This window comes from Qipengyuania flavescens, from assembly GCF_029688735.1.
Classification (GTDB): domain Bacteria; phylum Pseudomonadota; class Alphaproteobacteria; order Sphingomonadales; family Sphingomonadaceae; genus Qipengyuania.
Map to the genome: position 1 here is coordinate 171,787 of NZ_JARULD010000003.1, position 108,174 is coordinate 279,960.

The 108,174-nt window shown below is 63.8% G+C and carries 119 protein-coding genes, 1 tRNA gene and 1 riboswitch (1 of these 121 only partly in view); of the genes, 53 read left to right on the forward strand and 67 right to left on the reverse strand.

The features are described from left to right. Positions 1 to 59: 59 nt before the first annotated feature. Positions 60 to 875 (reverse strand): bifunctional DNA-formamidopyrimidine glycosylase/DNA-(apurinic or apyrimidinic site) lyase, encoded by an 816-nt coding sequence (gene mutM, locus P8R33_RS10660; protein ID WP_278328932.1) that lies wholly within the window; start codon positions 873 to 875, stop codon positions 60 to 62. Between the two features lie 328 nt (positions 876 to 1,203). Here mutM and P8R33_RS10665 point away from each other — a divergent pair, with 328 nt between their 5' ends. Genes P8R33_RS10665 through P8R33_RS10675 form a run of 3 tightly spaced genes read left to right on the forward strand, consistent with a single transcriptional unit; the run spans position 1,204 to position 4,611 of the window. After that, positions 1,204 to 1,935: a class I SAM-dependent methyltransferase gene (locus tag P8R33_RS10665; RefSeq protein ID WP_278328933.1), complete on the forward strand. Its 732-nt coding sequence runs from the start codon at positions 1,204 to 1,206 to the stop codon at positions 1,933 to 1,935. Position 1,936: 1 nt separating this feature from the next. Further along, positions 1,937 to 3,499: a 2-polyprenylphenol 6-hydroxylase gene (ubiB, locus tag P8R33_RS10670; RefSeq protein WP_278328934.1), complete on the forward strand. Its 1,563-nt coding sequence runs from the start codon at positions 1,937 to 1,939 to the stop codon at positions 3,497 to 3,499. Next, positions 3,466 to 4,611 carry a hypothetical protein gene (locus P8R33_RS10675; RefSeq protein ID WP_278328935.1) on the forward strand — a complete coding sequence of 382 codons (1,146 nt, stop codon included), beginning with the start codon at positions 3,466 to 3,468 and terminating at the stop codon, positions 4,609 to 4,611. Before ubiB ends, P8R33_RS10675 begins: the two co-directional genes overlap by 34 nt. A gap of 6 nt (positions 4,612 to 4,617) precedes the next feature. Here the strand turns inward: P8R33_RS10675 and P8R33_RS10680 are convergent, their stop codons facing one another. Then, complete coding sequence (locus tag P8R33_RS10680; protein WP_278328936.1) at positions 4,618 to 5,007, reverse strand: hypothetical protein; 390 nt, start codon at positions 5,005 to 5,007, stop codon at positions 4,618 to 4,620. 122 nt (positions 5,008 to 5,129) lie between these two features. Between P8R33_RS10680 and P8R33_RS10685 the strand changes: the two genes are divergently transcribed. Beyond that, complete coding sequence (locus tag P8R33_RS10685) at positions 5,130 to 6,938, forward strand: bifunctional phosphopantothenoylcysteine decarboxylase/phosphopantothenate synthase (protein WP_278328937.1); 1,809 nt, start codon at positions 5,130 to 5,132, stop codon at positions 6,936 to 6,938. Beyond that, entirely contained in the window at positions 6,931 to 7,392 is a 462-nt protein-coding gene (dut, locus tag P8R33_RS10690) for a dUTP diphosphatase (RefSeq protein WP_278328938.1), read from the forward strand. The genes P8R33_RS10685 and dut overlap by 8 nt, the downstream gene beginning before the upstream one ends. A 4-nt stretch (positions 7,393 to 7,396) precedes the next feature. Here the strand turns inward: dut and P8R33_RS10695 are convergent, their stop codons facing one another. Further along, positions 7,397 to 7,951 carry a hypothetical protein gene (locus tag P8R33_RS10695; protein WP_278328939.1) on the reverse strand — a complete coding sequence of 185 codons (555 nt, stop codon included), beginning with the start codon at positions 7,949 to 7,951 and terminating at the stop codon, positions 7,397 to 7,399. A gap of 134 nt (positions 7,952 to 8,085) precedes the next feature. Between P8R33_RS10695 and P8R33_RS10700 the strand changes: the two genes are divergently transcribed. Beyond that, positions 8,086 to 9,105, forward strand: coding sequence for a winged helix-turn-helix domain-containing protein (locus P8R33_RS10700; protein ID WP_278328940.1), 1,020 nt, complete (start codon positions 8,086 to 8,088; stop codon positions 9,103 to 9,105). A gap of 60 nt (positions 9,106 to 9,165) precedes the next feature. On the opposite strand, the gene P8R33_RS10705 is transcribed toward P8R33_RS10700, so the two are convergent. The 4 genes from P8R33_RS10705 to secB all read right to left on the reverse strand — a co-directional run bounded on the left by P8R33_RS10705 (position 9,166) and on the right by secB (position 13,198). Further along, entirely contained in the window at positions 9,166 to 9,813 is a 648-nt protein-coding gene (locus P8R33_RS10705) for a DUF4136 domain-containing protein (protein WP_435203739.1), read from the reverse strand. A 231-nt stretch (positions 9,814 to 10,044) separates the two neighbouring features. Further along, entirely contained in the window at positions 10,045 to 11,061 is a 1,017-nt protein-coding gene (gene trpS, locus P8R33_RS10710; RefSeq protein ID WP_278328942.1) for a tryptophan--tRNA ligase, read from the reverse strand. A gap of 4 nt (positions 11,062 to 11,065) precedes the next feature. Further along, complete coding sequence (gene murJ, locus P8R33_RS10715) at positions 11,066 to 12,637, reverse strand: murein biosynthesis integral membrane protein MurJ (RefSeq protein ID WP_278328943.1); 1,572 nt, start codon at positions 12,635 to 12,637, stop codon at positions 11,066 to 11,068. A gap of 30 nt (positions 12,638 to 12,667) precedes the next feature. Next, positions 12,668 to 13,198 (reverse strand): protein-export chaperone SecB, encoded by a 531-nt coding sequence (secB, locus tag P8R33_RS10720; RefSeq protein WP_278328944.1) that lies wholly within the window; start codon positions 13,196 to 13,198, stop codon positions 12,668 to 12,670. 240 nt (positions 13,199 to 13,438) lie between these two features. Between secB and P8R33_RS10725 the strand changes: the two genes are divergently transcribed. From P8R33_RS10725 to P8R33_RS10735, 3 genes are read left to right on the forward strand one after another with little or no spacing between them, the layout of a single operon-like run. Further along, positions 13,439 to 14,098, forward strand: a complete 660-nt coding sequence (locus P8R33_RS10725; RefSeq protein ID WP_278328945.1) for a Tim44/TimA family putative adaptor protein — start codon at positions 13,439 to 13,441, stop codon at positions 14,096 to 14,098. A gap of 25 nt (positions 14,099 to 14,123) precedes the next feature. Further along, positions 14,124 to 15,311 (forward strand): murein transglycosylase A, encoded by a 1,188-nt coding sequence (gene mltA, locus P8R33_RS10730; RefSeq protein ID WP_278328946.1) that lies wholly within the window; start codon positions 14,124 to 14,126, stop codon positions 15,309 to 15,311. Further along, positions 15,308 to 15,859, forward strand: coding sequence for a Smr/MutS family protein (locus tag P8R33_RS10735; RefSeq protein ID WP_278328947.1), 552 nt, complete (start codon positions 15,308 to 15,310; stop codon positions 15,857 to 15,859). Before mltA ends, P8R33_RS10735 begins: the two co-directional genes overlap by 4 nt. A gap of 38 nt (positions 15,860 to 15,897) precedes the next feature. On the opposite strand, the gene P8R33_RS10740 is transcribed toward P8R33_RS10735, so the two are convergent. The 4 genes from P8R33_RS10740 to ahpC all read right to left on the reverse strand — a co-directional run bounded on the left by P8R33_RS10740 (position 15,898) and on the right by ahpC (position 23,147). Beyond that, entirely contained in the window at positions 15,898 to 17,991 is a 2,094-nt protein-coding gene (locus P8R33_RS10740; protein ID WP_278328948.1) for a catalase, read from the reverse strand. Between the two features lie 327 nt (positions 17,992 to 18,318). Continuing rightward, positions 18,319 to 20,535 (reverse strand): catalase/peroxidase HPI, encoded by a 2,217-nt coding sequence (gene katG, locus P8R33_RS10745; protein ID WP_278328949.1) that lies wholly within the window; start codon positions 20,533 to 20,535, stop codon positions 18,319 to 18,321. A 203-nt stretch (positions 20,536 to 20,738) separates the two neighbouring features. After that, on the reverse strand, positions 20,739 to 22,328 hold the full coding sequence (ahpF, locus tag P8R33_RS10750; protein WP_278328950.1) for an alkyl hydroperoxide reductase subunit F: 1,590 nt from the start codon (positions 22,326 to 22,328) through the stop codon (positions 20,739 to 20,741). Positions 22,329 to 22,580: 252 nt separating this feature from the next. Next, complete coding sequence (gene ahpC / locus P8R33_RS10755) at positions 22,581 to 23,147, reverse strand: alkyl hydroperoxide reductase subunit C (protein ID WP_278328951.1); 567 nt, start codon at positions 23,145 to 23,147, stop codon at positions 22,581 to 22,583. A 244-nt stretch (positions 23,148 to 23,391) separates the two neighbouring features. Here ahpC and P8R33_RS10760 point away from each other — a divergent pair, with 244 nt between their 5' ends. Continuing rightward, a complete protein-coding gene (locus P8R33_RS10760; RefSeq protein ID WP_278328952.1) occupies positions 23,392 to 23,901 on the forward strand; it encodes a ComEA family DNA-binding protein in 510 nt (169 codons plus the stop codon). Here P8R33_RS10760 and P8R33_RS10765 read toward each other — a convergent pair. Continuing rightward, positions 23,886 to 24,494, reverse strand: a complete 609-nt coding sequence (locus tag P8R33_RS10765; protein ID WP_278328953.1) for a ferric reductase-like transmembrane domain-containing protein — start codon at positions 24,492 to 24,494, stop codon at positions 23,886 to 23,888. The genes P8R33_RS10760 and P8R33_RS10765 overlap by 16 nt on opposite strands. A gap of 205 nt (positions 24,495 to 24,699) precedes the next feature. Between P8R33_RS10765 and P8R33_RS10770 the strand changes: the two genes are divergently transcribed. Continuing rightward, on the forward strand, positions 24,700 to 26,190 hold the full coding sequence (locus tag P8R33_RS10770; protein ID WP_278328954.1) for a sulfatase: 1,491 nt from the start codon (positions 24,700 to 24,702) through the stop codon (positions 26,188 to 26,190). 65 nt (positions 26,191 to 26,255) lie between these two features. On the opposite strand, the gene aroC is transcribed toward P8R33_RS10770, so the two are convergent. Next, positions 26,256 to 27,338 (reverse strand): chorismate synthase, encoded by a 1,083-nt coding sequence (aroC, locus tag P8R33_RS10775; protein WP_278328955.1) that lies wholly within the window; start codon positions 27,336 to 27,338, stop codon positions 26,256 to 26,258. A gap of 116 nt (positions 27,339 to 27,454) precedes the next feature. Here aroC and ruvA point away from each other — a divergent pair, with 116 nt between their 5' ends. From ruvA to ruvB, 3 genes are all read left to right on the forward strand, one after another. After that, complete coding sequence (ruvA, locus tag P8R33_RS10780) at positions 27,455 to 28,060, forward strand: Holliday junction branch migration protein RuvA (RefSeq protein ID WP_278328956.1); 606 nt, start codon at positions 27,455 to 27,457, stop codon at positions 28,058 to 28,060. After that, positions 28,057 to 28,614, forward strand: coding sequence for a DsrE family protein (locus P8R33_RS10785; protein WP_278328957.1), 558 nt, complete (start codon positions 28,057 to 28,059; stop codon positions 28,612 to 28,614). Before ruvA ends, P8R33_RS10785 begins: the two co-directional genes overlap by 4 nt. A gap of 136 nt (positions 28,615 to 28,750) precedes the next feature. Then, complete coding sequence (gene ruvB / locus P8R33_RS10790; RefSeq protein WP_278328958.1) at positions 28,751 to 29,776, forward strand: Holliday junction branch migration DNA helicase RuvB; 1,026 nt, start codon at positions 28,751 to 28,753, stop codon at positions 29,774 to 29,776. A 593-nt stretch (positions 29,777 to 30,369) separates the two neighbouring features. On the opposite strand, the gene P8R33_RS10795 is transcribed toward ruvB, so the two are convergent. The 4 genes from P8R33_RS10795 to acnA are packed head-to-tail and all read right to left on the reverse strand — an operon-like array spanning position 30,370 to position 34,865. After that, the gene (locus P8R33_RS10795) at positions 30,370 to 30,987 is read right to left on the reverse strand and encodes a hypothetical protein (RefSeq protein WP_278328959.1); all 618 of its coding nucleotides are present in this window, start codon (positions 30,985 to 30,987) and stop codon (positions 30,370 to 30,372) included. A 50-nt stretch (positions 30,988 to 31,037) separates the two neighbouring features. Next, complete coding sequence (locus P8R33_RS10800) at positions 31,038 to 31,754, reverse strand: prolyl hydroxylase family protein (RefSeq protein ID WP_278328960.1); 717 nt, start codon at positions 31,752 to 31,754, stop codon at positions 31,038 to 31,040. Between the two features lie 16 nt (positions 31,755 to 31,770). Beyond that, positions 31,771 to 32,193 carry a rhodanese-like domain-containing protein gene (locus tag P8R33_RS10805; RefSeq protein WP_278328961.1) on the reverse strand — a complete coding sequence of 141 codons (423 nt, stop codon included), beginning with the start codon at positions 32,191 to 32,193 and terminating at the stop codon, positions 31,771 to 31,773. After that, positions 32,190 to 34,865, reverse strand: a complete 2,676-nt coding sequence (acnA, locus tag P8R33_RS10810; protein ID WP_278328962.1) for an aconitate hydratase AcnA — start codon at positions 34,863 to 34,865, stop codon at positions 32,190 to 32,192. Before acnA ends, P8R33_RS10805 begins: the two co-directional genes overlap by 4 nt. A 231-nt stretch (positions 34,866 to 35,096) precedes the next feature. Here acnA and P8R33_RS10815 point away from each other — a divergent pair, with 231 nt between their 5' ends. Beyond that, a complete protein-coding gene (locus P8R33_RS10815; RefSeq protein WP_278328963.1) occupies positions 35,097 to 35,246 on the forward strand; it encodes a hypothetical protein in 150 nt (49 codons plus the stop codon). Here the strand turns inward: P8R33_RS10815 and P8R33_RS10820 are convergent. After that, the gene (locus P8R33_RS10820; protein ID WP_278328964.1) at positions 35,243 to 36,130 is read right to left on the reverse strand and encodes a DMT family transporter; all 888 of its coding nucleotides are present in this window, start codon (positions 36,128 to 36,130) and stop codon (positions 35,243 to 35,245) included. The genes P8R33_RS10815 and P8R33_RS10820 overlap by 4 nt on opposite strands. A gap of 148 nt (positions 36,131 to 36,278) precedes the next feature. Here P8R33_RS10820 and P8R33_RS10825 point away from each other — a divergent pair, with 148 nt between their 5' ends. Next, the gene (locus P8R33_RS10825) at positions 36,279 to 37,703 is read left to right on the forward strand and encodes a L,D-transpeptidase family protein (protein ID WP_278329065.1); all 1,425 of its coding nucleotides are present in this window, start codon (positions 36,279 to 36,281) and stop codon (positions 37,701 to 37,703) included. Here P8R33_RS10825 and P8R33_RS10830 read toward each other — a convergent pair. From P8R33_RS10830 to ispG, 4 genes are all read right to left on the reverse strand, one after another. Continuing rightward, positions 37,700 to 38,119 carry a hypothetical protein gene (locus P8R33_RS10830; protein ID WP_278328965.1) on the reverse strand — a complete coding sequence of 140 codons (420 nt, stop codon included), beginning with the start codon at positions 38,117 to 38,119 and terminating at the stop codon, positions 37,700 to 37,702. The genes P8R33_RS10825 and P8R33_RS10830 overlap by 4 nt on opposite strands. A gap of 68 nt (positions 38,120 to 38,187) precedes the next feature. Next, positions 38,188 to 38,883 (reverse strand): murein L,D-transpeptidase catalytic domain-containing protein, encoded by a 696-nt coding sequence (locus tag P8R33_RS10835; RefSeq protein ID WP_278328966.1) that lies wholly within the window; start codon positions 38,881 to 38,883, stop codon positions 38,188 to 38,190. Positions 38,884 to 38,938: 55 nt separating this feature from the next. Continuing rightward, entirely contained in the window at positions 38,939 to 39,472 is a 534-nt protein-coding gene (locus tag P8R33_RS10840; protein WP_278328967.1) for a retropepsin-like aspartic protease family protein, read from the reverse strand. 61 nt (positions 39,473 to 39,533) lie between these two features. Beyond that, on the reverse strand, positions 39,534 to 40,676 hold the full coding sequence (ispG, locus tag P8R33_RS10845; protein ID WP_278328968.1) for a flavodoxin-dependent (E)-4-hydroxy-3-methylbut-2-enyl-diphosphate synthase: 1,143 nt from the start codon (positions 40,674 to 40,676) through the stop codon (positions 39,534 to 39,536). Positions 40,677 to 40,746: 70 nt separating this feature from the next. On the opposite strand from ispG, the gene P8R33_RS10850 reads away from it, so the two are divergent. Continuing rightward, complete coding sequence (locus P8R33_RS10850) at positions 40,747 to 41,748, forward strand: zinc transporter ZntB (protein ID WP_278328969.1); 1,002 nt, start codon at positions 40,747 to 40,749, stop codon at positions 41,746 to 41,748. A 70-nt stretch (positions 41,749 to 41,818) separates the two neighbouring features. Here P8R33_RS10850 and P8R33_RS14830 read toward each other — a convergent pair whose 3' ends face one another. From P8R33_RS14830 to P8R33_RS10860, 3 genes are all read right to left on the reverse strand, one after another. Next, positions 41,819 to 41,974 (reverse strand): NrsF family protein, encoded by a 156-nt coding sequence (locus P8R33_RS14830; RefSeq protein ID WP_446532512.1) that lies wholly within the window; start codon positions 41,972 to 41,974, stop codon positions 41,819 to 41,821. Beyond that, complete coding sequence (locus P8R33_RS10855) at positions 41,975 to 42,937, reverse strand: SDR family NAD(P)-dependent oxidoreductase (protein ID WP_278328970.1); 963 nt, start codon at positions 42,935 to 42,937, stop codon at positions 41,975 to 41,977. It lies immediately after the preceding gene. Between the two features lie 99 nt (positions 42,938 to 43,036). Then, positions 43,037 to 44,287 carry a mechanosensitive ion channel gene (locus tag P8R33_RS10860; RefSeq protein WP_278328971.1) on the reverse strand — a complete coding sequence of 417 codons (1,251 nt, stop codon included), beginning with the start codon at positions 44,285 to 44,287 and terminating at the stop codon, positions 43,037 to 43,039. A 108-nt stretch (positions 44,288 to 44,395) separates the two neighbouring features. Between P8R33_RS10860 and P8R33_RS10865 the strand changes: the two genes are divergently transcribed. Then, a complete protein-coding gene (locus P8R33_RS10865) occupies positions 44,396 to 45,451 on the forward strand; it encodes an isoaspartyl peptidase/L-asparaginase family protein (RefSeq protein WP_278328972.1) in 1,056 nt (351 codons plus the stop codon). A gap of 126 nt (positions 45,452 to 45,577) precedes the next feature. Here P8R33_RS10865 and P8R33_RS10870 read toward each other — a convergent pair whose 3' ends face one another. After that, a complete protein-coding gene (locus tag P8R33_RS10870; protein ID WP_278328973.1) occupies positions 45,578 to 46,669 on the reverse strand; it encodes an OmpA family protein in 1,092 nt (363 codons plus the stop codon). A gap of 158 nt (positions 46,670 to 46,827) precedes the next feature. Next, positions 46,828 to 47,721, reverse strand: coding sequence for a prephenate dehydratase (locus P8R33_RS10875; RefSeq protein ID WP_278328974.1), 894 nt, complete (start codon positions 47,719 to 47,721; stop codon positions 46,828 to 46,830). Positions 47,722 to 47,852: 131 nt separating this feature from the next. Here P8R33_RS10875 and P8R33_RS10880 point away from each other — a divergent pair, with 131 nt between their 5' ends. Further along, entirely contained in the window at positions 47,853 to 48,560 is a 708-nt protein-coding gene (locus P8R33_RS10880) for a c-type cytochrome (protein ID WP_278328975.1), read from the forward strand. Positions 48,561 to 48,636: 76 nt separating this feature from the next. Here P8R33_RS10880 and P8R33_RS10885 read toward each other — a convergent pair whose 3' ends face one another. Further along, entirely contained in the window at positions 48,637 to 49,296 is a 660-nt protein-coding gene (locus tag P8R33_RS10885; protein ID WP_278328976.1) for an RlmE family RNA methyltransferase, read from the reverse strand. 259 nt (positions 49,297 to 49,555) lie between these two features. Next, on the reverse strand, positions 49,556 to 50,764 hold the full coding sequence (locus P8R33_RS10890) for a Ppx/GppA phosphatase family protein (protein WP_278328977.1): 1,209 nt from the start codon (positions 50,762 to 50,764) through the stop codon (positions 49,556 to 49,558). A gap of 193 nt (positions 50,765 to 50,957) precedes the next feature. On the opposite strand from P8R33_RS10890, the gene P8R33_RS10895 reads away from it, so the two are divergent. From P8R33_RS10895 to thiC, 3 genes are all read left to right on the forward strand, one after another. Next, positions 50,958 to 51,031: transfer RNA gene (locus tag P8R33_RS10895), tRNA-Gln, on the forward strand. A gap of 316 nt (positions 51,032 to 51,347) precedes the next feature. Continuing rightward, positions 51,348 to 51,893: a hypothetical protein gene (locus tag P8R33_RS10900; RefSeq protein WP_278328978.1), complete on the forward strand. Its 546-nt coding sequence runs from the start codon at positions 51,348 to 51,350 to the stop codon at positions 51,891 to 51,893. 53 nt (positions 51,894 to 51,946) lie between these two features. Then, positions 51,947 to 52,053, forward strand: a riboswitch (TPP riboswitch). A gap of 34 nt (positions 52,054 to 52,087) precedes the next feature. After that, positions 52,088 to 53,989, forward strand: a complete 1,902-nt coding sequence (gene thiC / locus P8R33_RS10905) for a phosphomethylpyrimidine synthase ThiC (RefSeq protein ID WP_278328979.1) — start codon at positions 52,088 to 52,090, stop codon at positions 53,987 to 53,989. 40 nt (positions 53,990 to 54,029) lie between these two features. On the opposite strand, the gene P8R33_RS10910 is transcribed toward thiC, so the two are convergent. The 4 genes from P8R33_RS10910 to P8R33_RS10925 form a co-directional block, all read right to left on the reverse strand. Then, a complete protein-coding gene (locus P8R33_RS10910; RefSeq protein WP_278328980.1) occupies positions 54,030 to 55,418 on the reverse strand; it encodes a hypothetical protein in 1,389 nt (462 codons plus the stop codon). 135 nt (positions 55,419 to 55,553) lie between these two features. Then, complete coding sequence (locus P8R33_RS10915; RefSeq protein WP_278328981.1) at positions 55,554 to 56,156, reverse strand: DUF2726 domain-containing protein; 603 nt, start codon at positions 56,154 to 56,156, stop codon at positions 55,554 to 55,556. Between the two features lie 241 nt (positions 56,157 to 56,397). Next, complete coding sequence (locus P8R33_RS10920; RefSeq protein WP_278328982.1) at positions 56,398 to 56,883, reverse strand: YaiI/YqxD family protein; 486 nt, start codon at positions 56,881 to 56,883, stop codon at positions 56,398 to 56,400. Positions 56,884 to 56,991: 108 nt separating this feature from the next. Next, a complete protein-coding gene (locus P8R33_RS10925; RefSeq protein WP_278328983.1) occupies positions 56,992 to 57,501 on the reverse strand; it encodes a ferritin-like domain-containing protein in 510 nt (169 codons plus the stop codon). A 226-nt stretch (positions 57,502 to 57,727) separates the two neighbouring features. Here P8R33_RS10925 and P8R33_RS10930 point away from each other — a divergent pair, with 226 nt between their 5' ends. From P8R33_RS10930 to P8R33_RS10940, 3 genes are read left to right on the forward strand one after another with little or no spacing between them, the layout of a single operon-like run. Then, the gene (locus P8R33_RS10930) at positions 57,728 to 58,072 is read left to right on the forward strand and encodes a hypothetical protein (protein ID WP_278328984.1); all 345 of its coding nucleotides are present in this window, start codon (positions 57,728 to 57,730) and stop codon (positions 58,070 to 58,072) included. Beyond that, positions 58,065 to 58,469: a nuclear transport factor 2 family protein gene (locus P8R33_RS10935; protein WP_278328985.1), complete on the forward strand. Its 405-nt coding sequence runs from the start codon at positions 58,065 to 58,067 to the stop codon at positions 58,467 to 58,469. The genes P8R33_RS10930 and P8R33_RS10935 overlap by 8 nt, the downstream gene beginning before the upstream one ends. 27 nt (positions 58,470 to 58,496) lie before the next feature. After that, positions 58,497 to 58,826 (forward strand): hypothetical protein, encoded by a 330-nt coding sequence (locus tag P8R33_RS10940; protein WP_278328986.1) that lies wholly within the window; start codon positions 58,497 to 58,499, stop codon positions 58,824 to 58,826. 30 nt (positions 58,827 to 58,856) lie between these two features. Here P8R33_RS10940 and P8R33_RS10945 read toward each other — a convergent pair whose 3' ends face one another. Beyond that, positions 58,857 to 59,396, reverse strand: coding sequence for a hypothetical protein (locus P8R33_RS10945; protein ID WP_278328987.1), 540 nt, complete (start codon positions 59,394 to 59,396; stop codon positions 58,857 to 58,859). A 205-nt stretch (positions 59,397 to 59,601) separates the two neighbouring features. On the opposite strand from P8R33_RS10945, the gene P8R33_RS10950 reads away from it, so the two are divergent. Further along, the gene (locus tag P8R33_RS10950) at positions 59,602 to 59,946 is read left to right on the forward strand and encodes an HPF/RaiA family ribosome-associated protein (RefSeq protein WP_278328988.1); all 345 of its coding nucleotides are present in this window, start codon (positions 59,602 to 59,604) and stop codon (positions 59,944 to 59,946) included. A gap of 31 nt (positions 59,947 to 59,977) precedes the next feature. On the opposite strand, the gene P8R33_RS10955 is transcribed toward P8R33_RS10950, so the two are convergent. Next, positions 59,978 to 60,397, reverse strand: a complete 420-nt coding sequence (locus P8R33_RS10955) for a pyridoxamine 5'-phosphate oxidase family protein (protein WP_278328989.1) — start codon at positions 60,395 to 60,397, stop codon at positions 59,978 to 59,980. A gap of 261 nt (positions 60,398 to 60,658) precedes the next feature. Between P8R33_RS10955 and P8R33_RS10960 the strand changes: the two genes are divergently transcribed. Then, on the forward strand, positions 60,659 to 61,237 hold the full coding sequence (locus P8R33_RS10960) for a fasciclin domain-containing protein (protein WP_278328990.1): 579 nt from the start codon (positions 60,659 to 60,661) through the stop codon (positions 61,235 to 61,237). A 32-nt stretch (positions 61,238 to 61,269) separates the two neighbouring features. On the opposite strand, the gene P8R33_RS10965 is transcribed toward P8R33_RS10960, so the two are convergent. Further along, on the reverse strand, positions 61,270 to 61,821 hold the full coding sequence (locus P8R33_RS10965) for a hypothetical protein (RefSeq protein ID WP_278328991.1): 552 nt from the start codon (positions 61,819 to 61,821) through the stop codon (positions 61,270 to 61,272). 203 nt (positions 61,822 to 62,024) lie between these two features. On the opposite strand from P8R33_RS10965, the gene P8R33_RS10970 reads away from it, so the two are divergent. The 4 genes from P8R33_RS10970 (at position 62,025) to P8R33_RS10985 (ending at position 64,826) form a co-directional block, all read left to right on the forward strand. Beyond that, the gene (locus tag P8R33_RS10970) at positions 62,025 to 62,921 is read left to right on the forward strand and encodes a hypothetical protein (RefSeq protein WP_278328992.1); all 897 of its coding nucleotides are present in this window, start codon (positions 62,025 to 62,027) and stop codon (positions 62,919 to 62,921) included. Between the two features lie 84 nt (positions 62,922 to 63,005). Further along, on the forward strand, positions 63,006 to 63,926 hold the full coding sequence (locus tag P8R33_RS10975) for an alpha/beta hydrolase fold domain-containing protein (RefSeq protein ID WP_278328993.1): 921 nt from the start codon (positions 63,006 to 63,008) through the stop codon (positions 63,924 to 63,926). Next, positions 63,923 to 64,342 (forward strand): COG3650 family protein, encoded by a 420-nt coding sequence (locus tag P8R33_RS10980; RefSeq protein ID WP_278328994.1) that lies wholly within the window; start codon positions 63,923 to 63,925, stop codon positions 64,340 to 64,342. The genes P8R33_RS10975 and P8R33_RS10980 overlap by 4 nt, the downstream gene beginning before the upstream one ends. A 28-nt stretch (positions 64,343 to 64,370) precedes the next feature. Then, on the forward strand, positions 64,371 to 64,826 hold the full coding sequence (locus P8R33_RS10985) for a DUF3429 domain-containing protein (RefSeq protein WP_278328995.1): 456 nt from the start codon (positions 64,371 to 64,373) through the stop codon (positions 64,824 to 64,826). On the opposite strand, the gene P8R33_RS10990 is transcribed toward P8R33_RS10985, so the two are convergent. Together P8R33_RS10990 and P8R33_RS10995 are read right to left on the reverse strand one after the other, a co-directional pair. Then, positions 64,823 to 65,158 (reverse strand): Mpo1-like protein, encoded by a 336-nt coding sequence (locus tag P8R33_RS10990; RefSeq protein ID WP_278328996.1) that lies wholly within the window; start codon positions 65,156 to 65,158, stop codon positions 64,823 to 64,825. The genes P8R33_RS10985 and P8R33_RS10990 overlap by 4 nt on opposite strands. A 12-nt stretch (positions 65,159 to 65,170) precedes the next feature. Then, positions 65,171 to 66,463: a S41 family peptidase gene (locus P8R33_RS10995; RefSeq protein ID WP_347569047.1), complete on the reverse strand. Its 1,293-nt coding sequence runs from the start codon at positions 66,461 to 66,463 to the stop codon at positions 65,171 to 65,173. A gap of 419 nt (positions 66,464 to 66,882) precedes the next feature. Here P8R33_RS10995 and P8R33_RS11000 point away from each other — a divergent pair, with 419 nt between their 5' ends. Together P8R33_RS11000 and P8R33_RS11005 are read left to right on the forward strand one after the other, a co-directional pair. After that, a complete protein-coding gene (locus tag P8R33_RS11000; RefSeq protein WP_278328998.1) occupies positions 66,883 to 67,416 on the forward strand; it encodes a YbhB/YbcL family Raf kinase inhibitor-like protein in 534 nt (177 codons plus the stop codon). A 25-nt stretch (positions 67,417 to 67,441) separates the two neighbouring features. After that, positions 67,442 to 67,693 carry an SWIB/MDM2 domain-containing protein gene (locus P8R33_RS11005; protein ID WP_278328999.1) on the forward strand — a complete coding sequence of 84 codons (252 nt, stop codon included), beginning with the start codon at positions 67,442 to 67,444 and terminating at the stop codon, positions 67,691 to 67,693. 6 nt (positions 67,694 to 67,699) lie between these two features. Here the strand turns inward: P8R33_RS11005 and P8R33_RS11010 are convergent, their stop codons facing one another. Genes P8R33_RS11010 through P8R33_RS11020 form a run of 3 tightly spaced genes read right to left on the reverse strand, consistent with a single transcriptional unit; the run spans position 67,700 to position 68,621 of the window. Next, complete coding sequence (locus tag P8R33_RS11010; protein WP_278329000.1) at positions 67,700 to 68,101, reverse strand: DoxX family protein; 402 nt, start codon at positions 68,099 to 68,101, stop codon at positions 67,700 to 67,702. Then, the gene (locus tag P8R33_RS11015; protein ID WP_347569048.1) at positions 68,098 to 68,418 is read right to left on the reverse strand and encodes a DUF3253 domain-containing protein; all 321 of its coding nucleotides are present in this window, start codon (positions 68,416 to 68,418) and stop codon (positions 68,098 to 68,100) included. Before P8R33_RS11015 ends, P8R33_RS11010 begins: the two co-directional genes overlap by 4 nt. Beyond that, complete coding sequence (locus P8R33_RS11020; protein ID WP_446532511.1) at positions 68,331 to 68,621, reverse strand: DUF427 domain-containing protein; 291 nt, start codon at positions 68,619 to 68,621, stop codon at positions 68,331 to 68,333. Before P8R33_RS11020 ends, P8R33_RS11015 begins: the two co-directional genes overlap by 88 nt. Before the next feature lie 67 nt (positions 68,622 to 68,688). Between P8R33_RS11020 and P8R33_RS11025 the strand changes: the two genes are divergently transcribed. After that, positions 68,689 to 69,957, forward strand: a complete 1,269-nt coding sequence (locus P8R33_RS11025; protein ID WP_278329003.1) for a dipeptidase — start codon at positions 68,689 to 68,691, stop codon at positions 69,955 to 69,957. 15 nt (positions 69,958 to 69,972) lie between these two features. On the opposite strand, the gene P8R33_RS11030 is transcribed toward P8R33_RS11025, so the two are convergent. The 10 genes from P8R33_RS11030 to P8R33_RS11075 all read right to left on the reverse strand — a co-directional run bounded on the left by P8R33_RS11030 (position 69,973) and on the right by P8R33_RS11075 (position 77,948). Beyond that, positions 69,973 to 70,302 carry a DUF3140 domain-containing protein gene (locus P8R33_RS11030; RefSeq protein ID WP_278329004.1) on the reverse strand — a complete coding sequence of 110 codons (330 nt, stop codon included), beginning with the start codon at positions 70,300 to 70,302 and terminating at the stop codon, positions 69,973 to 69,975. Next, positions 70,302 to 70,493, reverse strand: a complete 192-nt coding sequence (locus P8R33_RS11035) for a DUF3008 family protein (RefSeq protein ID WP_278329005.1) — start codon at positions 70,491 to 70,493, stop codon at positions 70,302 to 70,304. Before P8R33_RS11035 ends, P8R33_RS11030 begins: the two co-directional genes overlap by 1 nt. Then, on the reverse strand, positions 70,493 to 70,720 hold the full coding sequence (locus P8R33_RS11040; RefSeq protein WP_278329006.1) for a hypervirulence associated TUDOR domain-containing protein: 228 nt from the start codon (positions 70,718 to 70,720) through the stop codon (positions 70,493 to 70,495). Before P8R33_RS11040 ends, P8R33_RS11035 begins: the two co-directional genes overlap by 1 nt. A gap of 20 nt (positions 70,721 to 70,740) precedes the next feature. Then, positions 70,741 to 71,067, reverse strand: coding sequence for a hypothetical protein (locus P8R33_RS11045; protein WP_278329007.1), 327 nt, complete (start codon positions 71,065 to 71,067; stop codon positions 70,741 to 70,743). An 83-nt stretch (positions 71,068 to 71,150) separates the two neighbouring features. Beyond that, positions 71,151 to 71,975 (reverse strand): 2,3,4,5-tetrahydropyridine-2,6-dicarboxylate N-succinyltransferase, encoded by an 825-nt coding sequence (gene dapD, locus P8R33_RS11050; RefSeq protein WP_278329008.1) that lies wholly within the window; start codon positions 71,973 to 71,975, stop codon positions 71,151 to 71,153. 48 nt (positions 71,976 to 72,023) lie between these two features. Then, complete coding sequence (locus P8R33_RS11055; protein WP_278329009.1) at positions 72,024 to 73,100, reverse strand: phosphotransferase family protein; 1,077 nt, start codon at positions 73,098 to 73,100, stop codon at positions 72,024 to 72,026. After that, the gene (locus tag P8R33_RS11060; protein ID WP_278329010.1) at positions 73,100 to 74,185 is read right to left on the reverse strand and encodes a Zn-dependent alcohol dehydrogenase; all 1,086 of its coding nucleotides are present in this window, start codon (positions 74,183 to 74,185) and stop codon (positions 73,100 to 73,102) included. The genes P8R33_RS11055 and P8R33_RS11060 overlap by 1 nt, the downstream gene beginning before the upstream one ends. After that, entirely contained in the window at positions 74,185 to 75,537 is a 1,353-nt protein-coding gene (locus tag P8R33_RS11065) for an acyl-CoA dehydrogenase family protein (protein WP_278329011.1), read from the reverse strand. The genes P8R33_RS11060 and P8R33_RS11065 overlap by 1 nt, the downstream gene beginning before the upstream one ends. 81 nt (positions 75,538 to 75,618) lie before the next feature. Next, positions 75,619 to 77,088, reverse strand: coding sequence for an MFS transporter (locus tag P8R33_RS11070; RefSeq protein ID WP_278329012.1), 1,470 nt, complete (start codon positions 77,086 to 77,088; stop codon positions 75,619 to 75,621). After that, positions 77,088 to 77,948 carry an SDR family NAD(P)-dependent oxidoreductase gene (locus P8R33_RS11075; protein WP_278329013.1) on the reverse strand — a complete coding sequence of 287 codons (861 nt, stop codon included), beginning with the start codon at positions 77,946 to 77,948 and terminating at the stop codon, positions 77,088 to 77,090. The genes P8R33_RS11070 and P8R33_RS11075 overlap by 1 nt, the downstream gene beginning before the upstream one ends. A gap of 179 nt (positions 77,949 to 78,127) precedes the next feature. On the opposite strand from P8R33_RS11075, the gene P8R33_RS11080 reads away from it, so the two are divergent. Genes P8R33_RS11080 through P8R33_RS11090 form a run of 3 tightly spaced genes read left to right on the forward strand, consistent with a single transcriptional unit; the run spans position 78,128 to position 81,279 of the window. Then, a complete protein-coding gene (locus P8R33_RS11080) occupies positions 78,128 to 79,312 on the forward strand; it encodes an acyl-CoA dehydrogenase family protein (RefSeq protein WP_278329014.1) in 1,185 nt (394 codons plus the stop codon). A 4-nt stretch (positions 79,313 to 79,316) separates the two neighbouring features. Then, entirely contained in the window at positions 79,317 to 80,456 is a 1,140-nt protein-coding gene (locus P8R33_RS11085) for an acyl-CoA dehydrogenase family protein (protein ID WP_278329015.1), read from the forward strand. A 16-nt stretch (positions 80,457 to 80,472) separates the two neighbouring features. Next, positions 80,473 to 81,279 carry an SDR family NAD(P)-dependent oxidoreductase gene (locus P8R33_RS11090; protein WP_278329016.1) on the forward strand — a complete coding sequence of 269 codons (807 nt, stop codon included), beginning with the start codon at positions 80,473 to 80,475 and terminating at the stop codon, positions 81,277 to 81,279. Positions 81,280 to 81,321: 42 nt separating this feature from the next. On the opposite strand, the gene P8R33_RS11095 is transcribed toward P8R33_RS11090, so the two are convergent. The 4 genes from P8R33_RS11095 to P8R33_RS11110 are packed head-to-tail and all read right to left on the reverse strand — an operon-like array spanning position 81,322 to position 83,776. Continuing rightward, a complete protein-coding gene (locus P8R33_RS11095) occupies positions 81,322 to 82,095 on the reverse strand; it encodes a helix-turn-helix domain-containing protein (RefSeq protein WP_278329017.1) in 774 nt (257 codons plus the stop codon). Between the two features lie 2 nt (positions 82,096 to 82,097). Continuing rightward, positions 82,098 to 82,745 (reverse strand): guanylate kinase, encoded by a 648-nt coding sequence (gmk, locus tag P8R33_RS11100; protein WP_278329018.1) that lies wholly within the window; start codon positions 82,743 to 82,745, stop codon positions 82,098 to 82,100. Positions 82,746 to 82,799: 54 nt separating this feature from the next. Beyond that, on the reverse strand, positions 82,800 to 83,237 hold the full coding sequence (locus tag P8R33_RS11105) for a hypothetical protein (RefSeq protein WP_278329019.1): 438 nt from the start codon (positions 83,235 to 83,237) through the stop codon (positions 82,800 to 82,802). Positions 83,238 to 83,272: 35 nt separating this feature from the next. After that, complete coding sequence (locus P8R33_RS11110; RefSeq protein ID WP_278329020.1) at positions 83,273 to 83,776, reverse strand: SspB family protein; 504 nt, start codon at positions 83,774 to 83,776, stop codon at positions 83,273 to 83,275. 114 nt (positions 83,777 to 83,890) lie between these two features. Here P8R33_RS11110 and hisB point away from each other — a divergent pair, with 114 nt between their 5' ends. The 12 genes from hisB (at position 83,891) to pal (ending at position 92,034) form a co-directional block, all read left to right on the forward strand. Next, entirely contained in the window at positions 83,891 to 84,484 is a 594-nt protein-coding gene (gene hisB, locus P8R33_RS11115; RefSeq protein ID WP_278329021.1) for an imidazoleglycerol-phosphate dehydratase HisB, read from the forward strand. Beyond that, positions 84,477 to 85,103 (forward strand): imidazole glycerol phosphate synthase subunit HisH, encoded by a 627-nt coding sequence (hisH, locus tag P8R33_RS11120; RefSeq protein ID WP_278329022.1) that lies wholly within the window; start codon positions 84,477 to 84,479, stop codon positions 85,101 to 85,103. The genes hisB and hisH overlap by 8 nt, the downstream gene beginning before the upstream one ends. Continuing rightward, the gene (gene hisA, locus P8R33_RS11125) at positions 85,100 to 85,831 is read left to right on the forward strand and encodes a 1-(5-phosphoribosyl)-5-[(5-phosphoribosylamino)methylideneamino]imidazole-4-carboxamide isomerase (protein ID WP_278329023.1); all 732 of its coding nucleotides are present in this window, start codon (positions 85,100 to 85,102) and stop codon (positions 85,829 to 85,831) included. Before hisH ends, hisA begins: the two co-directional genes overlap by 4 nt. 171 nt (positions 85,832 to 86,002) lie before the next feature. Beyond that, positions 86,003 to 86,776, forward strand: coding sequence for an imidazole glycerol phosphate synthase subunit HisF (gene hisF, locus P8R33_RS11130; protein WP_278329024.1), 774 nt, complete (start codon positions 86,003 to 86,005; stop codon positions 86,774 to 86,776). An 18-nt stretch (positions 86,777 to 86,794) separates the two neighbouring features. Further along, positions 86,795 to 87,109, forward strand: a complete 315-nt coding sequence (locus P8R33_RS11135; RefSeq protein ID WP_278329025.1) for a phosphoribosyl-ATP diphosphatase — start codon at positions 86,795 to 86,797, stop codon at positions 87,107 to 87,109. Continuing rightward, the gene (locus P8R33_RS11140) at positions 87,109 to 87,489 is read left to right on the forward strand and encodes a histidine triad nucleotide-binding protein (protein ID WP_278329026.1); all 381 of its coding nucleotides are present in this window, start codon (positions 87,109 to 87,111) and stop codon (positions 87,487 to 87,489) included. The genes P8R33_RS11135 and P8R33_RS11140 overlap by 1 nt, the downstream gene beginning before the upstream one ends. A 115-nt stretch (positions 87,490 to 87,604) precedes the next feature. Continuing rightward, positions 87,605 to 88,057 carry a YbgC/FadM family acyl-CoA thioesterase gene (locus tag P8R33_RS11145; protein ID WP_278329027.1) on the forward strand — a complete coding sequence of 151 codons (453 nt, stop codon included), beginning with the start codon at positions 87,605 to 87,607 and terminating at the stop codon, positions 88,055 to 88,057. Continuing rightward, positions 88,054 to 88,752, forward strand: a complete 699-nt coding sequence (gene tolQ, locus P8R33_RS11150) for a protein TolQ (protein WP_278329028.1) — start codon at positions 88,054 to 88,056, stop codon at positions 88,750 to 88,752. Before P8R33_RS11145 ends, tolQ begins: the two co-directional genes overlap by 4 nt. Next, positions 88,753 to 89,235 carry an ExbD/TolR family protein gene (locus P8R33_RS11155; protein ID WP_278329029.1) on the forward strand — a complete coding sequence of 161 codons (483 nt, stop codon included), beginning with the start codon at positions 88,753 to 88,755 and terminating at the stop codon, positions 89,233 to 89,235. Between the two features lie 9 nt (positions 89,236 to 89,244). Next, positions 89,245 to 90,057 (forward strand): cell envelope integrity protein TolA, encoded by an 813-nt coding sequence (gene tolA, locus P8R33_RS11160; protein ID WP_278329066.1) that lies wholly within the window; start codon positions 89,245 to 89,247, stop codon positions 90,055 to 90,057. Then, complete coding sequence (gene tolB, locus P8R33_RS11165) at positions 90,054 to 91,445, forward strand: Tol-Pal system beta propeller repeat protein TolB (protein WP_278329030.1); 1,392 nt, start codon at positions 90,054 to 90,056, stop codon at positions 91,443 to 91,445. Before tolA ends, tolB begins: the two co-directional genes overlap by 4 nt. A gap of 79 nt (positions 91,446 to 91,524) precedes the next feature. Further along, on the forward strand, positions 91,525 to 92,034 hold the full coding sequence (pal, locus tag P8R33_RS11170; protein ID WP_278329031.1) for a peptidoglycan-associated lipoprotein Pal: 510 nt from the start codon (positions 91,525 to 91,527) through the stop codon (positions 92,032 to 92,034). Between the two features lie 72 nt (positions 92,035 to 92,106). Here the strand turns inward: pal and P8R33_RS11175 are convergent, their stop codons facing one another. After that, positions 92,107 to 92,259, reverse strand: a complete 153-nt coding sequence (locus P8R33_RS11175) for a hypothetical protein (protein ID WP_278329032.1) — start codon at positions 92,257 to 92,259, stop codon at positions 92,107 to 92,109. 157 nt (positions 92,260 to 92,416) lie between these two features. Here P8R33_RS11175 and P8R33_RS11180 point away from each other — a divergent pair, with 157 nt between their 5' ends. Further along, positions 92,417 to 92,950 (forward strand): J domain-containing protein, encoded by a 534-nt coding sequence (locus P8R33_RS11180; RefSeq protein ID WP_278329033.1) that lies wholly within the window; start codon positions 92,417 to 92,419, stop codon positions 92,948 to 92,950. Here the strand turns inward: P8R33_RS11180 and P8R33_RS11185 are convergent. The 5 genes from P8R33_RS11185 to pdeM all read right to left on the reverse strand — a co-directional run bounded on the left by P8R33_RS11185 (position 92,947) and on the right by pdeM (position 98,316). Next, positions 92,947 to 93,834 (reverse strand): ATP-grasp domain-containing protein, encoded by an 888-nt coding sequence (locus tag P8R33_RS11185; protein ID WP_512700360.1) that lies wholly within the window; start codon positions 93,832 to 93,834, stop codon positions 92,947 to 92,949. The two genes, P8R33_RS11180 and P8R33_RS11185, sit on opposite strands and share 4 nt — an antisense overlap. Then, positions 93,831 to 95,144, reverse strand: a complete 1,314-nt coding sequence (locus P8R33_RS11190; protein ID WP_278329035.1) for a cystathionine gamma-synthase family protein — start codon at positions 95,142 to 95,144, stop codon at positions 93,831 to 93,833. The genes P8R33_RS11185 and P8R33_RS11190 overlap by 4 nt, the downstream gene beginning before the upstream one ends. Before the next feature lie 301 nt (positions 95,145 to 95,445). Then, positions 95,446 to 96,861 (reverse strand): SLC13 family permease, encoded by a 1,416-nt coding sequence (locus P8R33_RS11195; protein WP_278329036.1) that lies wholly within the window; start codon positions 96,859 to 96,861, stop codon positions 95,446 to 95,448. Between the two features lie 123 nt (positions 96,862 to 96,984). Then, a complete protein-coding gene (gene infC / locus P8R33_RS11200; protein WP_278329037.1) occupies positions 96,985 to 97,503 on the reverse strand; it encodes a translation initiation factor IF-3 in 519 nt (172 codons plus the stop codon). Positions 97,504 to 97,614: 111 nt separating this feature from the next. Then, positions 97,615 to 98,316: a ligase-associated DNA damage response endonuclease PdeM gene (gene pdeM / locus P8R33_RS11205; RefSeq protein ID WP_278329038.1), complete on the reverse strand. Its 702-nt coding sequence runs from the start codon at positions 98,314 to 98,316 to the stop codon at positions 97,615 to 97,617. A 45-nt stretch (positions 98,317 to 98,361) separates the two neighbouring features. Here pdeM and hemF point away from each other — a divergent pair, with 45 nt between their 5' ends. Continuing rightward, positions 98,362 to 99,219 carry an oxygen-dependent coproporphyrinogen oxidase gene (gene hemF / locus P8R33_RS11210; protein WP_278329039.1) on the forward strand — a complete coding sequence of 286 codons (858 nt, stop codon included), beginning with the start codon at positions 98,362 to 98,364 and terminating at the stop codon, positions 99,217 to 99,219. Here hemF and P8R33_RS11215 read toward each other — a convergent pair whose 3' ends face one another. Beyond that, positions 99,220 to 100,095 carry a glycoside hydrolase family 16 protein gene (locus P8R33_RS11215; RefSeq protein WP_278329040.1) on the reverse strand — a complete coding sequence of 292 codons (876 nt, stop codon included), beginning with the start codon at positions 100,093 to 100,095 and terminating at the stop codon, positions 99,220 to 99,222. Positions 100,096 to 100,294: 199 nt separating this feature from the next. Between P8R33_RS11215 and P8R33_RS11220 the strand changes: the two genes are divergently transcribed. Both P8R33_RS11220 and acs read left to right on the forward strand, forming a co-directional pair. Beyond that, positions 100,295 to 102,196, forward strand: coding sequence for a M1 family metallopeptidase (locus P8R33_RS11220; protein WP_278329041.1), 1,902 nt, complete (start codon positions 100,295 to 100,297; stop codon positions 102,194 to 102,196). A 33-nt stretch (positions 102,197 to 102,229) separates the two neighbouring features. Then, positions 102,230 to 104,167: an acetate--CoA ligase gene (gene acs / locus P8R33_RS11225; protein WP_278329042.1), complete on the forward strand. Its 1,938-nt coding sequence runs from the start codon at positions 102,230 to 102,232 to the stop codon at positions 104,165 to 104,167. A gap of 12 nt (positions 104,168 to 104,179) precedes the next feature. Here the strand turns inward: acs and P8R33_RS11230 are convergent, their stop codons facing one another. From P8R33_RS11230 to P8R33_RS11250, 5 genes are all read right to left on the reverse strand, one after another. Continuing rightward, positions 104,180 to 105,955 carry a sodium:solute symporter family protein gene (locus tag P8R33_RS11230; RefSeq protein WP_278329043.1) on the reverse strand — a complete coding sequence of 592 codons (1,776 nt, stop codon included), beginning with the start codon at positions 105,953 to 105,955 and terminating at the stop codon, positions 104,180 to 104,182. A gap of 5 nt (positions 105,956 to 105,960) precedes the next feature. Then, the gene (locus P8R33_RS11235) at positions 105,961 to 106,266 is read right to left on the reverse strand and encodes a DUF4212 domain-containing protein (RefSeq protein WP_278329044.1); all 306 of its coding nucleotides are present in this window, start codon (positions 106,264 to 106,266) and stop codon (positions 105,961 to 105,963) included. A gap of 116 nt (positions 106,267 to 106,382) precedes the next feature. Then, the gene (locus P8R33_RS11240) at positions 106,383 to 106,520 is read right to left on the reverse strand and encodes a DUF2474 domain-containing protein (protein WP_278329045.1); all 138 of its coding nucleotides are present in this window, start codon (positions 106,518 to 106,520) and stop codon (positions 106,383 to 106,385) included. Then, positions 106,520 to 107,527 carry a cytochrome d ubiquinol oxidase subunit II gene (gene cydB / locus P8R33_RS11245; RefSeq protein WP_278329046.1) on the reverse strand — a complete coding sequence of 336 codons (1,008 nt, stop codon included), beginning with the start codon at positions 107,525 to 107,527 and terminating at the stop codon, positions 106,520 to 106,522. Before cydB ends, P8R33_RS11240 begins: the two co-directional genes overlap by 1 nt. Continuing rightward, positions 107,517 to 108,174, reverse strand: the end of a protein-coding gene (locus tag P8R33_RS11250; RefSeq protein ID WP_278329047.1) for a cytochrome ubiquinol oxidase subunit I. The gene runs 800 nt beyond the window's last position; only the last 658 of its 1,458 coding nucleotides appear in the window; its start codon lies beyond the right edge, outside the window; its stop codon occupies positions 107,517 to 107,519. Before P8R33_RS11250 ends, cydB begins: the two co-directional genes overlap by 11 nt.

A 108,174-nucleotide genomic window follows, 5' to 3' on the forward strand; every position in this document is an offset into this window, starting at 1 on the left:
TTTGCGACTAGCTTGCCTAGGGCTGTCGAGCAACGCTGCTATGCAGCAAGGACTTGTATTTACCGCTGACAGACCGGGCAGAACCACGTGCTGCGTCCGCCCTGCACGATGCGCCGGATCGTGCCGCCGTCCTCGTGGTGGCAGGCCTCGCCCTCGCGGCCGTAGACGTGGAAGCGGGTGGCGAAGTAGCCGAGGTTGCCATCGGGCTGGGCGAAATCGCGTAACGTGCTGCCGCCGTCGCGGATCGACTGTTCGAGCACTTCGCGGATCGCGGGGACGAGGCGGCGCAATTGCGGCATGGTCACCTTGCCGCCGGCCTTTCGCGGGCTGATCCCGCTGCGCCACAGCGCCTCGCAGACGTAGATATTGCCGAGCCCCGCCACGATCCGCTGGTCGAGCAGCAGCAGCTTGATCGCCTGTTTGCGCCCGCGCGTCGCCTCGCGCAGGTGCTCAGCGGTGAGCGCATCGCCCAGCGGCTCCGGCCCCAGCGCGGCGAAGGGTTTCCACGTCACCAGCTCTTGCGTTGTCATCAAATCGACCGAACCGAAGCGGCGCGGATCGTTGAGCGCGAAACGGTTGTGCGCGGTCTCCAGGATCAGGTGATCGTGCTTGTCGGCATCCTCGGGGTCGATCCGCCAGCGCCCGCTCATGCCGAGGTGAAACACCATCGCATGATCGCGGCTGGTGTGGATCAGCCCGTATTTCGCCCGTCGCGTCAGATGCGTGACACTCGCCCCCGTCAGCGCCTGCACCAGACCGGCGGGGAAGGGGCGGCGCATGTCGGGACGGTTGACCGTAACGCGCGTGATGGTTTCGCCCTCGAGGAACCGCGCAAGCCCGCGGACGGTGGTTTCGACTTCGGGGAGTTCGGGCATGGTGGGGTTCGAGTAACAGGAGGGTCGGGGGGCGTCTATGAGGAGGTTTTCTGCGTGCGGAAAGCGCATCCGCGCTTCCCTTGCGGCGGCATCAGCCCACTCCCCCACCCGGCCACCCACGGCACGGTATTCTATGGGTGGCCGGGTGGGGGAGTGGGCTGGTGCCGCAAGCTATCGACGGACGTCGATAGCGCACCCAACAAAGACTCCGGGAGGGGGAGCGGGACGGAACAGCTAGCCCTCGACGGATGTCGACGGCGCACCTGACAAAAACTCCTCCCCCCATTCCCCTTTGCGCTCCGCTCAATTCCCCCTAAAGCCCACCGCCATGACCGACACCGTTTCCTTCGGCTACGAAGACATCGACGCGACCGAGAAAACCGGCCGCGTGGGCGAGGTTTTCTCCAGCGTCGCCGCCAAATACGACATCATGAACGATGCCATGTCGGGCGGCATGCATCGCCTCTGGAAGAACCGCTTCGTCGCGCGGGTGAAGCCGCAGGAGGGCGAGGCGATCCTCGACATGGCGGGCGGTACAGGCGACATCGCCTTCCGCTTGGCGACAAGCGGCGCAAGCGTGACCGTCAGCGACATCAACCAGGACATGCTCGATGTCGGCATCGAACGCGCGATGGAGCGCGGGATCGACGGGCTGGTATGGTCGCGCCAGAACGCGGAGGAACTGACCTTCTCCAGCCGCATCTTCGACGCCTACACCATCGCCTTCGGCATCCGGAACGTCACCCACATCGACAAGGCCCTGCGCGAGGCGCACCGCGTGTTGAAGTTCGGCGGGCGCTTCTTCTGCCTCGAATTCAGCCAGACCGACTGGCCGGGCTTCAAGGACGTGTACGATCTCTATTCGCACAAACTCATGCCGCAGATCGGCAAGGCCATCGCCAATGACGAGGACAGCTACCGCTATCTGGCCGAATCGATCCGCCGCTTTCCGAAGCCCGCGGAATTCGAAGCGATGATCCGCGGTGCGGGGTTCGAGAATACGCGGGTGGAATCGATCCTGGGCGGTGCGGTGAACATCCATTCGGGGTGGAAGGTTTAGAGTGGCGAGACCGCTCACTCACATTCTCCGGCTCGGCAAGTGGGCGCGCATCCTTGCGCGGCACGGCGCGCTGCGCGGTATCCAGAACGATCCCAATACGCCGGTTCCGGTCAAGCGGCTGATCGGCATCTTCAGCATTGGCACGATGAAGTCGCGCGAGCCGGATTACGCCGGCGCCTTCCGTGAGATCGGCCCGGCCGCCATCAAGCTCGGCCAGACGCTCGCCACGCGCCCCGATCTGGTCGGCGAGGATGCGGCGCGCAATCTGCTCAAGCTGCAGGACGATCTCCCGCCGGTGGATTTCGAGCTGATCCGCCAGAGCATCGAGTCGAGCTTCGAGCAGCCGCTCGAAAATCTCTATGCCGAATTCGACCCTGTGCCGGTCGGTGCGGCCTCCATCGCGCAGGTCCACCGCGCGGTCACGACCGAGGGCCGGCAGGTCGCCGTCAAGGTCCTGCGCCCCGGCGTGCGCGAGCGCTTCGCCAAGGATATCGCGACCTACGAATGGGCCGCCGCCCATCTCGAAAGCTTCGGCGGAGAGGCGGCGCGCCTGCGCCCGCGCCTCGTCATCGCCAATTTCAAACGCTGGACCAATCGCGAGCTCGACCTGCGGCGCGAAGCGGCCAGCGCCTCCGAACTGGCCGAGCACATGGTCGGCACCGAGGGCTACGAAATTCCCGGTATCGACTGGGACCGCACCAATGGCCGGGTGATGACGGTCGACTGGATCGACGGCGTCAAGATCAGCGATACCGCGGCGATCCGTGCGGCGGGGCACGATGTGAACGAGCTGGCCAGCCGCCTTGTGCTCGCCTTCCTCAAGCAGGCGATCGCCGCCGGGTTCTTCCATGCCGACATGCACCAGGGGAACCTGTTCGTGAAACCGGACGGGACCATTGCCGCGATCGATTTCGGCATCATGGGGCGGATCGACCGGCAGGCGCGCATGTGGCTGGCGGAAATCCTCTACGGACTCACGACCGGCAATTACCGCCGTGTGGCCGAGATCCATTTCGAAGCGCAATATGTGCCGAGCTATCACAATGTCGACGAGTTCGCGACGGCGCTGCGAGCGGTGGGCGAGCCGATGCGCGGCAAGCCGGTGAGCGAGCTGTCGGTCGGCCAGATGCTCGACGGGCTCTTCGCCATTACGCGCGATTTCGACATGCAGACCCAGCCGCACCTGCTGCTGCTGCAAAAGACCATGGTGATGGTCGAAGGCATCGCCACCCAGCTCAATCCCGGCATCAACATGTGGGACACCAGCGCGCCCTATGTCCGCAGCTGGATTCGCGACGAGCTGGGGCCGGAAGCCGCCATTGCGGACCGCATTCGTACCGATACGGAAACGCTGCTGCGCATCCCCGACCTCGTGCGCCGGATCGAGGACCGCTTCCCGCCCAAGGGCGGCGCGCCCGAACCGCCGCCGCTGCCCGATATCGAATTGATGTGGGAAAGGCGCGAACGCAAGGAGCGCGGACGCGGCTGGCCGGGCTATGTGCTGGCGGCACTCGGAGGGGGTCTGGCTGCATGGGCGGCAGTGACGCAGGGACTGATCGGCTGACGGACGGCACGGCGGCGCCCGCATGGGACCGCTTCGCGCATTGGGGCACCTGGCCCGCGCGCGTGCTGCTGGCGGTCGTCGCGGTGCTGCTGGTGCTGGCGGCGCTCACTCCGCTCACGGCGACCCAGGATGGCGCACCTGCCGCGGTGCCGGAGATGCCGCTGCTTGGAGAGAGCGGTGTTCCCGCTTCTGAAACAAGGCCCGAACGCGATAAGGATCTCGCTTTCTACGACCGCGTGATCGACCGGATCGAAGGCGGCGAGAGATATTACGACTTCATCGTCGAGGAACAGCGCGCGAGCGATTACCCCTTGAGGCCCGGCGTGACCGTGCGCCTGCCGACGCTCGCCTACATTCACGCCTGGCTTGGCCAATCTGGCATGATCGTGATGGCGATCGCCCTCCTGCTAGCCACCGTCTGGGCGTGGTGGCGCAGGCTGGGCGACGAGCCGGGCGGCGCTCGCGTCCGGATAGTCGGGGCTGCGCTCATGCTCATGGGCGGCTCGCTCGGCCTCAATCGTGCATTTTTCGTGCTGCACGAGCTTTGGGCAGGAATGCTGGTCGCGCTCGCCTTCGGCCTGCATCGTCCGGGGCGGTGGGGCTGGGCACTGGTCGTTGCGGCACTGGCCCTCGCCATTCGCGAGCATGTGCTGCCCTTCGTCCTGCTGATGGGCGCGATGGCTGCCTGGCGGCGCGACTGGAAGGAAACCGCAGCTTGGGGCGCGCTGGTAGCAATCTTTCTCGCGGCGATGGCCTGGCATGTGGCGCAAGTCACGCCGCAGCTCCTGCCGAGCGATCCCGAAAGCCCGGACTGGCTGGTGCTGCGCGGTCTTTCCGGCTGGCTCGGCAATGTCGTGCTGAGCTCGAACCTGCGCCTCCTGCCGCATGAAATCGCCGGCCCGATCGTGCTGTTGATGGCGCTCGGCTGGGCAGGGTGGAAATCGCCCGCAGGCGTCACCGGGACGTTCCTCTATCTCGGCTACGGCCTCGCCTTCATGCTCGCCGGGCGGGTGAACAATTTCTACTGGGGCGCGGTCGTCGCTCCGGCCATGTTCGTCGGCCTGGCATTCCTGCCGATGGCGCTGCGCTCGCTGTTCAGATCGGCGCGCTGAGCCGCCTCAGGTCGAACGCTTCGGCCAGCCCCACAACTTTATCGCATAGGCGAGCACGGCGATGTGCAGCGCCTCGACCCCCATCGGCACCATCCAACCTTCGTACGGCCCCTCTATTACGAGGTTGATGAAGCGGCCGGTGAAGGCGATCAGGAACAGGCCGAGCGCGGGCAGCAGCACATCGCCGCGCCGCCGCCAGGCGCCCCAGCCCATCGACAATGCGCTGATGTAGAAGAAGGCGGTCATGTCTCCGCGCAGCGTCGAGCTGCCATGCGTGCTCGCGACAGACAGGCCGAAATCCGCGCCCGACGTGGCCGGGTTTACCAGAAAGCCCGTGCCGATCACCAGATCGATAATTGCCAGTATCAGGATGATTGCGCTCAGGATGACATGCATCGGCCCCTCCGTTTCCCCTTTCTTTACCATAGGCGGCTACGCGTAATCCCGCAATCCGCCTGCGCTGCGCGCTGGCCATGACGAACGGGGGGCGCTAGCTAGCGCTTGATGACACGATGGGAATGCATTCGCCGATCCGCGCCCACGCAGGCGCGAGCCAAGCCAGCGAGCGGGATGGCGACGTGAGCGGCCCGCACATTTTGCTCGTGATCGGGGGCGGTATCGCGGCCTACAAATCGTGCGAACTGGTGCGCATGATCCGCAAGGCGGGGGGCAAGGTGACCTGCGTGCTGACCGAAGGCGGCCAGCAATTCGTCACCCCCATGGCGCTCGCCGCCTTAAGCGAGAACAAGGTCTATACATCGCTGTTCGATCTCAAGGACGAGGTCGAGATGGGCCATATCCAGCTCAGCCGCGAGGCCGACCTGGTGGTCGTGTGCCCGGCGACGGCCGATCTGCTCGCCAAGATGGCTGCCGGCATCGCCGACGATCTGGCGACGACGCTGATCCTGGCCACCGACAAGCCGGTGCTGACCGTGCCCGCGATGAACGTGCGCATGTGGGAGCATTCGGCGACCCAGCGCAATGCCGACTGGCTGCGCCAGGCCGGCGTCGCGGTGATGGACCCGGACGAGGGCGCGATGGCCTGCGGCGAATTCGGCCCGGGTCGCTTGCCGGAGCCTGCCGCGATCCTCGCGCGCATCGCGGAGGAGCTCGACCTCGATATCGACGTGCCCGAACTGCCCGTGCCTGCCGCTGCGCAGCTTGCCGCGCCGGTGGAAGACGACGTTTCGGAAGAGCCCGAGGCAGAGGGCGATATCTTCGAGGCGCTCGAGCCCGAAGCCGAAGAGGAAGTCGAACAGAGCGGCGGCGGCCTTGGCGGACTGCTGTCGATGATCATTCCGCGCAGCACCAAGCAACGCACTCACGAGGAAATCGAGGAAGAATTCGCAGCGGAGCCGGAGGAAGAACCGCTCGACGGGGATGAAACGGTCGCCGAAGACGATCTGCTCGAGGATCTCCCGGAAGAGGAAATCGCCTTCGATCCGGGTGCCGCGTCCTCGCTGCTCGCTAGCAAGGGCGGGGCTTCGGCCGCGCCGCCGATCGATGCGCAGGCGCTCAACCATACCGTTGCCAAGCAGGACATGCGTTCTGCCCCGCAGCCACTCGAAGCGAAGGGCGAGAGCGTTTCGGTCAGCTTCGACGAATCGCCGCTGGCCGGACAGGCCGCCTTCGATCCCGATCCCGAACATCGCCCCCTCTACGGCAAGCACGTGCTCGTCACCGCCGGCCCGACGCGCGAGCCGATCGATCCGGTGCGCTATATCGCCAACCGGTCGAGCGGGAAGCAGGGCTTCGCGATTGCTGCCATGGCCGCCGCCGCGGGTGCGCGCGTCACGCTGGTGACTGGACCCGTGCACTTGCCGACGCCTATCGGTGTGGACCGCGTGGACGTCGAAACCGCCGAGGATATGGCCGAAGAAGTGCGCCGCGCCCTGCCTGCGGATGCCGCCTTCATGGTGGCCGCCGTGGCCGACTGGAAGAGCCGCAGCGTCGCGACCGAGAAGATGAAGAAGCGCGGCAGCGCGCCGCCCGCGCTGATCCTCGCCGAGAACCCCGATATCCTCGCCAGCGTGGCCGCCGGGCGCAAGCGTCCGCCGCTGCTGGTCGGTTTCGCCGCCGAGACCGAGAACGTGGTCGAGAACGCCAAGTCCAAGCGCAAGCGCAAGGGCGCCGACTGGATCATCGCCAACAATGTCAGCTTCTCCGAAGGCGAAAGCGTGATGGGCGGCGACATGAACCAGGTCCATGTCGTCACTTCCAGCGGTGTGGAAAGCCTGCCCGAAATGCCCAAGGAAGAGGTTGCGCGCGAGCTCGTCCGCATGGCAGCAGAAGCCCTCAATGGAGAGGGTGACGAGGATAATGACTGATCGCATCGGGGTACGGATCAAGCGCCTGCCCCATGGACGAGATCTCGACCTGCCGGCCTATGCCACCGATGGTGCGGCGGGCATGGATGTGGTGGCGGCCGAGGCCGTTACGCTGAATCCGGGACAGCGCCATGCAGTGGCCACCGGCCTCGCAGTGGCGATCCCTGAAGGCTACGAGATCCAGGTGCGGCCGCGGTCGGGCCTTGCGCTCAAGCACGGCATCTCCGTGCCCAACACGCCCGGCACGATCGACAGCGACTATCGCGGCGAGCTGAAAATCATCATGATCAATCACGGGACGGACGATTTTCCCATCGCTCGCGGCGACCGGATCGCGCAGCTGGTGCTGGCGCCGGTGACGCAGGCCGAATGGGACGAGGTCGAGGAACTGGACGATACCGCGCGCGGCTCGGGCGGGTTCGGTTCGACCGGCGGGCACGAGCGCCTGCACTGATTTCTCAGCGCACCGCCCGGCGATGGGCCCGGTGGAAACAAAATGCCGCAGCGCTCCATATCGCGGCGAACACCAGCAGCACGCCCCACTCGACGGCATGGCCGGGCATCATTTGCAGTGCTGCGACGCCCAGCACAGGCTGACCGATTGCGATGATAGCCATGATCCAGCGCAAGGCCGCAGGGCGGAAACGGACAATCAGGCACAGTAGAACTCCGCCGATCACCAGCACGGTGAAGCCCGCATTCACCGGCTCGCTCTCGGCTCCGATAAATCCAACCGCGGCATTCGCCCAAAGTGTCAGGAAACCTGCGACCGAGGCGATGGCAATGCCGAGACCCTTTGACGTTCTGCCGCCGAATCGCATGGCGAGCTCAAGACCTGTGCCCAGCACCAAGAGGAGGACCGCCGCAAAACCGAAGTCCAGCGGCGTCCAGTGTACCTCGTCGGTGAAATGCATGGCGATGGCGGGCAGGGCCAGCAGTGCCAGCGCCGCGCCCCATCCGGCGATGCGCCATCCATTCAGCCAATTATGTCGTGCGTTTGCTTGGTCGTTCATCTCGGCTCCTGTGCTTGCGATGCCGGATAGCTGCCGGAAAACCCGCCTGAGCGGCATGAGCAATTCGTGAGCAATGCTTGAAAACCTTCCTCACCCCGCCCGCATGGCTTAAAGCGCAATGCGAAAGGGGGCGCATGGAGCAGCAATCGGACAGCGTGCATTTCGGCGATTTCGAGCTCGACCTGGCGGACCGCCAGTTGCGGCGCGGGGGCGATCCGGTGGAGCTCGGGAGTCGCTATTTCGATGCGCTGGCCTTGCTGGTCGCCAATGCCGGATCGCTGGTGTCGAAGACCCGCTTCATGGACGAGGTCTGGCGAGGCATTCCCGTTACCGACGAGGCGCTGACCCAGTGCATTCGCACCCTGCGCCGGGCCTTGGGCGATGATGCAGCAAACCCCCGCTATATCCAGACGGTGCCGAAGCACGGTTACCGTTTCCTGGCCGAAGTCGCGGTAGAAGACGGTCCCGAGTCACCCGCGCGCAAACCGTCGATCGCCGGACGCGTCGCAGGCGCATGCACCCTATCGGGCGCTCTCGCCGGAGTGCTGGGCGGGGCGTTCTACGGCGCGCTCGCAGGCACGGGCGGCGGCGCGACGATTGTCGTTCTGGCGGCATTGGTCGGAGCGCTCGGAACGCTGGCCGGAGCCGCGATCGGCCTCGGCATGGCAGCCGCGATCGCATGGCGCGGTCGAGGCGATCCGGCCCTTATCGCGGGCGGTATTGTGGGGGGCGTTGTGGCCGGCGCTCTCGGCAGTACGTTGGGGCGCGACGGGATTGGCCTGCTGACCGGAGAGGCGCTCGGCGGGGTGACCGGGATTTACGAAGGGCTGGTGCTCGGAGCGGCTGCGGGGCTGGCAGGCTGGCTAGTGTTGCGCGACGAGGCATCGTCAGCACCGCGCTTCGCATCTGTCGCCACGGTGCTTGGGCTTGGGGCTGGATTGCTGATTGACATCAGCGGCGGTCGCCTGCTCGGCGGCAGCCTTTATGCGCTCCAGCAGAGCCTCGGCGACACGCAGCTTCGCCTCGAAAACATCGGCGCGGCTTTCGGGGAGAACACCTATGGCCCGACCGCGCATTTCACCACTGCTATTGGCGAGGGAGCAGTTTTCGTTCTAGCTATCACGATGGGGCTTATCGTCCTGAAACGCCGCTGAAACAAGAAAGGGCGGCTCTGCAGACCGCCCTTTCCCGTGAAACCCCAGATGGGGATTATGTCAGTCGATCCGGCGGACGACCTTCTCTTCCGGCTTGATCGAGATCCGCACCGTCTCGCCCGAATTGCCCGGGAAGTCGGTGAACATCGCCTCGACCAAATTCGGCACGAGATATTGCAGCCGGTTCGAGGTCGACATGGCCTGCGCCTTGCCTTCGAACAGTCGCTGCCCGTCCACGGCGCGGTCGATCTTCATGTCGATCCCGCTGGTATAGACCGTGTAGCTGCGGATTTCCGGGCCACCGAACCACGGATCGTAGAAGCCGAAGCCCCAGCGGCTGCCGAAATGACGCGGGCGGTAATAGGAGAGTCGCGAACGGAAGAACGGGTCGCGATAGCCGTACCACGGATCGTAGAACGGATCGCGGAACCCGGTCGAGCGCACACGCTCGCGGCCATTGTCGACACCGTAATCGAAACGGACCAGCAGGCTGGCAGCCTCGGCAGACGGCGCTTCGGCATAGCCGAGGCGGTTCATCTGCGCTTCGACGAGATCGGCATATTGCGCGAACTCGAGCCCGCCGGCCAGCGCCGGATCGTCGGCGACGACATAGAATGTCTCGCCCTGCGGCGCGGGCAGCTGCGTCTGGAAACGCTGCACGTCCGCCTTGAACGGGGTGGCGCAGGCGGCAAGGCCTGCAAGGATCATCGGCACGGAGGCGAGTTTCAGAGTGCGCCCCCAACCTTTTTTCAGGTCAGTCATACTCAGTCCCTTTCGAACGGACACGCAATGTATCACGATTGCGAATGAATGCGCAGCCCGCCGCTTCCCTGAGGCACACTGCCAGTTAGTGTGCTTGGGTGTAGACGAGCGGATGTGAACCCGGTTTGAATGCCGGGATTCACATTTGTTGTGCAATCGCAGGGGCTTGAGACTAGCTCAGCGCACCAGGCCGAGCGCCGCATAAGCGGCAGTGAGCGTGTCGCGCCCGGCCTCGCGGGCCTGCGAAGCGCCGCGCGCAAGGATCGCGTCGAGCGCTTCCTCGTCGTCCTTCAGCTCGAGGAAGCGCGCATTGATCGGGGCCAGCGTCTCGACCAGCACTTCGCCCAGCGCGGGCTTGAACGCGCCGAAGCCCTGTCCGCCGAACTCGCCCAGCACGTCCGCAACACTCTTGCCAGTGAGCGCGCCGTATATGCCGACGAGGTTCTGCGCTTCGGCCCGGCCTTCGAGGTCCTTCTCGTTATCGGGCAGGGGCTCGGGGTCGGTCTTTGCCTTCTTGACCTTCTTCATGATCGTGTCGGCATCGTCGGTCAGGCTGATGCGGCTCATGTCCGAGGGATCGGACTTGCTCATCTTCGCGGTCCCGTCGCGCAGGCTCATGATCCGTGCCGCAGCGGGCGGGATGTAGGGTTCGGGCAGGGTGAAGAGCGGCGCGTCCTCGGCGCAGAAGTCGTTGTTGAACTTCTGCGCGATGTCGCGCGCCAGTTCCAGATGTTGCTTCTGGTCCTCGCCCACGGGCACATGGGTCGCCTGGTAGAGCAGCACGTCGGCGGCCTGCAGCACGGGATAGGTGAAGAGCGCGACCGACTGGCCTTCGCGGTTCTTGCCCGCCTTGTCCTTCCACTGCGTCATCCGGTTCAGCCAGCCCATGCGGGCCGTGCCGTTGAGCAGCCATTGCAGCTCGGCATGGGCGGGGACCTGCGCCTGGTTGAAGAGCACGGTCTTGGACGGATCGACCCCGCAGGCGACCAGCGTGGCGACCATCTCGCGCGTGTTCTGCGTCAACTCCGCCGGGTCGTGCGGCTGCGAGATGGCGTGCAAATCAGCGAGGAAAATGAAGCATTCGCCCCCTGCGGCATGCGCCTCGTCTTGCAGCTTCACATAATTGACGATCGCGCCGAGGTAATTGCCGAGATGCGGCTTTCCGGTGGGCTGGATGCCGGAGACTACACGCATGGGATCAGGGTTCTCTCTTCTTGGTCAGGGCGACGATGCGCTGCTTGTCGAGCGCGCCGATGGCGAAGGCGACACCGAAATAGACGATGGCCGAGCAGGCGACGAGCACCAGCAGCGCGCCGATCCGCTGGAACAGGCCGGCGGAATACCAGCCGGTTAGCAAATCGCGCGCGAACCACAAGGCAGCGCCCATGGCGGCGGCGGCGATGAGTTGCCGGGCGATGCGACCGACCAGCTTCAGCGGGATTGTATAATATCCGCGCCTCACCAGCACGATGTAGAGATAGGCGACATTGATCCACGCCCCGACCACGCTGGCCAGCGCGACGCCGATAACGCCGTAATCGGCGATCAGTACGAAGTTCATGGCTACGAACACCGCCAGCGAAATGAATGCGGCGTAGACCGGCGTGCGCGTGTCCGATCGGGCATAGAAGTTGGGCACCAGCACCTTGACCAGCACATAGGCCGGCAGGCCGAGCACCAGCATGCCGAGCACCTGCCCGGTCAGTTCCGCCTGCTCGAGGCTGAAGCGGCCGCCCTGGAAGATCATCGTGACGAAGGGCACGGCGCAGACTGCCAGCGCTACGGCTGCCGGGATGGTCAACAGCATGGACAGCTCGATCGCATCGGACTGGATACGGTCGGTGCCCTCCTTGTTCTTCGCCCCGACGAAGCGCGAGAGCGTAGGCAGTATGGCCGTCGACAGGGCTATGCCGATGATGCCGAGCGGCAGCTGGTTCAGCCGGTCGGCATAATTCATGTAGCTGATCGCGCCGCTATCCAGCTGGTTGAGGAAGTAGAGCTGCACCAGCGTATTGATCTGGTAGGCCCCGCCGCCGATCGCCGCCGGGAGCGCGATGATCGACAGGCGCTTCACCTCCGGCGTGATCCGCGGCCACAGCAGCTTGGGGCGGAAGCCCTCCACCCGCGTCCAGACATAGAGCCAGACGAGCTGTACCACCCCGCCGATCGTGACGGCCCAGGCCTGGCTGTAACCGACTCGCTCGACGGTCCAGGCCCAGCTGGACATGGCGTAATCGCCGAACAGCAGCGCGCCGATCAGCACCAGGTTGAGCAGGATCGGAAAGCTTGCTCCGGGCGCGAAGCGGCTGACCGAATTGAGCATGCCGGTGAACAGCGTGACCAGACTGACCAACAGGATGTAGGGGAACATGATCCGCGCGAAATCGACTTCCATCGCGAAGGTCGCCGGATCGGCGTCGCCATCCCCCAGCAGCGTGATGACCCATGGCATGGCCAGCATCATAACCGCACACAAGGCGATCAGCACCGGCAGGAAGACGCTCAGCACGTCGTCGGAAAAACTGCGCGCGTCCTCGATCCCGCCATCGCCATGCAACCGCTTGGAAAACATGGGCACGAAGGCGGCAGAGAAAGCGCCTTCCGCGAACAGGCGGCGGAAGACGTTGGGAATGATGAAAGCCTGAAACCAGGCATCGGTCACGGCATTCGCGCCGAGCACGCGCGCGAAAATCATCTCGCGCGCCATGCCGGCGACGCGGCTGACCATGGTCAGCCCGCCGATCGTCCCGACGTGTTTGAGCAGGCTCACGTCAGAGCCTCCGCCTCAGGCCGGGCGCGCTCAGGCGTCGCCGGTCGGTGCCGGAGCGCCTGCGCCCTGTTCCTGCGCCCGCTGGGCGAGCTGCTGCTGGTAGATGCCGCCGAAATCGATCGGGTCGAGCACCAGCGGCGGGAAACCGGCATCGCGCACGGCATCGGCGATGACGCGGCGGGCGAAGGGGAACAGCAGGCGGGGTGCCTCCGCAAACATGAAGGCATGCGCGTGTTCGTCGGGCAGATTGCGAATGCCCACGAGGCCGCAATATTCGAGATCGACGAGGTAGAGATTGCCCTTGCCGGTCTTCGCCGTGGCGGTAACCTTCAGCACGACTTCGTGCACGTCGTCGCCAGCCGGTTCGGAACCGATGTTGAACTGCACGTCGAGCTGCGGCTGCTCGTTCCACTGGAAGCACGCGGGCGCATTGGGGTTCTCGACCGAAAGGTCTTTCACATATTGCGAGATGAGCCCGACGGCAGGCGAATTGTCGGCACCGTTCGCGCCGGCTGCGGGATCGGGATTGAGGTCGGTGAGAACGTCGCCTTCGTCGGCCATGATGTCAGTCTTTCGATTCTGGTTCGGAATGGTCTCGCGAACCGGGCTTCGTGAGCCGATCCGCTACAGGTCGCGCGCCTAGCAGGTGCCGGGGCGGGGGGCAATCCGCCGCCGCAGACGGTAGCCGGCGAGGAAACCCGTTCATCGCGGGAACATTGCCGGTTTGTAATTTGTACCTATCTAGGGCAGGAATGCTCCAGCGGCATTCCCAACACCAAGGGTTAAGCGGACAACCATATTGTGATTACCGAAATCGTCATCCTCGCCATGATCGCAGCCTTCCTGGGCTTGCGTCTCTATTCGGTGCTCGGCCGCCGGTCCGAGCATGAGGAAGAGGTGATCCCGCACCGTTTCGATCGCAGCGATGCAGGCGATGCGCCGCGCGAGGTCGAAGCGCCGCGCGCTGTCACGCCGCCGGTTGCGCTGCGATCCACCGACAATCGCGTGCCTGCCAACGAGGCTGGCATCCGTGCTATCGCCAGCGCCGATCCGCAGTTCGACCTGCTGGCTTTCCTCGAAGGAGCCAAGGGCGCCTATGGCATGGTGCTCGAGTCGTTCTGGCAGGGCGACAAGGAAACCCTGCGCGAGCTGACCGACGACGATGTCTACGAAAGCTTCGCCGGTGCGATCGACGCGCGCGACGAGGCCGGCGAGACGCTGGAAAACCGCTTGATCCGGATCGAGGACGCGAGCGTTCGCAGTGCCGAACTCGATGGCCGTATCGCCCGCATCGCCGTGCTGTTCGTGGCCGATATCGCCGCCGTGACACGCGACAAGGATGGCAATGTCATCGCCGGGTCGCTGGACGATGCGGTGGAGAGCCGTGATGTGTGGACCTTCTCGCGCAATGTCGATGCGTCCTCGCCCGACTGGATTCTCGACGAAACCGACCAGGCCTGACGGGCCGAACCTGCGGGAGGGCACAATGCGCGGCTGGACGATCCTTGCAGCGAGCGCGCTGCTGAGCGCCTGCGTCAGTGTGGTTCCTTCCTCTTCGCCTACTGTCAGGCCTGTGCCCACGCCTCCGGGCGCGGTGACCAGCGCCGCACTTGCCGGCATCCAGCGCGGCCCCGAGATCGCAGGGCTCGGGTTCTCGGGCAGCGATGCCAGCGGCGCGCTCGCCAGTTTCCGGGAATCCTGCCCCAAGCTTCTTGCCCGCACCGACCAGAGCGGCCTGACGCAGCGCGAGGACTGGCGTCCGGCCTGCGAGGCGGCGGCGGGCTGGCCGCTGGGTGACGCGAGCCGATTCTTTTCGAGCTATTTCGAGCCCGTGCGGATCGGCGATGGCGCGGCCTTCGCCACCGGCTATTTCGAGCCGGAGATTCGCGGCAGCCGGACCCGCGCGCCCGGCTACGACGTGCCGGTCTACAAGATGCCGCCCGAGCTGGAGCGCGCTTGGCCGGACGATATGCCGGAAAGCGAACGCACGGGTCGCCCGCCGCTCGGACGCTACGACGCGAGCGGCAAGTTCGTGCCGTTCTACGAACGCTCCGAGATCGTCGCGGGCGCTCTGGCAAACCGCGGGCTGGAAATCGCCTGGGCGGCCGATCCGGTCGAATTCTTCTTCTTGCAGATCCAGGGCTCCGGCCTGCTGCGCCTGCCCGACGGATCGCTGATGCGGATCGGTTATGCGGGGCAGAACGGCCGCGAATATGTCGGCATCGGCGGCGTCATGCGCGAGCGCGGTCTGCTGGGCGACGGACCCGGCAAATATTCCGGTTCGATGCAGGGGATCATGCAATACATCCGCGAAAACCCGGCCGAGGGCGAAGCGCTGATGAACCTCAACAAGAGCTGGATTTTCTTCCGCGAACTCGACACCGATGGGCCGCTCGGCGCGCTGGAAGTGCCGGTGCGCGGCCAGTCGTCGGTCGCAGTCGATCCCAAATTCGTGCCGCTGGGTGCGCCGGTGTTCCTCGACCTCGACCGCAACGAGGCCGACGGCTTGTGGATCGCGCAGGATACCGGCGGCGCAATCAAGGGTGCCAACCGCTTCGACACCTTCTGGGGCAATGGCGAAGACGCGCGCCGCATCGCCGGCGGGATGAGCGGGCGCGGGCAGGCCATCGTCCTGCTGCCCCGCGGCACCACCGCCCGCCTGCAGAACCGGTGAGCGCCCCGCGGGGCCTGAGCGAGGAAGAAAGCGAAGCCTGGGAAAAACTGGCCGCAACGGTCACGCCCATGCATCCGGCCATCACGAGGCCCAAATCCGAAGCTGCGAAGCCTCCGCCGCCGAAGCAGCCGAAACTTCGCAAGCGGGAGCATGCGAAGCCTGTGCCAGCACCGGCCCGCGTCCAGTCGAAGCCTTCGCCTTCCGGTAATCTCGATTCGCATTGGGACCGGCGGCTCAAGTCCGGCGCGTTCCAGCCCGATCTGACGCTGGACCTGCATGGCTATAATCTCGATGCCGCCTACGACCGGCTGATGGGCGGCGTCGCGCAGGCTCGCGCTTTAGGCATGCGAACCATCCTGCTCGTCACCGGCAAGTCCCGCCCGGTCGCGGCAGCGGATCGCGGCGCATCTCGAGGCGTCATTCGCGCCAAGGTGCTCGACTGGCTGGCCGCATCGAGCTACCACACCGCCATCGCCGCCGTCCGCCGCGCGCACCAGCGCCACGGCGGCGACGGCGCGCTCTACATCGTTCTCAAACGGGGAGGCTAAAAGGGGCGCAGCACTCGCACCGCGCCCCTCCGGTCTACTCAGTCCTGCTTCACGCTCTCTCGGTCCCAAAAGCGCAGCTCGCCGCACTTCTCGATGAAGGCGCTGGCCGCGTCTTTGCCCGAGGATACGTCCACAAAACCGTCGTCCATCCAGTTCCATACGCCTGCCGTTTCGAAGAGCGGTTTAACGGCGGGAACGTAGGCGACGAATTTCGCATGGGCGAAGGCGTCATTGACGAAGTCGATGCTCGGCTTGTCGGTGTTGTAGCGCTTGGCCGAAGCCTCGTTCATGACCACGGCCACCGCATCGTATGTAACCGATGGACCGCCATCGATCTTCTCGTCGGCTTCCATCATTTCGCCGTCGGACAACTTGGCGCCGGCAACATGCGGTGCCACGATTTCGACCATGCCGCCAGCGCTGGTCGCGGCATCTTTCAGCGCCTTGACTACATCCGCGTCGGCCCCTTCGGCAATATAGATGCCCAGCTTGCGACCCTTGAAATTACCGGGACCGTTCTTGAGGATCGACAGCGCGGGGCTTTCGGCCAGGTCGGTGATCGGGTCGCGCGCCGCCGGTACCTTTTCGGGCAGTTCGGGGAGACCGATTCCGTCGGCCACCTCTTGCGCCAGTCCTTCGTCGATATGGCGCAAGTGACCGATCATCCGCTTGCGGATGCTCATGCGACCGACCTTCGACAGCTCGAAAGTCAGCGCGTTCGCCATGTGCGTCTGCTCGACCGGGGTCTGCGAAACGTAGAACTGGCGAGCCTGGCTGTAGTGATCGGCGAAGGTCTCGCTGCGCACGCGCATCTTGGGCCCTTCCACCGGGGCCTCGTAGCTTTGGAACCCCCTCATCGGGCAAGCGCGCGGGCCGCGATCTTCTTCGGCACCGTCGCCATCGCCCCAGCTATTGGGTTCGTAATTCACGCGGCCCTTCGGATTGGTCATCGCCATGTGGCCATCCTGCTGGAAGTGGCGCACCGGGCACTTAGGTGCGTTGATTGGCAAATGCGTGAAGTTTGGGCCACCCAGCCGCTTGAGCTGCGTGTCGAGATAGCTGAAGTTGCGTCCCTGCAGCAGCGGGTCGTCCGAATGGTCGATACCGGGCACCAGGTTCTGCGTGCAGAAGGCGACCTGCTCGGTCTCGGCAAAGAAATTGTCGACATTGGCGTCTAGCGTCAGCGTACCGATAATCTCGACCGGCACCTGCTCTTCGGGAATGATCTTGGTCGCATCGAGCACGTCGAATTCGAAATGCTCGGCGAATTCGTCGTCGAAGACCTGGATGCCCAAGTCCCACTGCGGGAAGTCGCCAGCGTCGATCGCATCCCACATGTCGCGGCGATGGAAGTCGGGATCCATGCCGTTGACCTTGAGCGCTTCGTTCCAGATGACCGATTGCAGGCCCAGCTTCGGCTTCCAGTGGAACTTGACGAAGTGGCTCTCGCCCTTCTCGTTAACCAGCCGGAAGGTGTGCACGCCGAAACCTTCCATGAACCGGAACGAGCGCGGAATCGTCCGGTCGGACATGATCCACATGACCATGTTCATCGCTTCGGGGCTGAGGCTGATGAAGTCCCAGAAATTGTCGTGCGCGGTCTGTGCCTGCGGAAAGCCGCGATCGGGCGCAGGCTTGGCGGCATGGATCAGGTCAGGGAACTTGATGGCGTCTTGAATGAAGAAGACCGGGATATTGTTGCCAACCAGGTCCCAGTTGCCTTCTTGGGTGTAGAACTTGGTCGCGAAGCCGCGCACATCGCGCGCCAGATCGGGCGAACCCTTGTTGCCTGCCACGGTCGAGAAGCGCGTGAAGGTAGGCACCTTTACGCCCTCTTCGTTGAAGATCCGCGCGCGCGAATACTGCGGGATCGCTTTCTTCAGCTCGAAGTGGCCGTGCACTCCGTATCCGCGGGCATGGACCACGCGTTCAGGGATGCGTTCATGGTCGAAATGGAAGATCTTCTCGCGCGCAATCTGATCTTCAAGCAGCTGCGGCCCGCGCGGACCGGCGGTCAGCCAGTTCTGATCGTCCGCGATCGGATGACCTTGCGCGGTCGTCATCACATCGTCGTCGCCCTTAGGCTTCTGGTGGTTGGCGCCACCATCGGACAGCGCAAATTTGTCGGTCATGTCTATTGCTCCAGTTCAGGTTGTCGGTGCGTCCGAGAGTGACCTCCCGACTCGAAACTTACGGAGCGTAGGTGCCTTCGTTCCACCAACCCTTGGAAACATGACGTGATCAAACAAATATCAATAAAAAAGCCCCCGACCTGAAGTCGGGGGCTCTCGGTGGACGACCAGCCAGGCCGTCTATGCTGTGACCATGGACCCGAAAGTATCAAATGTCAAAGCGTTCCTGAGCTGCGATGAATGAAAGATTGAACCGTAATCGACCCGCCCAGCTGAGGCCGGGACGGAGCGGTGTCGGGGATCGAGCACCGCTCCGTCTGCATCGCATCAGCCGTGGTACTTGGCGTAGGTCAGGTCGAAGCGGTCGGCATCCATGACCTTAGTCCATGCCGCCACGAAGTCCTTCACGAACTTCTCCTCGTTGCCGTTCTCGGCATAGACCTCCGCTACTGCACGCAGGCGGGAGTTGGAGCCGAAGACGAGGTCGGTCCGGGTGGCGTGCCACAGCGTGTTTCCGGTTTCACGGCAGGTGCCGACGAACTCCTCGTCGCCGCTCTCGTCGACCACTTCCCAGATTACGCCCATGCCGAGCAGGTTCCGGAAGAAGCTGTTGTCGAGCTTGCCCGGGGTCTCGGTCAGCACGCCGATGTTGTTGCCGTGCTGCGTATGCTTGGTGACAGCACCCATCGCGCGCATCCCGCCGACCAGCACGGTCATTTCCGGGATGCTGAGGCCGAGCAGGTGCGCGCGGTCGATCAGCATGTCCTCGGTCTTCACCGATGCCTTGGTCTTGAGATAGTTGCGGAAGCCATCGGCAAACGGCTCCAGCGGCTCCCAGCTTTCGGCATCGAAGTCTTCGCGCTTCGCATCGCCGCGGCCGGTGGTGACCGGAACGGAGATGTCAAAGCCTGCGTCCTTCGCCGCCTTTTCGACCGCAGCCGACCCGGCGATGACGATCGCGTCGGCCATGGAGATCGAACCACGGATCTCGTCGAGTTTGGCGAGGACTTCGCCCAGCTCTTCGGGATCGTTGACCTTCCAGTTCTTAAGCTCGTCGAAGCGGATATGCGCGCCATTCGCCCCGCCGCGATGGTCCGAATTGCGATAGGTCGAGGCCGAGGCCCAGGCCGCCTTGACCAGCGCCGGAACCGTGAGGCCGCTGTCGAGAACCTTCGATTTGAAGGCGGACAGATCGCTATCCGACACCTGCGTTCCGGCGGGCACGGGGTCCTGCCAAATCAGGTCTTCGCTCGGCACTTCGGGGCCGAGGTAACGGACTTTAGGGCCCATGTCGCGGTGGCACAGCTTGAACCACGCGCGGGCAAAGGCATCGTCGAGGGCCGACTGGTCGTTGAGGAAACGTTCCGAAATCTTGCGATATTCCGGATCGCGCTTCAACGCCATGTCGGCCGTGGTCATGATGGTCGGGACCTTCTTGTTCGGGTCCCTTGCATCGGGCGCCATGTCGGCCTTGTCCGGGTCGATCGGCGTCCACTGGTGCGCTCCCGCAGGGCTCTTGGTGAGCTCGTAGTCGTATTTGAACAGCAGCCGGAAATAGTCGTTGCCCCACTGCGTCGGGTTCGGCGTCCACGCGCCCTCGATGCCCGAGGTCGTGATGTGGCCCTTGCCGATCTCGTCGGGGTCGGTCAGCCAGCCGAAGCCCATCCGGTGCAGGTTTTCGCCTTCGGGCGCGCTGCTGAACGTGTCGGAAGGTGCCGCGCCGTGGCATTTGCCGAATGCATGGCCGCCGGCGGTGAGGGCGACGGTTTCCTCGTCGTTCATGGCCATCCGGGCGAAGGTTTCGCGCATGTCGCGGGCCATGCCTTCCGCATCGTGCGGATTGCCGCCTGGGCCCTCGGGATTGACGTAGATGAGGCCCATCTGGATCGCGGCGAGCGGGTTTTCGAGCGCGCGGCCTTCATCGGGATGGATGCGGGTTTCGGCGCCGGTATCGACCCATTTTTCTTCCGTACCCCAATAGACGGTTTCGGGATCGAACACGTCCTTGCGACCGCCGCCGAAGCCGAACACGGGGCCGCCCATGCTTTCGATCGCGACGTTGCCGGTGAGGATGAAGAGGTCGGCCCAGCTGATGTGCTTGCCGTATTTCTGCTTGATCGGCCACAGCAGGCGGCGGGCCTTGTCGAGGTTGCCGTTGTCGGGCCAGCTGTTGAGCGGGGCGAAGCGCTGCTGGCCGCTGCCGCCACCACCGCGTCCGTCGCCGGTGCGATAGGTCCCTGCCGCGTGCCACGCCATGCGGATGAAGAACGGGCCGTAGTGGCCATAGTCCGCCGGCCACCATTCCTGGCTGTCGGTCATCAGGTCGGTCAGGTCCTGCTTCAGCGCCTTGTAGTCCAGTGCGTTGAAGGCTTCGCAATAGTCGAAATCCTCGCCCATCGGGTCGGCCGCGCGGCCGCCTTCGGTCAGGATTTCAAGGTCGAGCTGGTCGGGCCACCAATCGCGGTTCCGGCGGCCGAAGAGGGCGCGGGTTCCGCTGTCTCCGGTGAAGGGGCAGCCGCTGATATCTCCGGTTTTGGCGTCCATGTTAGTGCTCTCCTCTAGTATAAAGACTCGGTCTCCCGTCCGAGATTGGAAGCACTGTGAACACGGGCCGGTAATCCGTCCAATCGATTAAACGGTTCAAATTGATTGGCTGGGGCGATTTTGCGATGGGGCGTGTCACCGGATACACAAACGCCGTCATCCGCTTGGGATGACGGCGCTTTTGCTTCGGGTTTCCGGCAGGTTCAGGCGGCCTGCGCGATTTCCTCGGCAGGTTCGGTGCGGATCAGGTAGTCGAAAGCGGAGAGGCCCGCCTTCGAGCCTTCGCCCATGGCGACGACGATCTGCTTGTACGGCACATCGGTAACATCGCCCGCGCCCAGTACGCCCGGGAGATTGGTGCGGCCCTCTTCGTCCGTCACGATTTCGCCGAACTCCGTCAGTTCGAGGCCGGAGTCCTTGAGCCATTCGGTGTTCGGCACAAGGCCGATCTGGACGAACACGCCTTCGAGCTCGATGCGGCGTTCGTCGCCGCTTGTGCGGTCCTTAAGGACCAGACCGTTCACCTTGCCATTGTCGCCGGTGATCTCGGTGGTCTGGCCGCTGGTGACGATTTCGACATTGGTGAGGCTGCGCAGTTTGGCCTGCAGGACTTCGTCGGCGCGCAGCTTCTCGTCATACTCGACCAGCGTGACGTGGCCGACGATCTTGGCAAGGTCGATCGCCGCCTCGACGCCCGAATTGCCGCCGCCGATCACCGCGATGCGCTTGCCCTTGAACAGGGGCCCGTCGCAATGCGGACAATAGGCCACGCCCTTGTTGCGATACTCGGCTTCGCCCGGAACGCCGAGATTGCGCCAGCGCGCGCCGGTCGCGAGGATCAGGCTGCGCGCCTTGAGCGAAGCTCCGTTGCCCAGTTCGACCGTGTGCAATCCGCCCGCGGTCTGCGCCGGGACCAGCTTCACGGCCTTGGCGAGATTCATGAGGTCGATCGTGTTCTCGCCGATCTGGCGTTCCAGATCCGCCGCCAGCTTGGGCCCTTCGGTATAGGCAGTGCCGGGCAGGTTCTCGATGCCGAGAGTGTCGTGCAGCTGGCCGCCGAAGCGCTCAGCCGCGATTCCCGTGCGGAACCCCTTGCGTGCCGTGTAGATCGCGCTCGCCGCACCTGCCGGACCGCCGCCGACGATCAGCACTTCGAACGGGTCCTTGGAGGCCAGCCTCTCGGCGGCCTTCGCATCGGCATTGGTGTCGAGCTTGGCGAGGATTTCGGCCAGCTCCATCTTGCCATTGTAGAAGGGCTCGCCGTTGAGGAAAGTTGCCGGCACAGCCATCACGTCGCGTGCGTCGACTTCGTCCTGGTAGGTACCGCCTTCGATCAGAGTCGCAGTGATGCGCGGGTTTTCCAACGCCATCAGCGTGAGCGCCTGCACCACGTCCGGGCAATTGTGGCAGCTCAAAGAGAAATACATCTCGAAATTGAAGTCGCCTTCGAGGCCGCGGACCTGCTCCAGCAGATCGGCATCGACCTTCGGCGGATGTCCGCCAGCCCATAGCAGGGCGAGCACCAGCGAGGTGAACTCGTGCCCCATCGGCAGACCTGCGAAGCGCACCCACTTCTCCGCATCGCTCGCGCGGCGGATGACGAAGCTGGGTTTGCGGTCGTCCGTCCCGTCGAAGCTCGCCTCGACCTCGTCGTGCAGACCGGCGATCTCTTCCAGCAATTCGCGCGTTTGGCGCGATTTCTCGTCATCGCCCAGCGACGCGACCAGTTCCACCGGCTCGCGCAAATTGGCGAGATATGTGGTGAGCTGCTGTTTCATCGTGTCGTCGAGCATCGTCAAATCCTTGTCATTGCGAGGAGCCCCGGGACGGGGCGACCCGGCAGTCCAGAGAGGCAAATGCCAGCGGCTCTGGATTGCCGCGTCGCCTGCGGCTCCTCGCAATGACGAGGAGCGGGCTGTGGGATGGAAAAGGCCCGGGGCGGGGATTGGGGGAGGATGCCCCGGGCCTTCCAGCGACCCGAGCGGAACTCGGGCTCTTATCGCGCTCCTTCTAGGAGGTATGGGAGCGCGTATGCGGTCGTGGACTTAGATCTTGCCGACGAGGTCGAGCGAGGGGGCCAGCGTGTCGCTGCCTTCTTCCCACGCGGCCGGGCAGACCTGGCCGGGGTTGGCGCGGACATACTGGGCGGCCTTGATCTTGCGGGCGAGTTCGTTGGCATTGCGGCCGACGCCTTCGCAGGTCTGTTCCATGATCTGGATCACGCCGTCCGGATCGACGACGAAGGTCGCACGGTCGGCCAGGCCGACGCCTTCACGCAGCACATCGAAATTGCGCGCGAGAACGTGGTTCTGGTCGCCCAGGAACGGGAAGGTCAGCTTGCCGATACGCTCGCTGGTGTCGTGCCAGGCCTTGTGGCTGAAATGGGTGTCGGTCGACACGCCATAGACTTCGACATCCATCTTCTGGAGCATATTGTACTGCTCGCCGAGGTCTTCGAGTTCGGTCGGGCAGACGAAGGTGAAGTCGGCCGGGTAGAAGAAGAACACGGCCCACTTGCCCTTCACGTCCTCGTCGGTGACCTCGTAGAAATCTTCGCCGGCCTTGAAGGCGGTGGCGGTGAACGGTTTGATCTGGCTTCCGATGATACCCATGGGTTGTCTCCGTTGTGGGGTTGAAACTGATGGGTGGCAGATAGGCCGCGGTGCGATGCACAAAAGCGATATGTTGCGATTGCGAGCATCGGAATTATCAATCACAGGATTGGAACTTTTGAAAAGTGCAACAAAGGTGCGATTTCATTGCGATTTGCGCAATCGGCCGAATTCTTCGAGAATTCCTTAGCCGAGCCTGCAATCCGCTGATAATGAGAATGCATCGCAATAAGAAGGATTCGATATGCGTAAATTTGCTTTCGCCGCCGCCATTGCCGGTAGCACCCTCGCCCTCGCAGCCTGCTCGGGCGAAGCCGAAGACACGGTGATCACCGACGACGCGACGACGCCAGCCCAGATGGAAACGGTCGAAGCCACCGATACCCAGACCGTGATCGATGCCGGGACGGCGACAGCCGAAGATCTCGCAGGCGTCGAAGGCATCTCCGAAGAACTGGCAGCCGCCATCGTCGCGGGCCAGCCCTATGCCGACGTGACCGCTTTCAACACGGTGCTGATGGAAAGCCTCACCGAAGAGCAGGCCGCCACCGTTCGCGAGCGCGTGTTCGTCCCGGTCAATCTCAACGAGGCGACCGAAGAGCAGATCCGCCTGATCCCCGGCATGACCGACAAGATGGTCCACGAATTCGAGGAATACCGTCCTTACGAAGACATGGCCGAATTCGACCGCGAGATCGGCAAGTATGTCGACGAGGCGGAAGTCGCCCGTTTCCGCAATTACGTCACTCTCTGACGTATCTGCAGCACGATCCTGACGCCTTCGATCCCCGCGAGGATGCCGACGTGTATCCATGCCGTGGTCGGATCGAAGGCGGACAGGACCCAGTGCAGGAAGACGAGCACCGCCGCCGGATAGACCAGCCGGTGCAATGTCTTCCATGACCGCTTGAGCGCCCTCGTCGCGATGTCGTTGGATGTCACGGCGAGCGGCACGAACAGCGCAAGGGCCAGCCAGCCCGCGAGCAGATACGTTTCGCTTGCTTCCGCCAGCACGGCAGAAAAGGTGGCCTTTTTCCAGAGGTAGATACCGGTGTGAAACGCGGCATAGCCGAAACTCGCCACGCCAAGATCCCGCCTCCGCCGCATCAGCCAGACAGCCCATTTCCGCTTGCGAAACGCGAGCCGGATCGGCGTGACCGCCAACGTCAGCAGCAGCAGCCATGCGGCCCAGTCGCCGCTATCTCCGATAGCGTGGCCATAGCCATAGGCGTCGGGCGTGGCGATCCAGCGCCAGCTCATCCACAGGCCGGGTAGCGCGAGGACGAGCCAGAGGGCGGGGCGTGGACCGAGGAACTTGATCATGCTTTCAACGACTTCGACCTTCATATAGAAGAGTTCTGGAGGATGCGTGTGTCGAATGTGCAGCAGAGACACAAAATTCTTCCGCTTTCGACATAGGTCAGCGCGGCCATGTTGCCATTTGGAAAGCATGTAAATAACGCGCTTTTTGACGAACGGGGGAATTCCATTGGCGATCCGGGTGCCGCGCTTGCGGACAAATCGAAGTCACGTGCGGCTGACGGCTGCGATAATGCTGGTATCGGTCGCGGCTGCTTGTGGCGGAGAGGAAACATCGTCCTCGCCCCCCCCTGTCGTCGTCGCACCCACCCCTGAACCTACGCCGACGCCCACGCCCACGCCGACCCCTACACCGACGCCGGTGTCTTGGGAGCCTGACCGCTACAACATTCTGTTCGTCATGGTCGATGATCTGCGGCCGGAGATGGGTATCTACGGAGGAAATGCCAAAACGCCGAATATCGACCGCTTGTCTTCCGAGGGTCTCGTATTCGACAACGCCTTCGTAAGCCAGGCCGTTTGCGGTCCATCCAGGGCGGCGCTCGTGCTGGGGTTGCGCCCAACCAGATCCGATATCACCGAAAATTATCATGAGATAGACGAATATCGGCCCCGTCGGACCACCATTTTCGATGCCTTCAAGGCGGCGGGCTATTTCACTTGGGGCATGGGGAAGATCCTTCATCGCAATCGGGACGATGCGAACGGTTTCGACCATCGCGGCGATAGCGCCAATCCCTACAGCGCTACCCTGTTCGACAATTCGTACGGCCGCTGGACGAGTTCGGAAAAGCTGCAGGACGAGGTAAATGTCGATCTTGCGCTGTCCTGGATGCCGAAGCTGTCCGCGCAGGGACAGCCCTTCTTCATGACGGTAGGCTTCCGGTTGCCGCACCTGCCGTTCATCGCGCCCGATCGGTATTGGGATCTCTATACACCAGCGGACTTGGGCTCGCCATTCAATCCGGGCGGAAGGGCGAATTCCCCGTCGTGGAGCATCGTCCAGCAAGAGATATTCGCCTATCGCGATCTAGCTACGACGAGGCCGGAGATCCCGCAGAATGTGGCGTTGAACTTGCGCCACGGCTACCTTGCCTCGGTCAGTTTCATCGATGCCCAGGTGGGGCGACTCATGGAAGGCCTTGCACAGTACGGTCTGGACGACAAAACGATCGTCGTTCTTTGGGGCGATCATGGGTATAAGCTCGGTGATCATGGTCGCTGGGCAAAGCATTCGAATGCGGACATCGATATTCGTGTGCCCCTGATTTTTAGGGTCCCAAACCTGGAAACTGGCGGATCGCGTGTCGACGGGATTGTGGAAACGATCGATCTTTATCCCACGCTTATGGAATTAACCGGCATACCCGGCCCAACGGATCTCGATGGAGAGTCCTTCATGGAACTCTTGAAGCTGCCCTCTCGCGACTGGAAACGGGGCGCTTTCAGCCAGTATCACCGGACTCCAGAAGAATGGGGCGGCAGCGGAAAATTGATGGGCGAAACCGTTCGTTCGGAAGATTTTCTCTACACCGCCTGGGTCCGCGAAAACGGCACGATCGCTGCTCAGGAACTCTATCCGTTGCGAAGCGGCCCGGACCGCTATCGCAATGTCATAGGCGACAGCGATTATGCCGACGATCTCGAGACGATGAAATGGATGCGCAAAGCCGGGCCGGATCGGGTGCGTTACGATCTGCGCGATACGCTAAAGTCGAGATAGCATTTCGCTTTGGGTGGTCCACGCATGGTGCCGAAGTCTTCTGCTTAGCTTTTTTTTTACGACGGCTAGCCGCACTGCGCGCGGTGGAGCAGCTTGTGGTCGGCCAGCACCAGCGCCATCATCGCCTCGACCACGGGCGTGCCGCGAATGCCGACGCAGGGGTCGTGGCGGCCCTTGGTGCGGACCTCCGTCGCATTGCCCTCGCGGTCCACGCTGGCGACCGGCGTCAGGATCGAACTGGTCGGCTTGAAGGCCACGCGGCAGGTCACAGGCTGGCCGGTCGAGATTCCGCCCGCGATGCCGCCGGCGTGATTGGCGGCGAACTCCGGCCCGTCCTCGCGCTTTCCTGATTTTGGGGGCGACATGGCATCGGCATTCTGCTCGCCGGTCAGGCGCGCGGCGTCGAACCCGTCGCCGATCTCCACGCCCTTGACCGCATTGATGCTCATCATCCCGCTCGCAAGACCTGCATCGAGCTTGGCATAGACCGGCGCGCCCCATCCGGCGGGCACGCCGCGCGCCACGCAGTCGACCACCGCGCCGAGCGAAGAGCCGGACTTGCGGGCGTTGTCGACCAGCTGCTCCCAGCGGCTGGCGGCCTCCGCATCGGGGCACCAAAAGGGGTTGCGCGCAATCTCAGCGGCTTCGAAATTCGCCGGATCGATCCGGTCGCCCCCGATCTCCGAAACGAAGGCGAGTATCTCAACCTCGCCGACCACCTTGCGTGCAATCGCGCCCGCTGCGACGCGCATCGCGGTCTCCCTCGCGCTCGACCTCCCGCCACCGCGATAGTCGCGGAAGCCATACTTCGCATCGTAGGCATAGTCGGCGTGGCCGGGGCGATAGGTCTTGGCGATCTCCGAATAATCCTTCGATCGCTGATCTGTGTTCTCGATCAGTAGGCTGATCGGCGTGCCGGTGGTTTTGCCTTCGAACACGCCGGACAGGATCCGGACCTCGTCGGGTTCCTTGCGCTGGGTGGTGAACTTGTTCTGACCCGGCTTTCGCGCATCGAGAAAGGGCTGAATGTCGCTTTCGTCCAGCGCGATGCCCGGCGGGCACCCGTCGACCACCGCGCCGATCGCGGGTCCATGACTCTCGCCCCAGGTGGTGAAGCGCAAGGTCCGTCCGAAGGTGTTCCAGCTCATGACGGCCTGTCTGTCGCAACTGTGGGGCACTGTCCATTGTGGCTGGACCAATCTTGTCTTGTGTCGCAAGAACAAAAGGCGCTCATGCAGCGTAGCAGTAGCGCAGAAAGACACGGATGATTGCGAAGCTCAAAGGCCTGCTCGACGAAACCGGTGCGGACTGGGCGGTAATCGACGTCGCGGGCGTCGGGTACCTTGTGCATTGTTCGTCCAAGACACTCGCCGCGCTTGGCGAGACCGGCGAGGCGTGCACGGTCTATACCGATCTGCAGGTCAGCGAGAACGACATGCGGTTGCTCGGTTTCGCCGAGGCCGCCGAGCGCGACTGGTTCCGCCTGCTCACCCAGGTGCAGGGCGTGGGCAGCAAGGTGGCGCTGGCAATCCTTTCCGCCCTCTCGACGGGCGAGGTGCAGCAAGCCTGCTCGCAGGGCGATGCCGCAACCGTTGCGCGCGCACAGGGTGTCGGGCCGAAGCTCGCCGGGCGGATCGTCAACGAGCTTAAGGACAAGGCGGGCGCGCTGCCCGGCGGCGGCATGGCGGGCGGTACGGCTCCCGTGACCCCGGCAGGCGGGGCAAGCGCCGATGCGGTAAGCGCGCTCGAAAACCTCGGCTTCAAGCCGGCTGTGGCGGCACGCGCCGTCGCGGCGGCACAGGGCGAACTGGGAGACGGTGCGAGCGAAGGCGATCTGATAAGAGTGGCGTTGAAGAGGGCAGCAGGATGAAGGTCGATATCATGCGATTTGCATTTATAGCAGCAGCAGCGGCGCTACTTGGCACCGCGGCGCAGGCACAGGACATGGATGCCTTCAAACGCGGTCCGGTCTTCGCGGATTTCGGGGCGCATGCGCCGGTCGCGGGGATGGGCGAATTGCCGGCCGATGCCGCTTTCAGGCACAGCTTCGACGTTGCCGAGGCCGCAAGCGACGGAAAGGCCAACCGCCACATCGAAAGCGCCGCGCGCTTCATCAACATGCATGCCGCAGCCGGTGTCGATCCGGAGAACATCCAGGTCGCGGTCGTCGTCCACGGCGGCGCGTCGCTCGACTTGCTGCGCGAAGCTGCATGGCAGGCGAAGGGCAAGGAGGGCGCCAACGGCAGCCACGCGCTGGTCCGCGCCTTGCTCGACGAAGGCGTGCGCGTGATCCTCTGCGGCCAGAGCGCGGCGGCGCACGACATCACGCAGGCGGACCTGATCCCCGGCGTCGAAATGGCGCTCTCCGCCATGACGGCCCATGCGCTGTTGCAGCAGGCAGGCTATTCGGTGAACCCGTTTTGAGGAAACTGCTCGCCTTGGCTGCGAGTTTCGCCCTAGGCTCTGTCGCAGGATGGCAGGCCAAGAATTTCCTTGATGTGGATGCCTGCATCGACGCGGGCGGCGCTTGGAATTACCGCACCGGATCGTGCAGGACAGAATGACCGAACCCGTCCCCCTGCATTCCCCCGACCGCCAGCCGGAAGACCCGGATGCGGCGCTGCGGCCGAAATCGCTTACCGAATTCGTCGGGCAGAAGGCCGCGCGCGAGAACCTCCGCGTGTTTATCGAGGCCGCCAAAAACCGCGGCGAGGCGATGGATCATGTGTTGTTCTTCGGCCCGCCCGGCCTCGGCAAGACCACGCTGGCGCAGATCGTCTCGAAGGAACTCGGCGTCGGCTTCCGCGCCACTAGCGGCCCGGTGATCGCCAAGGCGGGCGATCTGGCCGCGCTGCTCACCAATCTCGAGCCCAACGACGTGCTCTTCATCGACGAGATCCACCGCCTCAATCCCGTGGTCGAGGAAGTGCTCTATCCCGCGATGGAGGATCGTGCGCTCGACATCATAATCGGCGAGGGGCCTTCGGCGCGCAGCGTGCGGATCGACTTGCCGCCCTTTACGTTGGTTGGCGCGACCACGCGGCAGGGTCTGCTGACCACGCCCCTGCGCGATCGCTTCGGCATTCCGGTGCGGCTCAATTTCTACACGGAGGACGAACTACTCAAGGTCGTCACGCGCGGGGCGGGCCTGCTCGGAATGGGAATCGACGAGGGCGGCGCGCGCGAGATCGCCCGGCGTTCGCGCGGCACGCCGCGTGTGGCGGGCCGCCTGATGCGCCGCGTGCGCGATTTCGCGAGTGTGCTGGGAGAGCCGACGGTGACGACCAAGGTCGCCGACGACGCGCTGACCCGGCTGGAAGTCGACAGCCTCGGCCTCGATGCGATGGACCGTCGCTACCTCACCATGATCGCGACGACCTACAAGGGCGGGCCGGTCGGGGTGGAGACACTTGCCGCGGGGCTTAGCGAACCGCGCGACACGGTGGAGGAGGTGATCGAGCCCTATCTCATCCAGCTCGGCCTGATCGCCCGCACCGCGCGCGGGCGCATGCTCAACGATGGCGGCTGGCAACATCTCGGCATCGCGCCGCCCAACAGGCCGCAAGGCGACATGTTCGACGAATAGGGCTATCAGGCGGCCGTAACGATTGGAGGGGCGGTGGTCCCGATTCGGGACGCAGCCGGTGTAAGGCTCGCTTTTCGGAGCGAAATTACCATTCTGCGGTACTGAAGAAGTAAGGAATCGCACGCAAGGCCGGGATTCGGCAGAACGGTGCGGACAGGGGTCCGGCAAGATCAGGGGGAAGGGCCCCGGTCGAAGGGCCGCGAAGGGAAGCAGTCGATGTCGGTCAAATCAGCTCTTGCCAAATTGTCGGCCACCGCTGCGGGTGGTGCGCTGGTTGCCGGCGGCGCCGTGCATGTGGCGGAGCGTCCGGTCACCGACAATCCGCAATACAAGGCGCAGGCCGTCAAGCAGGTGAAGCAAGTGAAGCAGGCCAAACCGGTCGTTCGCACCCTGCCGCGCCGCGCCGCGCGCACCATTCCGCCGCGCCCGATCGAATGCGTGCCTTACGATTCGCCGCTGGCTTCAGAGAACCCCGACAATATCTGCCCGCCCGTCTATCGCGAGGCGATGGTGCCCGTGCCTGTCCCGCCGCTCCCTGAAGCGGCACCGGTAGTCGCCGGTGGCGGCAGCGCGCGATCGATCCCGTCGGGCGGCTATGGCGGCGGATACGGCGGCGGCTTCGGTGGCGGCTTCTTCGGAGGGTTCTTCGGCGGCGGTGGCGGTGGCGGCAGCGTCGTCGTCAATTCGACCACGACGACCGGCGGCGAATTGCCCGACATCGATATCGACGTCTCGACCTCGACATCCAGCGGCGGCACGTCGACCTCGACTTCGACCGGCGGCAGCTCCAGCTCGACCTCGACCTCGACCGGCGAAGTGTCGACCTCGACCGGCGCGGTTTCGACCAGCACCGGCGCGGTCTCGACCTCCACCGGCGAAGTCAGCACGACAACGACCAGCAGCTCGTCCGGCGATGTCTCGAGCAGTTCCTCCGGCGACGTGTCGACCAGCACCTCGACTTCGACCTCGGGAGACGTTTCCACGAGTACCTCGACTTCGGGCAATGTGACGACCAGCACGAGTTCGTCCAGTTCGACCAGCAGCTCTTCGTCGAGTTCGACCAGTTCGAGCACGTCGAGCTCATCCAGCACGAGCACCAGCAGTTCGACTTCGGGCTCCACTACCGGTAGCACGAGCGGCACCGAAGTCCCTGCGCCGCCGATGATGGCGCTGTTCGGGATGGCGGCGGCAGCCGTGCTCGGACGGCGCAAGTTCCGGATAAAGCGCGGCGCCGGCCAGGTCTGACCGCTGGCGTGCGGGTCTAACGGTAGTTCCGGCTCCATTCGCCCAGGCGATACCATTGGGTAATCACATATTTGCGGCCTGCCATCACCGGCAGTGCCGCGTGGCGCGTATTGCGGTTCGGGTGGCCCTTGCGGTCCATGTTGTTCCAGGCGACCAATAGCCCCGGCTCGGGCGTAATCGTCAGGTTCAGGCGCGGGAATTCTGTCGCCCCGCCTCCTTCTACCGCGTTGAGATAGACCATGGCCGACCAGCTGCGCTGTCCGCCGCGCCTGCGTTCCTGCCGCCAATGCGGGCGCTCGCTGCGGAAGAAATCGCAATGGTGGCGGTATTCCTCGCCTTCGAGATAGCGCTGTCCCTGGATCGTCTCCGCATGGTTGCGATCGATGCCGAGCGATTCGTCGATCCTCCGGCCCAGTGCTACGGTCTCCGCCGCTTCGGTAGCGAAGAAATGCGTCGAGCTGGTCCGGCCGGAGGGATATTGGCTTTCAGAAAACAGCGTGGAGGGGCGCAAGCGGCTTTCGATGATCGTCACCAGACTGGCGCATTCCTCGGCGGTCAGGAAGCCGGGGATCAGGAACAGGTCCGCCTTGCGCCCGCCGCGCTCTTCGGCGCGCGGATTGGCTTCCAGTCGTGCGCGGACTTCGTCGCCAATCCTTGCCAGTTTGACAGGGTCGGCCATCGGATCGGGCGTGGTGCCGCCGACGATCTGTGCGAGGCGCGTACGAAGCGACATATCGCGCCGCTTATCCTCAGTCGCGTTGGACAGACAGCCCGGCGGCTTCCCAGGCGAGAATGCCGCCCTCGAGATGCACCGCGTCGCGACCCGTAGCCTCCGCCAGACGTTCCGCAGCGATTCCGGAGCGACGGTCCGACCGGCAATAGAGCATGCGCTTGGCGCCGTTCGTATCGGGCAGGGCGGTAGGATCGAACCGGTCGAGCGGGATATTGACCGCCCCTTCGAGATGGCCCTGTGCAAACTCCTCCGGAGTGCGCACGTCGATCAGCTGGATCGGTTCACCGGCCTCCAGCCGTGTCGAGAGCGCGCGCGGCTCGATCGTCAGGACGCCGGCGTCGACACCTGCGATCCGTGTCTCCTCGGCCTGCGCTCCGCTACCGGCACAGGCGGCGAGAAGCCCCGCCGCCAGACCGGCGAAGAGCGCCTGCCTGATCACGCGGCGGCCAGCTTGCGCAGCACGTAATGGAGGATGCCGCCGTTTCGGTAATACTCCATCTCGTTGGCCGTATCGATGCGGCACAGGGCGGTGAAGCTGGCCTTTGAGCCGTCCTCATGCGTGACTTCCACTTCGACGTCCTGGCCAGGGGTCAGATCGGCAAGACCTTTGATCGAGAAGGTGTCGTTCGCGCCGAGGCCAAGGCTCTGGCGGGTGTCGCCATCCTTGAACTGCAGCGGCAGCACGCCCATGCCGATCAGGTTGGAGCGGTGGATACGCTCGTAACTTTCGACGATGACCGCGCGCACGCCCAGCAGGATGGTGCCCTTGGCCGCCCAGTCGCGGCTGGAGCCGGTGCCGTATTCCTTGCCCGCGATGACGACGAGCGGCGTGCCGTCTTCCTTGTGCTTCATCGCCGCATCGTAGATCGGCATCTGCTCGCCCTTGTAGGTGGTGTATCCACCTTCGACGCCGGGGACCATTTCGTTCTTGATGCGGATGTTGGCGAAGGTGCCGCGCATCATGACCTCGTGGTTGCCGCGGCGCGAGCCATAGCTGTTGAAGTCCGCCTTCGAGACCTGGTGGCTCTTGAGGTATTCGCCAGCGGGCGAGTCTTCCTTGATCGAGCCGGCCGGGCTGATGTGGTCGGTCGTGGTCGAATCGCCGAGGATCGCCAGCGGCTTCGCATCGGTGATGTCGGTGACCGGAGCGGGCTCCATTTCCATACCGTCGAAGAAGGGCGGGCTGGCGACATAAGTGCTGGTCGGGTTCCAGCGATAGGTGTCCGACGCCTCGACATTGATCGCCTGCCAGTGCTCGTCGCCCTTGTAGACGTCGGCATAGCGGCTTTCGAACATCTGGCGGTCGATATTGGCCGCGCGGTGCTCGGCGATTTCCTGATTGGTCGGCCAGACATCGGCCAGCATGACGTCGTTGCCGTCCTGGTCCTGGCCCAGCGGAGTTTCCGTGATGTCCTGCGTCACCGTGCCGAGGATCGAATAGGCGACCACGAGCGGCGGGCTGGCGAGGAAGTTCGCGCGCACATCGGGCGACACGCGGCCTTCGAAGTTGCGGTTGCCCGAAAGAACCGACGCAGCGACGATGTCGTTACCGTTGATCGCCTTGCTGATTGGCGGGGCCAGCGGACCGGAATTGCCGATGCAGGTGGTGCAGCCATAGCCCACTAGATCGAAGCCCATGGCGTCGAGATCGTCCTGCAGGCCGCTCTTTTCGAGATAGTCGGTGACGACCTGCGATCCCGGCGCGAGGCTGGTCTTCACCCACGGCTTGGGCGCAAGGCCCTTCTCGCGCGCCTTCTTGGCGACGAGACCGGCAGCGATCAGCACATCGGGGTTCGACGTATTGGTGCAGCTGGTGATGGCCGCGATGACCACATCGCCATCACCGACATCGTGATCGGTGTTCTCGACATCGACACGCAGGGGCTGGTCCTTGCTGTAGATCGACTTGAGATCGGTGTTGAACAGCTCGTCTACCTGCGGAAGCGCGACGCGGTCCTGCGGGCGCTTGGGCCCGGCGAGGCTGGGGACTACCTTCGACAGGTCGAGGTCGAGCGTCTTGGTGAACACCGGCTCGTTGTCCGGCGTGAACCACATGCCCTGTTCCTTCGAATAGGCTTCGACAAGCGCGATCTCTTCCTCGTCGCGGCCGGTCAGGCGCATGTATTCCAGCGTCTTGTCGTCGATGCCGAAGAAGCCGCAGGTCGCGCCGTATTCGGGCGCCATGTTAGCGATGGTCGCACGGTCGGCCAGAGTGAGACCCGAAACACCTTCACCATAGAATTCGACGAAGCGGCCGACCACGCCGACTTCGCGCAGCATCTGCACGCAGGTCAGCACGAGATCGGTGGCGGTGACGCCTTCGGCCATCTTGCCGGTCAGCTTGAAGCCGACGACTTCGGGGATCAGCATCGAGATCGGCTGGCCGAGCATCGCAGCTTCCGCCTCGATCCCGCCGACGCCCCAGCCCAGCACGCCGAGGCCGTTGATCATGGTGGTGTGGCTGTCGGTGCCGACACAGGTGTCGGGATAGGCGATAGCCTGCCCGTCGGGGTCTTCGGAAGACCACACGCCCTTGCCGATATATTCGAGATTCACCTGGTGGCAGATGCCGGTGCCCGGGGGCACGGCGGAGAAGTTCTCGAAGCTCTTCGAACCCCATTTGAGGAAGTCGTACCGCTCCGCATTGCGAGCGTATTCGAGTTCGACGTTCTTCTCGAACGCCTTGGGGTGGCCGAATTCGTCGACCATGACCGAGTGGTCGATCACGAGGTTCACCGGAACCTGCGGGTTGATCTTGGAGGTGTCGCCGCCGAGCTTGCCGATGGCATCGCGCATGGCGGCGAGGTCGACCACGCAGGGCACGCCAGTGAAATCCTGCAGCAGCACGCGCGCCGGGCGGTACTGGATTTCCTTGCCGGTCTTGGGGTCCTTCTGCCAGTCGGCGATCGCCTTCGCATCGTCGGTGGAGACGGTGAAGCCGTCGTCCTCGAACCGCAGCATGTTCTCCAGCAGCACCTTGAGGCTGAACGGCAGTTTCGACACGTCGCCGATTTTCTCCGCCGCCTTGGCGAAGGAGTAGTAAGCGTAATCCTTGCCGTTCACCGTGAGAGTGGAGCGGGTTCCGAGCGTGTCCTTGCCGACCTGGGTCATGCGCGCGATATTCCTTTCAGTTGAGAGCCGTCACCGGACCAATGGTCGGGGCGGCCTAATGTGCCGCGCACCTGCGCGCAAAACGGGCAAAAATCAAGGGTCCTGCGCGATTCGGCAACGGCAATACGGGAACGGAAAGGCCGCTTCAGGCCTTATTAAGGCAAAATCATGGCAATCTTGGTTGCAAGGAGCGCGTGAAGCGCCCGCACTGCGACCACAAGGGGAACATCAATGGGTTCGCAAACCACCAAACGGCAGCGCACGAAGCACACCGTCCGCACGGCGATAATCGCCGGATCGCTTATCGTGGCAGGCTGCTTCACCGCCGCCTTCACCTTCGCGGAAGAAACCGCGACGGCGGCCGAGCGACCGGTCCGCTAGACGGCAGCTGGTTCCGGACGGACGCCGGTGGTTGCAATCCAGCAGCCCGCCACGATCAGGACTGCGCCGCCTGCCGCGGTCCACGTTACATTCTCGCCCAGCATGAGCCAGCCGAAAAGCGAGGCCCAAACGAAGCCTGAGTATTCGAGCGGGACCAGCACTTGGGCCTCGGCCCGCGCATAGGCCCAGGCCATCGTCAGTGCGCCGCCTACCGTCAGGAGCGCGCCCGCTGTCACGTCGCCGAGCGCCTCGGTTGGCGGGAGGCTGAACAGGAAGGGCGCGGCCAGCAGGTAGATGCAGCCAGCGATCCCCATGTAGAATGTCGCGACTTCCAGCGGCTTCGCCACCAAGGCCTGCTGGCGCTGCAGCACCAGGTTCCAGGCGTACAGTAGCGCCGAGAGTGTGATCGAAGCGAGGCCGATCATCGTGTCTTCGTTGAGATTGCCCCTGCCGAACTTGCCCCCCACGATTACCAGTACGCCCACGAGACCCAGCACTGCGCCCCAGACCGCGCGCGGACGCAGGCGCTCGCCGAGCAGGAATGCCGCGAGATAAAGCGAGACGATCGGCGCGACGAAAGAGATTGCGATCGTTTCCGCCAGCGGCAGCTTTGTCAGCGCGAAGAAGAAGGTCAGCGCCATGATCGAGCCGACCGCCCCGCGCGTCAGGTGGATTTTCATCACGGCGCGGGCAGGCCATTTGGAGCGAAGCGCCAGCCAGATCGGCGCTACGACTGCAAAGGCGATCCCTGCCCGCAGCAGCGCGGCCATATAGGCGCCCATCGCCAGCGCGGCGGTTTTCATGAAGGCATCCATCAGCGAAAGCATCGCGATACCTGCAGCGGTCGCCAGCACGGGCCTGAGAGGGGATGCGGACGCGCTCATCCGTGCGTCACTAGGGGCGAGGTGCGGCTTCGTCACCAAATTGTCGCCAGTTCAGCCTTTCGACAGAGTGTTTCTTGGACAGTCGCAGGCAATCGCTTATATTGCCGCTGTCCGCCAATGGGGACTGGCGGCGCAACTGGTGGAACAGATGACCAAGATGAAATTCCTTATCGGCACTGCGTGCGGCGCAGCGCTCGTCGCAACCTCGGCCTTGGCGCAGGACAATGCGCCGGAAAACCTCCTGCCGCCCGAGCCCGAAAAGGTCAGCGAGCCGCTGCCCGACATGCGCGAAGCCGCGCCGGAGATGAACGCGCAGCAGAGCGTCGACGATGCCTTCGGCGATATCCGCATGCGCAGCGGCGAGGTGGTGCAGGAAATACCTTCGCTGGTCGGCGAATGGAGCGCCGCCGATGCGGCCAAGCTGCTCGCCTTCATCCCGACCGTCGAAGCCGAAGGGCTGGTCCCGGCTGACTACGACAGCGCAGCCCTCCAGTCCGCGATCATGGCGGGCGAGAGCCCTGCGCTCAACGAAATTGCCAGCCAAATCTTCGTGTGGCTGGTCGAGGATCTGCGCGACGGCCGCACGCCGATGGACGCGCGCAAGCAGTGGTTCGTGGTCGATCCCGATGCCGACACCAACCCCACGCACAAGCTGCTCGAGAATGCGCTCGCCACTGGCCAGATCGCCGAGACGCTGGCGTCGCTCAATCCCGTCGCGCCCGATTACGCGCGGCTCAAGGAAGAGCTGGCTAAGACCACCGATGCGAAATCGCGTAAGCTGATCCGTGCGAACATGGACCGCTGGCGCTGGCTGGGGCAGGACCTCGGCAAGCGGTACCTGCTCACCAATGTGCCGGAGTATCAGCTGCGGCTGACAGTCAACGACCGGATCATCAAGAATTACCGCGTGGTGGTCGGCAAGCCCGGCCGCACCGCGACGCCGCAGCTCGCCGAGATGGTCGAGGCGGTGATCTACAATCCGACCTGGACGGTGCCGCAATCGATCGTGAAGGGCGAAGGTCTGGGCGCGAAGGTGCTGGGCAATCCCGGCTGGGCGCGGGCCAATGGCTACAAGGCGACCAAGGGTGCCAACGGTTGGGTCACGGTGGTGCAGCAGCCGGGCCCGGGCAATTCGCTCGGCCTGATGAAGCTCGACATGCCGAACGAGCATGCGATCTTCCTCCACGACACGCCGAGCCGCCACCTGTTCGCCCAAGACAACCGCGCATTGAGCCACGGCTGCATCCGCGTGCAGGGTGCGCGCGAACTGGCGATGACCATGTCGATGCTGGGCAATGCGAAAAGCAAGGAAGACCTGCCGCGCATTCAGGAGGAAGTCTCCGAGATCACCCAGAGTGGCGAATACACGCGCTATGCGATGGAACGGCAGTGGCCGGTCTACATCACTTATTTCACCATGGGCGTGGACGTGAACGGCAATCTGACCAAGTTCGCCGACATCTATGGCCGCGACGCTCCGGTGCTCGCCGCGCTGGACGCTCCGCGCCAGCGCGACCGCGCGCGCAAGACGAGCGAGGAAGCCGTCGAAATCATCGACGACATGCAGACCTAGGAAGGCATCGAGCCTTCGATCCGCCACTTTCGTTTCAGCATTTCGTGCCACAGGCTAAGTGCTGCGGCGAAGGCGAAGGGGCCGGCCAGGGAGAAAGGGCCGGCAAGCCTTTGCCAGAGAGTCTCATCCTCGTAACTGAAGATCACTGCGAAGATGAGGATCGGTACGGTTGTAAAAAAGAAGATGATGCCCAGCGCCGCATAGCGAGGTGTGCCGATCCGGTCGACGACCACTGCTGCGATCGCACCAAAAGTGGCGAGCGACGCAATGACGAAAGGTGCCGCAACCAGCGGAATGATCGTGAAAGCGGCAAGAAACAGGCCGGGCCCGGCGCCAAAGCCGTCCGGTCCGCCGCCGCCGTCGAATGCTATCAGTAACTGAAGTATTCCAACGTAGAGCAACCCGCCGCCGAACATTCCGAAGATCAGCGGGCGAAGCGGGAGATCGCCGACTTCGCGGAAGCCGAGCGCTCCTCTTGTGTGGCTCAGAACGCCCCCGGCACCGTTTGTTCGAAGGTCCCGCCGCCTTCTCGTCGCAGCAATTCCTGTGACGCGACGCGCCGACCGTCGCTCTGGATGCCGAGGCTGTCGGCGTAGAGCAGGCGTCCGCCCGACAGGTCGATCAGGGCGCGGTCGAACTGCTCGGGACCCATGGCGAAGCAGCCGTTCGAGCGGCCGAGGCGGCCCCAGCGGGCGACATGCTCGGGCGTGGCATAGCCGGCCTTGTGCATCACGATGGCGCGGGGCAGGGCATTGGAATTGGTCGGGTCGAGCCCGTCGAGCCGGATCGAGGTGCCGAACTTTCCGACATACCAGCTGCGCGTCATGTAAGCGCCGCGGCTGGTACAGTGCGAGCCTTCGACATTCGAATAGCGGTCGAGCCACCCGTCGTGCTCCGGATCGGAGCCGTCGCCATGGCTGACATGGTAGTTCGCCACCCGCTCGTTCTCGACATCGACGAAATAGAACCGCCGCTCCGCCGAATGGACGCCGAAATCGGCGATCCCGACGATGTCCCGCTTCCAGATATTCCCGCCGACACGGGCGAGTTGTTCGCGCGCAATCTCGATCAGCACACGGTCGCGAGCGGCATAAGGATTGACTTGGGCAAACACGCGCGCGGGAACGGCAGCGATTGCACCCGCTGCCAGCGTCCCCGTCAGAAGATCGCGCCGTTTCATCAACCCTGATGTAGCAGAGCTGCCATAACGGCACCATGAACATTTAATCGGGTCGTCACCCGCCGAGCACCATCCGGTCGCTTTCGATACGGACCGGCTCGATGGTGCGCAGGAAGCTCTGGCCGAGCAGCGACACGCCGAGGCCCTCGGGCACGATCACGCCGTGGACATTGGTTGCTTCGTGGCCGCCGAGCGAGACATGGTCGAGCTGGACGCTTACGCCATAGACCGGCCCGCTCGCCCCTTGGGCTACCGCGCGCACATCGGCATCGTTCCAGTAGAGCCCAGCCGCGCGCGCATCCGCGCCCGTGAGGGCGACCATGCTGGCGCCGGTATCGACCATGAAATTCACCGGCGTGCCATTGATCGTCACGCTGGCATAGAAATGCCCGTCGCCTTCGCGCGGCAGGATCGTTTCGCCCGAAGTCCAGGCGGCATAGCTCTTGTCGGCTTGGGCCTGCGCGATTTCGGCCTTTGCCTCGGCGATCCCTGCCGCATCGCCTTCCGCAGACGCATCAGCATCGGTGCCGCCCCATACGATGGCGACGAAGGAGCCGGCTGCTACGGCAAAGAAGAGGGCCTCGCGCATGCGAACGAATGTCGCAGGCCAAGCTTAAAAACGGGTAAAGCGAACAGTCGCCTGGGGGAGGTTATTCCGCCGCTTCCTTCGCATGCGGGTCGAAGGCAATCGCATCGCCCGCCTCGATCAGTGCGGCCTTTTCCTCGACCAGCTTCACGATATGGTCGAGCATGTCCTCGCTCTCGATATGGTGGTCCTTCACGCCCGAGAGATAGACCATATGCTTGCCGCTGCCGCCGCCGGTCAGGCCGATATCGGTCTCGCGCGCTTCGCCGGGGCCGTTGACCACGCAGCCGAGGACCGAGAGGCTCATCGGCGTCTTGATGTGCTCCAGCCGCTTTTCCAGCGCTTCGACCGTCCGGATCACGTCGAAACCCTGGCGCGAGCAACTGGGGCATGACACCACCCGCACGCCGCGGGTACGCAGGCCGAGCGATTTGAGAATTTCGTAGCCGACCTTCACTTCCTGCTCGGGCTCGGCGGAGAGCGAGACGCGGATCGTGTCGCCGATCCCGGCCCACAGCAGGCTGCCGATGCCGAGCGCACTCTTGACCGTGCCGCCGACCAGCCCGCCCGCTTCGGTAATGCCGAGATGCAAGGGACAATCGACTGCCTCGGCAAGCCCGTGATAGGCCGCGACGGCGAGGAACACGTCGCTCGCCTTCACCGCTACCTTGTATTCATGAAAGTCGTGATCCTGCAGCAGCTTGATATGGTCGAGCGCGCTTTCGATCAGCGCTTCTGGGCATGGTTCGCCGTATTTTTCCAGCAAGTGTTTTTCGAGGCTGCCCGCATTCACGCCGATGCGGATCGCGCAGCCATTGGCCTTGGCCGCGCGGACGACCTCGGCCACGCGCTCGCTACTGCCGATATTGCCCGGATTGATCCGCAGGCAGGCCGCGCCCTTGTCGGCCGCCTCAAGCGCGCGCTTGTAGTGGAAGTGGATGTCCGCGACGATCGGCACGCTGGCCGCACGCGTGATTTTGTCGAAATGCTCAGTCGATTCCTCGGTCGGGCAGGACACGCGGATGATATCCGCGCCCGCATCCTCGCAGCGGCGGATCTGGTCGATCGTCGCGCCCACATCCTCGGTCGGCGTATTGGTCATGGTCTGCACGGTGATCGGCGCATCGCCCCCCACGGGGACGTTACCGACCATGATCTGGCGGGACTGGCGGCGCTCGATATCGCGCCAAGGGCGTACGGAAGACATGGGTGTCGATATAGAGGGCCGATGATGAAGGGGCAATGACAAGCGCCGCGCGCTGCGGCATGACGCGTTCATGAGCGAAGCGACCGACGACACCCAGACCGAGACTCCGCTGCTGTTCGGGCGCGTGCTGAACGGGCAGGGAGGCGCGCGCGAAATAAGCTGGGACGAAGCGCAAGGCTGGCAACCGGCGGCGCCGGGCGAGGTCATGTGGCTCCACGTCTGCCGCAATCGCGCAGGGGTGCAGGAATGGCTCGAGAGCGAGTTGCAAATTCCCGAGCCTACCGCAGAGCTGCTTACTAGTGACGCGACCCGCCCGCGCGCTTTTGCGGAGGGCGAGACGCTGGTGGCGACCCTGCGCGGCATCAACTTCAATCCCGGGGCGCAGCCCGAAGACATGATTTCCATGCAGGTCTGGTGCGACGGGCGGCGGTTGATCACGCTGCGTCGCCACCCGCTGCAGACCCCGCGCGAGGTCGTCGCCATGCTCGATCGCGGCAATGGACCGCCCGATGCCGGGGCGACGATCACGCTGCTCGCCGAACTGCTGATTACCCGGATGAGCCAGTCGATCGTCGACATGAATGCCGTGCTCGACGAGCTGGAGCATGACGATCCGGACGAACAGGCCGAACGCATGCTCAAGCAGATCTCCACAATCCGTCGCAATTGCCTCGGCCTCAAGCGCCACATGGCGCCGCAGCACGAGGCGCTGGAGCAGATCAGCCGCGATGCGCCCTACTGGTTCGAGGACCACGACCGCCGCGAGATCGCCGAAAGTATCGCGCGCCTGCGCCGCTATCTCGACGATATCGACATCAGCAAGGAAAGCGCGCTGGTGCTGCAGGACGAAATCCGCGCCCGCAGCCTCGCGAGCAGCGAACACGCGACTTATATGCTGACTATCGTGGCGGGCATCTTCCTGCCGCTCGGCTTCCTGACCGGCCTGCTCGGCATCAATGTCGGCGGCATGCCGGGGATGGACGATCCCGATGCGTTCTGGGCGGTGGTCGCGCTCTGCCTGTTCGTCTTCGTCGCGCTGATCGTGATCTTCCGCCGGTTGCGCTGGCTCTAGATTACCACCGCACGAGGGTCGGGACGATCAGGCGACCTGCGATGGCCGAGACAATGATCGGCAGGACATGCTAGCTCGCCAGATGCGCCACCGTGTCGATCGGGCACGAAAGGCCATAGGCGAAGGTCCCGATCGATCCGGCAGGGATGCCGGTGTAGCATCCTGCCGAATTGAGCGAGACCGGGGCACCGCGAAGCAGGGCCGGGTTACAGAATCCGCGAAAAATTCAGTAGGCGAATGTCTCGCCGACCATCTCCTCGCTCATGGCCCACAGTCTGTCCGCATTGTCGCGATCGATGGCGTAGCTCTTCACCCCGCCGGTCGTATCCTCGTCGTCCTGGTTGGCGACGCGACAATCCTCGCAATAGACGCCGCCTGCACCCTCCAGTTCGTCGGTGGTGGCGACCCAGCAGGTGGTCGCCGCGCCCTGCGGGATGGTCTTGAAACCTTGCGGCTCCTCGCCGCTCTTCTCCGCCATCTTCTTGATACGGTTCATCATCCAGGCCATGTCTTCCTCGGACATGTGGCGGCCGAGATTGGTCTGGATGCCGCCCGGATGCAGCGCGTAGGCATGCACACCCCTGTCGCTCAGGCGCTGCTCGAGCCCGACGGAAAACAGGATGTTGGCGGTCTTTGACTGGCCGTAAGCCGTCCATTTCTCGTAATCGCGCTGCTCGTAATTCGGGTCGTCGAAATGGACGTGGTCGAAATGGTGGCCACGGCTGGAAAGGTTGACGATCCGCGGGCGATCGCCCTTCTCCACCAGCGGCATCAGCAAGTTGGTGAGCAGGAAGTGGCCCACGTGATTGGTGCCGAACTGCAGCTCGAACCCTTCCTCGGTCCGCTCCAGCGGCGGGGCCATGACGCCGGCGTTATTGATCAGAAGGTCGATCTTCTCGAAACGTTCGTTGGCCTCCCGCGCTGCCGCGCGCACGCTGTCGAGCGAGGCAAGGTCGCAGACCAGGGTTTCGATTTTCGCGCCGGTCGCATCGGCGATCTCTCGCGCGGCATCGTCGAGCTTGGCCGCGTCGCGGCCCGACAGGACGATGTGCGCGCCCTTGGCTGCCATCGCCCGCGCGGTCTCTTTGCCGAGCCCGGAATAGCCACCCGTGATCAGGGCCGTGCGCCCCGACAGATCCTTGCCTTCGAGGACCTCGTCCGCCGTGCTGGAAAATCCGAATTCGCTCATGCCGCTCTCTCCTCGTATCTCTAGGCAGGTGACCTAACACGAAAAACGGGGCGCGGGATTGGAAATTCCCGCGCCCCGTTCATTGGGTTCGCTTGGCGATCAGGCGCCCGGAGGCAGGGGATCCTCTGCCCTGGGCGCGGCCTTGCGGCTGCGCTTTGGCTTCGGTGCTGCGGCAGAGCCGCCCCCGCCGAGATCGCTGTCCATCTGGTCGAGCTTGCGCGCCGCCCAATCTCGGCCGCCGAGGCCGAAGGAGAGCGCGCCAGCCACGGCCACGCCGGCGATCAGGATCGTCAGCGCGTTGGCCGGGATCATGCCCCCGATGCCGGTGAACTGCAGCCCCATGAACACGAACAGGATGATCGTCGCCCAGCGCACGATGGTGGCTGCCGTCGCATTCTCCCCGTCGCCCGAGATCAGGCGGGCGAGGAGATTGGCAATGAAGAAGCCGAAAGCGATCACGACTGCGCCGAAGATCACCCGGCCGCCCAGTTCGAGCACCTGGTCGAGGATCGCGGTCAGCTCGGGAAAGCCCAGCAGACGCGTTGCGGCGATGGCGAAGAACAGGATAATCGCTACCTGCACCACACGGGCGATGATGCCCGAGGCGGTGGTGCCTTCGCCCACCATGCCGGTTTCCGCCAGCGCCCGATCGACGCCGAGGCCGGGCAGCACTTCCTTTAGCACCTGCACCACGAAGCGGCTGATCAGATAGCCGATGCCCAGCAGGATCGCCGCGGCGATGATGTTGGGAATGGCGTTGAAGATCAGCTGCAGCATGGAGCTGGCCGGGCCGCTGATGCTATCGATGCTCAATGCTTCGAGCGCCATGATCGACACGAATATCACGATGATTGCGTAAACGATCGTCGCGATGGTCTTGCTGATGGCGCTGTTGCCGGTGACGCTATCGACGCCTCCGCGATTGGCCCATTTGTCGAAATCGACGGTCTGCAACGTCGTCATGATCAGGTCGCGCACAATCCGCGCCACCATCATGCCGATGAAGAAGATCAGCCCCGCACCGATGAGGTTCGGGATGAAATCGACGATATTCTCCAGCAGGCTGTCCACCGGTCCGGCAACCGCGCCGAGGCCGAGGATCTGCAGGATGACGAGCAAGCCGAACAGCCAGATCAGCAGGCTGACAATCTTGCCGAGGCTCTCGCCCAGCGATGTCCCGCTACCTGTGTGCCGCTGGAAGAATGAGATATTGTCGACCAGCTTGGCGAAGGCCCATTTGGCGGCCTTCGCGGCCAGCCAGGTGATGACAAGCACGATGAGTGCGAGCCCGACCTTTTCGATGACGTTCATCGCCACCTCCTGGTCGAACCGGTAATTCCCGATGCGCATTGAATTTCTCCCCAGTTTCCCCTCGCGTCGCGACCCTAACATGTTGTGGCATCTTTACAAAGTCGCGGGCTCTGGTGAGTGGACAAGTCCGCGTGCTAAGCCCGCCGGATGCACAGACCGACCAGAGCCGTCACCGGCGCCGCCGCCCTCTTCGCCATCGCTATCGCCGCGCCCGCCAGCGCGCAGGAGGAAGCACCGCGCTGGTCGATCGCCATCCATGGCGGGGCGGGGACCATCCGGCGCGAGGACATGACGGCAGAGCGCGACGCGGCCTATCGCGCCGCCCTGCAGGCTGCGCTCGATGCCGGATCGAAGGTTCTGGCCGAAGGCGGCAGCGCGCTCGATGCGATCGAGGCGGCGATCCTGCTGATGGAGGACGATCCGAAGTTCAACGCCGGGCGCGGCGCTGTCTATACCTGGGAGGGGGAGCACGAGCTCGACGCCTCGATCATGGACGGGCGGGACCGCGATGCCGGCGCGGTGGCAGGCGTGACCGGCATTCGCCACCCGATCCTGCTCGCGCGCAAGGTGATGACCGACAGCCCGCATGTGATGCTGGCAGGCAAGGGTGCGGAGCAGTTCGCCGCCGAGCAGGGGCTTGAGACCATGCCATCGGAATGGTTCGATACCGAGGCCAAGCGCGAGGCGCTGGAGCGGATGAAGGCGGACAAGCTTTCCGCGCTCGATGTCGATATCAAGTTCGGCACGGTCGGCGCAGTGGCGCTGGACCGGGACGGCAACATGGCCGCGGGCACTTCGACCGGCGGGATGACCGGCAAGCGCTGGGGCCGCATCGGCGATGCGCCGATCATCGGGGCGGGGACCTATGCCGACAATCGCGCCTGCGCAGTGTCGGCAACGGGATGGGGCGAGTTTTTCATCCGCGTGGGGGTGGCGAAGGATATTTGCACGCGACTAACGTTCCGCTCGCAAATCCGCGGTGGAGCGCCGTTCGATGGAGGCGTCGAACTGACCGCCGCTGAAAGCCAACAGGAGATCGACGCAGTGATCGCAGATGTCGGCCAGCTTGGAGGCGATGGTGGGGTAATCGTCGTAACGCCCGAAGGCCACGCGCTCTATGCGATGAATACCGCAGGGATGTATCGCGGACGGGCGACCAGCACTGGCGGTAGCGAGGTCGCGATCTACGCTGACGAAGAGTAGCGCGTCTGCCGTCGAGTCCGGTGGCCCGCTACCGGATCTCAAGCAGCTTCCAGATAGAGCACAAAAAAGGGGACCGGATCGCTCCGGTCCCCTCTCGGTGTTTTCGCTTCGGGGCGAAAACCCTGATTACATGCCCGAACCCGGACCGTAGGTGATTTCCACCCGGCGGTTCTGCAGTTCGCGAACACCGTCGGCGGTCGGAACGCGGAGCTGGTTCTCACCGAACGCTTCGCTGGTGATCCGTCCACCCGGTACGCCGCGGCTGGTCAGATAGTCGCGAACCGAGTCGTTACGACGTTCTGCCAGACCCATGTTGTAGGCCGCCGAACCCGAGGTGTCGGTGTGACCTGCCAGCATGACTGCTGCCGTGCCGCAGTTGGTGTAGGCCGAAACCGCATTGTCGAGGATCGATGCCGCTTCCGGCGTGATCGTCGATTCGTCCCAGTTGAAGAAGACGATGTACGGACCCGTCGCACAGGGTGCTTCCGGCGGCGGGGGCGGCGGCGGAGGCGGGGGCGGCGGGGGAGGCGGCGGCGGGGGCGGCGGAGGCGGCGGCGGGGTCGCGCCACCGAAGTTGAACGCGATCGAGCCGAGCACCGAGTGGGTGGTGAAATCGCCCTTCCAAGCGCTGGAGCCGTTCTCGCCGCCAGCGGTGAAATCGTCGATGTGATAGTAGCGATAACGCAGCGCGACATCGATCGTGTCGGTCAGCGGAGCGCGCACGCCGGCGATGCCCTGCCATGCGAACTCCCAGTCGCTGCCGTCTATTACTGGAGCAGCGGCGAGCGTCAGGCGCGGGTCGAGCTTGGCGGCACCGCCGCCGACGCCGAAGAAGAACTGGACGCCATCGTCCGGACCGAAGTCCGCGAGGATGTTACCCATGAAGCTCAGCGTGGAGACGTCACCGTCGATCAGGCCACCGTCGAAGGTAGCACCACCGGCCTGCAAGGCGTCGAAATCGGTGTTGCGATAAGCAGCTTCGACTTCCGTGCGGAACTGGCCGAAGTCGTGACCGACGATGATCGCACCGTCGTAACCGAAGTCGTCAGGCTCCAAGGTTGCCGGGCTACCGGTATTCGGAGCGATTTCGCGAACGTCGATATCTTCCGCGATCAGCGGGCCGAAGCCGAGTTCGACATAGGTCTGTCCATCACGAGCGATGGCAGGCGTGGCGAGTGCTGTGGAGCAGATCGCCGCAACAATTATTGGCTTGCGCATAGTGAATCCCTCATCATTATTCGAACGAATAAATGCGAGAAAGAAAAGGACCTGAAAGGAAAAGGTTCCCGTTTATTTTCAGAGTCTGGATGTTTTTCGTTCGACCCGTCGAACTTCAGAAACGACTCACCGAAAGATTTTTGCTCGGCGGGCTTCCGTTAGCCGCGCTTCCTTGCTTGAGGGTAGCTACCGAGCAGGCGGACCTGGTTCGTTTGGAAGGCAAGCTCCTCCAGCGCGGTATCGACGCGCGGATTGCCCGGAACCCCCTCTATGTCGGCAAAAAACTGGGTGGCGGCGAAGCTGGCGCCCTTTTGGTAGCTTTCCAGCTTGGTCATGTTGACGCCGTTGGTCGCGAAACAGCCCAGCGCCTTGTAGAGCGCGGCCGGGATGTTCTTCACCTCGAAGATGAAGGTCGTCATCGCCGACGTCCCGACCAGCGTCGCGGCGTCGAGCGGTTCCTTTGCGAGCACGACGAAGCGGGTCGTGTTGTCATGCGCGTCCTCGACCTCGTCCTCGATGATCTTCAGGCCGTAGAGATCGGCCGCCAGCGGTGGGGCGAGCGCGGCGATGAACGGGTTCCCGCTTTCCGCCACGAAGGCAGCCGCGCCGGCTGTGTCGGCATGGCTGAGCCCCACGATCTCGCGTTCGGCCAAAAACTGGCGCGACTGTCCAAGTGCCTGCGGATGACTGTAGGCCGCTTCGAACGGTCCCTCGCCCAGCGCCATGAGCGCGTGGGTGATGCGCATGAAATGTTCCGCAACGATATTGAGGCCGCTTTCGGGGAGCAGGAAGTGGATATCGGCCACGCGCCCGTGCTGCGAATTCTCGATAGGGATCATTGCGCAGCCCGCACGGCCGCTGTCGACCGCATCCAACGCATCTTCGAAGCTGAAACAGGGCAGCGGCAGCGCCTCGGGCGCGAACTGCATCGCCGCCTGGTGCGAATTCGATCCGGGTGCCCCGCCGAAAGCAATAGCGCGCATCGGATCACCCGCCGCAGCGGAACGCATGGAATCGACCATTTCGAGGGCAGGCTTGGCAAACTGGCGCATCGCGCAGCGTTACGGGCGGCCCACGCGCGGTTCAAGACCTATTGCACGAAGCGCACTTGCGCCCGCCCGCTTGCTTCACTAGAGCGGCGCGCAACCACCAAACCAACAGATTTTTCGCAGGCAAGCACGCAATGGACGACCGTTTCAACACCGCCGCCGGCTGGGTCCTTTTCGCCGGTATCGTCGCGCTCGGCAGCTCGATCGCATCGGGCATGTATTTCCATGCGGACAGCGGCGAACTGCCAGAGGGCGCGGAGCCTGGCTATTTCGTGCAGGGCGAGGAAACCGATGCGGGCGCGGATGCGGGGCCGGATCTCGGCACACTTCTGGCCAACGCCGATGCGGCTGCGGGCGAGGCGGTCTTCGCCAAATGCACCGCCTGCCATACGATCGAACAGGGCGGCGCCAATGGCATCGGCCCGAATCTCTACGGCACGATGGGCAAGGCTATCGCCGGCCACGCGGGCTTCGCTTATTCCAGTGCCTTGTCCGAAAAGGGCGGTCAGTGGACCTGGGAGAACATGAACGAGTGGCTCACCAGCCCGCGCGCGTTCGCAAGCGGCACCAAGATGAGCTTCGCCGGGCTGTCCAAGCCTGAAGATCGTGCCAATGTGATGGAATATATGTCCACGTTCGGCGGCGCGCCTGCCAAGCCGGCACCCGCAGCTCCCGAAGTCGAGAGCGAAGACGTTGCAGGCGAAGCGCCAGGCGCGGGTCCGGGCGCGGTCGAGGGCGAACCCGCCGATCCCGCGCAGGCGGCTGGCGCTATGAGTGCCGATCAGCCGGTGCCTGCCGCGAACGCCGGTGGGGACAATGAAGGGGCGACCAAGATCGACTAGGCGCCAGCTTTGTAGTTGACGAGAAAAGGCCTCGCTTCGGCGGGGCCTTTTCGTTTGCGGCCGATCGGTCTGGACCCTAGCCTTTAAAGCCTTGGGCAATGACGTACCATTCGCTGGAGCCCTTGCGGCTGGCGGGGGGCTTGGCATGCTTCACCGTTTTGAAGTGCTTTTTGAGCAAGGTCAGCAGGTCATTGTCGGTCCCGCCGGCCAGAACCTTGGCCAGATACGTCCCACCCGGCGCAAGGTTCTCGATCGCGAACCATGCGCCGGCTTCGACCAGGCCCATGGTGCGCAGGTGATCGGTCTGTTTGTGGCCCACGGTATTGGCGGCCATATCGCTCATTACCAACTCGGCCTTGCCACCCAGCGCCTCTTCCAGAACGCGCGGGGCATCGTCGTCCATGAAGTCCATCTGGAAGATTTCGACACCTTCGATCGGCTCTACTTCGAGCAGGTCGATGCCCACGACCAATGCCTTTGGCTTGCGCTTGCGCACCACCTGGCTCCAGCCGCCGGGCGCGATACCGAGATCGACGACGCGGGTTACGCCATTCAGCAACCCGTATTTCTCATCCAGCTCGATCAGCTTGTAGGCTGCGCGGCTGCGATATCCTTCCGCCTTCGCCTGCTTGACGTAAGGATCGTTGAGCTGGCGTTGCAGCCAGCGGGTCGAGCTCGCCGTGCGTTTCTTCGCGGTGCGAACCCGCGTCTCGCGATCCTTGCCGGAGCGGGCCATTATGAGGGTTTCCTGTCGGGTGCGCTATCGACATCCGTCGATAGCTTGAGGCTGCTCCGTCCCACGCCCGGATTCATTTCTGGGCGAGCTATCGACATCCGTCGATAGCTCGCGGCACCAGCCCACGCCCCCACCCGGCCACCCACGGCACTATTCTGTTTGGGTGGCCGGGTGGGGGCGTGGGCTGGTGCCGCAAGGAATGCGCGCATGCGCTTCCCGTACACAACAAAGACTCCGCAACCCGAGATACTACTCCCCATCATACATCCTGCTCCCGCATCTTCTGCATGGCGGCGCGGCTGCGTTCGCCGTCGGCGTCGGCGGCGATCAGGCTGCGCAGGATGCCTTCGCGAATGCCGCGATCGGCCACGCCGAGCTGGACCGAGGGCCAGATGTCGAGGATCGATTCCAGGATCGCGCAGCCGGCGATCACGAGATTGGCGCGATCGTCGCCGATGCAGGGCAGCTGGCGGCGGTCGGCCTCGCTCATGCGCGAGAGGCGCGCGGAAATGTCGCGCATCGCCTGCGAGGGCAGGATCAGCCCGTCGACGGCGCGGCGATCGTATTGTGGCAGTTCGAGATGCAGGCTCGCGAGCGTGGTGACCGTACCACTCGTGCCGAGCAGACGGATACCCTCGCTCGAGCGCGTATGCTCGCCGATCCGCTCGGCAAAACTGCGGAAGCTGCGAGCAACCGTCCGGCGCATTTCGCGATAGCGCTCCAGCCGGCCTTCCTCGCTGCCGTCGGACGGGCCGACCGTATCGGTCAGCGAAACGACGCCCCACGGCACGCTCAACCAGTCGAGGATGCGCGGGACCGGGCCGCCGGGTTCGACGAGAACCAGCTCGGTCGAACCGCCGCCGATGTCGAAGATGATCGCGGGACCGTTCCCGTCTTCGAGCAGGACATGGCAGCCGAGCACCGCCAGTCGCGCCTCTTCCTGCGCGGAAATGATGTCGAGGACGATGCCGGTTTCCGCTTTCACCCGTTCGATGAACTTGGGGCCATTCGCGGCGCGGCGGCAGGCTTCGGTCGCGACCGAACGGGCGAGGCGGACATTGCGCCGGCGCAGCTTTTCCGCGCAGACTTGCAGCGCGGCGAGCGTGCGGTCCATCGCCTCGTCCGACAGCCTTCCGCTTGCAGCCAGCCCTTCGCCCAGCCGGACGACCCGGCTGAATGCATCGATGACCGTGAAATCCGCCCCGCTCGGCCGCGCGATCAGCAGGCGGCAGTTGTTGGTACCAAGGTCGAGCGCGGCGTAGGCCTGGCGGTGGTGCGTGTTCGGTCCGGCATTTGCGGTCGGCCCGCGTCCGGCTGTGCCTTTGCGCGGTGCACGGGGGCGAGCTTCGCCTCTCGTCTGGTCGGGCCGGGCGGGGCGCTTGTAGCGGAAATCGGCTACCTTGCCGGACTTGTCGCCCCGTTTGCGTCCAGGCCCCCTTGTAATGTCCGGCGGAGGACTGTCCGCCATGATAAGGAGCTTTCTTCTTTTTTCTTCCCACACCGACCGTCGGGCGCGGGGACTTGAGGTCGATGCTAGCCGTGAAGCGCAAAGGGGGCAAGAGGGGCCGCCGGAGCGGGGTTGACCTCGGCAGGCGGCGAAACTAGATGGCCCACCTCTCCCGCGCGCACCACCCGATTCTGCGCGGCCCGGTGAGCGCCGATGCCCCGTCGTCTAATGGTAAGACTACGGACTCTGACTCCGTCAATTGAGGTTCGAATCCTCACGGGGCATCCAATTCTTCTGACCCGAGACGGTTTCACCAAATAGACTGTCAGACCCGTTCCGGACAGTGGCGTAAAGTCCCCGTTTAGCGGAAAACTTCGTGGGCTTTGCAAATTCGCTCGACCAGACAAGAACTGCCCGTAATCACTTGCCTATTGGATCAATCTGGGCAGGGAATACAGATCATGCGTCTCACCGCCACTGAAGGTGGCGATTACATCAAGGGTCGAATTTCCGTGTCACGGTATTATCCAGCGATCGATGGGCGACTGGCGACAATATCTTGAAGGGTTTGCCTGGGCGCTGCTGATCGGCCTTGGGCGTAACCTTGACCTTAGCAATAACCGGTAAGGTGTTCCCGCCACTGTTCAACCGTAGTGACACCATGGCGATAGTCGGCATTGTGCTTTCGAAGCTATTTGCTGTCTCGGCGGAAGACGGGTTGCGCTTTCTCGGTATGCGTCGGATGCGCCAGCGCTACAGCCTCGTGTCGAGCGCGCTTGTGGTCGCGATCTTTATCGCCCTGGCAGAGAATATTCTGCAATTCGGCAGGGTCTCGACAGGACTTGCGGTCGCGGGCCAGTCAATCGAGCCGGGAATGCTGATAGTGATCTTCATCGCCATCGGCGTGGCCCGCTTGTTGTGGCATTTCACCTTGTGCCGATACTACGTCGTCTTCGCCGACAATCGCGCATGGTCAGGCGTGGTTTTCCTGTTCGTCCTCCACGTCCTTGCGAACTCTGTTCTCGCCCTTCTGCCATTTTACACGGCGAGCTTGGAGGACGCATTTTACTGGGCTTGCGTCCTGTTTCTCGTCGCGGCTAGCCTAGCCTATGGCGCGTGCCGCAACTGGCCTAGTCTGTCTCGCGGCTGAGCGGCGACTTCGCGCGAGCCCCTTTCCACCATCGCCGGCTTGCCCTATGACCAGCGTCATCCCCGGGGAGCCGCTTGGCTGAGAGGGGCGCGTAGCACCGCCCGACCCGTCGAACCTGAACCGATTAGCATCGGCGGAGGGAGTGGAGCGGCGCCAGCAAACCGCTCTTCCTCCGCCTCATGGAGAGAGCACGCATGGCCGACATCAACAGCAAATTCGATATCGGTGTGACCACCGGACCCATTCGCGGCAGCCGCAAGGTCCATGTCGGCGCCAAGAGCGGCAGCGGCGTGCAGGTCGCCATGCGCGAGATCGATCTCGAGGGCGGGGAACCCAGCGTGCGGGTCTACGACACCAGCGGCCCCTATACCGATCCCGATGCGACGATCGACATCCGCAAGGGCCTCGAACAGAAGCGCCGCGAGTGGATCCTCGCCCGGGGCGATGTCGAGGAATACGACGCGCGCGAAGTGAAGCCCGAAGACAACGGCCAGCTCGGCCCCGACCGGTCGGGCGGCGTCCCCGGCTTCCCCAATGTCGCCAAACGCGTCCTGCGCGCGAAGCCCGGCATGAACGTCAGCCAGATGCACTACGCCCGCCGCGGCATCATCACGCCCGAGATGGAATATGTGGCGGAGCGCGAGAACCTGGGCCGCGAAATGTTGCGCGAGGAAGCCGCCCGCCTCACTGCCCGCAACGATGGCCAGCCCTGGGGCGCCGAGCTGCCCGACTACGTCACTCCCGAATTCGTCCGCGACGAGGTGGCGCGGGGCCGCGCGATCATTCCCTCCAATATCAACCACCCCGAGACCGAGCCCATGGCGATCGGGCGCAACTTCCTCGTCAAGATCAACGCCAATATCGGCAATTCCGCCGTGGCATCGGACGTGGCGAGCGAAGTCGACAAGATGGTCTGGTCGATCCGCTGGGGCGCGGACACGGTGATGGACCTTTCCACGGGGCGCAACATCCACGACACGCGCGAATGGATCATCCGCAACTCGCCCGTCCCCATCGGCACCGTGCCGATCTACCAGGCGCTGGAAAAGGTCGGCGGCATTGCCGAGGACCTCACCTGGGAAATCTTCCGCGACACGCTGATCGAACAGGCCGAACAGGGCGTCGACTATTTCACCATCCACGCCGGCGTGCGCCTGCCCTATGTCCCGATGACCGCCAAGCGCGTCACCGGCATCGTGTCGCGCGGCGGCTCGATCATGGCGAAATGGTGCCTCGCGCATCACAAGGAGAGCTTCCTCTACGAGCGCTTCGACGAGATCACCGAGATCATGAAGGCCTATGACATCGCCTATTCGCTGGGCGACGGCCTGCGCCCCGGCTCCATCGCCGACGCCAACGACGAAGCCCAATTCGCCGAGCTCTACACGCTGGGCGAGCTCACCAAGCGCGCCTGGGAACAGGACGTGCAGGTGATGATCGAAGGCCCCGGCCACGTGCCGATGCACAAGATCAAGGAGAACATGGACAAGCAGCTGGAGGCCTGCGGCGAAGCGCCCTTCTACACGCTCGGCCCGCTCGTCACCGATATCGCGCCGGGGTACGACCACATCACCAGCGGCATCGGCGCGGCGCAGATCGGCTGGTACGGCACCGCCATGCTCTGCTACGTCACACCCAAGGAACACCTCGGCCTGCCCGACCGCGACGATGTGAAAGTGGGCGTGGTGACCTATAAGCTCGCCGCCCACGCCGCCGACCTCGCCAAGGGCCACCCGGCCGCCAAGGTCCGCGATGACGCACTGTCGAAAGCCCGCTTCGAATTCCGCTGGCGCGACCAGTTCAACCTCAGCCTCGACCCCGACACGGCCGAGCAATACCACGACCAGACGTTGCCTGCGGAGGGCGCCAAGTCCGCGCACTTTTGCTCCATGTGCGGCCCGAAATTCTGCTCGATGAAGATCACGCAGGAAGTGCGGGACTTCGCCGCGAAGCAGAACTCGGACAGCTACCTCGCGAGCGAGAACATCAAGCGCGAGACCTCTCCGCAAGAGGCCGCGGAAGCGGAAAAGGGTATGGAGGAGATGAGCGAGGTATATCGCGAGAAGGGCGAGAAGTTGTATTTGCCGGAGGGTTGATGCGGAGGCGCACTGGGACGACGACAAGACCTACGATTGGCTAAAATATTTTCCGAGAGATATCGCTGGCCATGTTTTTCCCCGCTCGCCAGTCACTAGCGGTCTTTGCCATGGTGAATGTGAGTCTTTCGTCACCAAAATACACTAGCTTGTGATGCTTGCCATCCGACGAAATCGAGAAGCCGAGATCGTTCAGTGCCTTTCGAGTTTTGGCATCAAGTCCATCGTTGCCGGACAGGACTGACTTGAGCCTTTCTTTGCGCTCAATCAATTCTTGAGACGAATTAAATCGCTCTGCAAATTCTTGTAATACGAACTCTCTCCTGCTTCCCTCGAGTACGCCAGAAAGGGCCTGCTCTACGGCCTCTTTCAAGAAATGCTCACTTTCTCCGGGAAAATAATCCTGAATCGATACCTGCTTAGTATTGCCAGACTGTCCAGCAGCCACTGCGTTCATGTTTTGAAGATCGATCTTGAGCTGACGGACTTCATTCTCTAAGGCGGTGTTCTGCTCTCGAAGTGCTTGATTTTCCGTGTCAAATTCTCGGACAAAGGCATCCAAGTCTGTCGAACCAGCACTTTTAAGCGCTTCAATGTTTCGGCGACTTTTATCTGCTTCGATATCTGGCCAAGAGAATCCTGGTAATGAAAGTCTGGTGAGCAACGCTTCTCGAACAGTCTCACTTGCCGCTTTGCGTAAAGCCCACTCATCTTCATCGACCGGGATGATTAGCGACCGTTGGCCAGTGGGAAGATAAATACCGATGGCCCCACCATATGCGTTGCGTGAATTCGTATAGGGTTGAATCGCTCGAGAAAACGACCTGTTCGGTTCGACGACTACATGGGCCAAACCACCAAGATGCCGTGCCAATGCCTTGGGGTCACAGGACAGTTCTTCGCGGAATGTCCTGCTAATATATACGACTGGAAGATGGTTATCGGAGTCGCCGTTCAGTAGCCTAACAGCCATGCCCTGATCGCCCTCAGACAAGCTATGAGGGAGATCCTGGACCCAAAGTTCCCCGTCTAAACCACCACCTAGCTGGCTCAGCATCAGTTTGATTATCTGTGGTTTGCGCGCTTCCCTAAGCGAAATCTGGGGATCAAGGCTTGCCCTATCTGTGCGCACGCTAACCCATGTTTCCCCCGACCTTTTTCGACCGACAATCGTCGTGGAATAGATGATCTTTCCATCGACAGATGTGTGTTTCACACCGATGCCAGACTCTTCATCATCGCCTAGACGGATGAGTTCGACGTTCTGGTCACCAGCCTTAATCTGGTCTTTCTCACCATTCTCCAGCGCCCGAATATCGGCCTCATCTAAAACGCGGTGAGGCGAGTTGATCAACCAGACACCAATCGAGCGAATGATGTCGGAAGGCGTGCCTGACTTGAGAGGGAATTCGGCTGCGAATGAAAGCATGGGTCCATCTTATCACGAGCGTCGAACTATGAAAGAAGCCGCGGGCTTCTTTGGGGAAAACTCGCACCCGTGCTAGCTAAATGAGCCTATCCAATAATGTCTGAGGAATGCCCGATGCATTCCAGTGACAATATCTCAACCCGCCGGAACCAGCTTCTCCACCAGCGCCCTGAGTTCGCTCGGCGTGGTGTGGCCGGCGACGATCTCGTGGTAGCCGATGCCCGCCTTGCGCAGCGCTTCCTTCTTCACCGCATCGCGCGCGGCAGCGCTGCCCTGGTGGTGGCCTGATCCCTGATATTCGAGCGCGTGGATCACGCGGCTGTTCTCGTCCATCAGGGCGAAATCGACGCGCTTCGAATTGACGCAGGAGTAAGCGCGCTTGTTGGGGCTGCCGAGAAACTCGCCGAGCGAGACTTGCGCCATGACCTGCCACTTGGAATTGCGCGCAATCACCGCTTCGTCCAGCGCCTTGAACACCTTGGTCTCGGGGCTGTTGAGCAACGGGCGTGAGTGGAATTTCGCCTGCATGACGACCTGCAATTGCTCGGTCGCATTGGTGAGATCGTGGAGGTTCTGTCGCGGCGGTTTCCAGTTGGAGCGCCGCCCGCCTTTACATTTTCGCCTTTTTTCCTTCTTGCCAGCCTTCACCCATTCGGTGGCAAGGAATACCAACGCGACTACTACGATCAGGACAAGAATAGGCGTGCTGTCCAGAAGCGGAGCGAAAAGTGATTCCAACAAGACGTGTGTCTCCCCACGTTGTTGATTAGCGAAAATTGTTCAGCAGTGAACTGCTTTTCGCTTTCCTACCTAGACACTAGCTGCCTTGGTCGGGCGATGTGCATGCCTATTCCCTCGCCGAAACCGCTTCGAAAGGCTTCCACACCTCCCCGAACTTTTTTGCCCCTGGACTGTGGTCCATGCGGTCCATGTAATGGGACTGGCAGGCGGCAAGTCCTGCAATCGTCCTACACGCCGCTCAGGCCCTGGCGAGCTTCACCAGCACCCGGTCCAGCGCCTGCAGGAAGTTGGACCGGTCCGCCTTGCCGAACGGGGGCGGGCCGCCTCCGGCCGCGCCGAGAAGGCCGTCCATTCCGGCGCGCAGGTCTTCCATGATCGCGCGGGTGGCGATGGCGCTGCCGATGCTGGCGGCGTCGAAGGGCTTGCCGTCGTGGCGCAGCACGCTCGCGCCTGCTTTCAGACAGCGTTCGGCCAGCAGGATGTCGGCGGTGATGACTACGGTGCTTGGGGACGCCTCTTGCGCGATCCAGTCGTCCGCAGCGTCGAAGCCGTCGGAGACCACCACCCGCTTCACCCGCTCGCTCACCGGCACGCGGAAGGGGCTGTTGCTGACCACGCGGACATGCGCCTTGTGACGCTCCGCCACGCGGTAGATCTCCTCCTTTACCGGGCAGGCATCGGCATCGACCAGGATCATGGGGGTGGGGGGCGTGGGCGCAAGCATGGCCGATCCCCTAGCCGAGTGGCGCGATGCCGGTAAATGGCGGCAGGACACGAAAAGCCCCGCCGCGCCGTGTGGCGGGCGGGGCATCGATCGTCCGTCGCGGCCGGATCAGGCGGCTTCGGTCTCCTTCGCGCGGAGGTTGGCGCAGCGTTCGGCGAGGTCGGTCATCTTCTCGTCCGCCTCGTAGCAATTGGCGGTCAGCTCATCGAGCTTGGCCACATGGTCGCTCTTGCCCAGCGCCTCGGCATAGGCCTTGGCCGTGCCGAAGCCGCAGATGCCGTAGTGGCTCATGCGCTGGTATTGCGAGATCAGCACCACGTCGCGCACGTCGCCATCGTCGAAATCGGCTTCGAGCACGTGCTTGGTGGCTTCCTTGACGAGGCCTTCCATGCCCTTGCAATGCTCCTTCTCGGAGACGCCGCAGTCGGAGAGGAGCTGCTTCACGGTCGCGGTGCTGTCGGCAATGCCGTCGGCGGATTCCCTGAGCTTGTCGGCCAGCGAGCTGTCGTCCGTGGCGTCGGCCATCTTGCGGACGACTGTCTCCATCTGCTCGTTCGCGGACCAGTTGTCCTGCAGTTCGTGGGTGTAGCAATCGGTGAGGTTCTTGGGGGCTGACATGGTCGGGTTCCTTGTGAGTGCGAGGCAGCAGTGTGCGCCTTGCCATGATGCCTTAGCGACGGGTGGTCCGGGATCGCGTTCCACCTGCTCGGCGCATATGCGCGCAGGCGGTAGCTGGGCGGGGCGAGGGGAGGACGCCCCCCTTCGTCGCCGTGCACCTATCGACAAGCACGCAAACTCCCGCCACTCTCCCGGCAAGATCCGCCGCTGCGAGAAGGGGAGCGCCATGGCCGATACCGAACCCGCCGCCATACTGGGCGACAAGCGCGAGCGAAGGCGCCTGCCGGTGGTCGGACTCGTCCTGACCGCGCTCTATCTGGCGGGGCTGGTGATCTATCTGACGGTGCAGGGGCAGAACCCGGCGGACCTGCGCCTCAACGAGCTGGGCGATTTCCTCGGCGGGGTGTCGAGCCCGCTGGCCTTCCTGTGGCTGGTGCTCGGCTTCTTCCAGCAGAGCCGCGAAATCCGTCTGTCGAACCAGGCGCTCCATCTACAGGCGGCGGAAATGAAGCGCTCGGTCGACGAACACCGTCGCATCGCCGAGGGCAACAGGGAGAGTGGAAATGGCTAATCAAACCGAAACCAACCGAGCACTGATCGAGCAAGCCTTCGAGGGCCTGCGCCACGGCGATCCGTCGCATTTCCTGCCGCTGTTTGCAGAGGATATCGAATGGCGGGTCATGGGCTCTTCCGCCTGGTCGAAACATGCCAAGGGCCTGCCTGCGGTGGAACGCGACCTCGTCGGGCCGCTGTTCGCGCGCTTCGCCGGACCCTATCTCAATATCCCCGAACTGATCCTTGCCGATGGCGATCACGTCGTGGTGCTGGCCAAGGGCGATGCGGAAACGGTGGAGGGTCTGCGCTACGACAACGACTATGCTTTCGTGTTCAGGCTAGCGGACGGCAAGATCGTGGAGGTGCGGGAATATATGGACACGATCCTGGCAGACGCGGCTTTGGGGCGGTAGGATCGAAGGTAGCCAAGGAGAGGCGCGATGGAGTTCTGGCCAATCGTTTTCTGGGCAGCCGCGGCTTACAACGCCGTGATCGGCGCGGGCAGCTTGCTACAACCCGGCGCACCGCGCGAGGGCAGGGTGATCGGCCTGCTCGTGGTGGCGTTCGGCGTGGTCTATGCCATCGTCGCGCTCGATCCGGTGCGCTTCGGGCCGATGCTGTGGGCGGGCGTGCTGGGCAAGGCTGGCGTCGTCGCGCTGATGGCCCCGGCGGTAAGGGAGCCGGGAACGCCGAAAGCGCTCGGCTGGATATTGGCGGGCGATGCCGTGTTCGGCGTGCTATTCCTCGCCTTCCTGCTCGGCTTCGGTTGAGGGGGACGCGGCCTTGGGTGCCGCCTCGCCTCATAGTCCGTCGAAATCGATATCGACCACGCGTCCGCGGCGATCGATCAGGCATTCGAACTCGCCGCTGTCACCATTGTCGTAATCGTAGTCGTTCCAGCCCTCGCGCTCGTAATGGCCGACGATGCGGATGTCGCCTTCGACCTTGAGCAGGCGGCCGTCCCGATCGACATCTTCGATCTGGGTCACATTGGCCGGTCCCCAGCGGCGGGCTTCGTTCTCGGCGACATAGACGCAGCGTTCGATCAACTCGCGGCTGTACTGCATGCGGTACTCGCCATCGTAATAGCGGCCTTCGTAGCCGCGGTCGTAGTAATAATCGTCGCCATAGCGACGGTCGCGGTACCGATCATCGTCGTCGTCCCCGCCAAGGATCGCGGCGAGCCCGCCGATGATGACGGCCCCTGCGATTACCTCTTCGGTGCCGATGTCGTCACCGTCGTCGTCGCCATCGAGATCGAAATCCTGGGCTGCGAGCGGCGCTGCAAAAAGGGCGCTCGCGGCGATTGCTGCGGTGAGGGGGGCGAGGCGTATGGTCATGGGGCAGATCTTCCCGACCGGCGTCCACCGGTCTGCGAGTGTTGAATTGCTTGTAGAAAATCAATGATTGGCGGCGGGTGGCGTTCCGGAGCCTCTGCGTTTCCTGGCGGTCCATGGCCCGCGAAAAAATGAAATTTGCTCTGGAAACCCGGTGGCCCCGACCCATCTCTGAATATGAGAGAAACAATCGAGAGGAGTGATCCCGATGCAGGTCCAGTTTAATTCCGACAGTAGTGTGATGGGAACCGAAAACGTCGCCGAGCGGATCGAGGCGAGCGTTCGCGAGAAGCTGGCGAGGTTCGACGAAAGGCTAACGCGGATCGAAATTCACGTGCGCGATGAGAACGGTGCCAAACATGGTGCCGACGACAAGGCCTGCACGATCGAGGCGCGCCCGCGCGGCGGCAAGCCGGTCGGCGTGACCGCAAAGGCCAGCAAGGTAGACGATGCTGCGCGAATGGCGGCAAATACGCTCGCCCAGCGGCTCGAGCGGCACTTCGGTAAGGAAGGCCGCCACGGCCACGACCCGCGCCCCGACAAGGTCATGTGAGCACGGGTCGACCGAGGTTCCGCGCGAATGCTCAGGGCGTTAGTTCGCCCTGGTCGCGGCCTTCCCACCACGCGATCCGGTCGGGCGATACTTCGATCAGCACCAGACCGTCGGTGTCGAGACCATTCTCGAACCATTTCTCGAGATCCTTGACCCAATGCTTTTCCAGCGTTGCACGGTCGCGATGGAGTTTGCCGGTCCCCTGGACGGCACAATAGAATTCGCCGCTGGAATAGGTCGCACCGCACTGCTCCGAACGCTTGAGGTCGTCGTCGATCCGGCCATCATCGGTGGCGAAATGGTAGGTGGTTCCGTCCTCGGCGCTGACGTCCTTATTGTTCGACATCGGTCGAGCGGCGATTGCGCCTTCGGCACCGGTTTTGGTGACGAGCATGGCGATGTCGATCGACTTCAGCTTGGCGGCGATATCGGAAATGGTGCGGTCAGGCATAGGCTTTTCCTCGTGTTGAGAGCAGGTCAATCATGAACGAGCGAATCCATCCGAAGTGCCAGAGGCGTGAGGGGGCTCATTGAGATCAGCTCGTGACCGTCTCGACCTTGGTTATGCCTCGTTTCGTCGCAGCTTCGCGCCGATTGGACACAATTTCGCCCAAATCGGAAACATCCAGCTGGGTTTGTCGTTCGTATCTTGAAGCGGCGGCTGGAAGAGCCTGTCGCCGACACGCTCACTCTCTTCAAAAAGGGGTTAGATATGAACAAGCTTACAATCGCGCTCGCCTCGGCTGCCTCGCTGGCAATCGCCGCCTGTGCAGAACCGGTCGAAGAAACGCCGACGACCGACGACACCGCCGTTGCCGACCAGATGGCGAATGACACCGCCGAGACCGGCACCATCGTAGAAGTCGCGCAGGGCGACGAACAGTTCTCGACGCTGGTCAGCGCCGTGACGGCTGCCGAACTCGGCGATACGCTCTCGGGCGACGGACCCTACACTGTGTTTGCGCCGACCAACGACGCTTTCGGCAAGATCCCCGAGGCGACCCTGACCGAACTAACCACGAACGATACTGAGACGCTCGGCAACATCCTCACCTACCACGTGGTGGAAGGCAATGTTGATGCGGCTACGCTGACGCAGGCGATCAACGATGCAGGTGAAGACGGCTATACGATCAACACCGTGAATGGCGGTACGCTGACTGCCACTGTCGTCGACGGCAACGTCGTTCTGACTGATGCAACCGGTGGCACGTCGACCGTGACGGCAACCGATGTTGCTGCATCGAATGGCGTGATCCACGTCATCGATACCGTGCTTATGCCGCAGTAAGCGCTCGATAATTCGAATGGAAAAGGGCGGCCTTAAAGGTCGCCCTTTTTGTTTTCCGGATTATCGATGGACATTTGTTCGGGAGTATCTGCGATCGGCTCCACCTCGAGCGTGCCGGCGAGTGGCTCGACGATGACGGCACCAGCGGCCGTCGAACGTCGTATCGGCGAGGGGTCGCGAGGCTTGCCCTGCTCGAGCGGCTCACGCGTTACTGCAGGACCTGATGCCAGCGCATCGACTTCGGCCTCGTCGAAGAAGTTGTCGTAGTCGGCATCGAGCCGGGTCGTGTCGCCTTGATCGAGCCACTCCAGGCGCTGATCCCGCAGCCTTCCATGAAAGGCGAGCTCCGCCACCGGGATCGTTCCCTCGGGAGTGACAAGGGGATAGTGATCAGGGGTGTTCCGGCTCGCCGTTCTCGAAACCTCGGGCGCAGGCGTTTGCGGAATGGTGAACTCGTGACCACGATTTTGCAACATCGGCGTTTCGCCGATGGCTTCACCGGTCAGCATGCCGCCGAGCACCACGCCGAAGAGGGCAACGGCGAAGCCTGTGCGGGCAAGATTGATGTTGGGACCGCTTGTCATGGTTCTGCTTAAGGAATGAGCAGACCGTGCCCCCGGTTCCGCGGCCCTCTTTACGAGCATCGCCCACCCTCGGCATTCACACCGCTTTAACCGATGCCTTGAACCGGCCTGCAATGGTTCAGCGGCTAGGTTAACAGCGTGGTGACAATTTGCGCGTATGCACTGCGCGAAACCTCCGGACAGCCGGAAGCGAGAGACGAGTGATGCATGACCTGCAACTGACATTTGCGACCGCCAAGGGCGAGAACGCCTGGGAGAGCGACCTGCGGCGCCTGTTCGAGGCGGGCAGTCTCGACGACATCCACGCCATCCTCCAACCGGCGATCGAGCAGCTCGAAAGCGAATTCGGGCGCATGTGCCTGCGTACGACGCCCGAAGTCGTTACCATCGCCGGATGGCCGGAACTGGTCGACGCCATTCAGGACCACGAGGGCGATACGATCACCGGCGTCACGCTGGCGGTGGCAAACGAGGCTGACCGGGCGTTCGAGAAGGGGCAGCTCCATCACCCGTTCATGATGCTCGGCCTCTACACGGACGGGGCCTTCGGCTTCAGCACGGCGCGCGAGGCGGACCTGTTTGCCCAGATGCAGGCGGAAGACGGCCCCGCCTGGGCCGGATATGACGAGGACATCGAAGTCTATCTCGACATCGACGGACTGGACGAGCTCAACACGGCACTGCTGCATCACAAGCAGCGCCACTTCTTCCGCGATGGTGCGCCCGAAGATGCGCCATTGCGCTATGTCGAATATGTGCTCGGCTGCTGGTGGCGCGCGCTTCTGTTCCAGCAGGCGGTTGCCAGCGAATGCACCATCCACGGCCTGCCAGGCGGTATTCCGGTGCTCGCCGGAACGGTGGAGATGCGGCCTGAAATCGTGATGGTCCACGGCATAGGTGCGCGGACGGTCGAGCCGCGGCGCAAGACCGAGGCGAGCGAATGCGCCCCGATCCTCGCCGCCGACTTCATTCAGGTTCGATCCGTCGAGGAAGAAAGGGAGCCGACCGGCTCGGACCTGCGCCGCCGCGTCCTCGAAACCGGCCAAGAGGAAGAGGAAGAGCCCAAGCGCGGGCTGCTTTCGCGCATCTTCGGCCGCTGACGCGCAGACCCTGCCGCTGGACGGCACGTAATCCCTCGCTAGTCTTCGCGCCTACCACGTCGGTAGATTGGGAAAAGCGATACCATGCCCAGCCTGCGAGCACGCCTCGTCAATCTTGCCTTGCCGCTCCTCGGCATCAAGCGGTTCTTTTCCGAACCGGACAAGCTCAAGGACCGCATCGCGGCCTTACGGCGCAAGCCGACGGTCATGCCGCGCGCTGCGCTTCGCAAGCAATTCGATATAGTCGAGGACGACAGCCCAGGATACAAGGTCATTACGATGACGCCGCTGGACGGCGATCCTGCTGGCGGCCCACACCTGCTCTACCTGCATGGCGGCGGCTATGTGATGGATATTGCCGCTGTGCACTGGGACAGCATTGCGCAGCTCTGCCGCGATCTCGGCGCGTCGGCCACGGTCCCGCTCTATCCGTTCGCGCCCGAACACAAGGCAACCGAAGTGCTGGATGCCATGCGAGCGCTCTACGACGATGTCGCCGCGAAACACGGCGCGGCAGCGCTGACCGTGATGGGCGACAGCGCAGGTGGCGGCATGGCTCTGGCGCTGGCGCAGATGATCCGGGAGGACGGCGGCGAATTGCCCGGCTCGCTCGTCCTTTTCTCGCCTTGGCTGGATGTGACAGCGAACGCGCCGGGGCAGCGCGATATCGAGTCGCGCGACAGGATGTTGGCGGTCGCGGGCCTTGAGGCATGCGGCGCGATGTATAGGGGTGAACTTGCGCCGGACGACCCCAAGGTCAGCCCCTTGTTCGGACCGCTAAAAGGACTTCCTCCAATGGCGATCTTTTCGGGTACGAGCGACATCCTGCTGGTCGATGGTCGCCGTCTCAACGACAAGCTCACGGCGCTCGGCTCTCGCTCGCATGTCTATTGCGAGTATCCGGGGATGTTTCATGTCTGGATGTTGTTTCCGGTGCCTGAGGGACGGCAGGCGCTCGACGAGACGGCAGACTTTATTCGCCAGCACGCAAGGGTTTCCGTATGAGAACTGCATTGGTCGCCTGCACGATCGCCGCACTCCTAACCGGCTGTCAGGCAGGGGAAGAGACTGCGCGCAGCGAAGCCTTCGACGCTATCGCCGCCGATGACATCGTGCGCTTCACCGGTACGGAGCCTTTCTGGAACGGTTCGATCGAAGGCGGTACCGCATCCTATGCGACGCCAGAAAATCCGGACGGAACGCGCTTTGCGGTCGAACGCTTTTCCGGGCTCAATGGCGCGGGCTACAGCGGCACACTGGATGGCGCGACTTTCGACCTCACCATCACGCCCGGCACCTGTTCCGACGGCATGAGCGACCGCAGCTACCCCTACACCGCCACCCTGTTGGTCGGCGACGAAATGCGCGAAGGTTGTGCATGGACCGATCGGCAGCCTTTCTCCGGACCTGCAGTGCCGTGAGCGCGTTGGCCGGGCGGAGACACTTTGAATGATGCGCACCGTACCATCGCTTCCCCGCCTGCTCGGCCTTGCCGGCCTCTTGCCGCAGCTCGCCTGCGTGCTCGCTTTGTATTTCGGGCCGGAAGAGTGGCGCTACGCCGCCCAGGCGATCGCCTTCGGCTATGCCGCGCTGATCTTCAGTTTCCTCGGCGGTATGTGGTGGGGCATTGCGGCCATGGCCCCGGCGGCGGAGAACCGGCGCTCGCTCGGCTGGGTCTGGGTGGCGGCGGTCGTTCCAAGCCTGATAGCGCTCGTCGCCTATCTGCCATGGGTGTTCGGCCAGACCTGGCCCGAGCCGTCGCTCATCATGCTGGGGAGCGGCATTCTCATGAGCCTCGCCGTCGATGCGAAGCTGCGCCCGCTGGCGCCCGCCTGGTGGTTGTCGCTCAGGGTGCCGCTCTCGGTCGGGCTCGGTCTCGCTACGGTCGCTGCGGCGCTTGCCTAGCGCTCGACGCCTGCACGCTCGAGCTCGGGTCCGAGACGTCCCGTCAGCCACAGCCACCACATGCGAAAATCGGCTCCAAGGCTCCAGAGCGGGTAGGTAAAGGTCGCAGGCCGGTTCTTCTCATGCGCGAAATGCGCGATCCATGCGAAGAAGTAGCCTGCGACCGGCATGGCTGCGAGCAGCCACCAGTTCGCGGTCACCAAAGCTACGATGGCCAGCGCCACGACTAGCGACGTGCCGATATAGTGCAGGGCGCGCGTGCCGGGGCGCGAATGCTCGCGCAGGTAGAACGGCCAGAAATCGGCGAAGCTGGTGTATTGCTTCTCAGCCATGCACGCTCCGGATCAGAAGAGCCCCGGGATACGCAGCTGCGCAGCGCTCGGCTCGCTCGGCATCATCAGTTCGCGCTCCGGCAGGCGGGCCTGCACGGTGCCGTCCTTGCTGGCCGCGCCGATCGCAGTGCAACTGCGCCCGGCGAGGAAGTCCAGCGCCGCGGAAATCGACGCCTCGCGCGGATCGCCGAGCGGAACGAGGAAATCGTCTGCCGCCGCGCAGGTGCGCGGCATGACGGAGGCGAGGCCATCGTAATAGCCCCCGTTGTCGTCGCGGTTGACCGAGCGGAAGGCGACCACGCGCAGGCGGTCGTCGCAGGCAGAACGATCACGGGCGATCTGGCCGACGGGCTTGCCGAAGGTGTCGCTGCCGACGAGGGCGATATTCTGGCCGAGATAGGGAATGAACGCATTCGGCAGAAGTTCGCTAGCCGATGCCGTGGCGTTCGTACCGATCACTGCGATCTTCATTGCGGAAATCGCCTGGGGTTGAGAACTGAAATTGTAGGTTTCGTTGTTCTCGCTCTTGGAAGGCCTGAAGATAGTCGTCGAAAATTCCTGTCCGACCTTGTCCGCCGCCAGCAGGTCGCCGAGCAGTTCTGCTACCGATACGAGCCCGCCACCGTTGTAGCGAAAATCGAGAATGACCTGCTCGATACCCTGCGACCGGAATTGGGAGAAAGCCTCGCGCAACTGGCGCGAGGCGTCGTCGACGATGAAGGTCCGCAGATTTATGTAACCGACCTTGGTCCCGCCGTTGTCCAGGATCAGCGAGCCGTAGCGATCGGACAGCGGATCGAGGCTGTATTCCTCCTTCGCTACAGAGACCGTGCTTTCCGTGCCGTCTGGCTGGCGAATACGCAATTCGCGGGTGACCCCGGGTTCGCTCGGGCCAAGGGCGTTGCTAACCGCGCCTGCGGGATTACCCGGATTGGCCGCCATGATGCCAGCCACGGTCTGCCCACCGATCGCGAGAATTTCTGTCCCCCGGTCGATCCCCTCGGCAAAGGCAGGGGCGTTTTCGAAAGCTTCCACCACGAACACTCGCCGCGCCTGCGTGTCATAGCTCAGGCGAATCCCAAAACCTGCGTTGGAGCCGTTTTGGATGAGATCGTTCTCTTCTTCGATCGAGGTGATGTAAGTGAAGAAGCGATCACGGTTCTGCGCGCGGGCGGGTGCCACAAGAGCGTTGATGTAGGACTGGACGCCGTCGTAATTCGCCTTCGATACGGAGGTGTCGAGCAGATTCGGGAACAGGTACCACTCGTTCAGCTGGGCGAGGACCCAATCCTGGCGTTGGCTCAAGGAGCACTGATTCGTGCTGCCTCCGCCGATCGCTCCGCCGCCGCTACCGCTGGTGCTTCCGCTGCTCCCGCCTCCGCCGCAAGCTGCGAGCGAGAAGGCCAGGGTGGCGCTTAGAATGGTGCGACCCATTGACATGTCTTGTCTCCAAATTCCTGCGGTCCCGATCGACGGACCCCGTGTTTCCGGCATGGGGGATTAATCCGGGCTGATCAAGGAGGTAGCGAAAGGGTAGCGGAAATAGCGAAATTCGGTTTTTACGGGGGGAAAACGGTGCAAATTCCTCCACCGCACATGGTTTTCCTCCCGTCCCTGTGCCTTACTCTCCCATCGAATGGCGCGCGCAGTGTGCGCCGGGCATAGGAGCATTCATGTCGAGCGGCGTACCGGGTTGGATTCAACAGGCGATCGGTGGAGGGGAGGTGCCGCATGCACCTACCCTGGCGAAGGTAGCCGACGAGAAGGCTCTGGGTCGCTCCGGCTTCGCGTTGGCGAGCGACGCTTTCCGCCATGGTGGCGAGCTCGATCCCTCTTTCACCGCGATCGAAGAGGACGCCGTCGCGCCGCCGCTCGAATGGACCGCGCCGCCGCCGGGTACGCAGGAACTGGTGCTGGTCGCCGAAGATATCGATACGGGCCAGGTGCATTGGACGGTTTGGGGGCTGCCCGGCCAGAAGGGAAAGCTGCTCGAAGGCGAGGTCCCCCCGCGCACCGGCAAGAACGCTCACGGCAATTCCGAATGGCTCCTGCCCGACCCGCCGCTTGGCGAAGAGCACCGTTACCTGTTTCAGCTTTTCGCCGTCGATCTCCCGCTCACATTGATGCCGGGTGCGACGCATGAGGAACTCGTCCGCAATCTGGACGGACACGTGACCGCCGCCGCGGTCCTCACTGCCCGGTTCGAAGGCCATCAGGTCGAAGAACTGGACCTCGAGGATCTCGACGACGATGATTGAAGCGTAGCCAAGGAAAGGAATTATCATGGCTGGCAAGAACAACGCATTGCAGAAACCGGTTAACCTGACGCCGGAACTGGAAAACGTGGTCGGCAAGGGTCCCATGACCCGCGCCCAGGTCACGTCGAAGGTGTGGGATCACATCAAGGCGAACAACCTGCAAGATTCCAAGGACAAGCGCATGATCAACCCCGACGACAAGCTCGGCGCGGTGATCGGCAAGGAACAGATCTCCATGTTCAAGATGACGGGCGCCGTCTCGAAGCACATGAGCTGATCCTGCTCAGGACCGGCGGCGGAACGGCCAGTCCGTTACGCCGCCGGACCACAGCGTGAGCCAGATGACGAGCGGCTGCGCGAACATTCTCGGTATGTGATAGCCGAGCCCCAACCCGCCATCGGGGCGCGCCATGTCGAGCGCGAAGTGATTGATATTCGCCGGAAACACGCACACTGCATAAAGCGCGAGACCGCTCGCGCCCGCTCGCCTGAGAGGCATCGATACGCCCTGCAATAGCACGGCCGCGCCCAGTAGTTCGGCGATGCCGGTCCAGAACACGACGGCTTCGGCCATGGGTACCCAAAGTGGCATGATCGTGAGAAACGGTTCCGGCCGAGCGAGGTGCAGGTAGCCGGCGACCGCATAGAATATCGCCAGCAATAGTCTGACACCCAGCCGGATCATCGGCTGGGCCTGCCAATACGGTATGGACCTTTACGCCGTGGCATCGGCTTGCCCTGCCAACTGAGTAGGACTTCGCCGCGGATGACCAACGTATCGGTCGCACAATGCACCGCGCTCATCTCCGCCCGCCAAGCATCGGGCGCTAGACGGCGGGCCACCTCGCTGGGGCATATCGTCGCGCCCTCGGCGCGTTGACCGAGCATCTCCAGAATTGTTGCTTCGAGGTCGGTCAAACCTCGACCACTTCTACGCCGTTCCAGAAAGCGATGTGGCCTCTGATATGGGCGGCGTCGGGCTTCGGTTCGGGATAGTACCATGCGGCGTCGGGATTGATCGCGCCGCCAGCATTTATCGAATGGTACTGAGCCGTGCCTTTCCACGGGCAGGTGGTGGTCTTGTCGCTGGTCGTCAGAACGCCGCGCGCCACATCCTTGGCCGGGAAATAATGATTACCCTCGACGACGACCGTGTCGTCGCTTCTTGCCAGCGTCTCGCCGTTCCACCGTGCTTCTATCGTCATCATTCGCGCCTTTTCTTGCTGTCTGTCTTTGCTAGGACAGCCCACGACATCGCAAGGGGTTCCATTTATGCGCACACTCGCTCTCGCCGCCACGTTGCTCATCACGACCAGCCCGCTCGCCGCACAGGACCGGGCGGAGCAAACCGCTGCAGCCGCGCTCGAAGCGGCGCCGGTGTGGGATGGCCATAACGACGTGCCGATCCAGCTTCGCGGCAGGTTCGATAACCGCATCAACGATTTCGATTTCGCCGACACGCTCGATACCGCGACCGGGGATCGGGCTGCGATGCACACCGACCTTGCGCGCCTGCGCACGGGCAAGGTCGGCGCGCAGTGGTGGTCGGTCTATGTCAGCGCCGGCCTGCCGGAACCCGAGGCCGTGCAGGCGACGATCGAGCAGATCGACGTGACCAAGCGGTTGATCGCGCGCTATCCCGATGCGCTGCAACTTGCGCTGACTGCCGACGACGTCGAGCAGGCGATGGCGGCGGGCCGCGTGGCCTCGCTCCTCGGGATGGAAGGCGGGCACTCGATCGGGTCGAGCCTCGCCGTGCTGCGCCAGATGTACGATCTCGGCGCCCGCTATATGACGCTGACCCACGGCACCACGCTGAGCTGGGCCGACAGCGCGACCGATGCGCCGCAGCATGGCGGATTGAACGCTTTCGGCATGGATGTCGTGCGCGAGATGAATCGCATCGGCATGCTGGTCGATCTCAGCCATGTCAGCGAAGAAGCGATGCACGATGCGCTCGACGTGGCCGGCGCACCGGTAATCTTCAGCCACTCCGGTGCACGGGCGATCAACGGCCATTTGCGCAACGTGCCGGATAGCGTGCTTGCCCGCCTGCCGCAGAATGGCGGTATTGTGATGGCGGTGGCACTGCCGTGGTTCCTGACCGAGGATTTGCGCCAGCATTCCGCCAATCGCGCGGCGGAGCAGGCACGGCTCGAGGCACTACTTCCTGGCCGGCCCGACGAAGTCGAAGCGCAGCTGGCAGTCTGGGATGCAGAGAACCGCGCGCCGGTTTCGACGATTTCCGATATGGCCGACCATATCGACCACATTCGTGAAATGGCCGGGATCGACAACATCGGCATCGGTGGGGACTACGACGGCATGCCCAACGGCCCGGTCGGCATGGAAGACGTGACCGGCTATCCGGCGCTGTTCGTCGAACTGGCGCGGCGCGGCTATTCGCAGGAGGATCTGGAGAAGATTTCCTCGCGCAACATGATGCGGGTTATGCGCGCGGCGGAGGCCTATGCGGCGGGCCAACGGAACGCTACGCCGATCGAATATGCTGTCGGGGTACCGCGCAACGGGGAGGACTGAACCTCCCCGGTCGGCTCACTTGCAGGGGTCGTGGCCCCAGTTCATCAGGCTGTAGCGCCAGTCGCTTTCTTCGATGTCGCCGGATGGCTTCTGCGCGGTGTGACGGTGCACATAGCCGACGACCTTCTGCATATGCTCGTACTGGCTGTCCGTCAGGTCGCCTTTCTTCGTCCGCTTGATCTCGACGATCCGGCGGCCCGACCGGTGGCCGGTGCTTTCGCCGCTGTCATTGTCGCCGACCGATTTCGACTCCTCGGTTTCGAGCCATTCCTCGAGTTCCTTCGGCTGCATGTTCACGCAGTCGGTGAAGTCGGAATAGACCTCGTCCTTCTTGTGGTCGTCCATCAATCGTCGTCTGCGGTGTCGGGCAGGTCGGAGCGGTCGGTCGACGCCATTTCGTCGAGCTCATCCTCGCTCATGCTCTCATACATATCCTTGGACGCGCCTTGCAGGTCCGACACCTTGGTCTCGCCGCGCTTGGCGGACAGGGCGGCTCCGGCAGCCTGCTGCTGCGCCTTGCTTTTTGCTTTCGGCATCAGTTCTGCGCCGAAAGTTCGGAGCCGCGCTTGAGAACCTCGTCGCCGTCTTCCTGCTTGATCAGATAGGCCGGGTTGTCCTCGTCGCCATCCTTGGTGACTTCGCTGCCCTGGAGCGTGCGGGTCACCTCACGCTCGAAGCGCTCTTTGATCTGACCCTTGCCCTTGCCGTTGCCCCAATCCCATTCGACATATTGGTCGGTCTGGAAGCTGTTGGAATTGCTCATCGTAAGGTCACCTCGGCAGATTAGTTTTCGATAACTTCGAGCCCGTCCTCGTTAACAACCTGCCCCTCTTCGGTAAGTTCCGTTTCGCCGCCGAGGTCTTCGGAAGGTCCGGTGCCGACGATGCTGTCGGTGCCGTCGCCATCGTTATCGATCGAGGAGATCTCACCACTTACGGTGGCCTCGTCTTCGATATCGTCTTGCGTCAGTGCAGGGACGATCCAGGTGACGGACAAGAGCAGGATCGCAAGCAGCAACCCTCCGGCAAGAACCCAGCGTACGACGCCTTCCTTGCTGCCGCCGCTCGCTTCGACTTCGTCCACGTGGACGTGACCATCATGCTTTTCCATTGTGAGAATACCTCCCGGTCGTTTCGACCATTTGCTGCGATACGCGCCTCAGCGGCGAATGTTCCCTTTTACAGGCCTGCGGATCAGTCGCGCAACAAGTCGTTGATGCCAGTTTTCTCGCGGGTTTGCGCATCGACCGTCTTGACGATGACGGCGCAAGCGAGGCCGGGTCCGCCATCTTTGCCGGGCAGCGAGCCGGGCACTACGACGGAATAGGGCGGGATATGCCCGCGAATGACTTCGCCGGTGTCGCGATAGACGATCTTGGTCGACTGGGTGATGAAGACGCCCATGGCGACGACGCTGCCTTCGCCCACGATTACCCCTTCGACGATCTCGCTGCGCGCGCCGATGAAGCAGTTGTCGCCGATAATGGTCGGGTTCGCCTGCATCGGCTCGAGGACGCCGCCGATGCCGGCGCCGGCGGAGATGTGGCAGTTCTCGCCGATCTGGGCGCAGCTGCCGATGCTGGCCCAGGTGTCGACCATCGTGCCCTTGCCGACATAGGCGCCGATGTTGACGAAGCTGGGCATCAGCACGCAGCCGGGGGCGATATATGCACCTTCGCGGGCGATCGCGCCGGGCACGACGCGGAAGCCTGCTTCGCGGAAACGTGCATCGTCCCAGCCGGCGAACTTGCTCGGCACCTTGTCGAAGGCGGGGTGGCCGGCACTGCCGCCGTCCATCACGCGGTTGTCGTTCAAGCGGAAGCTGAGCAGCACGGCCTTCTTGAGCCACTGGTTTACCTGCCAGCCGCCCTTGCCGTCGGGTTCGGCGACGCGCCCCTCGCCGCTGTCGAGCATATTGAGCGCAGCCTCGACCGCCTCGCGCACGTCGCCCGATTTTGGCGTCACATTCGCGCGGTCCTCCCACGCGGCTTTGATGCGGGTTTCAAGGTCGGCGCTCATGCTGGTCTCCGTTTGCGTGTCGGAGCGCTCGTTAGCAGCCCAGCCGCGCTAGTCCATCCCCGCAGCCTTCGCGAACTGGTAGGCGCGCTCCACCAGCGGCGCGACGCGCTCGGACATGTTCTTGGCGTGGGCGGACGAAGCCGTACCGTCGATGACGCGCTTCTTGATGCCCTGCATGATGCCGGCTAGCCGGAACAGATTGTAGGCAAAGTACCAGTCCATCGGCGGCACCGGATAGCCGGTCTTGGCGACATAGCGATCGACCGCTTCCTGCTGCGTCGGGATGCCGAGCTCGTCCAAGTCGAGGCCGAGCAGCCCCGCGCGCCCGTCGGCCGGATTATGCCAGTTGAGCATGAGGTAGCTGAAATCCGCGATCGGATCGCCCAGCGTCGACAGTTCCCAGTCCAGCACCGCGAGCACGCGGTTGGCGTCCTTTTCGAAGATCATGTTGTCGAGCCGGTAGTCGCCATGGACCACGCTGCTCTCGTGCTGCGGCGGGATCGTCTGCGGCAGCCATTCGATCAGCCGTTCCATCTGCGGCATGTGCTCCGTTTCGGAGAGCTTGTACTGCTTCGACCAGCGACTGATCTGGCGCGCGCAATAGTCGGTCGGCTTGCCGAAGTCGGACAGGCCGATTTCATCCGGCTTGCGCAGGTGCAATTCGGCCATTGTGTCGATCATGGTATTGTAGATCTCGCGCCGATCCTTCGGGTCGATGCCGGGGAGGGCACCGTTCCACAGGGATCGCCCGTCGGCGAGACCCATGACGAAGAACTTGGAGCCGATGACGTCGGGGTCCTCGCACAGGCCATAGGTCTTCGGCACCGGAAAGCCGGTCGGGCCGAGCGCATGCATGGCCTTGTATTCGCGATCCACCGCATGCGCGCTAGGCAGCAGTTTGCCGAAGGGCTGGCGGCGCAGAACGTAGGACTGCTTCGGCGTGTCGATGCGGTAGGTCGGGTTCGACTGGCCGCCTTTGAACTTCGAATAGCTGATCGGCCCTTCGAAGCCCTCGACATTGGCTTCGAACCACGCCGTCAGTGTGTCGAGGTCCATTGCGTCCTTGTCCGACACTTCGACCGTGCCGACCATTTCCTTGTCGAAGTCGATTTGCTGTTCCGTCATCAGTCGAACACCACCACGCTGCGCGCCGAAGTGCCCTGCTTCATCTTCTCGAACCCCTCGTTGATCTTCTCGAGCGGAATGCGCTCCGCGATGATCGTGTCGAGATCGAGCAGGCCGCGCATGTAGAAATCCACGAGACGCGGCAGGTCGACGGGGAAGTGGTTCATCCCCATGATCGCGCCCTGCAGCTTCTTGCCGGAGAGCAGGTCCATCGCGCCGAGGCCGACCTTGCAGTCCAATGGCATCATGCCGAGGATCGTCGCCGTGCCGCCGCGCCGCAGGATCTTCACGCACAGGTCTGCGCTCGCCTGGCGGCCCACGGCCTCGATCGCATGGTGCACGCCGCCGCCGGTGATCTTCATCACCTGTTCGACTGCATCGTCGGCCATGGCGTCGATCGTGTGCGTTGCGCCCAGCGTTTCGGCAAGGGCGCGCTTTTCCGGCAGCGGATCGATAGCGATGACCTTGCCCGCACCGGTAATCTTCGCCGCATTGATGGCGGCAAGCCCGACGCCGCCGCACCCGACGATCGCGACTGTCTCGCCCGGGACGACCGAGCAGGCATTGAAGATCGCGCCTGCCCCGGTCGTCACCGCACAGCCGATAACGGCAGCACGGTCCAGCGGCATGTCTTTGTCGATGGCGACGCAGGCATGCTCGTGGATCAGCATCTGTTCGGCAAAGGCCGACAGGTTGAGCATCTGGGCCACGGTTTCGCCACCGTTGCGGGTGATGCGCGGCGGTGCCGTCTGGTCGCGGCGCGTGTCCGCTCCCATGCACAGCGCCATGCGCCCGGTCACGCAGAACTCGCAATGGCCGCAGAAGGCAGAGAGGCAGGAGACGACATGGTCGCCCGGCTTCACCGTCTTCACCTCGCTGCCGACCGCGCGCACCACGCCCGCCGCCTCGTGACCAGGAATGGCCGGAAGCGGGTGCGGGTAGGCCCCGTCGATGAAGTGCAGGTCCGAATGGCACAACCCGCACGCCTTGGTGTCGATCAGGACTTCGTGCGGGGCCGGATCGGCGAGTTCGACCTCGCCGATCGTCAGCCCGCCAACCTGTTCCAGTATCGCTGCCTTGGCCATTAGCGCGTTGCTCCTACATCGCCACTGGACATGCCGGCGCTGGCCGCCGCGCTGCCGGCACTGGCCGACTGCGCGTTGCTGTTGCGCAGGGCATTGCTGCTCGGCCCTTCGTTCGGCGTATGCTTGGCGAATTCCATGCGCGCGATGGAGCGGGCGTGGACCTCGTCCGGCCCGTCCGCGAGGCGCAGCGTGCGCTGGTGCGCATAGGCGCTGGCAAGGCCGTAATCCTCGCTCACGCCGCCACCGCCATGGGCCTGGATGGCATCGTCGATAATCCGCAGGGCCATGTTCGGCGCCTGCACCTTGATCATGGCGATTTCCTGCTTGGCCGCCTTGTTGCCGACCTTGTCCATCATGTCCGCCGCCTTGAGGCAGAGCAGGCGGGTCATGTCGATATCGATGCGGGCGCGGGCCACGCGCTCTTCCCAGACCGAATGCTTGTAGATCGGCTTGCCGAAGGCTTCGCGCTCCTGCAGGCGTTTGCACATCTTCTCCAGCGCTTCCTCGGCCACTCCGATGGTGCGCATGCAGTGGTGGATGCGGCCCGGGCCGAGGCGGCCCTGCGCGATCTCGAAACCGCGGCCTTCGCCCAGCAGCATGTTGGTCACGGGGACGCGCACATCCTTCAGTTCCACTTCCATGTGGCCGTGCGGAGCATCGTCGTAACCGAAGACCGGCAGGTGGCGGATGATGTTCACGCCTTCAGCATCGTTCGGCATCAGGACCATCGATTGCTGCGCATGGCGACCGGCGGAAAAGTCGGTCTTGCCCATGACGATCGAGACCTTACAGCGCGGATCGCCGAGGCCCGAGGACCACCACTTGCGGCCATTGATGACATATTCGTCGCCGTCGCGTTCGATGCGGGTCTCGATGTTCGTCGCGTCGGAGCTGGCAGTGTAAGGCTCGGTCATGAGGAAGGCGGACCGGATTTCGCCGTTCATCAATGGCGTCAGCCACTCGTCCTTCTGCTCGCGCGTGCCATAGCGGTGGAACACTTCCATGTTGCCGGTATCGGGCGCGGAGCAGTTGAAGACTTCGGACGCGAAGCCGACGCGGCCCATTTCCTCGGCGCAGAGCGCATATTCGAGGTTGGTCAGGCCGGGACCCTCGAACTCATAGGTTTCCTCGACATGGTGATGCCCCTCGTTACGCGGCGGCATGAACAGGTTCCAGATGCCATCGGCTTTCGCCTTGGCCTTTAGTTCCTGGACTACCGGGATCACCTTCCAGCGATCGCCTTCGGCATCCTGTTCGCGATAGGTGGGAATGGCCGGGCGGACATGCTGCTCGATGAAATTCTTCACCCGGTCGCGCCAGAATACTTGTTTCTCAGTGGGTTCGAAATCCATCGTATTTTCCTCTTCTCTCAGATCGGTTGCTTCATGAAACTGGCAGATGCGGCGGCGCAAGCCAAGCCTCCACCTGCACGCCTAGGGGGTTATCGTGTGGCCATCCGGATCGGCGCGTACCGCATCGTCGATCGCCTTGGGGAATTCGGTGTCGGAAGCGCGCCGGGCCGCCACGCGGGCCTCGTGCTGCTCGCGTGTGATAGGGAAGCGGCCGAGCCAGAAAGCGGCGATCGACCCCAGCACGCTGGCTGCCGCGACGAAGAGCACGACGAGCTGGGTCACGGTCTCCTGCGTCACCTGCGATTGCGGAGTGCCGGGCGCGAGATCGATCGACTGCACGATCAGACTGGTCAGCAGGATGCCGCCCCCGGTCGCGCATTTCTGGACCAGCCAGTTTCCCGAGTAGAACGTGCCTTCGGCGCGCTTGCCGGTCCGCTCCTCGAAAGCCTCGACGATCTCGGCGACCATGGAGGTGGCGGAGATGATCGACACGACGCTCGCAGTATTGGCGCAGATGAGGAAAGCGTAGAGCAGCGCGGTGGATGCCGTGGTCCCCGTGGTCGGCCAGGCTCCTGCCAGCAGCAGCACATAGGGCACACAATAAAAGGTGAGGCCGACGATGGCCGCCACCGCTGCCGATTTCGGCTTGCCCCAGGCGCGGTGCAGCGGGCCGACGATGACGAACATCAGCACGACGGAAAAGAACAGCACCACCGGGTAAAGCCGGAAGGCGAGCTCGCTGAACTGCCAGACGTAGAGGTTGACATATTGCGTGATCGAGAAGGTCATTCCTTGCAGCACGTATGCGGCGAGGCCGCCGAGCGCGAAGATCACGAAGGCCTTCTCGCGAAATGCATCGAAGATTTCGGCGAACGCCCCGCGCAGCGAGAAGGGGGGCGGTCGATGCGCCGGAAGCTGCGCCACGATCCTGTGCTGCGCCGCCGCCGAACCGATGACCGCCAGCGCCATCAGGCCGGCCCCGAACAGGCCGAACTGCGCGTAACCTTCGGGCTGCAATTGCGCCTCGGGCGTGGGCAGGAAGATCGTGAAGGCCAGTATCATCATCAGCAAGCCGCCGAGCCAGCCCGACAGGAAGCGATAGCGGAACAGCGTGGTGCGCTCGTCGTAATCGTCGGTGATTTCGGGCACCAGGCTGACCGAGGGCACCTCGCAGGCGGAGAGCAGCAGGCGCACGCCCACGGCCAGCGCGACGATCTCCCAGAAGCCGGGTGTGCCGGTGAAGGGCGGGGACCACAGCACTGTCCACAGCAGCGCCAGCGGCCAGGGTGCGACATAAAGCCAGGGCAGCCTGCGACCCCAGCGCGTATAGGTCCGGTCGGACAGGTGGCCGATCAGCGGGTCGACCAGCGCATCGACCACGAGCGCGGTGGCCAGCGCGGCACCCACGACGCCCGCATCGACGCCCAGCACGAGATTGTAGAACGGCAGCAGGAAGAAGCTGAACCCTGAATCCTTCACGCCGAAGGCCACCGCGCCGGAGCCGTGGACCAGCTTCAGCCTTTGAGGGAGGGGGCCGTCGACGAAAGACATCAGGTGGCGGCAGGGCCCTGTTTCATTTGCTCTTCCATCGCTTCGAGCGCGGCGAACAGGCCCGGTTCCTCCGGATCCCAGCTATGCCGGGGGCCGAGCGTGATCCCGCCGTCGACCACCAGCGAAGCCCCGGTCATGAAGCTCGCTTCATCGCCCGCAAGAAAGGCGACCGCATTGGCGATGTCGCGCGGCTGGCCGCCCCGGGCGACCGGCTGGGCATTGGAGGACATCTGCGCGATCGCCGCATTGGCCATCGATCGCATCTCGCCGGTGATTTCCAGGCTGGAAGTGAAGATATTGGTGTTGATGAAGCCCGGCTGGATCGCATTCACGCGGATCCCGAATTGCGCCAGATCGGTGGCTGCGCATTTGGTCAGGTGCAGCACGCCGGCCTTGGCCACGGCATAGGCGGTCGGCGAATAGCCGGGGCCCACAGCGGCGACGCTGGAGACGTTGACGATGCTCGCACCCTTTCGGCCCTTCATATGCGGCACGGCATAGCGGATACCCATCGCGACCGAGCGCAGCAGCAGGTCCATCGTGCGGTCCCACTCGTCGGGTGCGATTTCGTCGATACCGGGACGCGCGCCTCCCGCGCCGGCATTGTTGAAGACGACGTCGATGCCGCCGGTTTCGGTAGCCGCGCGGTCCATCAGCGCCTTGATGGCCGCAGTATCGCAGACGTCGCACTCGGCGAACCGCACGTCGCCTTCGGTTTCGCTCGCGAGCTTTTCGCCCGTCGCGGTATCGATGTCGCTGGCGAAAACGGTCGCGCCTTCGCTGGCGAACAGGCGCGTAGTTTCAGCACCGATGCCCGATGCAGCGCCGGTAATCACGACCGTCTTGCCAGAGAATCGCATGCCTACTCTTTCCCCGAATTTCTCCGCCTCCAGCTTAGGCGCGCTGCCCCGCTCGTCAACGCATTCCGCCTGACGCTACGGCATTGCCGGTCGTCGTGTGCACCCTTGCACCCGGTGGCCGAATCCTCCTAACGTTAGCGTCAACATACCGATGTTTCAGAACAGAGAGGATCATGGCCATGTCCGATAGCGATCTCGAAGCCTTCCGCGCCGAAACGCGCCAATGGCTGGAAGCCAATTGCCCGCCCGAAATGCGCGAGCCCGTCCGCGACGAGGAAGACGTTTACTGGGGCGGGCGCAACGCCAGCTTCAAGAACGACGCGCAAAAGGCCTGGTTCGAGGCCTGCCGCGAAAAAGGCTACACCGTTCCCGAATGGCCTAAGGAATATGGCGGCGCCGGCCTCACCCCGGCGCAGGGCAAGGTGCTCCGCCAGGAAATGGCTGCGATCAATGCCCGACCGCCGCTCTCGAGCTTCGGCATCTGGATGCTCGGCCCGGCGCTGCTGCACTTCGGCACCGAAGGACAGAAGCAGCGCTTCCTGAACGAGATCGCCAATGGCGAAATCCGCTGGTGCCAGGGCTATAGCGAGCCGGGCAGCGGCTCCGACCTCGTCTCCATGCAGACCTTCGGCGAGGACAAGGGCGATCATTGGGTCGTCAACGGCCAGAAGATCTGGACCTCCTACGCCGACGAGGCCGACTGGATCTTCTGCCTTGTCCGCACCGACAAGGAGAACAAGTACCAGGGCATCACCTTTATGCTGTTCGACATGGCTTCGGACGGCGTGTCGACCAAGCCGATCAAGCTGATCAGCGGCAACAGCCCGTTCTGCGAAACCTTCATGGACGATGTCACCGTGCCCAAGAGCTACGGCGAGGACATTCCCGGCTATGTCGGCGAAATCAACCGCGGCTGGGACGTGGCGAAATACCTCCTCGGCCACGAGCGCGAGATGATTTCCGCGACCGGCGGCGCGGACCGGGCGTCTTCGCTCGGCGCGGTGACCTCGCGGCAGGGCGCGCTTGACCCCGTGCTGCGCGCGGAGATCGCCATGTTCGACGTGGACGCGCTGGCCTACACCGCCATGAGCGAGAAGTTCATGGACGAACTCAAGTCCGGCAAGGGGCATCCCGCCCAGCCGAATATGATGAAATACGCCGGTACCGAGCTCAACAAGCGCCGCAACGAGCTGCTCATGGCGGCCGGCGGCAGCCACGCGCTCGAATGGGAGAGCGAGGCGTCGAACGGCGGCAAGGCGGCCCGCGGTTGGCTACGGACCAAGGCCAATTCCATCGAAGGCGGTACGAGCGAAGTCATGCTCAACGTCATCTCCAAACGTATCCTCGACCTGCCGGGAGCCTGATCCGATGCCTCTGTACTACGACGACGACCAGGCGATGCTGGCCGAAACCGCCAGCCAGTTCATGGCCGAGGAAGGTTCGATCAAGAACCAGCTGCGCCATTGGCGCGACCGCGACTGCAAGGACGGCTTCGGCCATGCCTTGTGGAAGCAGTTCGCCGAAATGGGGTTCACCGGAATGCTGGTGGACGAGGACGACGGCGGGCTCGGCATGGGCCAGGTGGAAGCCGGGATCGTGCTCGAGGAGATCGGGCGCAATCTGACGCCGTCGCCTTTTCTGTCCTCCTCCGTGCTGGCCGCGACCGCGCTCAAGCACGGCAGCAACGATGTGAAGGGCCGCTGGCTGCCGGACCTGATTTCGGGCGACAAGGTCTACGCCATGGCGATCGACGAGGGGCCCAAGCACCGGCCCGAGCGGATTGCGACCAGGGCGGAGAAATCCGGCAACGGCTTCCGCCTCTCGGGCAAGAAGGACTTCGTGGTCTATGGCGCGTCCAGCGAGATGATCGTGGTCGCCGCGCGCACTTCCGGCAGCGATGACGACAAGGACGGCATCACCCTGTTCGCCGTGCCGCAGGACGCGAGCGGAATGAGCCACGACAGCGTGCGGCTGGTCGATAGTTCGATGGCGAGCCATGTCAGCTTCGACAATGTCGAGCTCGACGGCGATGCCGTAATTGGCGAGGTCGACGGTGGCCGCACGATCCTCGACGCCGTGCTGATGGCGGGCCGGGTCGGCTCGGCAGCCGAGGGCGTCGGCGTTGCGCGTGGGGCGATGGGCATGACCGTCGACTATATCAAGCAGCGCAAGCAGTTCGGCCGGCTGATCGGTGAATTCCAGGCGCTGCAGCACCGTGCCGCCCATCTCTATTCCGAAGTCGAGATCGCCCGCGCCGTGACCGTCAAGGCCGCGCAGCTGGTCGATGGCGGCAGCGAGAAGGCCGAGCTGATGACCAGCGTCGCCAAGGCCAAGGTGGCCAAGGCCGCCGGGCTGGCGGTGCGCGAAGGCGTGCAGATGCACGGCGGCATCGGCATGACTGACGAATACGATATAGGCCTCTACATGAAACGCGATCGGGCGTTGCAGGAGTTCCTCGGCGACCAGTATTATCACGCGGGCCGCGTCGCGGAACTGAGCGGCTATTGAGCAGGGAGAGAGACTTATGAATTTGCAAGACCTGTTCGGCCTCGAAGGCCGCGTCGCCCTCGTCACCGGCGGAAGCCGCGGCATCGGGAAGATGATCGTGGAGGGTCTGCTCGCCGCGGGCGCGGCGCGTGTGTACATCGTCGCCCGCAAGAAGGAGCAGGTCGACGAGACCAGCGCCGAGCTGGGCGAGAAGGTCATCGGCCTGGTCGGCGATCTCAGCCAGATGGACGGCATCCAGCAGCTGGCGGACGATCTGGCCGCGCGCGAGGATAAGCTCGACATCCTCGTCAACAATGCGGGTGCCGCCTGGGGCGAACCGTTCGAGGAATTCAGCGAGGCCGGCTGGCACCGCACGATGGACCTGAACGTCAAGACGCCGTTCTTCCTGACGCAGAAGCTGATGCCGCTGCTGAAGAAGGCCGGCACCGAGGATCGCCCGGCAAAGGTGCTTATGATCGCCAGCATCGACGGCATGAAGACCAATCCCTGGCCGACCTATCCTTACCAGGCGTCGAAGGCGGGTCTCATCCACCTCACGCGGCGCATGGCGGCGGAGCTGGTGCAGCATAACATCATCGTGAACGGCATCGGCCCCGGCGCCTTCCCCAGCGCGATGAACCGCGCCGCACGAGACAACGCGGATATGGTGGAAAAGGGTATCCCCAGCCGCCGCGTCGGGGTGACCGAGGATATGGCGGGCGGGGCAATCTACCTGCTCAGCCGCGCGGGCGATTATGTCGTCGGTACGACCATCGCGATCGATGGCGGCGTTGTGAACGCCAATGTCGGCGCGGGCAACTTCGTCGATCCGTCGGGGGACTGACCGGCCGGATTTGTTACCCGCGCCGAACACCGGCGCGGGTATTCAACGGATGAAATATCCGACGACGCCCCAGCTATCTCCCGACTTTGCGAGGACGACGGTTTCTACTGCACCTAAGGCTGCAGAGTAATCCGTGTCGAAGGTGATGATGCGGTACTCGCCCTTCGGCGCGCCGGGAAGCGAGGCCGGTGCATCGATACCCTTCAGATTGCGGCTGACGACTTCACCGAGAGGCTGGCGTACCGGCGTGACCTGCTTGGCCCAGGCGTCGGCAGTCACGGCCGATTTGAACATCGGTCCGGCCTGCGCCCAGCTTTCCTGATAATTGCCGGCATCGACGAGTTTGATCCAGTCGCGCGCGGTGGCTTCCGCCTGTGTGCCCTGCTGCAAGGACGCCTCCATCTCTTCCTCTCCAGCGTCATGCGATCCGGACGAGGTGGCGAGTAGGACGGCGGCGATAATGGCAGTGAACATGAGTGTACCTCCGATGATCCAGGCGACGCGGTTGCGCCGGTCCCGGGTTGCTGATGGCTTCGGAGTATGCGTAGCGGGCGTAGTATCGGCCATCCCGATTTGCTCGGCCGCAGCATTTTGGGGGGCGCTTTGCGGGCTTTCCGCCTCCTGCTCCCCCAAGATCCTTGCGGCTTCGCGGCTGCTCGCCACCCCAAGCTTCTTGCGGGCTTCACGCAGATAGTCGTTGACCGTGTGCACCGACAAGTCGAGCTCGGCAGCGGCGGATTTCGCGGTATGCCCTGCCAGCAGCAGCCGCAGGACGTCGCGCTCGCGATCCGTCAGCGATGCGACCCCGCCCTCCATGGTCAGCTCATCAGTTCGCGGACGAAGGGGATCAGCCCGGTCTGCCGTTGGCGCTTCATGCGCTCGGCATCGAGGATCTCGCGGACCTTGGCGAAGCAGGCCTGCGCGTCTTCGTTGATGACGACGTAGTCATAGGCGTCCCAGTGGCTGATTTCCGAGCGGGCGCGTTCCATGCGCGCCTCGATCACGGTTTCGGCATCGGTCCCGCGGCTGCGCAGCCGACGTTCGAGTTCGGCGATGCTGGGGGGCAGGATGAACACGCGGACCACGTCCTGCTGGTCCTTCTGGTAGAGCTGCTGCGTTCCCTGCCAGTCGATGTCGAACAGGAAATCCTGCCCGTCCTTCAGCGCATTGCGGATGCGGCCTTTGGGTGTGCCGTAGCGATGGCCGAAGACATGGGCCCATTCGTAGAAGTCGTCCTCCTCGACCATCCGGTCGAACTCGGCATCGTCGACGAAGTAGTAATGCACCCCGTCGATCTCGCCCGGACGCGGCGGGCGGGTCGTGACGCTGACCGACAGCTTGATCTCGTCTTCAGCCTCCAGCAGCATCCGGCTGATCGTCGTCTTGCCCGCGCCGCTCGGCGAAGAGAGGATGAACATCAGCCCGCGCCGTGCGAGTTTGTCTGTCGGAGTTGGGGATTCGGCCATGCGCGCTCTTGCGCCAAGCCGGGCGCCGAAATCAAGGGCGGCAGGGCGCGATGCCTAGATCATGCTGTCGGGATCGGCCTGTTCGCGCAGCATTTTCTCGCCCGCAGCTTTCGATTTACGGCGCGAACGCCCCCTGTCGAACAGCACCTTGAGCGCGAGACCGGTGCCGACGGCAAGTGCGCCGGGTACGGATTTCGTCGCGACCTTGGTGACGCCGTAGGCCGCCAGAGCGTTGAGGGTCGAGCGATTCTCGACGATCTGCTTGGCGTAGCCCTTGCCGTAGCGCCGCCCGAGCAGGGCCTTTTCCACCGTCATGCGGGACAGCCGCCCGACACTGCGGAGGAGGATGTCGTGGATGATGAGATTGGTCGACGGGTCCGGGCTCGGCCCCGGCATTTCGTCCGGGCCGATAGTCTTGTCGGTCGCCTTCTCGATCGCCGCACCTGCGCGGTCAGTCAGGTGGTTCGGTTTCTTCTTGCTGCTCAAGCCCATGCCATACCCCGTTCTGCCGGGGCTGGTCGCCCCGGCTACTTCTTGCGGCCGAAATCGACCGTGACGACGTTGGAGCCGTCTTCTGCACCCTCAACGGCTGCATCCTCGCCCTGTTCCGATCCATCGTTCTCGGGATGCTCGGTCGGGGCTGGGGCCATATCGGCCACGGTCGCCTGGAATTGCAGGCCGAAATCGACTGCCGGATCGACGAATTGCGTGATCGCGGCGAAGGGAATGTCGAGCGCGGCGGGCACCTGGTTGAAGCTCAGACCGACCGAAAAGCCGTCCTCGCGCACGTTCAAATCCCAGAACTTGTTCTGCAGCACGATTGTCATTTCGTCCGGGAACCGCTCGCGCAGGCTATCGGGGATGCTCACGCCGGGGGCATGCGTCTTGAAGGTGATATAGAAGTGATGCGCGCCCGGCAGTTCGCTGCCGGTTTGCTCGATTTCGCCGAGCACGCGGCCGACCACTGCGCGCAGGGCCTCCTGCACGATGGAATCGTAGGGGATCAGGCTGTCGGGCGTCTCGTCGCTCATGCGCGCCTAGGTGTAACCGCGAGGCGCGCGGGTCAAGCGCTTTAAGCGCGGCTTTACTACGCCGTAAGGTGCTATTTCTTGCCTATCGCCCCATGCGGCTCTAGCGCGGGCGCCATGCGAACAGGCCGTATCGAGCGCAACACTGCGGAAACGAAAATTCTCGTCGAGGTCGATCTCGACGGGACCGGATCATACGACGTATCCACCGGCATCGGTTTTCTCGATCACATGGTCGAGCAATTCGCCAAGCATTCGCTGATCGACGTGACACTGAAAGTCGACGGCGATTTGCATGTCGACCAGCATCACACGACCGAGGACAGCGCCCTGGCGCTCGGACAGGCGTTGGCGCAAGCGCTCGGCGACAAGGGCGGGATCGCGCGTTACGGCAGTGCCTATTCGCCGATGGACGAAACGCTGGCGCGCGTCGCGCTGGATATCTCCGGACGGCCCTACTTCGTGTGGAAGGCGGGGTTCAGCCAGGAAAAGCTCGGCGAATGGGACACCGAGCTGATCGAGCACTGGTTCCACTCGGTCGCTCAGACCTGCGGCCTGACGCTGCATATCGAGCTGCTTTACGGCACTAACAACCACCATATCTGCGAGAGCATCTACAAGGGCTTCGCCCGCGCGATGCGGATCGCCTGCGAAATCGATCCGCGCAAGGGTGGTGCGATCCCCTCGACGAAGGGACAACTCGGTGGGTGAGGTGATCGCGCTGGTGGATTACGGCGCGGGCAATCTCCATTCGGTCGAGAACGCGCTCCGCAAGGTCGGAGCGAAGGTGAAAGTTACCGACGATCCCGACGTCATCCGCGCGGCCGACCGGATTGTTCTTCCCGGTGTGGGATCGTTCAAGGCGTGCGCCGAAGGCCTGCGCGCTGTCGACGGGGCGATCGAGGCGATGCACGAGCGGGTCTTCGTCGGCGGCGCGCCTTTCCTGGGTATTTGCGTCGGCATGCAATTGCTCGCCACGCGCGGTCTGGAGCATGGCAGCACGCCCGGGCTCGACTGGATCGGCGGCGAGGTGCGGCTGATCGAACCGACCGACGAGAGCGTAAAGGTGCCACACATGGGCTGGAACGATGTTGCGCTGACTCCGCATGCGAAAATGCACGACGTGGTGTATGAGGGGGAGGCCTATTTCCTCCACTCTTTCCACTTCCATGCGGATAGCGGAAAGGATGTACTCGCCATGACCGATCACGGCGGTGGCCTGGTCGCTGCGGTCGGCCGCGACAATCTGCTCGGCGTGCAGTTCCACCCTGAGAAAAGCCAGTATTATGGCCTTGCGACCCTGACCCGTTTTCTGGAGTGGAAGCCTTGATCATCTTTCCTGCTATCGACCTCAAAGGCGGGCAGGTCGTCCGTCTCGCCGAAGGCGATATGGATCGCGCGATCGTCTATGGCGACGATCCGGCTAAACAGGCGACGCTGTTTGCGCAGGCCGGGGCCGAATATCTCCACGTGGTCGATCTCGACGGCTCCTTTGCAGGATCGGCGCAGAACCGCGAGGCGGTCGAGAGCATCGTCGCGGCCTTTCCGGGGCGCGTCCAGCTGGGCGGCGGCATCCGCAGTCAAGAGGATGTCGAGGGCTGGCTCGATGCAGGCGTGTCGCGGATCGTGATGGGTTCGGCGGCGCTGAAGGACCCCGAATTCGTCAAGGACATGGCACGCGCGCATCCGCATGCCATCGTCGTCGCGGTCGATGCGAAGGATGGCATGGTCGCGACCGAGGGCTGGGCCGAGGTGTCGGACGTGCCGGTGGTCGATCTCGCCCGCCGGTTCGAGGATGCGGGTGTTTCCGCGCTGCTGTTTACCGATATCGGACGCGACGGGCTGCTGAAGGGCGTGAATGTCGAGGCAACAGTCGAACTCGCACGGCAGGTCGATATTCCCGTGATCGCCAGCGGCGGGGTCGCAGGGATCGAAGATATCGAGGCGCTCAAACCGCATGCCGCCGATGGGATCGAGGGCGTCATTACCGGCCGAGCGCTCTATGACGGGAGGCTCGATCTGGCAGCTGCAATTGCGACCGCAGGACAGACACCATGAATTTGCGGCGACATGACGAAACCCTCATCCTTGCGGTTTGCGTTTTGCTTATCATCGGGTTTTGGATGAGCTTGGTGCCTCCGCTTGTCATGCTTGCTGCCGTTTTTGCGGGAGCTTTTTACAAGCTCTACAAAATGGGAATGCTAACCAAATGAGGGCGCGGGATAACTCATGACCGTCCGTATCCGCGTCATCCCCTGCCTCGACGTCGCCGATGGGCGCGTGGTGAAGGGCGTCAACTTTGTCGACCTCAAGGATGCGGGCGACCCGGTCGAACAGGCGCAGGCCTATGACCGCGCCGGGGCAGACGAGCTGTGCTTTCTCGATATTTCGGCCAGCCACGAGGGGCGCGGAACGCTGCTCGACATGGTCCGGCGCACGGCGGCGGTGTGCTTCATGCCACTGACTGTTGGCGGCGGGGTGCGCAGCGTGGAAGACGCGCGCGCACTGCTGCTGGCAGGCGCGGACAAGGTCGCGATCAACTCGGCTGCGGTGTCGCGGCCTGAACTGGTGAGCGAGATCGCCGAGAAATTCGGCAGCCAGTGCGTCGTCGCCAGCGTCGATGCGCGGGCACGAACCGAGGGCGAAGGCTTTCGCGGCTGGGAAATCTTCACTCACGGAGGCCGCAAGCCAACCGGCATCGACGCCATCGAGCATGCCGAGCGGCTGGCCGAGCTGGGCGCAGGCGAGTTGCTCGTCACCTCGATGGACGGCGATGGGACCAAGGCGGGCTACGATCTCGAACTGACCCGCGCGATCGCCGACAGCGTCTCGATACCCGTCATCGCCAGCGGCGGCGTCGGCACGCTCGACCATCTGGTGGAAGGGGTGACCAAGGGGCATGCGAGCGCGGTGCTTGCCGCGTCGATCTTCCATTTCGGCGAGCACACGGTGGCCGAGGCTCACGCGGCGTTGCGCGCAGCGGGCTTGCCCGCCCGCGGTTGAACGCACAAGAAGGCGCCCATGGACACGCTGACCCGTCTCGAAACCACCATCGCGAACCGCCGCGACGCCGATCCCGACACCAGCTATGTCGCGCAGCTCAATCATCGCGGCGTGCCGGTGATGGCGCGCAAACTGGGCGAGGAGGCGGTCGAAACCTGCGTCGCCGCGCTCAGCGGCAGCCGCGAGGAGCTGGTCGGCGAGGCGGCGGATGTCCTTTTTCACCTGATGGTGCTGCTTGGGGCAAAGGAAGTTTCGCTGGCCGAAGTGCTGGCCGAACTCGACCGGCGCGAGGGGACCAGCGGCATCGACGAGAAGAATTCGAGGAGCGCGTAATGCCGATCGACCCGACCCAACCCTATGACGACGACAACATCTTCGCGAAGATCCTGCGCGGGGAAATCCCCTCGAACAAAGTCTATGAAGACGAGTGGGCTTTCGCTTTCGAGGACATTAATCCGCAGGCCGAGGTCCATACGCTGGTGATCCCCAAGGGCCGCTACGTCAGCTGGGACGATTTTAGCGCCAAAGCCTCTGCCGAGGAAATCGCGGGCTTCGTGCGCGCCGTGGGCAAGGTCGCTCGCGACAAGGGGCTGGTCGAGCCGGGCTACCGCATGATGGCCAATGTTGGCGCGCATGGCGGCCAGGAAGTGCCGCACCTGCATGTCCATATTTTCGGCGGGCAGCCACTCGGCCCAATGATTGCGCGAAGATAGGCTCCCTGCTTTCGAACATTTTCACCGCCTCCATGCCTCGTTTCATCTCCGTTCATGTTCAGGAGACGAATGCCGTCTTTGCAGCGAATTTCCGCTGCGCTAGAGCGCCGCCCGAATGGTACTACCCAATCCCCCCGACGGCGTGATCGACGGCAGCCGCCACCTCTATGCGGTGCGCGTCTATTACGAAGACACGGACCTGTCGGGCATCACCTATCATGCCAATTATCTGCGCTGGTTCGAGCGTGCGCGCAGCGATCTGCTGCGTCGATTGGAGATCGACCAGCGTTCCGCGATCGAGGACGGGACGGGCGCCTACGCCGTATCCGAACTCTCGCTGAAATATCTTAGCCCCGCCAAGCTCGATGACGATGTGACCATCGTCACCACCTGTACGCAGATGCGCGCGGCCTCGTGCCGCATGCACCAACGGGCGTTTCGCGGGGACGATTTGCTGGCCGAGGCACATTTGCGCGTCGGTTTCGTTTCACCCGAGGGCCGGCCCGTGCGCCAGCCCGAAGAATGGCGCGCGGCCTTTGCGCGCTTCGGAATCCAAGAGGGCGAATGACCACACTTTCCATGCTTGCAGCCGCTGCCCCGACGCGGCTCGATCCGATCGAATTGTTTCTCGATGCGGACATCGTCGTCCAGCTGGTCATGGCGGGCCTCTTGCTCGCCAGCATCTGGGTCTGGATGATCATCGTCAGCTTCAGCCTGCGCATGGCGCGCACCCGCAAGCGGACGATCGCCTACGAAAGCGAGTTCTGGCAGGCGGACAATTTCGATCGTTTCATGTCGGAACGCGGCAACAAGGATATTCCCGCCGCTCGCGTCGCGCAGGCAGCGGTCAGCGAATGGCGCAAGTCGACCAAGGGCGAGGTGCGCGACAAGGAAGCGCTGCGCGGTCGCATCGGCGTGGCGATGGACAGCCAGATCGCGCTGGAGGCGGACGAGATCGCCGAACGGCTGAACTTCCTCGCCACGGTCGGCTCGGTCGCGCCCTTCGTCGGACTGTTCGGCACCGTCTGGGGCATCATGAACAGCTTCTTCCAGATCGGCGCGCAGGAGAGCAGCTCGCTCGCCGTGGTCGCACCGGGCATTTCGGAAGCGTTGTTCGCGACCGCCATCGGCCTGTTCGCCGCCATTCCCGCTGTAATTGCCTATAACCGCTTTAGCCACCGCGTGGACCGCTACGAGGCGCGGTTGCAACGCTTTGCGGACAAACTGTCCGCGACATTCAGCCGCCAGCTGGAGCAAAGGTAAATGGCGATGAGCCTTGCCTCCGGTGGAGGCCGTCGTGGCAGGCGGCGAGGGCGCGGCGGTCGTCGCCCGATGTCCGAAATCAATGTCACGCCCTTTGTCGACGTCATGCTGGTGCTGCTGATCATCTTCATGGTGACTGCGCCGCTGCTGACCGCTGGGGTGCCGATCAACTTGCCCGACAGCCGTGCCGATTCGCTGCCGCAGGAAGCGCAGCAGGTAACGATCAGCATCGACGAGGGCGGCTATGTCTATATCGACGACACGCAGGTCGCGGTCGGCGGCTTGCCGCAGGCGCTCGAGAATATTCCGCGCACGGATGACGGCCCCGACATCACCCTGCGCGCCGATCGCGGACTGGATTACGGGCGCGTCATGGCGGTGATGGGCGAGCTCAATCGCGCCGGGCTGAACCGCATCGCGCTGGTGACCAATGGCGGCCAGGTCTCCGCGCCGGTCAACAACGGTTCATCGACGGAGGAATAGCCGGTGAGCATGGGAGACACCGCCTTTCGCAGCGAGGAGAAGACCGGGCTACTGGTCGCGCTCATCCTGCATCTGGCGCTGTTTGCTGGCCTGTTCGTGCAGGGCTTGCTCCCGGCGCCGACCTTCGAACCGGTCGAGCGCATGACCGTCAGCCTCGCCGAGGATGTCGGGCTGGAAGCTACCGCGCCCGATCCGGTCCCGGAAAGCCGCGCCGCAGTCGCGCCGACATTGTCGGACAGTCCTGCCCCGCCGGTTGTCGAGCCGGTCGCGCCGCCAGTCCCGCGTCAGGTTACGCCGCCGGTCCCGCGCGTGCAATCACCTGTCCCCGTGCCGCGCGCCCAACCGCGCGAGACTCCGCGCCGGGAGCCGCAGCGCACGCAGCCGCAGCCGCGCAGCAGCGAACGCAGCGGCGGCTCGCGGCTCGGCGACAATTTCCTCGACGGCGCAGGCGCCAGCACGACGACCAGCGAAACGCGCGTTCCCGCTTCGCAGATCGGGGCCAGCGCCAAGGCTTCGATCGTGCAGGCCATCGCCCGGCAGGTGCGCCCGCACTGGCAGGGTAAGGCTCCGTCCGGTGCCGACGCCGAACTGCTTGTCTCCGTCCTCGCCTTCGATCTCAATCCCGACGGCTCGCTGGCGGGTCGTCCGCGCGTCGTCTCACAGGATGGCGTGACCCCGGCCAACGAAGCCCAGAAGGGCCGCCACGCCGAAGTCGCCATCCGCGCCGTCCAACTTGCCGCGCCCTTCGATCTCCCGCCCGAATACTACAACGCGTGGAAGTCCATCCGCGGCGCCCGCTTCGACAGGAACTTGTCCCGATGAAAAAGCTCTTCATTTTCGCCTCCGCTCTCGTCGCCGCTCCGCTCGCCGCGCAGAACGAGGATCTCGGCCAGCCCATCCAGGAAGGCGGCGAGGTCGAAACCGTCATGGAGGCGGAGGATAGCGAGGGGCTGACCTTCACCATTACCGACGAAACCGCGCTGGAAGATCTCGGTATCGCCATCCCCGGCTTCGCGACCGACGCCGATGTAGCCACCCCAGCCAACCAGAACGGCACCGCTGCGCTGGGCAAGGAACTGGCGCGCGTAATCACCGCCGACCTGCGCAACAACGGCTTGTTCAAGCCGACCGGCCCCGACGCTCTGCCGCAGCCGAGCTTTCCCGAGATCAATGCGCCCAACTGGCCGACCTGGTCCAATCGCGGGGCAGAAATGCTGGTGCATGGCTATGTCCGCGCGCGCAGCGATAACCGGCTGACGGTCGGTTGCTACCTTTATGACATGGCGCTGCAGCAGCAGCTGGTCCGCGAAGGCTGGATCGTCGAGCCGGCCGACTGGCGGCGCGCGGCGCACAAATGCGCCGACCTCGTCTATTCGCGCCTGACCGGCGAAAGCCCGTTCTTCGACAGCCGCATCGCCTATATCGCCGAAACCGGGCCGAAGGATAACCGCACCAAGAGGCTGGCGATCATGGATAGCGACGGGGCCAACCACCGCTTCATTACCACCGGCCGCTCGACCGCGCTGACGCCGCGCTATTCGCCCGATTACAAGAAGCTGTCCTATCTCAGCTATGTAGATGGCAATCCGCGGATTTATGTCTACGACATCGGCACCGGCCGCCAGACGCTGGTGACGCAGAGCGACAATCCCACCTTCGCGCCGCGCTGGAGCCCCGACGGCCGCTACATCCTCTATTCGATGGCGGTAAACGGCAACACGGACATCTATCGCGTGCCGAGCACTGGGGGCACGCCGCAGCGGCTTACCGATGCGCCGGGTATCGACATCGGCGGTTCCTACTCGCCCGACGGCAGCCGCATCGTGTTCGAAAGCGACCGCTCCGGCGGGCAGCAATGCTATGTGATGAATTCCGACGGATCGAACCCGCGCCGCATCAGCTTCTTCGGCGGTCGTTGTGCGACACCCGAGTGGAGCCCGCGCGGCGACCAGATCGCTTTCACCAACTCGAGCAGCTTCAATGTCGGTGTCATGACGCCATCGGGCGGCAGCGTGCGCATTCTGACCCGCGGCTGGCAGGACGAGGCTCCGACCTGGGCGCCCAACGGCCGCATCATCCAGTTCTTCCGCACTGAGCGGAACAGCGGCAAGGCCGGGCTGTGGCAGGTCGATTTGACCGGCGAGAACGAGCGCCGCTTGCCGACGCCGGTAGACGGGTCGGACCCGGCCTGGGGACCGATCCTGCCGTAAGAGCATTGAGAGTCCCATGGGGACGGAACCCAAGGGGCCCGACAAACTTCACCACGCTGTTTGAAAAGGGGACAGCACTATGAATACCCGTGTTGCAACAGGATTGATGCTCGCTTCGACCATCGCGCTGGCTGCCTGCCAGAAGAAGGCACCCGAAGAACTGCCGCCGCCGCCAACGCAGACTGCGACGCCGACTCCGACCGCGCCGACTGGCCCGACCGTGGGCTCGCAGCAGCACTTCACCGATGCCGTGGGTGTCGCCAATACGGTCGTCTATTTCGATACCGACCGGTACAATATCGACGCGGAAGATTCGGCCAAGCTGCAGGTGCAGGGCCAGTATTTCAGCCAGTATCCGCAGCTCAACTTCACGGTTGAAGGCCATGCCGACGAACGCGGTACGCGCGAATACAACCTCGCGCTGGGCGAGCGGCGCGCCAATGCGGCGAAGAACTATCTCGTCTCGATTGGCATCCCGGCAAACCGGATTCGCACGGTAAGCTATGGCAAGGAACGGCCGGTTGCGCTGGGTTCGAACGAATCCGCATGGGCGCAGAACCGCCGCGCCGCGACTATCGTCATCAACTGAACAGTGAAATAGGAAGGGCTCCCGTCACGGATGGGAGCCCTTCACGCGGTCGCGACATACGGGAGGGACAGGTCAGCGACCGATCGAAAGTCCGATCAGCGGAGCATTGCCGGAAAGAGTTTCGGCAGGCGCATCGACATTCGGTCCGCCTGTCGCAAGCGCGATCACGAACACCGCCATCAGGGCGGTGCTGATCTGGGCCGACAGGGTCAGTTGCTTGCTCACGTACTCTTCTCTCGCGGATGTCTTTTGCAGGTGCGGGTTAACAAGTCCTGCCGCAGCGCAACATTTCACATTGAAACTGGTTCCCACATCCTTGCCTCATCCGCCACGACGCCTAGATTGACTGCCATGCTTTCCCGACGAACGACATTCTGCCTCCATGCCTAAGGCGCGGCGATCCAACGACTGGGGGTTTCCCAGATGGCGCGGCTACGGCTCCTCGCGCGAGGCGACCAATGTGCGGATTTGCGACCGGCATGGCTGTGACGAGCCGGGCGACTGTCCTGCGCCCAAGGCGCCGAACAGTCCGGAACGCTGGATGTTCTGCCAGCGTCATGCAGCTGAATACAACCAGAAGTGGGATTACTTCGAAGGCCTCGACAAGGCCGAGAAAGAACAGCGCGCCAAGGCCGAGCGTAGCGAGAATGCCGGCTATGCCGAGGCTCAGCACTATGGCTGGGGCGGGAGCGGAGACGGCTCGCGCAGCGCCGACGAGATGCGTGCGCTCGATATACTCGAACTCGAAGCCGATGCCGATTTCGCCACGATCAAGAAGGCCTGGCGCGAAAAGGCCAAGACCGTGCATCCCGACGTGAAGCCAGGCGATGCAGAGGCGGCAGCCGAGTTCCAGAAGCTGCAAGTGGCGTACGAAGTTTTGAAGGTCGCGGAAGAACGCCGCGAATGGAAGGGCTAGCCAAGCCGCTTGCGCACGGCGCTGGCCAGTTGCTTGCCTACGCCCGGACCCTGCTCGGGATAGAGATAGGGCTCGATCATTTCCGCTTCCATCAATGCCAGTTCGCCTGACGGCAGGCGGGCCATGTCGATCCGGCAGTAGAGCGGTGCGGCGAAAGGCAGTGCGTTGACTACCGCTTGCGCCCTGGCGAGATCGTCCGCGCCGGGCGTGTAGTCGGTCTCGTATCCGCCATAGAGCGACTGGATGCGATACTCTCCTTCTGCCGCGCACTTGAGCACGCCGTGGCTGAAAGCGCCGTCGATGAAGAGGAAGGTATATTCTCCCTCTTCGGTCACACTCGGCAGGAAGGGCTGGATCATGCACCGATGGCCCATTCGCCAATCGGGATCGGGCATCGCATCGGCCGAGAAGCGGTATTGGCCTAGACCGCCCGCCCCGATGCGGCGCTTGACGACGACCAACGGCGTATCGAACATATCCATCGCCGCGCCGACGTCGCCTGCATCCGCATCCATGAAATAGGCCGTCGGTACGATTGTCGCCCCGGCCTCTTCCAATTCGCGCAGATAGCCCTTGTCCGCGTTCCACCGCACGATGTCCGGCGGATTGCAGACGGCAATGCCGCGCGCTTGCAGAGCCTCCAGCCGGGCGAGGAATTGCTCCGGATGGTCCTGGTAATCCCATGCAGTGCCGAGCAGGACCAGCGCGACCCCGTAGAACGCCTCGAGCGGGGCGCGCCAGTCTATCTCGACCAGCTCCATCCCCGCCGCCTTGAACGCCGGACGCAGGGCGGCAACCTCAAGATCGTGCTCGAACGCGTCTCCTCGGCGAGGACCATCGCCGGGGAGGGTATCTGCACAGGCTAGAAAGCCGATCCGTTTCAGACCGCCTCCAGCGCCTGTTCGAAGTCGGCGATCAGATCGTCGGCATCTTCGATCCCGATGCTGATGCGCACGAGATTGTCCGAAATGCCGAGCTCCGCGCGGCGGCCTTCGGCGACCGACAGGTGCGTCATCGAGGCCGGGTGGCTGGCGAGCGTTTCCGTGCCGCCGAGGCTGACCGCCAGCTTGGCGATCTTGAGCGCGTCGAGGAAGCGGAAGCACTCCGCTTCGCCACCCTTGAGCAGCAGCGAGAAGGTCGAGCCTGCACCGAGGCAGTGCCGGTCGTAGATGTCCTGCTGCCGCGCGTCCTTGATCATGCCGAGATAGCCCAGGCCTTCGACCTTCGAGTGCTTGCTGAGGAAGTCGCAAACCTTGGCGGCGTTCTCGCCCGCGCGCTGCATGCGCAGTTCCACGGTTTCGAGGCTGCGGCACAGCATCCACGCCGTATTCGGATCGCAGATGCCGCCCATCGTGTTGCGGAGCATGCGGATCGCATCGATGAAGCGCTTCTTGCCCGAGACACTGCCTGCGACGAGGTCCGAATGGCCGCCGACATACTTGGTCAGCGAATAGACCACGAGGTCCGCGCCATGGTCGAGCGGGCGCTGCCACAGCGGGCCGAGGAAGGTGTTATCGATCGCGATCGAGCACTTGTCCGGATCGAAATGCGCATCGCGCGCTTCCTTGACTGCCTCGATATCGACCAGCGCATTGGTCGGGTTGCCGGGGCTTTCGAGGTAGATCATCGGCACTTCGCCGCCCTGCTCATCGGCCTTGGCCTTGGCCTTAGTCATCACTTCGTCGAGCTGTTCGCGGCTGGCGCCGGCGGGGAAGTCGATGAAGGTGACGCCGAATTTCGCCATGGTCTTGGCGATGAAGCCCTCGGACGCGGCATAGAGCGGGCCGGAGTGCACAATCACGTCGCCCGCCTTGCAGGCCGCCAGCAGCAGCACGGCGATGGCGGTCATGCCGCTCGAGAACGACAGCGCCTCCTCTGCCCCGTCCCACACCGCGAGGCGATCCTCGAGGATTTCCTGGTTCGGCGCGTTGAAGCGCGAATAGACAAGGCCGTCCGCGCCGCCCGGGCGCTTGCCGGTGATGCCTTCGAAGTGGCGCTTGCCGTCGGCCGCGCTGGGAAAGGCGAAGGTGCTGGTGAGGAAGATCGGGGCCTTTAGGCTGCCTTCCGACAGCGTCGGGTCGTAGCCATGGCCCATCATCAGCGTGCTGGGCTTCAGCGCGCGGCCGTTGATCTTGGTGACTTCCGCCTTGGGGTTCTTGCGCGGGCTCGTGGGGTCGATGTCGTTGTCGCTCATGTGGAGGAGCATCCTTCCTGCAAACATGCCCCCAGGAAGGCGGGGGCCGTTGGGGCAGACGGGGCGCCCGTTCCTAACCTCCGCAGGAACGCATCTCCGCCAGCTGCCGCTTGCGCCGTCTCCCTTATGTTGGACCGATGTTGGTTTCAACTGCGACGAGTCCAGTCACATGGACCGCATGGACCACTGTCCAGGGACGAAAAACTTCGCGGCTCGCATTAGCGAGCTCGATGGTGAGGAGGGTTGGGCTTTCGGAGCACATCATCCCGGCGCCATAGCTCCCGCGTTCCGAGTAGGAAAATCAGCCAGCCACCAGCGCGTTCATTCCCCACACGACCGCAACAATCATCACGATGCCGAACAGGTCGAGCAATATGCCGGCTTTCACCATCCGCTCGATCCGGATCCGGCCTGTCGCCCAGGCGATGGCATTTGGGCCGGTCCCTGCCGGAAGCATGAAGCCCCAGCTGGCGGCGAGGGCCGCTGGCATTGCAAGCAGGATCGGATCGACGCCGAGTGCCACGACCAGTGCCGCGACGACGGGGATGATGCCCGATGCGGTCGCAACATTGCTGGCGAATTCCGTGATCAGCACAACCATGCCGACCACGGCAATGGCGACCAGTACCAGCGGCCAGGCCTCCAGCGGCAACAGCGCTTCGCCCAGCCAGGCGGCGAGGCCGCTCGCGCTCATTCCCGCCGCGAGCGCGAGGCCGCCACCGAACATCATGATGACGCCCCACGGCGCGCGGTCGGCCTCCTCCCACACCAGCAGCGGGCGTCCGGTACCGTCCGGCAGCAGGAACAGCGTCAGCCCCATCAGGATCGCGATCGTCCCGTCGGTCAGCGAGCCTTCGGGCAGGTAAGGCGCGATCCACATCTGCCCCAACCACAGCAGGAAAGTGACCGCGACCACCGGAACGAGGCGCTTCTCCGCGCTCGACCATGCGGCATGGGTGTCGATCGCGGTGCGGGCCGCGCGGGCATCGAAGGGATGGTCGCGCACCTTCTGCACGCGGGCGACGAGGAAGGCCGCCAGCGGCACGCCGATGATAACCACGGGCAGGCCGTAGACCATCCATTGCGCGAAGGTGATCCGCGTGCCGGTCAGCGTGTCGAGCAGGCCGACGGCAATGGCATTCGTCGGCGAACCCACCAGCGTGCCGAGGCCGCCGATGCTGGCTGCGAAGGCGATGCCCATGGGGAGCGCGCCCGAAAGACCTTCGGTGTCGCGCCCCTCCAGTCCGCCACCAGCCAATACGGCGACCGCCATCGGCATCATGATGAGCGCGGTCGACGTATTGGAAATCAGCATCGACAGGATCGCCGCCGTGCCCATGAAAGCGAGCAGCACGCCCGTCTGTCCGCCGCGCCCGCCGACGAGGCGGAGCAGCGCCAGCGCGAGCCGTTTGTGCAGACCCGTCCGCTCGATCGCCAGCGCGATGAAAGCCCCGCCGAGGATCAGGAACAGGATCGGCGAATAGTATGCGCTGGCCGTTTCGCGCGCGGTCGTCACCCCGGCGAAGGGCAAAACGAGGAAGGGCATCAGCGCGGTAGCGGTCAGCGGCAGCGCCTCGGTCATCCACCATGCGGCCATCAGCACGACCAGACCCGCCACAATGAACGCCTCGCGGCTCATCCCGGCGGGTGACGGCAGCACAATGGTAAGCAACAGCGCAGCCGCACCCAGCAGCAAGCCGATCGTCTTGGCTTTCATGAGCCCTCCCGCATGCGGTGCTAACAGCCGCGCGGCGCAGCTTCAATCGCCAGCAAGGGCCGGTACGAGAAAGGGCGACCCGCAGGCCGCCCTTTTCGAATTTCATGCTTTGGAATGGCGCGCTTATTTCGGCGCGAGCACCATCACCATCTGGCGGCCCTCGAGGCGCGGGAAACTTTCCACCTTGGCCAGTTCTTCCATGTCGTCGCGCACGCGGTTGAGGAGGTCCATACCGAGCTGCTGGTGCGCCATTTCGCGACCGCGGAAGCGCAGGGTGCATTTCACCTTGTCGCCGTTCTCGATGAACTTGTTCACATTGCGCATTTTCACGTCGTAATCGTGATCGTCGATGTTCGGGCGCATCTTGACCTCTTTGATGTCCTGGGTCTTCTGCGTCTTGCGCGCGAGGTTCGCCTTCTTCTGCGCCTCGTAGCGATATTTGCCGACATCGAGGAACTTGCACACCGGCGGGTCCGCATTGGGGGACACTTCGACGAGGTTGAGGCCCAGTTCGTTAGCCTGCTCCGTCGCTTCGCGGGTGTACATCACCCCCAGGTTCTCGCCTTCGTGATCGATCACGCGGACCTTGGGGACATTGATCATGTTATCGTAGCGCGGGCCGCTTTTCACGGGCATTTGCATGCTGCGCCGGGGTGGACGTGCTATGTGGTATTCTCCTGATTCTACCGTTTGTCTGGCCGCGATATAGTGAGAAACGCGCGCTTTCGCCAGTGCGAAAACCCGGCGCCGGAACTAAGCCGCCTGCCAGAGCGGGAAGCGCGCCAGCTTGCCTTTTGCCGGAACCACCGCATCGATGCGGTCGGCGGGTTGCAGCGCCTTGAGGATCGCGGGGTCGGCGGCGCTCATGCCGCCGGTATAGGCACCGAAGGCGGGCAGGATCATGCGCCCCGAAGGCTTGCCGTTCGCCCCTTCGTTCGCGCTGACCACCGCGCAGGGGCGGCGGATCATGCGCTGGCGGATCTTGAGCTGCAGGCGCGGATGGTAGTGGCCGGACAGTTCGGGGCGCGTCTCGCCTTGTCTTGCGCGGTGGCGCAGGATGACGCCGCCGAGTTCGATCTCCTCGACCAGCGTGCCGCCGCAGCGGGCCTCCATATGCGGGTCGTGATTGCCGGTGATCCAGACCCAGTCGACCGCCTTGGTCAGCGCCTCCAGCATGCCGCAGGCGTGATCTTCCAGCCGGGTGGAGCCGTCCGAATCGTGGAAATTGTCGCCCAGCGTGATGACGCGGCGCGCGCCGGTTTCGCGAATGGCCAGCGCGACCCGCTCCAGCGTCTCGCGGCTGTCGTAGGGCGGGATCATCTGCCCGTGCCGCGCGAAGAAACTGCCCTTCTCGAGGTGCAGGTCGGCCACCAGCAGCGCGTTTTCACGCGGCCAGTAGAGTGCGCGGCCCTCTGTCAGGAGCCATTCCTCGCCTGCGAACGAAAGGGGAACCATGCGCCGCTATTGCCGGAGGCCGTGGGCGATGGCAAGAGCCTTCGCATGACCGACTGGACCGAGCAGACCGCCCAAGCCCGCAACTGGTTCGAAGACTTGCGCGACCGTATCTGCGCCGAGTTTGAAGCCATCGAGCGCGACGCCGGGTCGGAGGCGGAATTCACCTACACGCCGTGGGACCGCGAGGAAGCGGGGAACGACGATCCCGGCGGCGGCGTGCAGGGCCTGATGAAAGGTAAGGTGTTCGAGAAGGTCGGCGTTAACGTCTCCACCGTGCGCGGCAGTTTCTCGCCCGAGTTCGCCGGCCAGGTAAACGGCGCGAGTGCCCAGCAGCCCGGTTTCACCGCCACCGGCATCAGCCTGGTCGCGCACATGGCCAACCCGCATGTGCCCGCCGTCCACATGAATACGCGCTTCCTGACCACACAGGCCGCCTGGTTCGGGGGCGGGGCCGATCTCAACCCGCCGCTGCCTTACGAGGAAGACACGGCCGATTTCCACGCGCGCTTCCGCGCCGCCTGCGCCGGGCACAACCCGACCTATTACGACCGCTTCAAGAAGTGGGCGGACGATTATTTCTTCATCCCTCACCGCGGCGTGCATCGCGGCGTGGGCGGCATTTTTTACGATCATCTTGAGTGCGAAGATGATGCCGCGTTCGATCGCAACTTCGCCTTCACGAAAGACGTGGGCGAGGCATTTCTCGACATTTACCCGAAGCTGGTGCGCCGCCGGATGGACAGCGACTTCTCCGAAGAGGAGAAGCTGCAGCAGCTGCAGTGGCGCGGCCGTTATGCCGAGTTCAACCTCGTCTACGACCGCGGCACGCTGTTCGGCCTCAAGACCGGCGGCAATATCGATGCCATCCTGATGAGCCTGCCGCCCGAGGCGGTGTGGAGCTGATTATCCTTCAGGACCCCATACGCGGACCCAGTCGACCTCCATCTGGACTTCGCCAGCCTTGACCGCATCGACCGTTTCCTGCGGGATGCCGTAATAGGGCTCTTCCAGCTTGTTTACCTTGTAGGGGTAGATGCCACCGATGGCGAAGTTGAGGATCACGAATTTCGGCGTGTCGAACGCCCAGCGCCCCTTCTCCTCGATCTCGTCGCGGGTCACGGTGTAGAAGACGTCCCCGTCGACATCGAAGGCGATCGCGTCTTTCGTCCATTCGACGCCGTAGACGTGCCAATCGCTCGCATCCTGCCCGGCGGGGAAGGTGCGCCGCGCGACGAATGGTGTCTCGCCCGAATATCCCGGGCCGTGAATGGCGACGGCGGACCATTCGGGCTCGCCGACATATTCCATGATGTCGATCTCGCCGGTGGCGGGCCACTGACCGTTGCCGAGCAGCCAGAAGGCCGGCCAGGCACCCCGGTTCAGCGGCATGCGAATGCGCGCTTCGGCGCGGCCATAGGTAAAGTCGAAATTGTCGCGCGTATTGATCCGGCCTGAGATGAAATCGGCCTTGCGATCGGTATTGGTATCGACGTTCGGGCGGAACACCGGCTTGAGGATCAGCGCGCCGCCATCGGCACCTTCGACATCGTCGGAGAACCGGATCGTATCCGGGCTGTCGAGATAGGCCTGCTGCTCGTTGTTGACCCAGAAGTCCATGCCGATGACGTTCCATTTCGACCGATCGAGCGAAGGCGCATCGAAATCTTCTTCGAACAGCAGTGCTCGCGTGCCGGCGGCTCCAGTCTCCTGCACGTCCTCGATCGGAGCGCAGGCGCTGAGCATTGCGAAAGCGGCGACAGCCGCGATTGGTCGATACATATGGTCTCCCCTTCGGCCGGTCGTCCGGCTCCTTGATCTGATAACGTTCACAATACAGCTTGAGTGAATCTTGACCAGCCCCCGGCATACGATTTCACGCTAGGGGTGGATTGCCGCCCACCGATAGGCGATAGCCACCGCAATAGAGTTGCCGATCCTCCCTTCGGGATCCGGCCACGCCACCAATTCGGAGACTTCGATGCGCTCGATCACCCTTGCCACCATCCTTGCGCTGAGCGCTACTGCATGCACGACCATGGAGGCGGCGCCCCTCGCCGACACTGCCAACCCTGCGCGAATGGTTTCGCCCATCCTTACGTCTCCCGAGGCCGAGGACACGCAGACCTGGGCCGAACCGGAGCAGGCGCGGGTCACGCATGTCGCGCTCGATCTCGACCTCGATTTCGATGCGAAGCGCGTCGGCGGCACGGCGATGCTCGATGTGCTGGCCGAAACGGGTGCCGACACGATCGTGCTCGACACCAACGGGCTGGAAATCGCGCGCGTCACCGATGGCAACGGCCGCGAGCTCCCGTGGACTATCGAATCGATGGAAGAAACGGGCGCCAAGGGCGAACCGATGCGGATCACGCTCGGCGAAGCGCGCACCATCCGCATCGACTATCGCGCCCCGGCCGACGCCAGTGCGCTGCAATGGCTGAGCCCCGAGCAGACCGAGGGCGGGGTGCATCCCTTCCTGTTCAGCCAGGGGCAGGCCATCCTCAACCGCACCTGGATCCCGACGCAGGACAGCCCCGGCATCCGCCAGACGTGGGAAGCGCGGATCACCGCGCCAAAGCCGCTCGATGTCGTGATGAGCGGGGTGCGACAGGGCGAGCCGGAAGATCTCGGCAACGGTCGCCGCGCGTTCCGCTTCGTCATGGACAAGCCCGTGCCGCCGTACCTGATCGCGATTGCAGCGGGCGACATAGACTTCGCCCCGATCGGCCCGCGCACCGGCGTCTGGGCGGAGCCTGCGACATTGCCGCGCGCCCGTGCCGAGGTCGGCGATACGGAGGAGATGGTCGAGGCCGCCGAGGCGCTTTACGGCGAATATCGCTGGGGCCGATACGACATGATCGTCCTGCCGCCGGCCTTCCCCTACGGCGGGATGGAAAATCCGGTCATGACCTTCCTCACCCCGACCTTCATCGCGGGCGACCGGTCGAACAACGGGCTGATCGCGCATGAGCTGGCGCATAGCTGGTCGGGCAACCTCGTGACCAACGCCGTCTGGGGCGACAGCTGGCTGAACGAAGGCGTCACCACCTATTTCGAGAACCGCATCATGGAGGCGGTCTATGGCGAGAAGCGCGCCGAGCAGGAGGCAGCGCTGATGTATGCCAACATCCTCGAAACGCTGGACGAGGTCGGCAGGGACGCGCCGGGCACCGCGCTCAGCACCGATGGCGAGTACGAGCTCGGCAGCGCGATTGCCTATGAGAAGGGCGCGTTTTTCCTGATGACGGTCGAAAGCATCGTCGGGCGCGAGCGCTTCGATGCCTGGCTGCGGCAATGGTTCGACAATCACGCATTCCAGCCCGCGACCAGCGAGATGTTCTACGAGGACATGATGGCCAATCTCGTCCGCGACGAAGCGGAAGCGGAGCGGCTGACTTTGCGCGAATGGATTTTCGAGCCGGGCCTACCCGCCAACGTCGCCAAACCCGACCCGGCTGCTTTCGCCGCGGTCGACGCAGCGGTCGCGGCATACTCTGCTGATGGCGCGATCCCCACCGGCTATGCCGACTGGACCAGCGCCGAACGCCAGCGCTTCCTCGACAACATCCCGAAGGAGCGCAGCGCTGCCCAGCTCGCCGCGCTGAACGATGCGCTTGGCCTGTCGTCGACCGGCAATAACGAGGAGCTGTTCCTCTGGCTCGAGCTGGCGCTCGCCAACCGCTACGAGCCCGCCGTGCCGCAGGCCGAGGAGTTCCTCGCCCGCGTCGGCCGCGCGAAGTTCGTCCGCCCGCTGTTCGCCACGCTCTGGGAAGAGGGCGAGTGGGGTCGTCCGATCGCCCGGCGCATCTACGCCAATACGCGCCCGTCCTATCACTCGGTGACGCAGGCCGGGGTCGACCGGGTGCTGGCATCGGACTGATTTTTGGCTAACACGATCGTCGAGGAGAGACAGATGACCGACACGGCCACGGAATATGTCGCACGTCCGGCCAACGACGGGCCGACCCATTGCACGGCGGCGCAGTACGAAGAGCTTTACCGGCGCAGCGTGGACGATCCCGACGGCTTCTGGCTGGAGCAGGCAAAGCGGCTCGACTGGGAAACCGCGCCTGCGAAGGGCGGCAACTGGTCCTACGACCCGGTCGAGATCAACTGGTTCGAGGATGGCGTCCTCAACCTGTGTCACAACGCCGTCGACCGTCATCTCGCCGAGCGCGGCGATGCCACCGCGCTGATCTTCGAGCCGGACGATCCGGACAGCCCCTCGCGCACGCTCACCTTCGCGCAATTGCTCGCCGAGGTCGTTCAGATGGCCAATGCGCTGAAAGCGCTGGGCGTGAAGAAAGGCGACCGCGTCACGCTCTACATGCCGATGGTGGTGGAAGGCACGCTGGCCATGCTCGCCTGCGCGCGCATCGGGGCCATCCACTCGGTCGTGTTCGGCGGCTTCTCGCCCGAGGCGCTGGCGGGCCGCATCACCGATTGCGACAGCCGCTTCGTCATCACTGCCGACAGCGGGCTGCGCGGCGGAAAAACCATTCCGCTGAAAGCCAATGTCGATGCTGCGCTTGCGCTTGATGGGGTGAAGGTGGAGGGCGTGCTCGTGGTACGGCACACCGGTGCCGAGGTGGAGTTCGTCGAGGGCCGCGATCACTGGTATCACGACCTGCGCAGCGACGCGGACTGCCCCTGCGAGCCGATGAAGGCGGAGGATCCGCTGTTCATCCTCTACACCAGTGGATCGACCGGCAAGCCCAAGGGCGTGCTGCACACCACCGGCGGCTATGGCGTGTGGACCGCCGCGACCTTCCACTATGGCTTCGACTATCGCCCGGGCGAAGTGCACTGGTGCACCGCCGATATCGGCTGGGTCACCGGCCATAGCTACATCGTCTACGGCCCGCTCATCAACGGCGCGACGAGCCTCATTTTCGAAGGCGTGCCGAATTATCCCGACCACGGCCGCTTCTGGGACGTGGTGGACAAGCACAATGTCGACATCTTCTACACGGCGCCCACTGCCATCCGCGCGCTGATGCGCGAGGGGGATCATCACGTCACGAGCCGCGACCGGTCTTCGATCCGCCTGCTCGGCAGCGTGGGAGAGCCGATCAATCCCGAAGCCTGGCGTTGGTATTACGAAGTCGTCGGCGAGGGGCGCTGCCCGGTGATCGACACCTGGTGGCAGACCGAGACCGGCGGCATCATGCTGACCACGCTCCCCGGCGCGCACGACATGAAGCCGGGCAGCGCGGGCAAGCCCTTCTTCGGTGTGCAGCCGCAACTAGTCGACAACGAGGGCGGCGTTCTGGAGGGCGAGGCCGAAGGAAACCTCTGCATCACGCATAGCTGGCCCGGCCAGGCGCGCACCGTCTATGGCGATCACGAGCGTTTCGTGCAGACCTATTTCAGCACCTATGCCGGCAAATACTTCACCGGCGATGGCTGCAAGCGCGACGATCGCGGCTATTACCGCATCACGGGCCGCGTGGACGATGTCATCAACGTCTCGGGCCACCGCATGGGCACGGCGGAAGTCGAAAGCGCGCTGGTGCTGCATCCGCGCGTGTCGGAGGCCGCCGTGGTCGGCTATCCGCACGACATCAAGGGGCAGGGCATCTATTGCTACGTCACGCTTATGGAAGGCGATGACGGCGGCGACGAGCTGGAAGCGGAACTGCGCCAGTGGGTGCGCAAGGAAATCGGGCCGATCGCGACGCCCGACCATCTTCATTTCACGCCCGCGCTACCCAAGACGCGCAGCGGCAAGATCATGCGCCGCATCCTGCGCAAGATCGCGGAAGACGATTTCGGCTCGCTGGGCGACACGTCGACGCTGGCCGACCCGGGTGTAGTCGACAGCCTGATCGAGGGGCGGCAGAACCGCTGACTTTTCCCCGCGTCAATGCGCGTGGGCGGTCCCGGCTCCGCGAGGAACGCGGATGTTTTCGACCAGCGCGTCGACCTCGGGCGGGGGCGGGGCGGTCAGCCGCGCGACAGTGATCGCCACCGCGAAATTCAGCAGCATGCCGACAACCCCGATGCCCTCGGGCGAGATACCGAACAGCCAGTGCTCCGCTGTGTTCAGCTCTGGCGCCCAGAGCTTGAACCACGCGATGTAGAGGAAGGTGAAGGCGAGTCCCGTCACCATCCCGGCAATCGCGCCCTCCCGATTCATGCGCGTGGAAAAGATACCCATGAAGATCGCGGGAAACAGGCTCGCCGCGGCCAGGCCGAAGGCGAAGGCCACGACCTGCGCGACCCAACCCGGCGGATAGATCCCGAGAATGCCCGCGACCACGATCGCCGCCGTCGCCGCGACCCGTGCCGCGAGCAGCTCGCCCTTCTCGCTGATCTGCGGGCGGAAGGTCGATTTGAGGAGATCGTGGCTGACTGCGGTGGAGATCACCAGCAGCAAACCCGCCGCCGTGCTCAGCGCCGCAGCCAGTCCGCCCGCCGCGACCAGTGCGATGACCCAGCCGGGCAGATTGGCGATTTCCGGATTGGCCAGCACCATGATGTCACGGTCGACATAGACCTCGTTCGCATTGTCGGTGGCGGCATTGTCGAGCAGGCGCTCTCCCGAAACCCCGATGCCGCCGGGCGTATATTCGGGTGCACCCTCGAAGGCATCGCCCGCCTCGTATTGCATCACCCCGTCGCCATTCTTGTCGCGCCAGGCGATCAGGCCGTTGGCCTCCCAGTTGCGGAACCAGTCGGGTGTCTCGGCATAGCGCGTGTCGCTGACGCTCTCGTTGAAGTTGAGGCGCGCGAAGGCGGAGACGGCAGGCGCGGTGGTGTAGAGCAGGGCAATGAAGACCAGCGCCCAGCCGGCTGACTTGCGCGCGTCCGACGCCTTGGGAACGGTGAAGAAGCGCACGATGACATGCGGCAGGCCGGCCGTCCCGATCATCAGCGCGGCGGTGATGCAGGACACGTCCACCATCGACTTGCTGCCGTCGGTATAGGCGGGAAAGCCCATTTCGACGAGCGAGCTGTCGAGCTTCTGCAGCACGCTCGTCCCCGACCCATCGGCGAGGTCGGAGCCGAGCCCCAATTGCGGCACTGGATTGCCCGTCGCCAGCAGCGAGATGAAGATCGCGGGCACCAGATAGGCGAAGATCAGCACACAATATTGTGCCACCTGCGTATAGGTGATGCCCTTCATCCCGCCGAGCACCGCGTAGAAAAACACGATCCCCATGCCGATGATCACGCCGAGCGTCACATCGACTTCGAGGAAACGGCTGAACACGATCCCCACACCGCGCATCTGCCCGGCGATATAGGTGAAGCTGATGAAGATCAGGCAGACCACCGCGACTGTCCGCGCAACATTGGAATAGTACCGCGTCCCGATGAAGTCCGGCACGGTGAACTGGCCGAACTTGCGCAGGTATGGCGCCAGCAACAGTGCCAGCATGACGTATCCGCCCGTCCAGCCCATCAGATAGACCGACCCGTCATACCCCATGAAGGCGATCAACCCGGCCATGGATAGAAAGCTTGCCGCGCTCATCCAGTCGGCGGCGGTCGCCATGCCGTTGACGACCGGATTGACCCCGCCGCCCGCGACATAGAATTCGGACGTCGAGGCGGCGCGGCTCCAGATCGCGATACCGATGTAGAGCGCGAAGCTCAGCCCGACGAAGAGATAGATCAGCGTCTGCGTTGCCATGCCGCCTACCCGCCTTCTATCGGAGTATCGGCATCGTCGTCATCAAGAGCGAACTCCCGTTCGATCCGGTGCATCCGCCGGGCATAGATCGCAATGAGCACGATGAAGACGTAGATCGAGCCCTGCTGCGCGAACCAGAAACCGAGCGGAAATCCGCCGAGCATGAACTGGTCTAGGAAAGGCCGGAACAGGATCCCGGCCCCGAAGCTGACCGCGAACCAGATCGCCATCAGCGTGCCGAGCAGCCGCAGGTTCGCCCGCCAATATGCGCGGCGAGTTTCTGACGCGCTATTCGCGCTCTCGTCTTCCACCACAGTCTGCTCCCCTCCCGATGCAGTCAGCCCATGTGAAGCGGAAGAAGCGCCGGTGCGCAAGCTATGTTCGGCAGCGGATTGTCATTGCCCTCGACATTGCACGTTTCACGATATCACGGCGCAATCCACAAGCGGATAACCCAGGCCACTGTACCCAGCACGGTCACGCTCGCCAACCAGATCCCGGCCATCCATGCCAGTCGCTTCCAGAGCGGTCGCTGACTTTCCGCGTCGCGATGCTCTTGTTCCATCAATGATAGCCTTCGTCCGCCACCTTGCCGCGAAAGACCCAATAGGCCCAGGCGGTGTAGCCGATAATGAGCGGCATGGTGATTGCGACGCCGACCAGCATGAAGATCTGGCTGCGTTCGGGCGCGGCGGCGTCCCAGATCGTGAGGCCCGGCGGCACGACATAGGGCCACATGGTGACGCCCAGACCCGCCATGCCGAAGAAGAACAACGCGAGGCTGAGCCAGAACGGCTTGCTGTGCCGGTCCACCGAAAGGGCTCTCAGCAGCATGACGGCGACGATCGCGGTGAGGATCGGAACCGGCGCGGCGAAGTAGATCTCCGGCGCAGTCAGCCAACGTTCGGCATATTCGGCGTTCAGGAACACGTTGTAGAGGCTGACACCGCCCATCAGCACCAGCGTTGCCCATGCCGCCCGCTTGCCCAGCTTTCGGGCATGATGCTGGCTTTCCCCATCCAGCTTCCACACCAGCCAGGTGGCGCCAAGCAGAGCGTAACCGGCGACTGTGCCGAGGCCGGTGAGGAGGGTATAGGGCGTGAGCCAGTCGAACCAGCTGCCCGCGTAGGATCGGTCCACGACTTCGATGCCTTGAAGAAGTGCACCCAGCGTCATGCCCTGCGCCATCGCCGCGACCAGCGAGCCACCGGTAAAGGCCGCGTCCCAGTAGCGGCGGTGGCCGGGATCGCGCCAGCGATACTCGAACGCAACGCCGCGGAAGACGAGGCCCAGCAGCATGGCGATGATGAGCGGGTAGGTGGCAGGCAGGATGACCGCATAGGCCAGCGGGAAGGCTGCGAACAGGCCGCCGCCGCCAAGCACCAGCCACGTCTCGTTACCATCCCAGACGGGTGCAATGGAGTTCATGGCCCGATCGCGCTCCGGACCGACATTGAACGTCGGGAAGAGGATACCGATACCGAGGTCGAACCCGTCCATCACCACATAGGCGAAAACGGCGAAGGCGATGATGAACGCCCAGATCGTCGTCAGGTCCACGTTAACGGCCATCAGTCGCCTCCTCTCGCCCGGCGGGCAGCGTGTCTGGATCGCTTCCGGGGTTCTGCGTCGGCCCCGGCGTGATGCCGGCGGTCCGGATCGGCCCGGTGTCCCCGCGCTTGACGCCATATTCGCCAGCATGCGGAGGCTTGTGCATCAGATGCAGGATATACCAGACGCCCGCACCGAAGACCGCGAAGTAGACCACCACGAATGCGAGGAGCGAGGCGGCGACTGCGGGAGCATCCAGCGGGCTCGCAGCGTCTGCGGTGCGCAGGAGATTGTAGATCACATAGGGTTGCCGGCCGACCTCCGTCGTGATCCAGCCGGCAATCACGGCGACGAAACCGCTGGGTGCCATGACCAGGGCGGCGCGATGGAGCATGGGCCAGTCGTACAGCTTCTTGCGGAAGCGAGCGAGCAGGCTCCATGCGCCGATGCCAAGCATGGCAAAGCCGATGCCCACCATGATGCGGAACGACCAGAAAACGATGCCGACGGGCGGTTCCTCGTCGTCCGGAATGGTATCCAGTCCGGCGAGCGGTGCGTTCGGATCGTGCTTGAGAATGAGTGAGGACGCTTTCGGTATCTCGATTGCGTAATCGACACGCTTTTCCTCGCTGTTCGGGATGCCGAACAGGATCAGCGGCGCGCCATTG

Bases quoted from the DNA above. Each gene is read 5' to 3' on its own strand.
- mutM (WP_278328932.1), bottom strand. From the start codon at position 875: ATGCCCGAACTCCCCGAAGTCGAAACCACCGTCCGCGGGCTTGCGCGG.
- P8R33_RS10665 (WP_278328933.1), top strand. From the start codon at position 1,204: ATGACCGACACCGTTTCCTTCGGCTACGAAGACATCGACGCGACCGAG.
- P8R33_RS10675 (WP_278328935.1), top strand. From the start codon at position 3,466: ATGGGCGGCAGTGACGCAGGGACTGATCGGCTGACGGACGGCACGGCG.
- P8R33_RS10680 (WP_278328936.1), bottom strand. From the start codon at position 5,007: ATGCATGTCATCCTGAGCGCAATCATCCTGATACTGGCAATTATCGAT.
- P8R33_RS10685 (WP_278328937.1), top strand. From the start codon at position 5,130: ATGCATTCGCCGATCCGCGCCCACGCAGGCGCGAGCCAAGCCAGCGAG.
- dut (WP_278328938.1), top strand. From the start codon at position 6,931: ATGACTGATCGCATCGGGGTACGGATCAAGCGCCTGCCCCATGGACGA.
- P8R33_RS10695 (WP_278328939.1), bottom strand. From the start codon at position 7,951: ATGAACGACCAAGCAAACGCACGACATAATTGGCTGAATGGATGGCGC.
- P8R33_RS10700 (WP_278328940.1), top strand. From the start codon at position 8,086: ATGGAGCAGCAATCGGACAGCGTGCATTTCGGCGATTTCGAGCTCGAC.
- P8R33_RS10705 (WP_435203739.1), bottom strand. From the start codon at position 9,813: ATGATCCTTGCAGGCCTTGCCGCCTGCGCCACCCCGTTCAAGGCGGAC.
- trpS (WP_278328942.1), bottom strand. From the start codon at position 11,061: ATGCGTGTAGTCTCCGGCATCCAGCCCACCGGAAAGCCGCATCTCGGC.
- secB (WP_278328944.1), bottom strand. From the start codon at position 13,198: ATGGCCGACGAAGGCGACGTTCTCACCGACCTCAATCCCGATCCCGCA.
- mltA (WP_278328946.1), top strand. From the start codon at position 14,124: ATGCGCGGCTGGACGATCCTTGCAGCGAGCGCGCTGCTGAGCGCCTGC.
- P8R33_RS10740 (WP_278328948.1), bottom strand. From the start codon at position 17,991: ATGACCGACAAATTTGCGCTGTCCGATGGTGGCGCCAACCACCAGAAG.
- katG (WP_278328949.1), bottom strand. From the start codon at position 20,535: ATGGACGCCAAAACCGGAGATATCAGCGGCTGCCCCTTCACCGGAGAC.
- ahpF (WP_278328950.1), bottom strand. From the start codon at position 22,328: ATGCTCGACGACACGATGAAACAGCAGCTCACCACATATCTCGCCAAT.
- ahpC (WP_278328951.1), bottom strand. From the start codon at position 23,147: ATGGGTATCATCGGAAGCCAGATCAAACCGTTCACCGCCACCGCCTTC.
- P8R33_RS10760 (WP_278328952.1), top strand. From the start codon at position 23,392: ATGCGTAAATTTGCTTTCGCCGCCGCCATTGCCGGTAGCACCCTCGCC.
- P8R33_RS10765 (WP_278328953.1), bottom strand. From the start codon at position 24,494: ATGAAGGTCGAAGTCGTTGAAAGCATGATCAAGTTCCTCGGTCCACGC.
- P8R33_RS10770 (WP_278328954.1), top strand. From the start codon at position 24,700: ATGCTGGTATCGGTCGCGGCTGCTTGTGGCGGAGAGGAAACATCGTCC.
- aroC (WP_278328955.1), bottom strand. From the start codon at position 27,338: ATGAGCTGGAACACCTTCGGACGGACCTTGCGCTTCACCACCTGGGGC.
- ruvA (WP_278328956.1), top strand. From the start codon at position 27,455: ATGATTGCGAAGCTCAAAGGCCTGCTCGACGAAACCGGTGCGGACTGG.
- P8R33_RS10785 (WP_278328957.1), top strand. From the start codon at position 28,057: ATGAAGGTCGATATCATGCGATTTGCATTTATAGCAGCAGCAGCGGCG.
- ruvB (WP_278328958.1), top strand. From the start codon at position 28,751: ATGACCGAACCCGTCCCCCTGCATTCCCCCGACCGCCAGCCGGAAGAC.
- P8R33_RS10800 (WP_278328960.1), bottom strand. From the start codon at position 31,754: ATGTCGCTTCGTACGCGCCTCGCACAGATCGTCGGCGGCACCACGCCC.
- acnA (WP_278328962.1), bottom strand. From the start codon at position 34,865: ATGACCCAGGTCGGCAAGGACACGCTCGGAACCCGCTCCACTCTCACG.
- P8R33_RS10815 (WP_278328963.1), top strand. From the start codon at position 35,097: ATGGGTTCGCAAACCACCAAACGGCAGCGCACGAAGCACACCGTCCGC.
- P8R33_RS10820 (WP_278328964.1), bottom strand. From the start codon at position 36,130: ATGAGCGCGTCCGCATCCCCTCTCAGGCCCGTGCTGGCGACCGCTGCA.
- P8R33_RS10825 (WP_278329065.1), top strand. From the start codon at position 36,279: ATGACCAAGATGAAATTCCTTATCGGCACTGCGTGCGGCGCAGCGCTC.
- P8R33_RS10830 (WP_278328965.1), bottom strand. From the start codon at position 38,119: ATGTTCGGCGGCGGGTTGCTCTACGTTGGAATACTTCAGTTACTGATA.
- P8R33_RS10835 (WP_278328966.1), bottom strand. From the start codon at position 38,883: ATGAAACGGCGCGATCTTCTGACGGGGACGCTGGCAGCGGGTGCAATC.
- P8R33_RS10840 (WP_278328967.1), bottom strand. From the start codon at position 39,472: ATGCGCGAGGCCCTCTTCTTTGCCGTAGCAGCCGGCTCCTTCGTCGCC.
- ispG (WP_278328968.1), bottom strand. From the start codon at position 40,676: ATGTCTTCCGTACGCCCTTGGCGCGATATCGAGCGCCGCCAGTCCCGC.
- P8R33_RS10850 (WP_278328969.1), top strand. From the start codon at position 40,747: ATGAGCGAAGCGACCGACGACACCCAGACCGAGACTCCGCTGCTGTTC.
- P8R33_RS10855 (WP_278328970.1), bottom strand. From the start codon at position 42,937: ATGAGCGAATTCGGATTTTCCAGCACGGCGGACGAGGTCCTCGAAGGC.
- P8R33_RS10860 (WP_278328971.1), bottom strand. From the start codon at position 44,287: ATGCGCATCGGGAATTACCGGTTCGACCAGGAGGTGGCGATGAACGTC.
- P8R33_RS10865 (WP_278328972.1), top strand. From the start codon at position 44,396: ATGCACAGACCGACCAGAGCCGTCACCGGCGCCGCCGCCCTCTTCGCC.
- P8R33_RS10870 (WP_278328973.1), bottom strand. From the start codon at position 46,669: ATGCGCAAGCCAATAATTGTTGCGGCGATCTGCTCCACAGCACTCGCC.
- P8R33_RS10875 (WP_278328974.1), bottom strand. From the start codon at position 47,721: ATGCGCCAGTTTGCCAAGCCTGCCCTCGAAATGGTCGATTCCATGCGT.
- P8R33_RS10880 (WP_278328975.1), top strand. From the start codon at position 47,853: ATGGACGACCGTTTCAACACCGCCGCCGGCTGGGTCCTTTTCGCCGGT.
- P8R33_RS10885 (WP_278328976.1), bottom strand. From the start codon at position 49,296: ATGGCCCGCTCCGGCAAGGATCGCGAGACGCGGGTTCGCACCGCGAAG.
- P8R33_RS10890 (WP_278328977.1), bottom strand. From the start codon at position 50,764: ATGGCGGACAGTCCTCCGCCGGACATTACAAGGGGGCCTGGACGCAAA.
- thiC (WP_278328979.1), top strand. From the start codon at position 52,088: ATGGCCGACATCAACAGCAAATTCGATATCGGTGTGACCACCGGACCC.
- P8R33_RS10910 (WP_278328980.1), bottom strand. From the start codon at position 55,418: ATGCTTTCATTCGCAGCCGAATTCCCTCTCAAGTCAGGCACGCCTTCC.
- P8R33_RS10920 (WP_278328982.1), bottom strand. From the start codon at position 56,883: ATGCTTGCGCCCACGCCCCCCACCCCCATGATCCTGGTCGATGCCGAT.
- P8R33_RS10925 (WP_278328983.1), bottom strand. From the start codon at position 57,501: ATGTCAGCCCCCAAGAACCTCACCGATTGCTACACCCACGAACTGCAG.
- P8R33_RS10930 (WP_278328984.1), top strand. From the start codon at position 57,728: ATGGCCGATACCGAACCCGCCGCCATACTGGGCGACAAGCGCGAGCGA.
- P8R33_RS10935 (WP_278328985.1), top strand. From the start codon at position 58,065: ATGGCTAATCAAACCGAAACCAACCGAGCACTGATCGAGCAAGCCTTC.
- P8R33_RS10940 (WP_278328986.1), top strand. From the start codon at position 58,497: ATGGAGTTCTGGCCAATCGTTTTCTGGGCAGCCGCGGCTTACAACGCC.
- P8R33_RS10945 (WP_278328987.1), bottom strand. From the start codon at position 59,396: ATGACCATACGCCTCGCCCCCCTCACCGCAGCAATCGCCGCGAGCGCC.
- P8R33_RS10950 (WP_278328988.1), top strand. From the start codon at position 59,602: ATGCAGGTCCAGTTTAATTCCGACAGTAGTGTGATGGGAACCGAAAAC.
- P8R33_RS10955 (WP_278328989.1), bottom strand. From the start codon at position 60,397: ATGCCTGACCGCACCATTTCCGATATCGCCGCCAAGCTGAAGTCGATC.
- P8R33_RS10960 (WP_278328990.1), top strand. From the start codon at position 60,659: ATGAACAAGCTTACAATCGCGCTCGCCTCGGCTGCCTCGCTGGCAATC.
- P8R33_RS10965 (WP_278328991.1), bottom strand. From the start codon at position 61,821: ATGACAAGCGGTCCCAACATCAATCTTGCCCGCACAGGCTTCGCCGTT.
- P8R33_RS10970 (WP_278328992.1), top strand. From the start codon at position 62,025: ATGCATGACCTGCAACTGACATTTGCGACCGCCAAGGGCGAGAACGCC.
- P8R33_RS10975 (WP_278328993.1), top strand. From the start codon at position 63,006: ATGCCCAGCCTGCGAGCACGCCTCGTCAATCTTGCCTTGCCGCTCCTC.
- P8R33_RS10980 (WP_278328994.1), top strand. From the start codon at position 63,923: ATGAGAACTGCATTGGTCGCCTGCACGATCGCCGCACTCCTAACCGGC.
- P8R33_RS10985 (WP_278328995.1), top strand. From the start codon at position 64,371: ATGATGCGCACCGTACCATCGCTTCCCCGCCTGCTCGGCCTTGCCGGC.
- P8R33_RS10990 (WP_278328996.1), bottom strand. From the start codon at position 65,158: ATGGCTGAGAAGCAATACACCAGCTTCGCCGATTTCTGGCCGTTCTAC.
- P8R33_RS11005 (WP_278328999.1), top strand. From the start codon at position 67,442: ATGGCTGGCAAGAACAACGCATTGCAGAAACCGGTTAACCTGACGCCG.
- P8R33_RS11010 (WP_278329000.1), bottom strand. From the start codon at position 68,101: ATGATCCGGCTGGGTGTCAGACTATTGCTGGCGATATTCTATGCGGTC.
- P8R33_RS11015 (WP_347569048.1), bottom strand. From the start codon at position 68,418: ATGGTACTATCCCGAACCGAAGCCCGACGCCGCCCATATCAGAGGCCA.
- P8R33_RS11020 (WP_446532511.1), bottom strand. From the start codon at position 68,621: ATGACGATAGAAGCACGGTGGAACGGCGAGACGCTGGCAAGAAGCGAC.
- P8R33_RS11025 (WP_278329003.1), top strand. From the start codon at position 68,689: ATGCGCACACTCGCTCTCGCCGCCACGTTGCTCATCACGACCAGCCCG.
- P8R33_RS11030 (WP_278329004.1), bottom strand. From the start codon at position 70,302: ATGGACGACCACAAGAAGGACGAGGTCTATTCCGACTTCACCGACTGC.
- P8R33_RS11035 (WP_278329005.1), bottom strand. From the start codon at position 70,493: ATGCCGAAAGCAAAAAGCAAGGCGCAGCAGCAGGCTGCCGGAGCCGCC.
- P8R33_RS11040 (WP_278329006.1), bottom strand. From the start codon at position 70,720: ATGAGCAATTCCAACAGCTTCCAGACCGACCAATATGTCGAATGGGAT.
- P8R33_RS11045 (WP_278329007.1), bottom strand. From the start codon at position 71,067: ATGGAAAAGCATGATGGTCACGTCCACGTGGACGAAGTCGAAGCGAGC.
- dapD (WP_278329008.1), bottom strand. From the start codon at position 71,975: ATGAGCGCCGACCTTGAAACCCGCATCAAAGCCGCGTGGGAGGACCGC.
- P8R33_RS11055 (WP_278329009.1), bottom strand. From the start codon at position 73,100: ATGACGGAACAGCAAATCGACTTCGACAAGGAAATGGTCGGCACGGTC.
- P8R33_RS11060 (WP_278329010.1), bottom strand. From the start codon at position 74,185: ATGGCCAAGGCAGCGATACTGGAACAGGTTGGCGGGCTGACGATCGGC.
- P8R33_RS11065 (WP_278329011.1), bottom strand. From the start codon at position 75,537: ATGGATTTCGAACCCACTGAGAAACAAGTATTCTGGCGCGACCGGGTG.
- P8R33_RS11070 (WP_278329012.1), bottom strand. From the start codon at position 77,088: ATGTCTTTCGTCGACGGCCCCCTCCCTCAAAGGCTGAAGCTGGTCCAC.
- P8R33_RS11075 (WP_278329013.1), bottom strand. From the start codon at position 77,948: ATGCGATTCTCTGGCAAGACGGTCGTGATTACCGGCGCTGCATCGGGC.
- P8R33_RS11080 (WP_278329014.1), top strand. From the start codon at position 78,128: ATGTCCGATAGCGATCTCGAAGCCTTCCGCGCCGAAACGCGCCAATGG.
- P8R33_RS11085 (WP_278329015.1), top strand. From the start codon at position 79,317: ATGCCTCTGTACTACGACGACGACCAGGCGATGCTGGCCGAAACCGCC.
- P8R33_RS11090 (WP_278329016.1), top strand. From the start codon at position 80,473: ATGAATTTGCAAGACCTGTTCGGCCTCGAAGGCCGCGTCGCCCTCGTC.
- P8R33_RS11095 (WP_278329017.1), bottom strand. From the start codon at position 82,095: ATGGAGGGCGGGGTCGCATCGCTGACGGATCGCGAGCGCGACGTCCTG.
- gmk (WP_278329018.1), bottom strand. From the start codon at position 82,745: ATGGCCGAATCCCCAACTCCGACAGACAAACTCGCACGGCGCGGGCTG.
- P8R33_RS11105 (WP_278329019.1), bottom strand. From the start codon at position 83,237: ATGGGCTTGAGCAGCAAGAAGAAACCGAACCACCTGACTGACCGCGCA.
- P8R33_RS11110 (WP_278329020.1), bottom strand. From the start codon at position 83,776: ATGAGCGACGAGACGCCCGACAGCCTGATCCCCTACGATTCCATCGTG.
- hisB (WP_278329021.1), top strand. From the start codon at position 83,891: ATGCGAACAGGCCGTATCGAGCGCAACACTGCGGAAACGAAAATTCTC.
- hisF (WP_278329024.1), top strand. From the start codon at position 86,003: ATGACCGTCCGTATCCGCGTCATCCCCTGCCTCGACGTCGCCGATGGG.
- P8R33_RS11135 (WP_278329025.1), top strand. From the start codon at position 86,795: ATGGACACGCTGACCCGTCTCGAAACCACCATCGCGAACCGCCGCGAC.
- P8R33_RS11140 (WP_278329026.1), top strand. From the start codon at position 87,109: ATGCCGATCGACCCGACCCAACCCTATGACGACGACAACATCTTCGCG.
- P8R33_RS11145 (WP_278329027.1), top strand. From the start codon at position 87,605: ATGGTACTACCCAATCCCCCCGACGGCGTGATCGACGGCAGCCGCCAC.
- tolQ (WP_278329028.1), top strand. From the start codon at position 88,054: ATGACCACACTTTCCATGCTTGCAGCCGCTGCCCCGACGCGGCTCGAT.
- P8R33_RS11155 (WP_278329029.1), top strand. From the start codon at position 88,753: ATGGCGATGAGCCTTGCCTCCGGTGGAGGCCGTCGTGGCAGGCGGCGA.
- tolA (WP_278329066.1), top strand. From the start codon at position 89,245: ATGGGAGACACCGCCTTTCGCAGCGAGGAGAAGACCGGGCTACTGGTC.
- tolB (WP_278329030.1), top strand. From the start codon at position 90,054: ATGAAAAAGCTCTTCATTTTCGCCTCCGCTCTCGTCGCCGCTCCGCTC.
- pal (WP_278329031.1), top strand. From the start codon at position 91,525: ATGAATACCCGTGTTGCAACAGGATTGATGCTCGCTTCGACCATCGCG.
- P8R33_RS11180 (WP_278329033.1), top strand. From the start codon at position 92,417: ATGCCTAAGGCGCGGCGATCCAACGACTGGGGGTTTCCCAGATGGCGC.
- P8R33_RS11190 (WP_278329035.1), bottom strand. From the start codon at position 95,144: ATGAGCGACAACGACATCGACCCCACGAGCCCGCGCAAGAACCCCAAG.
- P8R33_RS11195 (WP_278329036.1), bottom strand. From the start codon at position 96,861: ATGAAAGCCAAGACGATCGGCTTGCTGCTGGGTGCGGCTGCGCTGTTG.
- infC (WP_278329037.1), bottom strand. From the start codon at position 97,503: ATGCAAATGCCCGTGAAAAGCGGCCCGCGCTACGATAACATGATCAAT.
- pdeM (WP_278329038.1), bottom strand. From the start codon at position 98,316: ATGGTTCCCCTTTCGTTCGCAGGCGAGGAATGGCTCCTGACAGAGGGC.
- hemF (WP_278329039.1), top strand. From the start codon at position 98,362: ATGACCGACTGGACCGAGCAGACCGCCCAAGCCCGCAACTGGTTCGAA.
- P8R33_RS11215 (WP_278329040.1), bottom strand. From the start codon at position 100,095: ATGTATCGACCAATCGCGGCTGTCGCCGCTTTCGCAATGCTCAGCGCC.
- P8R33_RS11220 (WP_278329041.1), top strand. From the start codon at position 100,295: ATGCGCTCGATCACCCTTGCCACCATCCTTGCGCTGAGCGCTACTGCA.
- acs (WP_278329042.1), top strand. From the start codon at position 102,230: ATGACCGACACGGCCACGGAATATGTCGCACGTCCGGCCAACGACGGG.
- P8R33_RS11230 (WP_278329043.1), bottom strand. From the start codon at position 105,955: ATGGCAACGCAGACGCTGATCTATCTCTTCGTCGGGCTGAGCTTCGCG.
- P8R33_RS11240 (WP_278329045.1), bottom strand. From the start codon at position 106,520: ATGGAACAAGAGCATCGCGACGCGGAAAGTCAGCGACCGCTCTGGAAG.
- cydB (WP_278329046.1), bottom strand. From the start codon at position 107,527: ATGGCCGTTAACGTGGACCTGACGACGATCTGGGCGTTCATCATCGCC.